Source organism: Trinickia sp. Z7 (assembly GCF_056498045.1).
Genome location: NZ_JAUEQW010000004.1, coordinates 343157 through 455813, shown reverse-complemented (window position 1 = coordinate 455813; position 112657 = coordinate 343157). Strand labels below are relative to the sequence as shown.

101 protein-coding genes, 1 tRNA gene, 1 rRNA gene and 1 pseudogene (1 of these 104 only partly in view) are annotated in these 112657 nt (G+C 64.3%); 68 read left to right on the top strand and 36 right to left on the bottom strand.

Features of this window, described 5'->3' with window-relative positions:
- A 5S ribosomal RNA gene (gene rrf, locus QQS38_RS10865) occupies positions 1–105 on the top strand; the annotation flags it as partial.
- A 318-nt stretch (positions 106–423) separates the two neighbouring features.
- Here rrf and QQS38_RS10860 read toward each other — a convergent pair.
- Positions 424–1626 carry a M20 aminoacylase family protein gene (locus QQS38_RS10860; protein WP_479645359.1) on the bottom strand — a complete coding sequence of 401 codons (1203 nt, stop codon included), beginning with the start codon at positions 1624–1626 and terminating at the stop codon, positions 424–426.
- Between the two features lie 173 nt (positions 1627–1799).
- Here QQS38_RS10860 and QQS38_RS10855 point away from each other — a divergent pair, with 173 nt between their 5' ends.
- From QQS38_RS10855 to lpxC, 19 genes are all read left to right on the top strand, one after another.
- Entirely contained in the window at positions 1800–3884 is a 2085-nt protein-coding gene (locus tag QQS38_RS10855; RefSeq protein WP_479645358.1) for a molybdopterin-containing oxidoreductase family protein, read from the top strand.
- Between the two features lie 122 nt (positions 3885–4006).
- Positions 4007–5722, top strand: coding sequence for a long-chain-fatty-acid--CoA ligase (locus tag QQS38_RS10850; protein ID WP_479645357.1), 1716 nt, complete (start codon positions 4007–4009; stop codon positions 5720–5722).
- A gap of 211 nt (positions 5723–5933) precedes the next feature.
- Entirely contained in the window at positions 5934–6575 is a 642-nt protein-coding gene (gene coq7, locus QQS38_RS10845; protein ID WP_479645356.1) for a 2-polyprenyl-3-methyl-6-methoxy-1,4-benzoquinone monooxygenase, read from the top strand.
- Positions 6576–6954: 379 nt separating this feature from the next.
- Positions 6955–7383: a division/cell wall cluster transcriptional repressor MraZ gene (gene mraZ / locus QQS38_RS10840; RefSeq protein ID WP_277429247.1), complete on the top strand. Its 429-nt coding sequence runs from the start codon at positions 6955–6957 to the stop codon at positions 7381–7383.
- A 26-nt stretch (positions 7384–7409) separates the two neighbouring features.
- On the top strand, positions 7410–8351 hold the full coding sequence (gene rsmH, locus QQS38_RS10835; RefSeq protein ID WP_479645355.1) for a 16S rRNA (cytosine(1402)-N(4))-methyltransferase RsmH: 942 nt from the start codon (positions 7410–7412) through the stop codon (positions 8349–8351).
- Positions 8348–8746, top strand: a complete 399-nt coding sequence (ftsL, locus tag QQS38_RS10830) for a cell division protein FtsL (RefSeq protein WP_479645354.1) — start codon at positions 8348–8350, stop codon at positions 8744–8746. Before rsmH ends, ftsL begins: the two co-directional genes overlap by 4 nt.
- Entirely contained in the window at positions 8743–10590 is a 1848-nt protein-coding gene (locus QQS38_RS10825) for a peptidoglycan D,D-transpeptidase FtsI family protein (RefSeq protein WP_479645353.1), read from the top strand. The genes ftsL and QQS38_RS10825 overlap by 4 nt, the downstream gene beginning before the upstream one ends.
- Complete coding sequence (locus QQS38_RS10820) at positions 10587–12128, top strand: UDP-N-acetylmuramoyl-L-alanyl-D-glutamate--2,6-diaminopimelate ligase (protein ID WP_479645352.1); 1542 nt, start codon at positions 10587–10589, stop codon at positions 12126–12128. The genes QQS38_RS10825 and QQS38_RS10820 overlap by 4 nt, the downstream gene beginning before the upstream one ends.
- Positions 12125–13573, top strand: a complete 1449-nt coding sequence (locus QQS38_RS10815) for a UDP-N-acetylmuramoyl-tripeptide--D-alanyl-D-alanine ligase (RefSeq protein WP_479645351.1) — start codon at positions 12125–12127, stop codon at positions 13571–13573. The genes QQS38_RS10820 and QQS38_RS10815 overlap by 4 nt, the downstream gene beginning before the upstream one ends.
- 13 nt (positions 13574–13586) lie before the next feature.
- Positions 13587–14756, top strand: coding sequence for a phospho-N-acetylmuramoyl-pentapeptide-transferase (gene mraY, locus QQS38_RS10810; protein ID WP_479645350.1), 1170 nt, complete (start codon positions 13587–13589; stop codon positions 14754–14756).
- A gap of 37 nt (positions 14757–14793) precedes the next feature.
- Complete coding sequence (murD, locus tag QQS38_RS10805; protein WP_479645349.1) at positions 14794–16323, top strand: UDP-N-acetylmuramoyl-L-alanine--D-glutamate ligase; 1530 nt, start codon at positions 14794–14796, stop codon at positions 16321–16323.
- Entirely contained in the window at positions 16320–17603 is a 1284-nt protein-coding gene (gene ftsW / locus QQS38_RS10800; protein WP_479645348.1) for a putative lipid II flippase FtsW, read from the top strand. The genes murD and ftsW overlap by 4 nt, the downstream gene beginning before the upstream one ends.
- Positions 17600–18706, top strand: coding sequence for an undecaprenyldiphospho-muramoylpentapeptide beta-N-acetylglucosaminyltransferase (gene murG, locus QQS38_RS10795; RefSeq protein WP_479645347.1), 1107 nt, complete (start codon positions 17600–17602; stop codon positions 18704–18706). Before ftsW ends, murG begins: the two co-directional genes overlap by 4 nt.
- Complete coding sequence (murC, locus tag QQS38_RS10790; RefSeq protein ID WP_479645346.1) at positions 18703–20094, top strand: UDP-N-acetylmuramate--L-alanine ligase; 1392 nt, start codon at positions 18703–18705, stop codon at positions 20092–20094. Before murG ends, murC begins: the two co-directional genes overlap by 4 nt.
- Position 20095: 1 nt before the next feature.
- Complete coding sequence (locus QQS38_RS10785) at positions 20096–21040, top strand: D-alanine--D-alanine ligase (RefSeq protein ID WP_479645345.1); 945 nt, start codon at positions 20096–20098, stop codon at positions 21038–21040.
- A gap of 9 nt (positions 21041–21049) precedes the next feature.
- The gene (locus QQS38_RS10780; protein ID WP_479645344.1) at positions 21050–21811 is read left to right on the top strand and encodes a cell division protein FtsQ/DivIB; all 762 of its coding nucleotides are present in this window, start codon (positions 21050–21052) and stop codon (positions 21809–21811) included.
- Between the two features lie 27 nt (positions 21812–21838).
- Positions 21839–23071: a cell division protein FtsA gene (gene ftsA, locus QQS38_RS10775; RefSeq protein WP_102643969.1), complete on the top strand. Its 1233-nt coding sequence runs from the start codon at positions 21839–21841 to the stop codon at positions 23069–23071.
- Positions 23072–23220: 149 nt separating this feature from the next.
- Positions 23221–24426, top strand: coding sequence for a cell division protein FtsZ (ftsZ, locus tag QQS38_RS10770; RefSeq protein WP_479645343.1), 1206 nt, complete (start codon positions 23221–23223; stop codon positions 24424–24426).
- Between the two features lie 667 nt (positions 24427–25093).
- Entirely contained in the window at positions 25094–26011 is a 918-nt protein-coding gene (gene lpxC, locus QQS38_RS10765) for a UDP-3-O-acyl-N-acetylglucosamine deacetylase (protein WP_479645342.1), read from the top strand.
- 82 nt (positions 26012–26093) lie between these two features.
- On the opposite strand, the gene QQS38_RS10760 is transcribed toward lpxC, so the two are convergent.
- Positions 26094–26579 (bottom strand): DciA family protein, encoded by a 486-nt coding sequence (locus QQS38_RS10760; RefSeq protein ID WP_479645341.1) that lies wholly within the window; start codon positions 26577–26579, stop codon positions 26094–26096.
- 204 nt (positions 26580–26783) lie between these two features.
- Between QQS38_RS10760 and secA the strand changes: the two genes are divergently transcribed.
- The 4 genes from secA (at position 26784) to QQS38_RS10740 (ending at position 32250) form a co-directional block, all read left to right on the top strand.
- Entirely contained in the window at positions 26784–29588 is a 2805-nt protein-coding gene (secA, locus tag QQS38_RS10755; protein ID WP_479645340.1) for a preprotein translocase subunit SecA, read from the top strand.
- 14 nt (positions 29589–29602) lie between these two features.
- The gene (argJ, locus tag QQS38_RS10750; RefSeq protein WP_479645339.1) at positions 29603–30844 is read left to right on the top strand and encodes a bifunctional glutamate N-acetyltransferase/amino-acid acetyltransferase ArgJ; all 1242 of its coding nucleotides are present in this window, start codon (positions 29603–29605) and stop codon (positions 30842–30844) included.
- Positions 30845–30940: 96 nt separating this feature from the next.
- On the top strand, positions 30941–31810 hold the full coding sequence (locus tag QQS38_RS10745; protein ID WP_479645338.1) for an ATP-binding protein: 870 nt from the start codon (positions 30941–30943) through the stop codon (positions 31808–31810).
- Between the two features lie 2 nt (positions 31811–31812).
- Positions 31813–32250, top strand: coding sequence for an NUDIX domain-containing protein (locus tag QQS38_RS10740; RefSeq protein WP_479645337.1), 438 nt, complete (start codon positions 31813–31815; stop codon positions 32248–32250).
- A gap of 117 nt (positions 32251–32367) precedes the next feature.
- On the opposite strand, the gene yacG is transcribed toward QQS38_RS10740, so the two are convergent.
- The 11 genes from yacG to QQS38_RS10685 all read right to left on the bottom strand — a co-directional run bounded on the left by yacG (position 32368) and on the right by QQS38_RS10685 (position 42354).
- Positions 32368–32559 (bottom strand): DNA gyrase inhibitor YacG, encoded by a 192-nt coding sequence (yacG, locus tag QQS38_RS10735; protein ID WP_325338602.1) that lies wholly within the window; start codon positions 32557–32559, stop codon positions 32368–32370.
- Between the two features lie 3 nt (positions 32560–32562).
- Positions 32563–33318, bottom strand: coding sequence for a cell division protein ZapD (gene zapD / locus QQS38_RS10730; RefSeq protein ID WP_479645336.1), 756 nt, complete (start codon positions 33316–33318; stop codon positions 32563–32565).
- Positions 33319–33523: 205 nt separating this feature from the next.
- A complete protein-coding gene (coaE, locus tag QQS38_RS10725; protein ID WP_479645335.1) occupies positions 33524–34135 on the bottom strand; it encodes a dephospho-CoA kinase in 612 nt (203 codons plus the stop codon).
- A 4-nt stretch (positions 34136–34139) separates the two neighbouring features.
- Complete coding sequence (locus QQS38_RS10720; protein ID WP_479645334.1) at positions 34140–35090, bottom strand: prepilin peptidase; 951 nt, start codon at positions 35088–35090, stop codon at positions 34140–34142.
- Position 35091: 1 nt separating this feature from the next.
- Positions 35092–36366 (bottom strand): type II secretion system F family protein, encoded by a 1275-nt coding sequence (locus tag QQS38_RS10715; protein ID WP_479645333.1) that lies wholly within the window; start codon positions 36364–36366, stop codon positions 35092–35094.
- Positions 36363–37574, bottom strand: coding sequence for a GspE/PulE family protein (locus QQS38_RS10710; RefSeq protein ID WP_479645385.1), 1212 nt, complete (start codon positions 37572–37574; stop codon positions 36363–36365). Before QQS38_RS10710 ends, QQS38_RS10715 begins: the two co-directional genes overlap by 4 nt.
- 114 nt (positions 37575–37688) lie before the next feature.
- A complete protein-coding gene (locus QQS38_RS10705; RefSeq protein WP_479645332.1) occupies positions 37689–38984 on the bottom strand; it encodes an HlyC/CorC family transporter in 1296 nt (431 codons plus the stop codon).
- Positions 38985–39184: 200 nt separating this feature from the next.
- Positions 39185–40558: a type II toxin-antitoxin system HipA family toxin gene (locus QQS38_RS10700; protein ID WP_479645331.1), complete on the bottom strand. Its 1374-nt coding sequence runs from the start codon at positions 40556–40558 to the stop codon at positions 39185–39187.
- Entirely contained in the window at positions 40558–40899 is a 342-nt protein-coding gene (locus QQS38_RS10695; protein WP_479645330.1) for a helix-turn-helix domain-containing protein, read from the bottom strand. The genes QQS38_RS10700 and QQS38_RS10695 overlap by 1 nt, the downstream gene beginning before the upstream one ends.
- Positions 40900–41243: 344 nt before the next feature.
- A tRNA-Pro gene (locus QQS38_RS10690) sits at positions 41244–41320 on the bottom strand.
- 41 nt (positions 41321–41361) lie between these two features.
- The gene (locus QQS38_RS10685; RefSeq protein WP_479645329.1) at positions 41362–42354 is read right to left on the bottom strand and encodes a polyprenyl synthetase family protein; all 993 of its coding nucleotides are present in this window, start codon (positions 42352–42354) and stop codon (positions 41362–41364) included.
- Positions 42355–42649: 295 nt separating this feature from the next.
- Here QQS38_RS10685 and rplU point away from each other — a divergent pair, with 295 nt between their 5' ends.
- The 4 genes from rplU (at position 42650) to proB (ending at position 45719) form a co-directional block, all read left to right on the top strand.
- Complete coding sequence (rplU, locus tag QQS38_RS10680; RefSeq protein ID WP_479645384.1) at positions 42650–42961, top strand: 50S ribosomal protein L21; 312 nt, start codon at positions 42650–42652, stop codon at positions 42959–42961.
- A 24-nt stretch (positions 42962–42985) separates the two neighbouring features.
- Positions 42986–43249, top strand: a complete 264-nt coding sequence (gene rpmA, locus QQS38_RS10675; protein WP_277429217.1) for a 50S ribosomal protein L27 — start codon at positions 42986–42988, stop codon at positions 43247–43249.
- A 148-nt stretch (positions 43250–43397) separates the two neighbouring features.
- Positions 43398–44501, top strand: a complete 1104-nt coding sequence (gene cgtA / locus QQS38_RS10670) for an Obg family GTPase CgtA (RefSeq protein ID WP_479645328.1) — start codon at positions 43398–43400, stop codon at positions 44499–44501.
- A gap of 99 nt (positions 44502–44600) precedes the next feature.
- Positions 44601–45719 carry a glutamate 5-kinase gene (proB, locus tag QQS38_RS10665; protein ID WP_479645327.1) on the top strand — a complete coding sequence of 373 codons (1119 nt, stop codon included), beginning with the start codon at positions 44601–44603 and terminating at the stop codon, positions 45717–45719.
- 249 nt (positions 45720–45968) lie between these two features.
- Here the strand turns inward: proB and QQS38_RS10660 are convergent, their stop codons facing one another.
- The 3 genes and pseudogenes from QQS38_RS10660 to QQS38_RS10650 all read right to left on the bottom strand — a co-directional run.
- Positions 45969–46877: a hypothetical protein gene (locus QQS38_RS10660; RefSeq protein WP_479645326.1), complete on the bottom strand. Its 909-nt coding sequence runs from the start codon at positions 46875–46877 to the stop codon at positions 45969–45971.
- Positions 46878–47207: 330 nt separating this feature from the next.
- Positions 47208–47762 (bottom strand): CNP1-like family protein, encoded by a 555-nt coding sequence (locus QQS38_RS10655; RefSeq protein WP_479645325.1) that lies wholly within the window; start codon positions 47760–47762, stop codon positions 47208–47210.
- A 284-nt stretch (positions 47763–48046) separates the two neighbouring features.
- Positions 48047–48581, bottom strand: a pseudogene (locus QQS38_RS10650) (RNA pyrophosphohydrolase); the annotation flags it as partial.
- Between the two features lie 264 nt (positions 48582–48845).
- Here QQS38_RS10650 and QQS38_RS10645 point away from each other — a divergent pair.
- Positions 48846–50597, top strand: coding sequence for a proline--tRNA ligase (locus QQS38_RS10645; RefSeq protein ID WP_479645324.1), 1752 nt, complete (start codon positions 48846–48848; stop codon positions 50595–50597).
- Positions 50598–50759: 162 nt separating this feature from the next.
- On the opposite strand, the gene QQS38_RS10640 is transcribed toward QQS38_RS10645, so the two are convergent.
- Together QQS38_RS10640 and ffh are read right to left on the bottom strand one after the other, a co-directional pair.
- Positions 50760–51311, bottom strand: a complete 552-nt coding sequence (locus tag QQS38_RS10640) for a hypoxanthine-guanine phosphoribosyltransferase (protein ID WP_479645323.1) — start codon at positions 51309–51311, stop codon at positions 50760–50762.
- Between the two features lie 76 nt (positions 51312–51387).
- Positions 51388–52755 (bottom strand): signal recognition particle protein, encoded by a 1368-nt coding sequence (ffh, locus tag QQS38_RS10635; RefSeq protein ID WP_479645322.1) that lies wholly within the window; start codon positions 52753–52755, stop codon positions 51388–51390.
- 96 nt (positions 52756–52851) lie between these two features.
- Here ffh and QQS38_RS10630 point away from each other — a divergent pair, with 96 nt between their 5' ends.
- From QQS38_RS10630 to QQS38_RS10600, 7 genes are all read left to right on the top strand, one after another.
- Positions 52852–53751: a cytochrome C assembly family protein gene (locus QQS38_RS10630; protein WP_479645321.1), complete on the top strand. Its 900-nt coding sequence runs from the start codon at positions 52852–52854 to the stop codon at positions 53749–53751.
- 11 nt (positions 53752–53762) lie between these two features.
- Positions 53763–54062, top strand: coding sequence for a PP0621 family protein (locus QQS38_RS10625; RefSeq protein ID WP_479645320.1), 300 nt, complete (start codon positions 53763–53765; stop codon positions 54060–54062).
- Positions 54059–54646: a 1,6-anhydro-N-acetylmuramyl-L-alanine amidase AmpD gene (ampD, locus tag QQS38_RS10620; protein ID WP_479645319.1), complete on the top strand. Its 588-nt coding sequence runs from the start codon at positions 54059–54061 to the stop codon at positions 54644–54646. Before QQS38_RS10625 ends, ampD begins: the two co-directional genes overlap by 4 nt.
- 481 nt (positions 54647–55127) lie before the next feature.
- Complete coding sequence (locus tag QQS38_RS10615; RefSeq protein ID WP_479645318.1) at positions 55128–58130, top strand: ribonucleoside-diphosphate reductase subunit alpha; 3003 nt, start codon at positions 55128–55130, stop codon at positions 58128–58130.
- 404 nt (positions 58131–58534) lie between these two features.
- Positions 58535–59758, top strand: coding sequence for a ribonucleotide-diphosphate reductase subunit beta (locus QQS38_RS10610; protein WP_479645317.1), 1224 nt, complete (start codon positions 58535–58537; stop codon positions 59756–59758).
- Positions 59759–59844: 86 nt separating this feature from the next.
- The gene (locus QQS38_RS10605) at positions 59845–60180 is read left to right on the top strand and encodes a hypothetical protein (RefSeq protein ID WP_479645316.1); all 336 of its coding nucleotides are present in this window, start codon (positions 59845–59847) and stop codon (positions 60178–60180) included.
- 19 nt (positions 60181–60199) lie between these two features.
- The gene (locus QQS38_RS10600) at positions 60200–60844 is read left to right on the top strand and encodes a histone H1-like DNA-binding protein (RefSeq protein ID WP_325338650.1); all 645 of its coding nucleotides are present in this window, start codon (positions 60200–60202) and stop codon (positions 60842–60844) included.
- 154 nt (positions 60845–60998) lie between these two features.
- On the opposite strand, the gene QQS38_RS10595 is transcribed toward QQS38_RS10600, so the two are convergent.
- From QQS38_RS10595 to QQS38_RS10550, 10 genes are all read right to left on the bottom strand, one after another.
- Positions 60999–61475: an outer membrane lipoprotein gene (locus QQS38_RS10595; RefSeq protein WP_479645315.1), complete on the bottom strand. Its 477-nt coding sequence runs from the start codon at positions 61473–61475 to the stop codon at positions 60999–61001.
- 37 nt (positions 61476–61512) lie between these two features.
- Positions 61513–62448: a carbohydrate kinase family protein gene (locus QQS38_RS10590; RefSeq protein WP_479645314.1), complete on the bottom strand. Its 936-nt coding sequence runs from the start codon at positions 62446–62448 to the stop codon at positions 61513–61515.
- A gap of 94 nt (positions 62449–62542) precedes the next feature.
- Positions 62543–63043, bottom strand: coding sequence for a thiol peroxidase (tpx, locus tag QQS38_RS10585; protein WP_479645313.1), 501 nt, complete (start codon positions 63041–63043; stop codon positions 62543–62545).
- A gap of 78 nt (positions 63044–63121) precedes the next feature.
- Positions 63122–64705, bottom strand: coding sequence for a DUF3426 domain-containing protein (locus tag QQS38_RS10580; RefSeq protein ID WP_479645312.1), 1584 nt, complete (start codon positions 64703–64705; stop codon positions 63122–63124).
- Between the two features lie 160 nt (positions 64706–64865).
- Positions 64866–65765 carry a 50S ribosomal protein L11 methyltransferase gene (prmA, locus tag QQS38_RS10575; RefSeq protein ID WP_479645311.1) on the bottom strand — a complete coding sequence of 300 codons (900 nt, stop codon included), beginning with the start codon at positions 65763–65765 and terminating at the stop codon, positions 64866–64868.
- 5 nt (positions 65766–65770) lie between these two features.
- Complete coding sequence (accC, locus tag QQS38_RS10570) at positions 65771–67138, bottom strand: acetyl-CoA carboxylase biotin carboxylase subunit (protein WP_479645310.1); 1368 nt, start codon at positions 67136–67138, stop codon at positions 65771–65773.
- Positions 67139–67261: 123 nt separating this feature from the next.
- The gene (gene accB / locus QQS38_RS10565; protein WP_479645309.1) at positions 67262–67729 is read right to left on the bottom strand and encodes an acetyl-CoA carboxylase biotin carboxyl carrier protein; all 468 of its coding nucleotides are present in this window, start codon (positions 67727–67729) and stop codon (positions 67262–67264) included.
- 64 nt (positions 67730–67793) lie between these two features.
- Entirely contained in the window at positions 67794–68249 is a 456-nt protein-coding gene (gene aroQ, locus QQS38_RS10560; RefSeq protein WP_479645308.1) for a type II 3-dehydroquinate dehydratase, read from the bottom strand.
- 195 nt (positions 68250–68444) lie between these two features.
- Positions 68445–69014, bottom strand: a complete 570-nt coding sequence (locus QQS38_RS10555; RefSeq protein WP_479645307.1) for a TlpA family protein disulfide reductase — start codon at positions 69012–69014, stop codon at positions 68445–68447.
- Positions 69015–69078: 64 nt separating this feature from the next.
- The gene (locus QQS38_RS10550; protein ID WP_479645306.1) at positions 69079–69723 is read right to left on the bottom strand and encodes a UDP-N-acetylmuramate--alanine ligase; all 645 of its coding nucleotides are present in this window, start codon (positions 69721–69723) and stop codon (positions 69079–69081) included.
- A gap of 156 nt (positions 69724–69879) precedes the next feature.
- Here QQS38_RS10550 and mpl point away from each other — a divergent pair, with 156 nt between their 5' ends.
- From mpl to QQS38_RS10520, 6 genes are all read left to right on the top strand, one after another.
- The gene (gene mpl / locus QQS38_RS10545) at positions 69880–71277 is read left to right on the top strand and encodes a UDP-N-acetylmuramate:L-alanyl-gamma-D-glutamyl-meso-diaminopimelate ligase (RefSeq protein ID WP_479645305.1); all 1398 of its coding nucleotides are present in this window, start codon (positions 69880–69882) and stop codon (positions 71275–71277) included.
- Complete coding sequence (locus tag QQS38_RS10540) at positions 71274–71867, top strand: YqiA/YcfP family alpha/beta fold hydrolase (RefSeq protein WP_479645304.1); 594 nt, start codon at positions 71274–71276, stop codon at positions 71865–71867. The genes mpl and QQS38_RS10540 overlap by 4 nt, the downstream gene beginning before the upstream one ends.
- A gap of 110 nt (positions 71868–71977) precedes the next feature.
- Positions 71978–74125 carry a ribonuclease catalytic domain-containing protein gene (locus QQS38_RS10535; RefSeq protein WP_479645303.1) on the top strand — a complete coding sequence of 716 codons (2148 nt, stop codon included), beginning with the start codon at positions 71978–71980 and terminating at the stop codon, positions 74123–74125.
- Positions 74122–75021: a shikimate dehydrogenase gene (gene aroE / locus QQS38_RS10530; protein WP_479645302.1), complete on the top strand. Its 900-nt coding sequence runs from the start codon at positions 74122–74124 to the stop codon at positions 75019–75021. The genes QQS38_RS10535 and aroE overlap by 4 nt, the downstream gene beginning before the upstream one ends.
- Positions 75022–75114: 93 nt before the next feature.
- Positions 75115–75837 (top strand): monofunctional biosynthetic peptidoglycan transglycosylase, encoded by a 723-nt coding sequence (gene mtgA / locus QQS38_RS10525; protein ID WP_479645301.1) that lies wholly within the window; start codon positions 75115–75117, stop codon positions 75835–75837.
- A 46-nt stretch (positions 75838–75883) separates the two neighbouring features.
- Positions 75884–76936: a glycosyltransferase family 9 protein gene (locus QQS38_RS10520; RefSeq protein ID WP_479645300.1), complete on the top strand. Its 1053-nt coding sequence runs from the start codon at positions 75884–75886 to the stop codon at positions 76934–76936.
- A gap of 52 nt (positions 76937–76988) precedes the next feature.
- Here QQS38_RS10520 and QQS38_RS10515 read toward each other — a convergent pair whose 3' ends face one another.
- Entirely contained in the window at positions 76989–77504 is a 516-nt protein-coding gene (locus QQS38_RS10515; RefSeq protein ID WP_479645299.1) for a cupin domain-containing protein, read from the bottom strand.
- 291 nt (positions 77505–77795) lie between these two features.
- On the opposite strand from QQS38_RS10515, the gene QQS38_RS10510 reads away from it, so the two are divergent.
- From QQS38_RS10510 to pyrF, 11 genes are all read left to right on the top strand, one after another.
- A complete protein-coding gene (locus QQS38_RS10510; RefSeq protein ID WP_479645298.1) occupies positions 77796–78713 on the top strand; it encodes an IclR family transcriptional regulator in 918 nt (305 codons plus the stop codon).
- Positions 78710–79702 (top strand): 2-dehydro-3-deoxygalactonokinase, encoded by a 993-nt coding sequence (locus tag QQS38_RS10505; protein WP_479645297.1) that lies wholly within the window; start codon positions 78710–78712, stop codon positions 79700–79702. The genes QQS38_RS10510 and QQS38_RS10505 overlap by 4 nt, the downstream gene beginning before the upstream one ends.
- 89 nt (positions 79703–79791) lie before the next feature.
- A complete protein-coding gene (locus QQS38_RS10500) occupies positions 79792–80472 on the top strand; it encodes a 2-dehydro-3-deoxy-6-phosphogalactonate aldolase (RefSeq protein ID WP_479645296.1) in 681 nt (226 codons plus the stop codon).
- The gene (locus QQS38_RS10495) at positions 80469–81248 is read left to right on the top strand and encodes an SDR family oxidoreductase (protein WP_479645295.1); all 780 of its coding nucleotides are present in this window, start codon (positions 80469–80471) and stop codon (positions 81246–81248) included. Before QQS38_RS10500 ends, QQS38_RS10495 begins: the two co-directional genes overlap by 4 nt.
- Before the next feature lie 136 nt (positions 81249–81384).
- Positions 81385–82386 carry an arabinose ABC transporter substrate-binding protein gene (locus QQS38_RS10490; RefSeq protein ID WP_479645294.1) on the top strand — a complete coding sequence of 334 codons (1002 nt, stop codon included), beginning with the start codon at positions 81385–81387 and terminating at the stop codon, positions 82384–82386.
- 85 nt (positions 82387–82471) lie between these two features.
- A complete protein-coding gene (gene araG, locus QQS38_RS10485; protein WP_479645293.1) occupies positions 82472–83995 on the top strand; it encodes an L-arabinose ABC transporter ATP-binding protein AraG in 1524 nt (507 codons plus the stop codon).
- 95 nt (positions 83996–84090) lie between these two features.
- A complete protein-coding gene (gene araH, locus QQS38_RS10480) occupies positions 84091–85107 on the top strand; it encodes an L-arabinose ABC transporter permease AraH (protein ID WP_479645292.1) in 1017 nt (338 codons plus the stop codon).
- A gap of 62 nt (positions 85108–85169) precedes the next feature.
- Positions 85170–85958, top strand: coding sequence for an SDR family NAD(P)-dependent oxidoreductase (locus QQS38_RS10475; RefSeq protein WP_479645291.1), 789 nt, complete (start codon positions 85170–85172; stop codon positions 85956–85958).
- Positions 85955–86851, top strand: a complete 897-nt coding sequence (locus QQS38_RS10470) for an SMP-30/gluconolactonase/LRE family protein (RefSeq protein ID WP_479645290.1) — start codon at positions 85955–85957, stop codon at positions 86849–86851. The genes QQS38_RS10475 and QQS38_RS10470 overlap by 4 nt, the downstream gene beginning before the upstream one ends.
- Positions 86852–86976: 125 nt before the next feature.
- Positions 86977–88053, top strand: a complete 1077-nt coding sequence (locus QQS38_RS10465; protein WP_479645289.1) for an aldose 1-epimerase — start codon at positions 86977–86979, stop codon at positions 88051–88053.
- 106 nt (positions 88054–88159) lie between these two features.
- The gene (gene pyrF / locus QQS38_RS10460; protein ID WP_479645288.1) at positions 88160–88984 is read left to right on the top strand and encodes an orotidine-5'-phosphate decarboxylase; all 825 of its coding nucleotides are present in this window, start codon (positions 88160–88162) and stop codon (positions 88982–88984) included.
- Positions 88985–89095: 111 nt separating this feature from the next.
- Here the strand turns inward: pyrF and QQS38_RS10455 are convergent, their stop codons facing one another.
- From QQS38_RS10455 to thiL, 3 genes are all read right to left on the bottom strand, one after another.
- Positions 89096–89596, bottom strand: a complete 501-nt coding sequence (locus tag QQS38_RS10455; RefSeq protein WP_479645287.1) for a CinA family protein — start codon at positions 89594–89596, stop codon at positions 89096–89098.
- A gap of 84 nt (positions 89597–89680) precedes the next feature.
- Entirely contained in the window at positions 89681–90253 is a 573-nt protein-coding gene (locus tag QQS38_RS10450) for a phosphatidylglycerophosphatase A family protein (protein WP_479645286.1), read from the bottom strand.
- The gene (gene thiL / locus QQS38_RS10445) at positions 90243–91244 is read right to left on the bottom strand and encodes a thiamine-phosphate kinase (protein WP_479645285.1); all 1002 of its coding nucleotides are present in this window, start codon (positions 91242–91244) and stop codon (positions 90243–90245) included. The genes QQS38_RS10450 and thiL overlap by 11 nt, the downstream gene beginning before the upstream one ends.
- Before the next feature lie 162 nt (positions 91245–91406).
- Between thiL and QQS38_RS10440 the strand changes: the two genes are divergently transcribed.
- The 3 genes from QQS38_RS10440 to QQS38_RS10430 all read left to right on the top strand — a co-directional run bounded on the left by QQS38_RS10440 (position 91407) and on the right by QQS38_RS10430 (position 95094).
- A complete protein-coding gene (locus tag QQS38_RS10440; RefSeq protein WP_479645284.1) occupies positions 91407–93713 on the top strand; it encodes an NADP-dependent malic enzyme in 2307 nt (768 codons plus the stop codon).
- Between the two features lie 348 nt (positions 93714–94061).
- Positions 94062–94514, top strand: a complete 453-nt coding sequence (locus QQS38_RS10435; RefSeq protein WP_479645283.1) for a ribonuclease — start codon at positions 94062–94064, stop codon at positions 94512–94514.
- 7 nt (positions 94515–94521) lie between these two features.
- A complete protein-coding gene (locus tag QQS38_RS10430; RefSeq protein ID WP_479645282.1) occupies positions 94522–95094 on the top strand; it encodes a barstar family protein in 573 nt (190 codons plus the stop codon).
- A gap of 68 nt (positions 95095–95162) precedes the next feature.
- Here QQS38_RS10430 and QQS38_RS10425 read toward each other — a convergent pair whose 3' ends face one another.
- A complete protein-coding gene (locus QQS38_RS10425; RefSeq protein ID WP_479645281.1) occupies positions 95163–95903 on the bottom strand; it encodes a 16S rRNA (uracil(1498)-N(3))-methyltransferase in 741 nt (246 codons plus the stop codon).
- A gap of 133 nt (positions 95904–96036) precedes the next feature.
- Positions 96037–96996 (bottom strand): polyamine aminopropyltransferase, encoded by a 960-nt coding sequence (gene speE, locus QQS38_RS10420; RefSeq protein ID WP_479645280.1) that lies wholly within the window; start codon positions 96994–96996, stop codon positions 96037–96039.
- Between the two features lie 154 nt (positions 96997–97150).
- Here speE and tkt point away from each other — a divergent pair, with 154 nt between their 5' ends.
- Both tkt and gap read left to right on the top strand, forming a co-directional pair.
- Positions 97151–99172 carry a transketolase gene (tkt, locus tag QQS38_RS10415; protein ID WP_479645279.1) on the top strand — a complete coding sequence of 674 codons (2022 nt, stop codon included), beginning with the start codon at positions 97151–97153 and terminating at the stop codon, positions 99170–99172.
- Between the two features lie 127 nt (positions 99173–99299).
- The gene (gene gap / locus QQS38_RS10410) at positions 99300–100310 is read left to right on the top strand and encodes a type I glyceraldehyde-3-phosphate dehydrogenase (protein WP_479645278.1); all 1011 of its coding nucleotides are present in this window, start codon (positions 99300–99302) and stop codon (positions 100308–100310) included.
- A gap of 141 nt (positions 100311–100451) precedes the next feature.
- On the opposite strand, the gene fur is transcribed toward gap, so the two are convergent.
- Positions 100452–100880, bottom strand: a complete 429-nt coding sequence (gene fur / locus QQS38_RS10405; RefSeq protein WP_115537644.1) for a ferric iron uptake transcriptional regulator — start codon at positions 100878–100880, stop codon at positions 100452–100454.
- 162 nt (positions 100881–101042) lie between these two features.
- Here fur and QQS38_RS10400 point away from each other — a divergent pair, with 162 nt between their 5' ends.
- The 9 genes from QQS38_RS10400 (at position 101043) to QQS38_RS10360 (ending at position 110512) form a co-directional block, all read left to right on the top strand.
- On the top strand, positions 101043–101795 hold the full coding sequence (locus tag QQS38_RS10400) for an outer membrane protein assembly factor BamE (protein ID WP_479645383.1): 753 nt from the start codon (positions 101043–101045) through the stop codon (positions 101793–101795).
- Positions 101796–101990: 195 nt separating this feature from the next.
- Positions 101991–102788 carry a 4-hydroxy-tetrahydrodipicolinate reductase gene (gene dapB / locus QQS38_RS10395; protein ID WP_479645277.1) on the top strand — a complete coding sequence of 266 codons (798 nt, stop codon included), beginning with the start codon at positions 101991–101993 and terminating at the stop codon, positions 102786–102788.
- 75 nt (positions 102789–102863) lie between these two features.
- Complete coding sequence (locus tag QQS38_RS10390; protein WP_479645276.1) at positions 102864–103637, top strand: MotA/TolQ/ExbB proton channel family protein; 774 nt, start codon at positions 102864–102866, stop codon at positions 103635–103637.
- 35 nt (positions 103638–103672) lie between these two features.
- Complete coding sequence (locus QQS38_RS10385; RefSeq protein WP_479645275.1) at positions 103673–104149, top strand: ExbD/TolR family protein; 477 nt, start codon at positions 103673–103675, stop codon at positions 104147–104149.
- A 174-nt stretch (positions 104150–104323) separates the two neighbouring features.
- Complete coding sequence (gene leuS / locus QQS38_RS10380; protein ID WP_479645274.1) at positions 104324–106918, top strand: leucine--tRNA ligase; 2595 nt, start codon at positions 104324–104326, stop codon at positions 106916–106918.
- Between the two features lie 42 nt (positions 106919–106960).
- Positions 106961–107512: an LPS-assembly lipoprotein LptE gene (locus QQS38_RS10375; RefSeq protein WP_479645273.1), complete on the top strand. Its 552-nt coding sequence runs from the start codon at positions 106961–106963 to the stop codon at positions 107510–107512.
- A gap of 18 nt (positions 107513–107530) precedes the next feature.
- The gene (gene holA / locus QQS38_RS10370; protein WP_479645272.1) at positions 107531–108619 is read left to right on the top strand and encodes a DNA polymerase III subunit delta; all 1089 of its coding nucleotides are present in this window, start codon (positions 107531–107533) and stop codon (positions 108617–108619) included.
- 76 nt (positions 108620–108695) lie between these two features.
- Positions 108696–109985, top strand: a complete 1290-nt coding sequence (locus QQS38_RS10365) for a glutamate-5-semialdehyde dehydrogenase (RefSeq protein ID WP_479645271.1) — start codon at positions 108696–108698, stop codon at positions 109983–109985.
- 104 nt (positions 109986–110089) lie between these two features.
- A complete protein-coding gene (locus QQS38_RS10360; RefSeq protein ID WP_479645382.1) occupies positions 110090–110512 on the top strand; it encodes a CopD family protein in 423 nt (140 codons plus the stop codon).
- Positions 110513–110528: 16 nt separating this feature from the next.
- Here the strand turns inward: QQS38_RS10360 and QQS38_RS10355 are convergent, their stop codons facing one another.
- A complete protein-coding gene (locus QQS38_RS10355; RefSeq protein ID WP_479645270.1) occupies positions 110529–111377 on the bottom strand; it encodes a MurR/RpiR family transcriptional regulator in 849 nt (282 codons plus the stop codon).
- Positions 111378–111649: 272 nt separating this feature from the next.
- Between QQS38_RS10355 and edd the strand changes: the two genes are divergently transcribed.
- Positions 111650–112657: the 5' portion of a phosphogluconate dehydratase gene (gene edd, locus QQS38_RS10350; protein WP_479645269.1), read on the top strand. 867 nt of this gene lie beyond the right edge of the window; only the first 1008 of its 1875 coding nucleotides appear in the window; the start codon lies at positions 111650–111652; the stop codon falls past the right edge of the window.

Here is a 112657-nt window from a genome sequence, read left to right as displayed (position 1 = left end):
CCATAGCGAGTTGGTACCACCCCTTCCCATCCCGAACAGGACCGTGAAACGACTCCACGCCGATGATAGTGCGGATTCCCGTGTGAAAGTAGGTAATCGTCAGGCTCCTTCTGCCTCCAAACCCCCGCTAGCCTCAGCGCTACCGGGGGTTTGTGCTTTTAACGCCTCACAAAACACTCGCCGTCGAATCGCTGGCCTTCGTGCGCCGCATCCGCACGAGTTGGTCCAGCTCGCCGTTCGACCCGAAGAATCACTGGGGCCCGAGGTGCCAGGGGCTGTTTTGCTCTTCCATTAGCCAAGCGGAAATAGCGAACCGAGCACACCGCACGCGTGCTCGGCACGACGATCTTGAAAGTCACCCGCCCTCGGCCCAGCGCTCAACCAGCATCCATCGCCGAGCCCAGCGTTCGGAGCAAGCGCGCCCTAGCGTTGGATTCCCTCCGCCAGATACCGCTGCGCCAGCCGTACCCAGTAGGTCGTCCCCACAGGCAGCAATTCGTCATTGAAATCGTAGCTGGCGTTATGCAACATGCACGGCCCAGCGCCGTGGCCCGCATCGCGGTGCCCGCCGTCTCCATTGCCGAGGAATGCGTAGCAGCCCGGCTTCGCTTGCAACATGAACGCGAAATCCTCCGCCCCCATCGTGGGCTCGGTCCGAGGCTCCACGTTGTCGCTACCCACCACTTCGCGCATGACTTCGACCGCAAAACGAGTCTCATCGGCACTGTTGATAGTCGGCGGATAATTGCGGTGAAAGGTAACAGTCGCGGCACAATCGAATGCCGCCGCCGTCGCTTCCGCGATCTTCAGCATTTTCGACTCGATCATATCTAGCGTTTCAGTCGTGAAGGTGCGGACGGTGCCCGCCAGCCACGCATCGTCGGGAATCACGTTTACCGCATCGCCCGCATGAATCTGCGTAATCGACAAGACTGCAGTGTCGATCGGCTTCTTATTGCGCGTGATAATGCTTTGCAGCGCGTTTCCAATTTGAATCGCCGCAAAAACCGGATCGCGTCCATTGTGAGGCATCGCTGCATGCGCCCCGACGCCTTTTACGTCAATACGGAATTCGTTGCTCGAGGCCATAATCGGGCCTTCAGTCACGCCGAAGGTCCCGGCCGGCATACCCGGCCAGTTGTGAATGCCGAACACGGCATCGACAGGGAATCGTTCGAACAAGCCATCCTCTATCATGGCTCGTGCCCCGGCGCCTCCCTCTTCGGCCGGCTGGAAAATAAACACGATCGTACCGTCGAAGCCGCCATGCTCGGCAAGGTACCGAGCCGCTCCCAGCAGCATGGCGGTATGACCGTCATGCCCGCACGCGTGCATTTTGCCCCCGGCCTGCGAACGGTGCTCGAACGTGTTGAGTTCCTGGATTGGCAAGGCGTCCATATCGGCCCTTAGCCCGATAGACCTAGCGCCGGTTCCTCGCTGAAGGACCCCGACGACGCCGGTCTTGCCCAATCCGCGATGCACGCGCAGCCCCCACTTTTCAAGGCACTGGGCCACGAGATCGGCCGTGCGCGTCTCTTCATAGCGCAATTCGGGGAAGGCATGGATGCTTCGTCGCAGGGATTGGATTTCGTCTCGCGCGGCCAAGACTTCAGGTATGAGTTTCATGATGCGTTCGACTATGAAAGTGACGTTCGAGAAAATGGCGCTGCTGTCGCTACTATCGAACGAACCATTCTACGCCCATGTCCCCTGACGCCAATTTGGGCCGGGCCATCAAGGCAAAAGGACTAGAATGATCGCCCATTCCCTATGCATGACCGTCGTTCACGGACCGCCCTATGAATGCGCCCTTTGAATTCGCCCGCGCCGTTTGCCCTCACGATTGCCCCGACACCTGCGCGCTGCGCGTGACCGTCGCGGATGGCCGCGTCGTCAAAGTGACCGGCGATCCCGATCACGCGCCCACTCAGGGCGTGCTCTGCACGAAGGTCAGCCGCTATCCCGAACGCGTCCATCATGAGAAGCGCTTGACCGTACCGCTAAAGCGCGTCGGCCCCAAAGGCGCTGGCCGTTTCGAGCCGATCGGCTGGGACGAGGCGCTCGGCTATGCAGCCGAACGGCTCTCTAAAATTGCCCGCCGCGAACCCGAAGCTATCCTGCCGTATAGCTACGCAGGAACGATGGGCCTCGTGCAAGGGGAAAGCATCGCGCAGCGTTTCTTCCATAAGCTCGGGGCATCGCGCCTGGACCGCACGATCTGCTCGGCAGCAGGCATGGCCGGACTCAAATACACCTACGGCGGTTCGCTCGGCATGCATCTGGAATTTTTCGAGGAGAGCGAGCTCATCCTGATTTGGGGCGCCAACCCGATCACATCGAGCGTGCATTTCTGGACCCGTGCGCAAGAAGCGAAGCGGCGCGGCGCGCGGCTCGTCGCGATCGACCCTTATCGTTCCCTGACGGCCGAAAAATGTCACCAGCACATTGCGCTGCGCCCGGGCACCGATGGGGCATTCGCCCTAGGGATGATGAATGTGCTCATTGCCGAGGATCTGATCGATCATGCCTACATTGCGGCGCACACCGTCGGTTTCGAGGCGCTCAAGCACCGAGCGGCCGCTTATCCGCCGGCGCGCGTGGCGCAGATCTGCGGCATCGACGCCGCCGAACTGACCGACCTCGCGCGGCTCTATGGCAAGACCCGGAAGGCCGCCATTCGTCTCAATTACGGGATGCAACGCGTGAGAGGCGGCGGCAACGCCACACGCGCCATCGCGTGCCTGCCGTCGCTCACCGGCGCCTGGCGCGACCGCGCGGGCGGGTTGCTGCTGTCGTCCTCAGGTTGGACGCCATTCGACACGGCGGCCCTACAGCGGCCGGATCTGCTGCCCGGCTGGCCCGCCGAATTGCCGCGGATCGTCAATATGAATGCGATCGGCGATGCATTGCTGCATGAAGGCGACGCGGCGTTCGGGCCGAAGATCGAGGCGCTGGTCGTCTATAACTCCAACCCGGTCGCCGTGGCGCCCGATTCGGCCCGCGTTGCCGCGGGGTTCGCGCGTGAAGACCTATTCACCATCGTTCTTGAACATTTTCAGACGGATACCGCCGATTACGCCGATCTGGTGCTCCCGGCCACGACGCAACTCGAGCATTTCGACGTGCATCGCTCCTATGGACATACCTACGTCATGGTCAATCGGCCGGCGATCGCGCCAATCGGGCAAGCACTGCCGAACACGGAAATCTTTCGCGGTCTCGCGCAGCGCATGGGGCTGGACGAGCCGGCGCTCTTCGAAAGCGACGAAGCCATCGGTCGCAGCGCGTTTCGCTGGGACGACCCTGCACTTCAAGGCGTCGATTGGACGCGGCTGAACGAACAAGGCTGGGCTAAGCTGAACCTGCCCGATGCGCCGTTCGCGGAGGGTGGATTTCGCACGCCGTCGGGCAAATGCGAATTCGCGAGCGCGTTGCTCGAGCGGGAAGGACTGGATCCGCTGCCCGATTACGTACCGCCCCATGAGTCGGTCGACGGTTCGCCCGAACTCGCAGCCCGTTACCCGCTCGCGATGATTTCGCCGCCGGCGCGCCACTTTCTGAACAGCACGTTCGTCAACGTCGATAGCCTGCGCGAAAGCGAGCGCGAGCCGCATCTAGACATCCATCCGGACGATGCGGCGATACGCCGCATAGGCGAAGGCGATATGGTCCGAATCCGCAACGACCGAGGCGCTTTTCTGGCTCGCGCCCGCGTTTCGGATCGTGCGCGCGAAGGCGTGGTGGTCGGCTTGTCGATCTGGTGGAAGAAGCTCGCCCCAGATGGGTGCAACGCCAATCAAGTGACGAGCCAAGCGCTGACCGACCTGGGCGGTTCCGCGACCTTCTACGATTGTCTCGTCGAAGTCGAGCGTGCATCGGTCTAAATGTGGTGCAAGCGGTGTTCTTGAAGTTCGAGGTCGGTATCTAATTCGGTTGTTTCGGGCGATGCGACCGGCTAGGATGCGCCTTTTAGCACGACCATTCGAAAAGTTCAGGGAGACGCCACATGGAAAAAATCTGGTTGAAATCGTATCCGCCCGGCGTCCCAGCCGAAATCGACGCGTCGGCGTACACGTCGGTCGGCGAATTGCTCGAGGAGAGCTTCCGGCAGTACGGCGCTTCGCGCGCGTTCGTCTGCATGGGCAAGTCGATCACCTACGGTGAATTGGACACCCTGTCGCAGCAGGTGGGCGCATGGTTTCAAGCGAAGGGTCTTGCTCGCGGCGCGCGCGTGGCGATCATGATGCCCAACGTGCTCCAATACCCGGTCGTGCTGGCGGCCGTGCTGCGCGCCGGATATGTGGTCGTCAACGTCAATCCGCTCTATACGCCGCGCGAACTCGAGCATCAACTGAAGGACAGCGGAGCCGAGGCCATCGTTTTGCTCGAAAACTTCGCGGTCACGCTGCAGGCTGTCGTGCGCAACACGGCGATCAAACACGTCGTGGTCGCGTCGATGGGCGATTTGATGGGCCTCAAAGGGCATCTCGTCAATTTCGTCGTGCGTCGTATCAAGAAGATGGTGCCGGCTTGGGACCTGCCTGGCCACGTCAAATTCAACGACATGCTCGCGCAAGGTTCTCGTCTGTCGTTCGCCGCGGCAACGCTCACGCGTGACGACGTCGCTTTCCTGCAATACACGGGCGGTACGACCGGCGTAGCGAAGGGCGCGACGCTCACTCATGGCAACATCGTCGCGAATGTGCTGCAATCGGCGGCCTGGCACGAGCCGGCGCACTCGCTGCATCCTGAAGTGAAGCAGATCGTCAATGTGATCGCATTGCCCCTGTATCACATCTACGCGTTGACTGTGTGCGCGATGTTGACCATCCGCACGGGCGGGCTCGGGGTGTTGATCCCGAATCCACGCGATATCAAAGGCATGATCAAGCAGTTGCAGGGCTTTCCGATCAACACTTTTCCGGCCGTGAACACGCTGTACAACGCGATGCTCAATCATCCGGATTTCGGCAAGCTCGATTTTTCGAAGCTGATGGTGGCCAACGCGGGAGGCATGGCGCTGCAGGAGGCGGTGGCCAAGCGCTGGTACGAGCGTACGCATGTGCCCGTGATCGAAGGCTACGGCTTGTCGGAAACCTCGCCGAGCGCTTGCTGCAATCCGGTGACCGCCACCGAGTTCAGCGGCACGATCGGGCTTCCGATTCCCTCGACCGAAATGTCGATTCGCGACGACGACAACCACGAAATGCCGATCGGGCAGCCCGGTGAAATCTGCATTCGCGGGCCGCAGGTGATGGCCGGCTATTGGAATCGGCCCGACGAGACCGCCAAGGTGATGACGCCCGATGGCTTCTTCAAAACGGGCGACATCGGCATCATGGATGAGCGCGGCTATTTCAAGATCATCGACCGCAAGAAGGACATGATTCTCGTGTCTGGTTTCAACGTGTACCCGAACGAGATCGAAGACGTCGTGGCCAAGCATCCGGGGGTGCTCGAGGTCGCCGCCGTTGGTATTCCCGACGAGCACTCGGGCGAGGCGGTCAAGCTCGTGATCGTCAAGCGCGATCAGGCGCTGACGCAAGCCGACGTGATCGCTTTCTGCAAAGAGCAACTGACGGGTTACAAGCGCCCCAAGATCGTCGAATTCCGCACGGACTTGCCCAAGACGAACGTGGGCAAAATCTTGCGCCGTGAACTGCGCGACGCCAATACGGCGCCTGCGCAGGCGCCGGTGGTTCAGGAGCGCAGCGGGACCTAGCCGGGCCAAGGTCGGGGGCGGCAAAAAAGCCCGTGATGCACGGGCCGACGCCACACCCTATATGTGCGATACAACTTCGTCTAAAATGCACGATTAGCCGTCGTTTTGCTCGAATCCCGGCCCATGAGCGCGGGGCTCGCCAGAACGACGGGAGCGGCCGCACAGGAGCGCTTGACGGCGCTCGGCGCGGCTGCGCTGCACGGAGAGGCCGATGACGCTGGACGAGTTGATTAGCGAGTTTGACCGCGGGCTGCGATCGATTGCAGGCGTGAGCCGCATGACCAGACCCGTTCCCGAGCCGGCGCCGGCCGAGGCGGGAGCGCCGGCCCAGACCGAGATGACCCTGCCCGAGCGGGCTCATTCGGCTGCGCTCATGCGCGTGAACCATGTCGGCGAAATCTGCGCGCAGGCGCTCTATCAGGCGCAAAAGTTAGCCACTCGCTCGCCGGGGCTCAAGGCCGCATTCGAGCATGCCGCGAGCGAGGAGGAAGATCACTTGGCATGGACCGCCGCGCGGCTGCGCGAGCTCGATTCACGCCCGAGTCTGCTCAACCCCCTCTGGTACACTGGCGCGCTGGCGATTGGCTTCGCCGCCGGCTGCTTCGGCGATCGTGCAAGCCTCGGCTTCATGGCCGAGACGGAACGCCAGGTCGAGCGCCACCTGGAAGGGCATCTGCAGACGTTGCCGGAAGCGGACCGCCATTCACGCGCGATCGTCGAGCAAATGCGCGACGACGAACGGATGCACGGCCAATCCGCCACTGAAGCGGGTGGCGTGGAGTTGCCGCTGCCGGTCAAAGCGCTGATGCGGGCCGCGTCGAAAGTGATGACGCAAACGGCCTATTACATTTAACTTTGAAGTGGGAGCGGCGCGCTCGCGTCGCTCGACGATCCACCCTCGAATCCGTCCGCTTTTCATCCCACCTTTTCTCGCGGCACGCGTCGCCCGCATGGGCGCTCGCGGCGAGCTTCTCACGTATCACATTCACAACGTGCACTAGTTCATTCTTTTATAACGCTTTTCCATTTTCTCTCATTGCGTGAAGGGTTGCGCGTAAGTCCTTGTTCTTACAAACAAAATTCTCCGAAAAAACGGGTTTCTCCCTTGACCGGCCTGGGGCCTTACTCTAAAGTGGGAGACAGTGTGAGAAAGTGTATTTTTGTGGATTGTTCGGATCATTCCGGGCGATTTTCGAGGCTCGAGGCCTAAGGCTGCGAAGGGGAGAGAAACGGTGTTTCAAGGGGCGTCGGCGCTGACGCTCGATGCGAAGGGGCGCATGTCCGTGCCCTCTCGATATCGCGAGGCGCTGCAAGGCGAGGCACAAGGACGGGTGACGCTGACAAAGCACCCGGACGGCTGCCTATTGCTGTTTCCTCGTCCCGAGTGGGAAGTCTTCCGCGCCAAGATCGCCGCGTTGCCCATGGATGCGCATTGGTGGCGGCGCATTTTCCTCGGCAACGCCTCCGACGTCGATCTCGACAGCGCGGGACGCATCCTCGTCTCTCCCGAATTACGCATGGCCGCCGGCCTGGAAAAGGAAATCATGTTGCTTGGCATGGGAAGCCATTTCGAACTCTGGGATGCGCAGACCTATGCGGCCAAGGAACAAGCGGCGATGGCGCAGGGCATGCCCGAAGCGCTGAAGAATTTCACGTTTTGATCGCGGTTTGGAAATAGGGCGCTGCGATGGAAAACGAATTTCAGCATCGCACGGTGCTGTTGAATGAGGCGGTGGATGCGTTGATCACGCGCGCGGACGGCGTCTATGTCGACGGTACGTTCGGGCGTGGCGGCCACAGTCGCGCGGTGTTGGAGCGGCTTGCGCCAGGCGGGCGCTTGATCGCGTTCGATAAGGATCCGCAGGCGATCGCGACGGCGAGCGCGATTTCGGATCCTCGCTTCGAGATCGTGCATGAGAGTTTCGCGTCGTTGGCGCCTGCGCTGGCGGCGCGCGGGGTCGAGCGAGTCGCCGGCGTATTGCTCGACTTGGGCGTGTCCTCGCCGCAGCTCGACGATCCCTCGCGCGGTTTCAGCTTCCGCGCCGACGGCCCGCTCGACATGCGGATGGACCCGACGCGCGGCGAGTCCGCTGCGCAATGGCTGGCGCGAGCCAGTCAGCAGGAACTGACGGAGGTGATTCGAGATTATGGGGAAGAACGGTTTGCTGTTCAGATTGCAAAGGCGCTTGTTGCTCGCCGGGCAGAGTCCGACCGTCTTGGGCCTCTCGTCAGCACGGGCGAGCTTGCCGAAATCGTGGCTCGCGCAGTCAAGACCCGTGAGAAGGGCAAGGATCCGGCCACCCGCACCTTTCAGGCTATACGGATTCACGTCAATCAAGAGCTTGCGGAGCTGCAAGTCGTTTTAGAGGCGGCGTTGTCGTCGTTGGAGCAAGGGGGGCGGCTGGTGGTCATCAGCTTTCATTCGCTCGAGGATCGAATCGTGAAGCGATTCATGCAGGCGCATGCATCCGCGCCTGCGGTCGATCGTCGTTTGCCGATTCGCGCCGTCGATCTGCCTTCCGCGCCCATGAAGCTCGTTGGGCGCGTTTTCGCGAGCGCGCTCGAAATCGAGGCCAATCCGCGTGCCCGCTCGGCGGTCATGCGCGTCGCGGAGCGCGTCGCGCCATGAGCCGCCTCAATATCTTTCTGTTGATCGTCGTCCTAGGTTGCGCCCTCTCCGTCGTCAATGCCACGAATCAACAAAGGCAACTGTTCGTGCAACTCGAGCGCGCCCAGTCGGAGGAGCGGCAACTGCAACAGGATTACGCACAACTGCAATACCAACAGAGCGCGTTGTCCAAAACTTCCCGCATCGAGCAACTGGCCACGGCCACGCTGAAAATGCAACCGGCTTCGACCGGCGATACCCAGTTTCTGACGCTCGCGCCCGGTGCGAGCGTCGCCGAGAACGCGCCAATCGCCGTCATGCCGGCCAGCGCGCCCGCAGCACGCATTGCCAAGAGCCCCGCGCGCGCGCCGGCCAAGCCGCTTAGCTCGTCCGCCAATCGCGGAGGCGCGAGATGAAGCACGCGCCGAAGACGAAAAGCCTCACGTTCTCGTCGAGTCCGGTGCTATCGGTGCGGCTTCCGCTGTGGCGCTCCAAGCTCGTCGTCTTTTTATTGTTCATGGCGTTCGTCGCCTTGGCCGGTCGCGCATTCTGGATTCAAGGCCCGGGCAATGCCTTCTATCAGAAGCAGGGCGAAAGCCGTTACGAGCGCACGATCGAGTTGCCCGCCACGCGTGGCAAGGTGCTCGACCGCAATGGGCTCGTGCTTGCAACGAGTCTTCCCGTGCGTGCGATTTGGGCGATCCCAGAATCGGTCCCGGAAGATGTCGATCCCGCGAAGATCGCGGCGCTCGGCAAGCTGCTCGGCATGACGCAAAAAGAGCTGCGCACGAAGCTGTCCGAGGACAAGACGTTCGTGTACGTGAAGCGCCAGGTGCCGGTCGACGTTGCTGAAAAAGTCGCGGCGCTCGGCATTGCGGGCATCTACCAGCGCGAGGAATACAAGCGCTTCTATCCCGAAGGCGAAATCACCGCGCACTTGGTCGGGTTCACCAACGTGGAGGACGAGGGCCAGGAAGGCGTCGAGTTGAGCGACCAGAAAATCCTCGCAGGCACGCCGGGCATGCGCCGCGTGATCAAGGATCGCATGGGGCACATCATCGAGGACGTGGACGAGCAGGTCGTCCCTCACAACGGCAAGGATGTCGAACTCTCGATCGACAGCAAGATTCAGTACATCGCTTATTCGGACCTGAAGGCCGCGGTGGAGAAGTCGAAGGCGAAAGCCGGCGCGGCCATCGTCGTCGACGTGCGCACGGGCGATGTACTCGCGCTCGTCAACTACCCGACCTACAACCCGAACGATCGCTCTCGGCTTACGGGAGAGCAATTGCGCAATCGCGTGCTAACGGACGTCTTCGAGCCGGGCTCGATCATGAAGCCGCTAACCGTTTCGCTCGCGCTCGATTTGCACCGCGTGACGCCCAATACGCTCGTCGATACCGGCAACGGGCATTTCACGCTCGACGGCGCGACGATCACCGACGATAGCGGCTTCGGCGTTCTGACGGTGGGCGGGGTGATTCAAAAGTCGAGCAATATCGGGGCGACGAAGATCGCGATGACGCTCAAGCCCGAGGAAATGTGGAACATGTATACCAGCGTCGGGCTCGGGCAAGCCCCGAAGGTGGGGTTCCCCGGCGCCGTCGCGGGGCGATTGCGGCCTTGGAAGAGCTGGCGCCGGATCGAGCAGGCGACGATGTCTTACGGCTATGGCTTGTCCGTTTCGCTGTTTCAACTTGCCAAAGCCTACACCGCCATCGCTCATGACGGGCAACTGATGCCTCTGTCGATCTTCAAGACCGACGGGAGTCAGCCTCCTACCGGGCCGCAAATTTTCTCGCCGACCACCGCGCGCGAAGTGCGAACGATGCTCGAATCGGTCGTATCGACGGCAGGCACGTCGCCCGAGGCTGCCGTGCCGGGTTATCGAGTCGGTGGCAAGAGCGGCACCGCGTATAAGCACTCCGGACGAGGCTACGATCACTCCAAGTATCGCGCCTCGTTCGTCGGCATGGCGCCGATGCCCAATCCGCGCATCGTCGTGGCGGTTTCGATCGACGAGCCGACGGCTGGCAGCCACTTCGGCGGCTACGTCTCGGGCCCCGTATTCGCCGGTATCGCCGGGGATACCTTGCGCTCGCTGAACGTGCCGCCCGACATGCCGGTCAAGCAGCTCGTGGTCTCGGACGACGCCGGCAAGGCAGCGGGCGCGGCGCCTTCGAACGCGGCCGCGCCCGCGTCCGGAAGGGCCTTGACCGTATCGGCCGATATGCGTGCGCATCCGGGAGTGATCCGATGAGCATGCCGAACCTCGACGATCGTATGCGCAGCCAAGTGGACGATGCGCTCGCTTGGCTGCGTCTGCACGCGCTCCCGGGCGCGCAGATGCATGGCGACTCGCGCACGCTCGGCGCCGGCGACATCTTTGTCGCGTACGCTGTCGACGGCGCCGACAGCCGGCCGCACATCGCGGCGGCGCTCTCGCGCGGCGCCGGCGCGCTCCTGTACCAACCGGAAGGGTTTGCGGGCAACGTCGACCCGGCGCGCGCGCTCGCCGTGCCGGGCCTCGATCAATTGGCCGGCGAAATCGCGGGCGGATGGTACGGCGCGCCGAGCGAGTCGATGCGCATGTTCGGCGTGACCGGAACGAACGGCAAGACTTCGTCGTCGCAATGGATCGCCGCCGCGCTCACCGCGCTGGGCGAGCCGTGCGGCCTAATCGGCACGCTCGGCACGGGCATGTGGGGGCAGTTGGTTCATACCGGCTTTACGACGCCGGATGCGCCGCAAACCCAGCGCTCCCTTGCGCAGTTGGTTGCCGCCGGGGCGCGCGCGTGCGCGATGGAGGTCTCCTCGCACGCGCTGCATCAAGGTCGCGTCAATGGCACGGCGTTCGATATCGCCGTGTTTACGAATCTCACGCAAGATCACCTCGACTATCACCATACGTTCGAGGCATACGAGGCGGCGAAAGCGAAACTGTTCGATTGGCCGACGCTCAAGACGGCGGTCATCAATCGCGACGATGCCGCCGGCCGGCGTCTGATTGCCCGCACGCAGCCGCGATTGCCGACGATCGCCTACGGCATCGGCGTTGCCAGCGACGCCCCGAGCGCGCACGCCGCGCTCGTCGCGACGAACGTGCGAGCGACGGCGACCGGAACGGCGTTCCATCTGTCGTCGGATTGGGGCGTCGCCGATGTCGAAGTCGGCACCCTCGGCGAATTCAACGTCAGCAATTTGCTCGGCGTGCTCGGTGCGCTGCTCGCGGCGGACGTTCCGCTCTCCGATGCGCTCGCCCAGCTCGCGAAGCTCGAGCCGGTCAACGGCCGCATGCAGCGCCTCGGCGGCCGCCTGGCGAACGACGAACCGCTCGTCGTGGTCGATTACGCTCACACGCCGGATGCGCTGGAAAAAACGCTGGAGGCGTTGCGGCCGATCGCCCAAGCGCGCGCAGGCCAGCTCGTTTGCGTGTTCGGCTGCGGCGGCGATCGTGATTCGACGAAACGCCCGCTCATGGGCGCGATTGCGGAGCGGCTCGCGGACGTCGTCGTCGTGACCAGCGACAACCCGCGCAGCGAAGATCCGCGCTCGATCATCGATCAGATCGTGCGTGGCATGCGTCATGGCGAGAACGCGCGCTGCATCGAAGACCGTGCGAACGCGATCTTGCATACGGTGCGCGGTGCGGCGCGCGAGGACGTAGTCGTGCTGGCGGGCAAGGGGCACGAAGCAACACAGGAAATCATGGGCAAAAAGCGCGTCTTCTCCGACCAGGATCACGCTCGCCTCGCATTGGGCGCGCGGGCCACGCATTCGCGCGGAGGCGAGCAATGACGATGTTCTCGCTGAACGAAGCCGCTCGATGGATCGATGGCGCGACGCTGCGCGGCGACGGCGCCGTCGCGATCGAGCGCGTGTGCACCGACAGCAGAACGGCCGGACCCGGCGATCTGTTCGTCGCGCTCAAAGGCGACCGGTTCGACGCCCACGATTTTCTGTCGGAGGTCGCGGCGCGCGGCGCTAGCGCGGTGCTGGCCGCGCATTTGCCCGACGATTGGACGGCCCCGGCGCTTCTCGTGCAGGATACGCGCGCGGCGCTCGGCGCCTTGGCGCGCGGTTGGCGCCGGCGCTTCACGATGCCGCTCGTCGCCGTGACGGGCAGCAACGGCAAGACGACGGTGAAGGAGATGATTTCGTCGATCTTTGCGCAAGCGGCTGGCGAAACGGGGCGGCTCGCCACGGCGGGCAACTTCAACAACGACGTCGGACTGCCGCTCACGCTGCTGCGTTTGAGCGATGCGCATCGGCTCGCGGTCGTCGAACTCGGCATGAACCATCCGGGCGAGACCGATGTGCTGGCCCGGATCGCGTTGCCCACGATCGCCGTCGTCAACAACGCGCAGCGCGAGCATCAGGAATTCATGGCGACGGTCGAGGCCGTCGCGCTCGAACATGCGAGCGTCATTCATGCGCTGCCTGCGGACGGCGTCGCGGTGTTTCCGCTCGACGATGCCTACGCCGGCATCTGGCGCGTCGCGGCGACAGGGAACCGTATCGTCGATTTCGCGCTCGAAGACGCTTCGCGCGCTGGGCAAACAGCACGTGCGGCCGTCACGGGCGTGCTGGCAGGCAGCCGTTTGCAAGTGCGCACGCCGATGGGCGCGTTCGAAGCGACGTTGCAGGCGCTCGGCGAGCACAACGCGCGCAACGCGCTGGCAGCCACGGCGGCGGCGGTGGCGGCCGGTGTGCCGCTCGATGCGATAGCGCGCGGGTTGGAAGCGTTCGCGCCGGTCAAGGGGCGGCTGCAAACGAAGCGCGCCACGGCCGGTGCGCTTGCCGGCGCCACGGTCATCGACGACACCTACAACGCGAATCCCGACTCGATGCGCGCTGCGATCGACGTGCTGGCGGCGCGCGCCGCACCGCGGGTGCTCGTAATGGGCGATATGGGCGAAGTGGGCGAGAACGGCCCGGAGTTTCATCGCGAGGTAGGAGCCTACGCGCGCGAGCGCGGCATCGACGCGCTGTGCTCGCTCGGCGAGGCTGCGCGCGAATCGAGCGCAGCCTTCAATGCGGGCGGGCCGCTCTCCGGCGCGGGCGGCGCTCGTCATTTCGACGACGTATCCGCGCTCGTCGAGCACCTGCTGCAAGCGGGCTTTGGCGCGAGCGCGACGGTGCTCGTGAAAGGCTCGCGCTTCATGCGGATGGAGCGCGTCGTCGACGCGCTCACCGTGACGCAACCACCCCACGCGTCGGGCGGCTCGCCCGGCGCGCATTGAAAGAAGGACGAGCATGCTGCTGGTGCTGGCGCAATGGCTGCAGAACGACGCAAGCTTTATGCGCGTATTCGGCTATCTGACGTTTCGTGCGGTGATGGCGACCATCACCGCGCTCGTGATCGGGCTCGTGTGCGGGCCCTGGGTGATTCGCAAACTGGCCGAGATGAAGGTGGGCCAGGCAGTGCGCACCGACGGGCCGAAGACGCATCTCGTCAAATCGGGCACGCCGACCATGGGCGGCGTGCTGATCCTGATCGGCATCGCGGTGTCGACGCTGCTGTGGGCCGATTTGACGAATCGCTTCATTTGGATCGTGATGCTCGTGACCTTTGGCTTCGGCGTGATCGGCTGGGTCGACGATTATCGCAAGGTCGTCTACAAGGACCCGCGCGGCATGTCGTCGCGCGAAAAGTACTTCTGGCAGTCGGTGATCGGCATTTTTGCGGCGGTGTACCTCGCCTTCAGCGTGTCGGAGGCGAACAACGTGCGCGTGTTCGACTTGTTCATGGCGTGGGTGCGCAGCGGCTTGTCGATGGGGCTGCCGGCGCGCGCCGATTTGATGCTGCCGTTTCTGAAGTCGATCAGCTACCCGCTCGGCGTATGGGGTTTCATCGCGCTGACCTACTTCGTCATCGTCGGCGCGAGCAACGCCGTGAATTTGACCGACGGTCTCGATGGTCTCGTGATCATGCCGGTCGTGCTCGTCGGCGGGTCGCTGGGGGTCTTCGCCTATGTCATGGGCAGTTCGGTCTATTCGAAGTATCTGCTGTTTCCACATATTCCGGGCGCGGGCGAACTCTTGATCTTCTGCTCCGCGATGGGTGGGGCCGGGCTCGCATTCCTCTGGTACAACACGCATCCCGCGCAGGTGTTCATGGGCGACGTCGGCGCGCTCGCGCTCGGCGGCGCGCTCGGCACGATCGCGGTCATCGTTCGGCAAGAAATCGTGCTGTTCATCATGGGCGGCATTTTCGTGGCCGAGACGCTGTCGGTGATGCTGCAGGTGGTTTGGTTCAAATACACGAAGCGGCGCTACGGCGAAGGGCGGCGCATCTTCAAGATGGCGCCGCTGCATCACCACTTCGAGTTGTCGGGGTGGAAGGAGACGCAAGTCGTGGTGCGCTTTTGGATCATTACGTTGATGTTGTGCCTCGTCGGCCTGTCGACGCTGAAGCTGCGCTGATGCAACGCAAACACAAGGGAATAAGGGAACTCACGTGATGTTCGGCGAGATGTTTGGAGATCGGCAACGGCCGATGGTGCTCGTGCTGGGACTCGGGGAATCGGGCCTCGCGATGGCGCGCTGGTGCGCGCGCCAGGGGTGCTCCTTGCGCATCGCCGACACGCGCGAAGCGCCGCCGAATCTTCCGGCGTTGGCGCAGCAGGGCATCGATGCGCAGTTCCTCGGCGGCTCCTTCTCGCCGGCCTTGCTCGATGACGGCATCGACCTCGTCGCGTTGAGTCCGGGTCTGTCTCCGCTCGCGCAAGACCTGGTGCCGCTCATCGGCGCTGCACAGGAGCGCGGCATCCCTGTATGGGGAGAGGTCGAATTCTTTGCGCGAGCCCTCGAGCATCTGGGCGAGAGCGGGTATGCGCCGAAGGTCGTCGCCATCACCGGCACGAACGGCAAGACCACCACGACGAGCATGACGGGCCAGCTTTGCGAGCGCGCGGGCAAAAAGGTGGCGGTTGCCGGCAATATCAGCCCGACGATGCTCGACCGTCTGATGGATGCGATCGACGCCACGGCCTTGCCCGACATTTGGGTACTGGAGCTGTCGAGCTTTCAGCTCGAAACGGCGCGCACGTTCGCACCCGACGCGGCGGCCGTGCTCAACATCACGCAGGATCATTTGGATTGGCACGGCGGCCTCGATGCCTATGCAGCCGCCAAGGGACGCATCTTCGGGCCGCGAACGGTGCGGGTGCTGAACCGAGACGACGCGCGCTCGATGTCGCTCGCGCCCAAGGCAGACGCGAGCGGCCAGGCGCCGGCATCGTATGTGACCTTTGGGCTGAACGAGCCGACGCGCCTTGGCGATTACGGGCTTGCGCGCGAAAACGGCATCAACTGGCTGGTCGAGGCGCGCGAGCGCGAGCCGTCGGATGAACCGGCTAGCCCGCGCCGAAAGCGCCAAGAAGCGGCTGCACCCGCCGACATCGCCCTGACGCGGTTGATGCCCGCCGATGCGCTGCGCATTCGCGGGCTACATAACGCGGCGAACGCGTTGGCCGCGTTGGCGCTGGCGCGCGCGATCGGATTGCCGGCGGCGCCGCTGTTGCACGGCTTGCGCGAATATCGGGGGGAGCCGCACCGAGTCGAGCTGATCGCATCGATCGACGGCGTCGATTATGTCGACGACAGTAAGGGCACCAACGTCGGCGCAACGGTTGCGGCGCTCGACGGTCTCGCGCAACGCACCGTGCTGATCGCCGGCGGTGACGGCAAAGGACAGGATTTCGAGCCGCTCGCGCAGCCTGTCGCACGCTGGTGCCGCGCCGTCATGCTGATCGGCCGCGATGCACCGCGCATTCGCGAAGCGCTCGCCGCCGCCGGCGTGCCGCTCGTCGATCAACCGACGCTCGAAGCGGCAACGCGCGCGGCCGGCGCGCTGGCGCAAGCAGGGGATGCCGTGCTGCTCTCGCCCGCTTGTGCGAGCTTCGACATGTTCGACAACTACGCGCATCGCGCGACCGTGTTCCGCAGCACGGTCGAAGAGATCGCGGCCGAGCGGGGGACGATGCTATGAGCTGGACCGATCGCTTTGGCTCGCGCCTGATGCCGCAACGCGAAGCGGCGGCCGGGGGCAAATCGCCGAAGGCGGCTGCCGCGGCTTCGTCCGGCGTCGGCGGCCTGGCGAGCGCCGTCAGCGGCATGCGCCCGACACGCTCGCGCATGCTCGACTACGACCACGCCTTGCTGTGGGTCGTGATTGCGCTGCTCGGCCTGGGCGTGGTGATGGTCTACTCGGCGTCGATCGCCATGCCCGATTCGCCGAAGTACGCGGCCTATCGCTCGTACGCGTTTCTGCTGCGCCATGTGATGTCGTTGGCCGTGGCGATGGTCGTCTCCATCGTGGCGTTTCGAATCCCGATTTCGGTTTGGGACAAATACGCACCCAAGCTGTTCCTGCTCGCGCTCGCGGCGCTCGTGATCGTGCTGATCCCGCATATCGGCAAAGGGGTGAACGGCGCCCGCCGCTGGATCCCGCTCGGCCTCATGAACATGCAGCCGTCCGAAATCATGAAGCTCGCGGTGACCATCTATGCCGCGAACTACACGGTGCGCAAGCAGGAGTACATGCAAAGCTTCGCCAAAGGCTTTTTGCCGATGGGGTTCGCCGTGGGCGTCGTCGGCGCGCTCTTGCTGCTCGAGCCCGACATGGGCGCGTTCATGGTCGTCGCGGCCATCGCCATGGGCGTGCTGTTTCTCGGCGGCGTGAACGGCAAGCTCTTCGGTGGGCTCGTTGCCACCGCAGTCGGCACGTTCACGCTGCTCGTTTGGGCATCGCCGTGGCGGCGCGAGCGGATCTTCGCCTATCTCGATCCATGGGACGACCGCTACGCTCAAGGCAAAGCGTATCAATTGACGCACTCGCTGATCGCGTTCGGCCGCGGCGAGTGGTTCGGCGTCGGTCTCGGCGGCAGCGTCGAAAAGCTCAACTATCTGCCCGAAGCGCATACCGACTTCATTCTCGCCGTGATCGGCGAAGAACTCGGATTCATCGGCGTGCTCGTCGTGATCTTGCTGTTCTACTGGATCGTGCGGCGCGCGTTCGAAATCGGGCGGCAGGCGCTCGCGCTCGATCGCACGTTCGCGGGCTTGATGGCCAAGGGCGTCGGCTTGTGGTTCGGCGCTCAGACGTTCATCAACATGGGCGTGAACCTGGGGCTGTTGCCCACCAAGGGGTTGACGCTGCCGCTCGTCAGCTATGGCGGCTCGGGCATCGTGCTCAACTGCGTCGCGCTCGCCGTGCTCATGCGAGTGGACTATGAAAACCGAGTGCTGATGCGTGGGGGGAAAGTATGAGCACCACGCCGCAGCACACGTTGATGGTGATGGCCGGCGGCACCGGGGGGCACGTGTTCCCCGGGCTTGCGGTCGCGCATCGCATGCGGGCGTGGGGCTGGCGTGTCGTTTGGCTCGGCAATCCGTCGGGCATGGAGGCGTCGCTCGTGCCCAAGCACGGGTTTCCGATCGAGTTCGTGCGTTTCGGCGGATTGCGCGGCAAAGGCCTGCGCACGAAGCTGATGCTGCCGCTCAATATATTGCGCGCTTGCTTCGAAAGTTTGCGCGTGATGCGGCGCGTTCAACCGGACGTCGTGCTCGGCATGGGCGGCTACATCACCTTTCCCGCCGGTGTCATGGCGGCGCTGACGGGCCGCCCGCTCGTGCTGCACGAGCAAAATTCGATCGCGGGCCTGGCCAATAAGGTATTGGCCAAGCTCGCGCGGCGCGTGCTCGTCGCATTCCCCGACACGCTGCCCGGCGCGGAGTGGACCGGCAACCCGCTGCGCGACGAGATCTGCCACGCCGCCGAGCCGAAGCTGCGTTACGCGGAGCGCACGGGGCCGCTGCGCGTGCTGGTCGTGGGCGGCAGCTTGGGCGCCGCGGCGCTCAACGAATGCGTGCCGCGCGCTCTAGCGCTGCTCGCGCCGCACGAGCGCCCGCTGGTGATGCACCAAGCCGGCGCAAAACACATCGACGCGCTCCGGGCGAACTATGCGCAGGCGGGCTTCGAACCGGGCGAGGCGCTACGCCTCGTGCCATTCATCGACGATATGGCCGCGGCTTACGGCGACGCCGATCTCGTCATCTGCCGTTCCGGCGCGATGACCGTTGCGGAAGTGGCGGCGGTGGGCGTGGCGGCGCTGTTCGTCCCGTTCCCTTATGCGGTCGACGATCACCAAAGCACGAACGCGGCGTTCTTGGCTTCGCAGCAAGCGGCCGTGCTCGTGCAGCAGCGCGATTTGTCGCCCGAAAACCTCGCGGATTGGCTGCGCAGCCAGACGCGCGAGACGCTCGCCGAAATGGCGGAGCGCGCGCGCCTGCTCGCCAAGCCCGAGGCAACCGATCGCGTCGCGCAAGTATGCGCGGCGGTGGCGCTCGCGCGCCAGGAAGGAAAGCAATGAAACACATCGTCAAACACGTTCACTTCGTCGGGATCGGCGGCGCCGGCATGAGCGGGATCGCCGAGGTGCTGGTCACGCTCGGTTATCGCGTGAGCGGCTCCGACTTGGCGCGCAGCGCATCGACCGACCGGCTCGCGTCGCTCGGCGCGCAGATCGCGATCGGCCATGATGCGGCCAACATCGAAGGCGCGGACGCCGTCGTCGTGTCCACTGCCGTTCGCAGCGACAACCCGGAAGTGCTGGCCGCGCGCCGCAAGCGCGTGCCGATCGTGCCGCGTGCGGTGATGCTCGCCGAGCTCATGCGCTTGAAGCAGGGCATCGCGATTGCGGGCACGCACGGGAAAACGACGACGACGAGCCTCGTTGCAAGCGTGCTCGCGGCCGGCGGTCTCGATCCAACGTTCGTCATCGGCGGCCGCTTGACGAGTGCGGGCGCCAACGCCCGGCTGGGCACGGGCGATTTCATCGTGGCGGAAGCCGACGAATCGGACGCGTCGTTTTTGAATCTGCTGCCCGTGATCGAAGTCGTCACGAACATCGACGAAGATCACATGGACACATACGGGCACGACTTCGCCCGCCTGAAGCAGGCGTTCATCGAGTTTACGCACCGCTTGCCGTTTTACGGCATCGCCGTGCTTTGTGTGGACTGCGCGAATGTGCGCGAGATTTTGCCGTTCGTCTCGAAGCCCGTGATTCGTTACGGCTTTGCGCCCGATGCACAGGTGCGCGCCGTCAACGTGCTGGCGCGCGACGGCAAGATGCATTTCACCGCGCTGCGCGAAGGCGCGGGGCCGCTCGAAGTCGTGCTGAACATGCCCGGCACGCACAACGTGCAGAACGCACTGGCGGCGATCGCGATCGCGACCGAGCTCGAGATCGGCGATGCCGACATCCAGCGAGCGTTGGCCGAATTCACGGGCGTGGGCCGGCGCTTTCAGCGCTATGGCGAGATGCGCGTGGCGGGTGGCGGCAGCTACACGCTCATCGACGATTACGGGCATCACCCGGTCGAGATGGCGGCCACGATCGCCGCCGCGCGCGGCGCGTTTCCCGGCAAGCGTCTCGTGCTCGCTTTTCAGCCGCACCGGTACACGCGCACGCGCGACTGCTTCGAAGATTTCGTCGGCGTGCTTTCGAGCGTCGACGCGCTGGTGCTGACGCAGGTCTACGCCGCGGGCGAGGCGCCGATCGCCGCGGCGGATTCCGAAGCGCTCGCGCGCGCGCTCCGCGCCGCGGGCAAGGTGGACCCGGCCTTCGTCGAGACCGTCGACGACGTGCCGCAGGCGTTGTCGTCTCTGGTACGGGACGGCGATGTGGTGATTACGATGGGCGCGGGCTCGATCGGCGCAGTGCCGGGTCGCCTGGCCCAAGAATTGAGGGTGTGAGATGAGTGCAGGTATCGATCCGAAACGCTTCGGCAAAGTAGCCGTCCTGTTCGGCGGGGAATCGGCCGAGCGCGAGGTATCGCTCAAGTCGGGCACGCTCGTGCTCAAAGCGCTGCGCGATGCGGGCATCGACGCCCATCCGTTCGACCCTGCGCAGCGTTCGCTCTCGGCGCTCGAGGATGAAGGGTTCGTGCGTGCGTTCAACGCGCTGCACGGCGGCTACGGCGAAAACGGCCAAATTCAAGGCGCGCTCGATTTCTACGGTATTCGCTATACGGGCAGCGGCGTGCTGGGCTCGGCGCTCGGTCTCGACAAATTCCGCTCCAAGCTCGTCTGGCAGCAACTGGGCGTGCCCACCCCGCCGTTCGAAGCCGTGCTGCGGGGCGACGATTACGCGGCGCGCGCCGGCGAGATCGTCGCGAAGCTGGGCCTGCCGTTGTTCGTCAAGCCCGCGAGCGAGGGCTCGAGCGTCGCCGTCATCAAGGTGAAGGGCGCGGACGCCTTGCCCGCCGCGCTGGAAGAAGCGGCCAAGTTCGACAAGATCGTCATCGTCGAAAAGAGCATCGAGGGCGGCGGCGAATACACCGCTTGCATTGCCGGCGATCTCGATTTGCCGATCATTCGCATCGTGCCCAAAGGCGAGTTCTACGACTATCACGCGAAGTACATCGCCGAGGACACGCAGTACCTCATCCCGTGCGGCTTACCCGCGGCGCAGGAGGCGCGCTTGAAAGCGCTGTCGCGGCGCGCGTTCGACGTTCTGGGTTGCACCGACTGGGGGCGTGCCGATTTCATGCTCGATGCGAACGGCGATCCGTATTTCCTCGAGGTGAACACGGCGCCGGGCATGACCGATCACTCGCTGCCGCCCAAGGCCGCACGCGCGGTCGGCATCGAATATCAAGAGCTCGTCGTCGGCGTGCTGGCGCTGACGCTCAAGGATTGACCGCAAGCCATGTGGAACAACGTCCGCCAATTGAACCTTGCCGCCAACGCGCTTTACGCGCTGTTGGCGCTCGTGTTGTTGGCTGCGGGCGCGTACTGGTTGACGCAACGTCCGGCGTTCACGTTGCACACGATCGCGATCGGCGGCGACACCGAGCACATCAACGCGCCGACGGTGCGCGCAGGCGTGGTCGGCCATTTGCGGGGCAACTTCTTCACGGTCGATCTCGACAACGCACGCCAGGCCTTCGAGCAGATGCCGTGGGTGCGTCGCGCGAGCGTGCGGCGCGTGTGGCCGAATGCGCTGGCCGTGACGCTCGAGGAGTACAAACCGCTCGGCACCTGGGGCAGCGATCAGCTCGTGAGCGTCGGCGGCGAACTGTTCACGGCGAATCAAGGCGAGCTCGACGTGGACTTGCCTGCATTCGACGGGCCGAGCGGCACCGAAAAGGAAGTGGTCGCACGCTATTTCGATTTCAAGAAATGGCTCGCGCCGCTAGGCGCGGCGCCGGACGAAGTGACGCTGTCGCCGCGCTATGCCTGGACGGTGAAACTGTCGAACGGCACGCAGATCGAATACGGTCGAGAACGCAACCCGCAAACGCTGGCCGAGCGCAGCCATCGGCTGACGGCGGCGTGGGGGGCGGTCACGGCCCGTTGGGGCAAGGACATCGAATACGCGGATCTGCGCTATCCGAACGGCTTTGCGATTCGCGCAGCGGGGATGCGCTTCATCGGCAATGCGACCGCGGGCAAACCCGCGGCGAAGTAACACGACATCACACGCAATGAGCACGCTATGAGTAAAGACTACAAGGATCTGCTGGTTGCCCTGGACATCGGCACGGCCAAGGTCGTCGCGGTCGTCGCTGAATTGCGCGGCGAGGGCCACTACGAAGTGATCGGGCTCGGGCAAAGCGAATCGAAGGGTCTGAAAAAAGGTGTCGTGGTGAACATCGAGGCCACGGTGCAATCGATTCAGCGCGCGCTGGAAGAGGCCGAGCTGATGGCCGACTGCAAGATCACCAACGTCTTCACGGGGATCGCGGGCAGCCATATCCGCAGCTTCAATTCCAGCGGCATGGTTGCGATCAAGGACAAGGAAGTGACGCAGGCGGACGTCGCCCGCGTGATCGAGACGGCCAAGGCGATCAACATTCCGACCGATCAGCAGGTGCTGCACATCCTCACGCAGGAATTCATCATCGACGGCCAGGAAGACGTACGCGAGCCGATCGGGATGAGCGGCATTCGCCTCGAGGTGAAAGTGCACATCGTGACGGGCGCCGTGTCGGCCGCGCAAAACATCGTCAAATGCGTGCGACGCTGCGGGCTCGAAGTCAACGATCTGATTCTGCAGCCGCTCGCGTCCTCGCTCGCGGTGCTGACCGAGGATGAAAAGGAACTGGGTGTGGTGCTCGTGGACATCGGTGGCGGCACGACCGATATCGCCATCTTCAGCGAAGGCGCCATTCGCCACACGGCGGTGATCCCGATCGCGGGCGATCAGATCACGAGCGACATCGCGATGGCGTTGCGCACGCCGACGCCGGACGCCGAGGACATCAAGGTCAGCTACGGCATCGCCAAGCAAGCGCTCGCCGATCCCGACGAAATGATCGAAGTGCCCGGGTTGGGTGAGCGCGGTCCGCGCACGCTGTCGCGCCAAGCGCTCGCAGCCGTGATCGAGCCGCGCGTGGAAGAGTTGTTCTCGCTCGTGCATCAAGTGGTGCGCGAATCGGGTTACGAGGAACTCTTGAGCTCGGGCATCGTTCTGACGGGCGGTGCTTCGATGATGCCGGGCATGGTCGAGCTCGGCGAAGACATTTTTCTGAAGCCGGTGCGCATCGGCGTGCCGGAATACGCGGGGGGGCTTGCCGACGTCGTGCGCAATCCGCGCTACTCGACGGCGATGGGATTGCTCGTCGAAGGTTCGTCGCAACGCATGCGCGGCCGCAAGGTCGCGGTGCAGGCGGGATCGATGGGGCAGGTTTTCTCGCGCATGAAAGACTGGTTTTTGGGCAATTTTTAATTTCTAAAGAGGGCCCAACGCGCGTTGACGAAACGCGCTTCGGGCAGGCGGTGAAAGCGCGGGTGCCGGCGGCCCGCGCGCGACGAGGGGTTGCCCGACTCCTCGACGAATAACGCCGATCGGCAGGACTTTTTTTTGACGGAGGCAATATGGAATTCCAGATGTTGGAAACGGAAACCAACGGCACCATCATCAAGGTGGTGGGCGTTGGCGGTGCGGGCGGCAATGCCGTCGCGCACATGATCAGCAAAGGGGTGCAAGGCGTCGATTTCGTCGTCATGAACACCGATGCTCAAGCGTTGTCGCGCTCGCGTGCGCCGAACGTGATTCAGCTCGGCAACACGGGGCTGGGCGCCGGCGCGAAGCCGGAGATGGGACGTGCGGCGGCCGAAGAAGCGCGCGAGCGGATCGCCGATGCGTTGCGTGGCGCGCACATGGTATTCATCACCGCCGGCATGGGCGGCGGCACGGGCACGGGCGCAGCGCCCGTGGTCGCGCAGATCGCCAAGGAGATGGGCATTCTGACCGTGGGCGTCGTGAGCAAGCCGTTCGAATTCGAAGGCGGCAAGCGCATGCGCGTGGCGGAAGCCGGCTCGCAGCAACTGGAGGATCACGTCGACTCGCTGATCGTCGTCCTGAACGACAAGCTGTTCGAGGTGATGGGCGATGACGCCGAGATGGATAAGTGCTTCCAGTGCGCAGACGACGTTCTGAACAACGCTGTGGCCGGTATCGCCGAAATCATCAATGTCGACGGTCTCGTGAACGTCGACTTCGAAGACGTGAAGACGGTGATGGGCGAGCAAGGCAAGGCGATGATGGGCACGGCCACGGTGGCCGGCGTCGATCGCGCCCGGCTTGCGGCCGAGCAGGCCGTTGCGAGCCCGCTGCTCGAAGGCGTCGATCTGTCGGGTGCGCGCGGCGTGCTCGTGAACATCACGTCGAGCCGCTCGCTGCGCTTGTCGGAAACGCGCGAAGTGATGAACACGATCAAGAGCTACGCGGCGGACGACGCCACGGTCATCTTCGGCGCGGTCTACGACGATGCGATGGGCGATGCGTTGCGCGTGACGGTCGTTGCGACGGGTCTTGGCCGCACGGCAGCAAGCGCGGCGAAGAAGCAGCAGCCGGCGCCCATGACGCTCCTGCGCACGGGCACGGACAATCAGCCCGTGATGCAGCATGGCTATACGCCGCAGTCGTCGCACGCGAACACGGGCGATTACGGCGCGTTCGATACGCCGGCCGTGTGGCGCAACTCGCGCGAGACGGCAGCCTCGCATGTGCAGGCGCTCCAGGAAAAGGGCGTCGACACGTACGACATTCCCGCGTTCTTGCGTAAGCAGGCGGACTGAAGCGCGGTGCATTCGTCGCGCGTGCGGCTTTCTTGGCCGCCGCGCCGACGAAAGGACGGCATCATGAACGGCAACGGCGTCAGAAGGCTTCGTCCCGTCGGACGAGCAGGCGCAGCCGCTTCGCGCAGTGTGCCGGCGAAGCGGGTGCAGCGACTGTCGGCGCGCCCTAGATCGGGCAGCGTGTCGCGCGCGAGCGCATCGAATCACGCGCACGTGCTGGCTTCGGCCTGCGACAGACGGGTTTGGCAGAGAGCGGGCCGTTAAGCGCCCGGCGCGGCACTCGGACAGTGCCGAGTTCCGAGTCGATTCCGGCCCGGTGCTAGTGAGTGCAGCGCGTACGGCGCGAGCGGATGATCGGCGCATCGCGGGCAAGATGTGTCGGGAACGCCTTTGGACCGGGCAAGCGATATGCGTGCTTGCCGGGGACCGGCTGCGCCGCGTTTGCGCGTGGCGTGTCGGCGACGACTGCGGCGTGGTTTTGTGACGGTCCGTTACGGGCTGGCGACCGGGAATGCCTCCGTTCCGGCCGCCGGCCTCGCTTCGCTTGCAGCAGGTAACGCGAGGAAACAGATGGATACGTCCGCGGAAATGAACGATTCCGCCGGATAGAGTATACTCTGTGCTATGAACTAAAAGGGCCGATTGAGAATACCAATCGAACAAGACCATGCTGAAGCAACGCACCATCAAATCGATCGTCAAGACAGTCGGAATCGGCTTGCACTCCGGGCGCAAGGTCGAACTGACGCTGCGTCCCGCTGCCGCTAACACCGGCATCGTGTTTTCGCGCGTCGATTTGCCGACTGCGGTGGACATTCCCGCGTCCGCGTTGTCGATCGGCGATACACGTCTTGCTTCGGTTCTGCAGAAGGATGGCGCGCGCGTATCGACGGTCGAGCATTTGATGTCGGCCTGCGCGGGCTTGGGCATCGACAATCTGTACGTCGATGTCACGGCGGAAGAAATCCCGATCATGGACGGCAGCGCGGCCTCGTTCGTCTTCCTGATGCAATCGGCCGGAATCGAAGAGCAAAACGCGCCGAAAAAATTCATCAAGGTGAAGAAGCCGGTGGAAGTGCGCGACGGCGACAAATTCGCGCGCCTCGATCCGTATTTCGGATTCAAGCTCAAGTTCACGATCGACTTCAGTCACCCGGCCGTCGACAAGACGGGGCAGGCGCTCGAAGTCGATTTCGCGACGACTTCATACGTCCGCGAAATCGCCCGCGCGCGCACCTTCGGCTTCGCGCATGAGGTCGAGACGATGCGCGAGCTCGGGTTGGCGCGCGGCGGCAGCATGGACAACGCGATCGTGCTCGACGAATACCGGATCTTGAACAACGATGGCTTGCGCTACGACGACGAGTTCGTGAAGCACAAGATGCTCGATGCGATCGGCGATCTCTATGTCATCGGCCATCCGCTGCTCGCCTCGTATACGGCGTACAAGTCGGGGCACGGTCTGAACAATGCGCTGTTGCGCGAGTTGCTCGCGCATGAGGACGCTTACGAAGTGCTGACGTTCGACGACCTCGAACACGCGCCGCGCGGCTTCGGCTACGACGCCCAGACCGCATTGGCCTGAGCGGGCGGCTCGCGCATGAGCGCGGTGCGGCGCACGCGGCACGTGCCACTGCACAATTCAATATGAGCGGCCTTCGGGCCGCTCATTGCTTTTCGTCGGTCGATTTTCCGTGTCGCGCGGCCATGGCGGCGAGGGCCGCCTGCAGTGGCGAAGGGGGGAGCGAACGGCTGAGCGCTTGCAAGGCGGCGGCGCCGGCCGGCGTCATGCGCGCCTGCTTGGGCGCAGGCGGTTCTTCCACGGCGCGCAGCCGCACTTTGACGGCGAGGGTGCGCACCGGCCAACCGCGCTGCTGCAACGACGAGAGCAGCCGGTCGTTGATTTGGCGCAGCCTTGCGGCCAAGGCGCCGTGCGCCGCGAACAGCGTGAGCGTGCCGTCTTTGATAAAACCCGGCTCGACGTTCTTCGCCAGGTAGTCGGGCAGCAACTGTGCCAAATCGCGCTCGAGCGAGGCGATTTGCTCGACGCCGGCGCGTAGCGCCGCGAATGCATCGGTCCGTCCGAGCACTTCGGCGACAGGTTGCGGCCGGCGTGCCGAAGCAGCCTTCGAAAAGGACGAAAAGCGTTTCATGGCGCGATTGTACCTGTCTGCCGGGCAATGCCGGCACGGCGAGACACCTGCCGCTCGACACGGTACGTTAAGGCTCGCGTGCTAAAATGCGCGATTCGAATTCACTCATGGAATAAGCCGCCGAGGCCCTTCGAATCCGGGCATCCGCCGTGGCCGCATAGGCCGCGCGGTGCCTGGCCGAAGCCGCGACGCATACTCGACCCGATGACCACCGGTTTTCTCCAAAAGATCTTTGGCAGCCGCAATCAGCGTCTCGTCAAGCAGTATCAAAAGACCGTCGCGGTGATCAATGCGCTCGAGCCGCAAATCGAGCAATTGACGGACGACCAACTGCGCGCCAAGACGGACGAATTCCGGCAGCGCGTCGCCAGCGGGGAATCGCTCGACAAACTGCTGCCCGAGGCGTTCGCGGTCTGCCGCGAGGCCAGCCGCCGCGTGCTCAAAATGCGTCATTTCGACGTGCAGCTGATCGGGGGCATGGTGCTGCATTACGGCAAGATCGCCGAAATGCGCACGGGCGAGGGCAAGACGCTCGTCGCCACGCTGGCTGCATATCTGAACGCGTTGTCGGGGCGGGGCGTTCACGTCGTGACGGTCAACGATTACCTCGCGCAGCGCGACGCCGAATGGATGGGCCGGCTCTACAACTTCCTCGGCTTGTCGGTCGGCATCAATCTGTCGCAAATGGACCACGAGTCGAAGCAGCAGGCGTACGCGGCCGACATCACCTACGGCACGAACAACGAGTTCGGCTTCGACTATCTGCGCGACAACATGGTCTACGAGACGCATGCGCGCGTGCAGCGGTCGTTGAACTTCTCGATCGTCGACGAGGTGGATTCGATTCTCATCGACGAAGCGCGCACGCCGCTCATCATTTCGGGCCAAGCCGAAGATCACACCGAGCTCTATGTCCGCATGAACGCGCTACCGCCGCTGCTGGAGCGGCAGATCGGCGAAGAGCGGGCCGACGGCACGGGCGTCGAGAAGCCGGGTGATTACACGCTCGACGAAAAGGCGCGCCAGGTGTTCCTGACTGAGTCCGGGCACGAAAAGGCCGAGCGTTTGCTGGCCGAATGGGGCTTGATCGGCGAAGGCGAAAGCCTGTACGCCGCGCAGAACATCACGTTGATGCACCACGTGTACGCCGCGCTGCGCGCTCATACGCTGTTCTTCCGCGATCAGCATTACGTCGTGCAGAACGGCGAAGTCGTCATCGTCGACGAATTCACGGGGCGGCTGATGGCGGGCCGCCGCTGGTCGGACGGGCTGCATCAGGCGGTGGAAGCGAAGGAGCACGTCAAGATCCAAAGCGAGAACCAAACGCTCGCCTCGATCACGTTCCAAAACTACTTCCGCATGTACGCGAAGCTCTCGGGCATGACCGGCACGGCCGATACCGAAGCGTACGAATTCAACGAAATCTACGGTCTCGAAACGGTCGTCATTCCGACCAACCGGCCGCCGAAGCGGATCGACAAGCAAGACCAGATCTACAAGACCGCCAAAGAGCGCTACGACGCCGTCATTCGCGACATTCGCGACTGCTACGAGCGCGGCCAGCCGGTGCTCGTCGGTACGACATCGATCGAAAATTCCGAATTGCTGTCGAACCTGCTGACGAAGGCGGGTTTGCCGCACGAGGTGCTCAACGCGAAGCAGCACGCGCGCGAGGCTGGTATCGTCGCGGAAGCGGGGCGGCCCAAGCGCATTACGATCGCAACGAACATGGCAGGCCGCGGGACCGACATCGTGCTCGGCGGTAACGCCGAAAAGCAGGCGTCGCTGCTCGAGCTGGACGAATCGATCCCCGCCGAAGAAAAGGCCACCCGCATCCGTGCGCTGCACGACGAATGGCAGGCGCTGCACGACCAAGTCAAAGCAGCGGGCGGCTTGCACATCATCGGCACCGAGCGCCACGAGTCGCGCCGTATCGACAATCAATTGCGCGGCCGCGCGGGCCGTCAGGGCGATCCGGGTTCCTCGCGCTTCTATCTGTCGCTCGAAGATCCGCTGCTGCGCATCTTCGCCGGCGACCGCGTGCGCGCGATCATGGACCGGCTGCGCATGCCCGAGGGCGAAGCGATCGAGGCCGGCATCGTCACGCGCTCGATCGAGTCGGCACAGCGTAAAGTCGAAGCCCGAAATTTCGACATTCGCAAGCAACTGCTCGAGTACGACGACGTCTCCAACGATCAGCGCAAGGTGATCTACCAGCAGCGCAACGAGTTGCTCGAAGCGCACGACATCACCGAGACGATCACGGCGATGCGCCATGCCGTCGTCACCGATGTGGTTCACGAGTTCGTTCCCGCCGGCAGCATCGAAGAGCAATGGCGCGCCCCCGAATTGGAAGAGGCGCTGCGCAAGGACTGGCAGCTCGATCTGGCCATTCAGGAGATGATCAACGAGTCCCAATCGCTCGATGCCGACGATATTCTCGAGGCGGTGATCGGCGCGGCCGACGAGGCCTATGAGGCCAAAGTCGCACTCGTGGGCCGCGAGTCGTTTAGCGCGTTCGAGCGGTCGGTCATGCTGCAAACGCTCGACCGTTGCTGGCGCGAGCATCTGGCCGCGTTGGACCACCTGCGCCAGGGCATCCATTTGCGCGGCTACGCCCAGCAAAACCCGAAACAAGAGTACAAGCGCGAAGCGTTCGAGCTGTTCGAGACGCTGCTCAACATCGTGAAGACGGAAGTGACGCGTATCGTCATGAACGTTCAGATTCAATCGCCCGAGCAACTCGAAGAGGCCGCCGAGCAGTACGAAGATCAGGTCGGCCACGTCGAAAACGTCGAATTTCGTCACGCCGAATTCGCCGAAGCGGCGGCCGTTGCGGCAGCCGCGACGGATGCGACCGCCGACATGGTCGGCCAGGCCATGAGCCATGGCGCGCATGGGCCGGCGGCGTCGGTGACTGCCGATGGCGTGCCGAAAGTCGGCCGCAACGATCCTTGCCCTTGCGGTAGCGGCAAGAAATACAAACAGTGTCACGGTAAGTTGGCTTAACCGGATTCGCGACCATGGCCGTCAATTTTCCTTCGATCGATCCCGCGCAACTTCATCCCGTCGCCGGCGTGACGCTCGGCTACGCCGAGGCGAATATCCGCAAGCCGAACCGCAAGGACGTGCTGGTCGTCTCGCTCGATGAGGGCGCGACGGTGGCGGGCGTCTTTACGTCCAACCGTTTTTGCGCCGCGCCCGTCACGGTGTGCCGTGAGCATCTGGCTAAGGTGCGGGAAGGCGGCAAGGGCATTCGCGCGCTCGTCGTCAATACGGGCAATGCGAACGCGGGCACCGGCGAGCCCGGCCTCGCGCACGCGCGTGAGACCTGTGTCGAGCTCGCGTGCTTGGCGGGCATCGCGCCCGAGCAAGTTCTGCCGTTCTCGACGGGCGTCATTCTCGAGCCGCTGCCGATCGATCGCCTCAAAGCAGGCTTGCCTGCGGCGTTGGCGTGCCGCGCGCCCGCGCACTGGTACGAGGCGGCGCAATCAATCATGACGACCGACACGCTGGCGAAGGCCGCATCAAAGCAAGTGACGATCGACGGCCATACGGTCACGCTCACGGGTATCAGCAAGGGCGCCGGCATGATCAAGCCGAATATGGCGACGATGCTGGGCTTTCTCGCGTGCGACGCAGCCGTTGCCCAGGATGTGCTCGACACGCTCGTCAAAGAGGTCGCCGATCGCTCGTTCAATTGCATCACGATCGATGGCGATACGTCGACGAACGACTCTTTCATGCTCATTGCCACGGGCAAATCGAGCCTGCCGGCAGTGACGTCGGCGGGTACGCCTGCGTACGCCGCGTTGCGCGATGCCGTTGCGTCCCTCGCGCAAACCCTCGCACAACTGATCGTACGCGACGGCGAGGGTGCGACGAAGTTCATGACGGTGCAAGTCGAGGGTGGCGCAAGCGTGAGCGAGTGCCGCCAAGTCGCCTATGCCATAGGCCATTCGCCGCTCGTGAAGACGGCTTTCTATGCATCGGATCCGAACCTCGGCCGTATTTTGGCCGCGATCGGCTATGCGGGCATCGCCGATCTGGATGTGGCGAAGATCGATCTCTATCTCGGCGACGTGCACGTCGCAACCGAGGGCGGGCGTCACCCCGCTTATCGGGAAGAGGATGGGCAGCGGGTCATGAAGGAAAGCGAGATCACGATTCGCGTGGTGCTCGGCCGCGGCACGGCCCAGGCGACGATCTGGACCTGCGACCTATCGCACGACTACGTTTCCATCAACGCCGATTACCGGTCCTGACGCAGGGTGGCGGCGCCTTCGGGCGCGCCGCCGTGCGTGTCGGGGTTTCGACCGCGCCGTGTCGCGCGGCGCGACGCATGACGTTTCGTACCGCTCATGGACAAACTCGAACAATTTCTGACCCGCGCCGAAGCCTTGCTCGGTCGTCTGGAAGCGATGCTGCCGCCCGTGGCGCCCAGCGTCGACTGGTCTGCGTCGATTGCGTTTCGCTGGCGCAAGCGACAAGGGCGCGGCTACCTGCAGCCGGTGCCGGCGATCTCGTCGATCACGCTCGCCGACTTGCAGAATATCGAACGCCAAAAGACGCTCATCGAGCAAAACACGCGGCAATTCGTCAATAAGCGTCCGGCGAACAACGTACTGCTCACCGGCGCACGCGGCACGGGCAAATCGTCGCTGATCAAAGCGTGTCTGAACGCATACGCGAACCAGGGATTGCGCCTGATCGAGGTCGACAAGGACGATTTGCACGATCTGGGCGACATCACCGAGCTCATCGCTGCACGGCCGGAGCGGTTCATCGTGTTTTGCGACGACCTCTCGTTCGAAGAAGGCGAATCGGGCTATAAGGCGTTGAAGGTGGCCCTCGACGGCTCGGTCGCGGCGCAATCGGACAATATCCTCATCTACGCGACATCGAACCGGCGCCATCTGTTGCCGGAGTATATGAGCGACAACGAGACGTACAAGCATATGTCCGACGGTGAGATTCATCCGGGCGAGGTCGTCGAAGAAAAAATCTCGCTGTCCGAACGATTCGGCTTATGGGTGAGCTTCTACCCGTTCAAGCAAGACGATTACCTCACGATCGTCGGGCATTGGTTGCGCCATTTCGGCTGCACCGACGACGATATCGCCAATGCTCGTGGTGATGCGCTCGTTTGGGCGCTGGAGCGCGGTTCGCGTTCCGGCCGAGTGGCGTGGCAATTTGCCCGAGACTGGTCCGGCCGCGGGGCGCGAGTATGACCATGAACTCGCATCCGAGCGGCGCCCAAGCCGTCGATCGCTCCCCCACCGGCCGCCCTGTGACACAGGTCGCGGTTGGCGTGCTCGTCCAACCTGACGGCTGCTACCTGCTCGCGCAGCGGCCCGCGGGCAAGCCGTACGAAGGCTATTGGGAGTTTCCGGGCGGTAAGCTCGAGCCCGGCGAGACGGTCGAAGCCGCACTTGCACGAGAATTGCACGAGGAACTCGGCATAGTCGTGACCGAGTGCCATCGCTGGCACACGCTCGAGCATGACTATCCGCATGCCTATGTGCGGCTTCACTTCTGCAAAGTGACTGGATGGACAGGTGAGCCGCACGGACGCGAGGGCCAGGCCTTCAGTTGGCAGCGCCTACCGGTCGAAGTCGCTCCGCTGTTGCCGGCAGCCATTCCGGTGCTCGAGCTTCTCGCTGCCGATTAGGGCTCGGAGGGTGGGGCGATGGCGCCCGCCTGCGCTATCGCGCGCATGGCGCGCCTGACGGCTTTGCCCGCTACTGCTTGCCAAGCGTCCTGAGCGAGCAATTCGCGTTGGCGCGAATCAATTCAGATCGCCGTGTTTGTCTTCATCCGATGGCGGCTCTTCGTCCGTGCCGCCGATCCGATATTTCTCATTCGCCCAAGCGCCTAAATCAATTTGCTTGCACCGCTCGGAGCAAAAGGGGCGGAAGCGATTTTCGGGCGTCCAGCGAACATCCTTGCCGCAGGTCGGGCATTTGACAACAGTCACCATCTTTCAAAGGCTGCAAAGCGTCAATTGGAACGGCACGTCGACATCGACGGCCCGCGGACGAAGATCGCCGTCCTGAACCGTGAAACGCACCCAGAGCATGTACTTGTTGGCGCTGGCCTCGGGAATCACGCGCAGTTCCGGCGAGACACGCACTTGCATCAGCTGGTACGTGCGGCCGGAGAGCATCTGCTGATAGCTGCCCTGCATGGCCATGACCTTCGATGCTTGCCCCGATTCACGTGCCAGGCGCAACACGATAGAGGCGGCATCGCGCAGCGGTAGCAGCGGTGCGATCCACTTGGCGATATCTTGGCGGCGCTGATCGGGATGCAATTGCTGCCATGCATAGTAGGACGGCAGGTCGAATTCGCAGGTGCCGCCCGGAATGATGGCGCGGCTACGAATGCTGGCGAGCCATTCGTTGTCCGAGAGATGCTGGCCGGTTTTGCCTTGCATCTGCGCGAGGCCGGCGAGCGTCTGCTCGATTTCGCCGAGCACGGCTTCGAGCGCGTTCTGCTCGATGCCCGGATTGCCGCGGAACGGTGCAAGCGTTTGACGTTGCCGCTCCAGTTCCTTCATCAGATCCGACTTCAAATCCGCCCGGCCCGTTACTTCGGCGATTTCGAACAGCGTTGTCAGTGCGACGTGATGCTCTCGCGCGTCGTCTTGGCTCAAGAAAAAGGTGAAGCGCTCGAATAAATCTTCGAGACGCAGCAGCGTGCGAATTCGCTCGTTGAACGGATACTCGTAAAGGATCAAGCGCGCTCGCCCCTGGGGTCGTGGGTGGTGGGATTGCAGGACATTCTAATGCCGCAGGTTGGCCCCCGCAATCGCGGAATCAGGCACTTTTTACTGCGCTTTCCCGGAAAAGGACATTTTGAGGAAGCTGTCGGCAGGTTGAGCGACGTTCGCGACCCACGCTCGGGCACGATGCCGCGCGGCATGAGTGCGGCGCCGGCAGCGGTCATGCGGCGGTGCCTCCGGCAAGCGCTAGATAGTATCGATGCAAGCGCCGCACCTCTTGCTCGAGCAATGCCAGAGGCGCATCGTCGTTGACGATGATGTCGTCGGCGGCCGCGAGCCGCGCTTCGCGCGAGGCCTGCCGCGCCATGATGGCTAACACTTGTTCGCGCGAGAACGCGTTTCGGCGCATGACGCGTTCGATCTGCGTTTCGGTGCTGCAATCGACAACCAGCACACGGTCGACGCGCGTTTTCCACGTGCCCGATTCGACCAGCAGCGGCACGACGATGACGACGTAGGGTCCTGTCGCCGTGCCTCGCTCGCGCTCGGTTTCGGCACGAATCAGCGGGTGCGTGATGGCTTCGAGGCGGGCTTTGGCCGCATCGTCGGAGAACACCAGAGCGCGCATCTTGGCTCGATCGAGCGAGCCGTCGGATGCGATGAATCCCGAGCCGAACGCTTGCTCGATGAGCGGCATGGCCGCGCCGCCGGGCGCCGTGATGCGGTGCGCGATGACGTCGGTATCGACGATGACGATGCCCTGCGTCGCGAATAAATCGGCAACAGTGGTCTTGCCGCTACCGATGCCCCCTGTTAGCCCTACGGCGAACATGACCTCAGCCTCCGAGCAGATGGAAGATCGACGTGCCGGTGAACAGCGTCACGACGCCGCCGAGCGCAAGGAAGGGACCGAACGGCAGCGGCTCGTCGAACCGCAGGCGTCCCGACCACATGGCTGCGAGTCCCGCGATGGCGCCCGTGATGGCGGCGATGAGCACGACCTGGGGCAGCGCCGCCCAGCCGAGCCACGCACCGAGCGCGGCGAGCAGCTTGAAATCGCCATAGCCCATGCCTTCCACGCCGCGCGCGAAGCGAAATAGCCAGTAGACGCACCACAAGAAAACGTAGCCGGCGATTGCGCCCGCGACGGCCGCACGCAACGAGGCGAACGTATCGCCGAAATTGACGATGAGCCCGGCCCACAAGAGCGGCAGCGTGAGCGAATCGGGCAGCAGACGCGTCTCGGCGTCGATCGCGCTCATGGCGAGCAGCGCGGCCGTGAGACCGAACGCCGCGAGGGCCGTGCCGGTGGGCCCAAAAGCGGCCAGCGCGCCTGCGGCGAATGCCGCGCCGGCAAGCTCGATCAGGGGATAACGCACGCCGATGGGATTGCGGCAAGCCGAGCAGCGGCCGCGCAGCAAAACGTAGCTCAGCACGGGGATATTTTCCGTGGCGCGCAGCACGTGGCCGCAATGCGGGCAGGCGCTGCGCGGCAACCAAAGGTTGAAACGCGCCGGAAGGCTGTCGGCTCGCGCGGGTTCGCCCGTCGCTTCGCTGATCTCGAGACGCCAGGCGCGCTCGAGCATGATCGGCAACCGGTGCACCACGACGTTCACGAAGCTGCCGATGGCGAGCCCGAACACGATCGCGAAGGCGAACTGCCAGGCCGGCGGCAGCGCGCCGAAGACGGCGCCGATGCCGAGCGACAGGCGCGAGAGAGGAGCGTCGATGAGCGAGGCGTACACGGATGGAATCGCGATCGGGGCCGGTGGGTGAATGGGGGGCATGCTACACCACGTTGCCAAGTTCGATGACGGGCAGATAGAGCGCGACGATGAGCGAGCCGATGACGAGGCCGAGCAGCATGACGAGGAGCGGCTCCGCGCACGCCGACGCAAACGCCAAGCGTTCGTCGACCTCGCGTTCTGCCAACGCGGACCAATCGAGCAACATGGCATCGAGCGCCCCTGATTCTTCGGCGACGGCCAGTGGTTCGACGAGCCCTGCAGGGAAGCAGCCGACGGCGCGCATCGCGTGGGCGAGCCGTTCACCGCGCCGCAGCCGTCCTTGGATGTCCGCGTTGGCAGCGTTGAAGACGGCGTTGCCAGCGACATTGGCGAGCACGCCGAGCGCGTCGGCTAGGGGGATGCCGGCTGCGAGCAGCGTGCCGAGCGCACGCGACCAGCGCGCGGCGGCGATGGCTCGGGCGAGCGGGGCCAGCGCGGGCGCAGCGAGTAGGAATCGATCGAAGGCCATGCGAGCGCTCGCTCGACCGCGCACGAGGCGCGAGGCTACCAGAGCGGCCGCAGCCGAAACGGCGAGAGACAGGGGACCCCAATCGGTCAGGAAGTTGGATAGCGCCATTACCGCGCGCGTCGGACCCGGCAGCGCCGCGCCGAAATGGTCGAACACCTGCTCGAACGTCGGCACGACGAATGCGAGGAGAGCGGCGGTGACGATGACCGCCAGCACGATGACGCCGCACGGATAGGCGAGCGCGGCGCGCAGTTTCGAGCGTTGGGCCGCGGCGCGTTCGCGCTGTTCGGCGAGGCGGACGAGCGCGTTGCCCAGCGAGCCCGTGGCTTCGCCGATGGCCGCCAGTTCGCAGTAAAGCCGATCGAATTGCGCGGGGTAGGCGGCGAGCGCCGCAGCGAACTGCTGACCGGCCGTAATGCGGCGCGCCAGGCCGCTCGCGACGCGCGGTAGGCCGCTGCGCGGCGACGTACGAGCAAGCAGCTCGAGCGCCTGCACGAGCGCGAGCCCAGCGCACAGCAGATTGGCGAGTTGCCGCGTGAACGCCGTGACCTCGCGGGTGGTGGTACGCGCTGGCGCGGCCGGGCCGAGTGCGTGGAGCTTGGCTGCAACGATGCCTTCGATCTGGAGCCGTGCGCGAGCGGCCGCGAGATCGGGTGCGATGAGCACGCCGCGGCGCCGCGTGCCGTCGAGTTGGAAGCCCTTCCACCGAAAACGCGTTTCCGAGGCGTGCGGCTCGGCCAATGACTGGCCCACGCGCGGCGCGCCTCGCTCGGCCCGCGCCTGGGCTGTCGTGCGGCTCGGATTCATGTGCCGTCCGTCACGGCGAGCGCTTCGTCGATGCTCGTTACGCCTTCGCGCACGCGCGCGAGCGCGGCTTCGCGCAGAGGCGCCGCGCCATCGAGTCGCGCTTGGCGCGCAATCGCATGCATGCTGGCGCCCGCGTTGATCAATTCGCACACCGCTCGCGATACCGGCATGACCTGATGAATGCCGATGCGGCCACGATAACCCGAGCCGTCGCAGGCGACGCACCCGCGGGCCGTATACGAAGTTCGCAGCGCGGGCGCATCGCACCCCAGCCGCGCCGCAACGTGTGCGGCAGGCAGCGCTTCGGCCTGTATTCGGCAATGTGGACACAAGCGGCGAACCAGTCTTTGCGCGGTGACGAGCCGAAGTGCAGCAGCGAGGTTATGAGGGGCGACGCCGATGTCGAGCAATCGGCCGATCGCGCTCGGCGCGTCGTTGGTATGCAGCGTCGACAGGACGAGGTGTCCTGTTTGCGCAGCTTTGAGGGCGACATCGGCGGTTTCGGCGTCGCGAATCTCACCGATCATGATGACGTCGGGATCCTGCCGTAGCAGCGCGCGCAACGCAGCGGGGAACGTGAGCCCCGCTTTTTCGCGCACGCTGACTTGGTTGACGCCTTCGACTTGGATCTCGGCAGGGTCTTCGACGGTGCAGATATTGCGCGAGGATGCGTTGAGCATCTGCAGAAAAGCGTAAAGAGAGCGTGTCTTGCCGCTACCGGTCGGCCCCGTGACGAGGATGAGCCCGTGCGGTGCGCGAATGGCCGCCTCGATCGGAGGGCGTTGTCGCGCATCGAAGCCCAGCGCTGCTAGCGACAAGTCGGACGGCAGCGTTTCGAGACGCCGCAGCGCTAGCTTTTCTCCGTGCAGTGTCGGCAGTGTACTGACGCGGTAGTCTTCGATTTCGTCCTGTGCGAGTGTGAGCCGCAGGCGGCCGTCTTGCGGCACGCGCCGCTCTGCAATGTCCAGGCGTGCCAGGACCTTCACGCGTGTAACGAGCGCGTCGCGCAGATGCGCGGGCGGACTGGGCAACTCGTGCAGAACCCCGTCGACGCGCAGCCGGATGCGCCAGCCGTGTTCGGTGGGCTCGACGTGAATGTCCGATGCCGAGCGATGGGCCGCTTGCTCGAGCACTTGTGTGAAGAGCCTGGCGGCCGGGCCGTCGTCAGAGGCGCGGGCCGCCGCCAGGGAAGAAAACGACGAAGTGATGGACATCGGAGGCCGGCATGACGCCGCCGTGGAACGGGATGCGGCAATCATCGCTCGCGCGGCGGCGACGCGCCATTCAGCCTGTCGGCCAACGGGCGCTATCGCGATCTGGCGCTAGACGTTCGACGGCTTTGCCGTTGCGCGCGTGCGCGGTTTGAACAGCTTGACGGTGCGTACGGCTTGATCGTCGCTTTGCAGCACCTCGAGTTGGACGTCGCCGATTTGCAGACAAACGTCGCCCTCGGGAATTTCCTCTAGCGTTTCGAGAATCAGGCCGTTCAGCGTTTTCGGCCCGTTGGTGGGTAGCGTGAGTTGCAGCCAGCGATTCAATTCGCGCAACGGCATGCTGCCCGCGACGATGCATTCTCCGCTCTCGGTCCAGCCGGTGCGCGTGCCGGCACTGCGAGGAATCGACGTCGTGAATTCGCCGATCAACTCTTCGAGGATGTCTTCCGGCGTAACGAGTCCTTCCAGCTCGCCGTATTCGTTGACGACCAGGGCCGTGCGTTGCCGCGTTTCCTGGAAATACTGCAACTGCTGGAACACGGGCGTGCCCGAGGGCACGAAGTAGGGATCGGTCAATAGCTCGCGCAACGTCTCGCGCGTGAGTTCTTGGTTGTGGAGCGCGGCGAGCGTCTTGCGCACGTGCAGGACGCCCAGCACGCGGTCGATGTCGCCTTGATAGACGATCAGCTTGTTGTGGTAGCAGGTTTCGAGCTGACGCAAGATATCTTCGAACGGCGCATCGAAATCGAGCGACTCGATCCGGCGACGTGGAATCATCACGTCATCGACGGAGATGTTCTCGAGATCGAATAGGTTGAGCAAGATGCTACGGTGCTTGGTCGGCATGAAACTGCCCGATTCGAGCACGATGGCGCGCAGCTCCTCGGTGCTCAGGCGCTGATCTCGGCCGCCCTTGGTGTTGATGCGCAATGCGAGCAGGATCGTGTTCGAGAACAAGTTCACGAACCAGACGACGGGCTTCAGGATGCGCATCAGCGGTGCAATGACGACACTCGCGGGCAGCGCGATCTTTTCGGGATAGGTTGCCCCAACGATCTTCGGCGTGATTTCAGCGAAGACGATGATGAGGAAGGCGACGATGCCCGTTGCGATCGACAGCACGAGATTGTCGCGGCCGAAGGTGCGCAGCGCGATCGATGTCGTCAGTACCGGAATGATCGTGTTGAGCAGGTTGTTGCCGATGAGCACGACGCCGAGCAGTTGGTCGGGGCGAGCCAGCAGACCCTGCGTGGTACGCGCGCCGAACGCGCCTTTGCCGGCGAGATACTTGAGCCGATGGCGGTTGAGCGCCATCATCGACGTTTCCGAAATCGAGAAGAAGCCGGAGCAAAGCAGCAATACGAAGACGGCGCCGATTTGCGCCCACAAGGGAATTTGTTCCACGCGTCGTGCGGTGTGGCGAAGAGAAGGGATGGCAAGAATATAGCAGAGCGGGATTGCCCGGCCGATTTGCGGCGGCCCGCGGCCACGGCGGAAGCGGGAGAGCGCGCCGCATGCCGGCCCGCCTAGGCTTACGAGCCCCCATCTTCAGATGATAAAAACGCCATGGGCGTAGGCCGAGAATAGCTACGCGCCCTCCGCTCTTATGCCGCTTTCCGGATTTCCTTGACCAATTCAGGCTGGGCGATGTCTTCGAGCTTCCTGAAAGCCCCTTCCAGTTGGCTTATCAGATGGCCGTCGGCACCGTAGGCTTCAAAGGTCGTGCGCCACTCCCGCAGTTCGCCCCAGACGCGCCGAACGATGTTCATGGCGCGCTCACGCTCCGGGACGAACGCGGAAAAGTAGCTCAGGGCGTTGTCCAAGGTGGCCAGCTTGCCTTGGGCGCCGATTTCCAGGTGGAGTTGGCGCTCGAAGGCAATTCCCGGCCGCGGTACTACATCGTACAGCGGACTCAGCATCCAGCCTGCCGACCGCGGGTCGCGCACGAAGGCGTGGTTGCGCAGGTGGTCGTCATCGTTGCTCACGAAGATGTTGAATACCATGCGAGCGAACAGCTCTTCGCAATTGGCGGTGATGGAATCTGGGTGGACGTACTTGCGGATGGCCGCGGCGAGGTCATGATAGCCCTTGGTTCGAGACTCGAACTCGGTGCAAGCCACGAGCGTCAAGCCACTGATCAATGGAAGGCGGCCTTCGGCCAAGCTTTCCGATGGTCGGCTGTCATGCAAGACGATGCCCGCATCGGGAAGCCGGCCCGGCTGCGCCCAGTACCGGTCGAAGCGGCGGATGAGCATGACGCTCTTCTGACTCACCAAGATGCGGCGCACTTCGGGAACGGTCAGTCCACAGCGGCGTGCCAACTCCAGCGTGCAGCTCTCTGCTCGGGCAACATCGAAAAGGTCGTCCTTCGCCGGAAATTTCGCCAGCCAAAGGGCTCCGTGCTCATCGCGTACCGATGCTTTCGGACGTGCGCCGCCAGCGGACGGGCCTGCCGCGAGGAATGGTTCCAGATTCGCAGGCACGGGCATACCGCTTTCAACCGCTTCGGCGGCCTGCAATACGTACTCGAGGGACTGCAGATCGCTTGCCGAAGCCGAGTCGGAGCTTTTGATATCTCGCCTGACGTCCAGTGCTCCTACGCGATCGCCTCCGGCCGCCAATAAGTATTCTGCTTCGGACAGCGTGTTGGCCGGGACCTTGCGACGTGCCTCGATCACCCTGCGGCCCCAGGCGTCGGGGGCCGCGTCGCGAATCCCGCCAAACTCCCCAAGACCGTTCACGGGAAAGATCTCTCGGCCGTTGATTGCGTCGCGGTCAGCCAAGCTCAAGCTCACGGGGTCTACTTCGACCGACTCCGTGCGCGCCAGATAGCGCAGACCATACGCGAAGCGCGAGGTGAGTTCGCGATTTTGCGAGTTGGCACTGACTGTTTCGGAAAGTGTCAAAAGCCCGGCAGGGGAAAATTCGCGGCCCGGTAACCAGGCGAAAACGGCGAGCTTGAAGTCTTTAGTCGTCATCAGAAATCCAGTTCGTCCAGCTCGGTCTTGCCGAGCGGCCGAACGCGCTGGGTGAGCTCGCGAGCCCGCAGCGCCGCAAGGGATGGGTCGGACGCTTGGAGCAGGCTCAAGAGCGTGACGCCAGGCGCGATGGCTTCCAGGTAGCGCAGGATTTGCGCTTGCGTACGGCTCAAGTCGCCTTTTTCAATGAGGGCGGCAGTCGAGCGAGCCAGTCCGGCTCGCATGGCCGCATCGGCTTGTCGCAGACGTCGCGCCTTGCGTAGCCGAGCGAGCTTTTCGCCAAGCTCGCGCGCCTCCATCACCCTGGCGGGCGACAGCAAAGGGGTCTCATCGCGCTTCATGTCTGCAATGTCAGTCGTAACGCGGTTAATGTCTGTGATTGCAGTCATTTTAGCATGGACGGGCCCGCGGGATATGTCCGCAATTGCGGACGTTATCCGTTTAATGCATGTGATTGCGGACATTGGGGCGCGACCAAGATCCCGTGTGGGTCAGGATTCCCGAGTCCGGCGCCCAGGCAGGACAATCGACGACGGGCGAGAACTGACGGATCGCGAGCGATTTAGCCGCCGTCTGCCCAGCATGGGCGCGGGGGGACGAAGCAAATTTCGCAGAGAAGGGGCACGAAAACAAAAAAGCCGTCCGATTAGCGGACGGCTTTCTGCCTTGATTTACAAGGGAATTCTGGTCGGGGTGAGAGGATTCGAACCTCCGGCCTCTACGTCCCGAACGTAGCGCTCTACCAGGCTAAGCTACACCCCGAATTTGGACCTGCTTGGACTCGCGCCGCCGATCAGTCTCGTTCAAGACTGGCGCGCCGTCGAGTAAAAACATAATTCTAGCAGGCTTTCCTTGTAAAGGGAATCGGGGAACGCAGAAATCGCTTCCGCGGCCGCTTGGGCTTCGCTCCTTGCGCATTCGAGCGTGTGATCGAGCGCGCCCGAGCGCGTGATGGCTTCGAAGATCGTCTCGAAACGGTCCGTGCCGCCGTGTTCGATCGCCTCGCGCGCGAGGGCCGATTGCTCCGGCGTGCCCCGCTCGATCAAGTAAATCAGCGGCAGGGTCGGCTTGCCTTCGCGCAGATCGTCGCCGGCATTTTTGCCCATCGATTCGGCCGTACCCGTGTAGTCGAGCCAATCGTCCATGATTTGGAACGCGGTGCCGATGCGGCGGCCAAACTCGGCGGCGGCGGCCTCGATGCGGGCGTCGGCGCCCGAAATGACGGCGCCCAGTTGTGCCGCCGCCTCGAACAGCTTCGCCGTTTTATAACGGATGACCTGCATGTAGCGCGCTTCGTCGACATCCGCATCGTGCATGTTCAGAAGCTGCAACACCTCGCCCTCGGAGATGATGTTCGTCGCTTCGGAGAGGATTTCCATGACGCGCATCTTGCCGATGCCGACCATCATTTGGAACGAGCGCGAATAGAGAAAATCGCCCACGAGCACGCTCGCGGCGTTGCCGAACAAGGCGTTTGCCGTTTGGCGGCCGCGCCGCAAATCGGATTCGTCGACGACGTCGTCGTGCAGAAGCGTGGCCGTGTGGATGAACTCGACGATCGCCGCGAGCTCGTGCCGGTGGCCCGTCGCGTCGCCGAGCGCACGTGCGACCAGCAGCAGCAGCGCCGGGCGCAGCCGCTTGCCGCCGGCGCCGATGATGTATTCCGAGATCTGATTGATGAGCATCACCTCGGAGGCCAAACGTTGCCGAATGACGCGATTGACCTGCTCCATGTCTTCCGAGATGGGAGCGAGCAAGTTGGCGGCGCTGGGAGGGGAGGTGGCGGTCGACGACATGATCAAAAAAATGGGTGGTGCCGCGGATTATAAAGGGTTATGGGGCGCTCCGAGGGGCTGGCGGCGGCCGCTGTGGCGCCGCGCCCAAGCGGACCGCCGCCAGCCTGCCGCGGGAGACTTTGACTGTGTGCGTAACTCTATGTATAATCACGCGTTTTCACGCACGGTGCGTGGGAAAAAGAAAAGCGAAGCGAACAAACCGAGCGATGGCGGCGAGCGAAAGTGTCGCGGCCGGCGGGTAAGTTTGTTTGGAAAAGGCGTCCACGAAAGTGGCGCACACAGAGTGAGGTTCTCAATGTACGCGGTCATAAAAACCGGCGGCAAGCAGTATAAGGTTGCTGTCGGCGAAAAATTGAAAGTAGAACAGATACCGGCAGACATTGACGCTGAAATCACGCTCGACCAGGTTCTCGCGGTAGGCGAAGGTGAATCGATTCAGTTCGGTACGCCGCTGGTCAGTGGGGCTTCCGTCAAGGCTACCGTCGTATCTCAAGGGCGGCACGCCAAAGTGACGATCTTCAAGATGCGTCGCCGGAAGCACTACCAAAAGCACGGTGGTCACCGCCAGAACTATACCGAACTGCGCATCGACGCGATCAATGCGTAAGCGCACCGGTTAAGGAGCAATCAGATGGCACACAAAAAAGCAGGCGGGTCTTCCCGCAATGGTCGCGATTCCGAGTCGAAGCGCCTCGGCGTCAAGGTGTATGGCGGCCAAGCGATCAATGCTGGCGGCATCATCGTGCGCCAACGCGGCACGCGTATGCACCCTGGCGACAACGTCGGTATCGGCAAGGATCACACGCTGTTCGCGTTGATCGACGGCCACGTCAAGTTCACGACGAAGGGCGCCGACAAAAAGCATTTGGTCACCGTCGTCCCAGCCGCGGTCTGACATCGATCAGACACGGGAGCGACACGGCAGGAAGGCCCCGCGTGGTTGGCGGGGCCTTTTTTCTTCTGTGCGCGGCTTTGCCGCACCGGCATGGTGAAGGTGCGTCGCGCGCGGCAGAATATCGGCAAGACACGGGACGGAGCGATATATGAAGTTCATTGACGAAGCGCGGATCGAAGTGATCGCCGGCGACGGCGGCGACGGCAGCGCGTCGATGCGCCGCGAGAAATTCGTTCCGTTCGGCGGCCCCGACGGCGGCGATGGCGGGCGCGGCGGTAGCGTCTACGCGGTCGCCGACCGCAACATCAACACCCTGATCGATTACCGCTACGCGAAAAAACACCAGGCACGCAACGGCGAAAACGGCCGCGGCTCGGATTGCTACGGCAAGGGGGGCGACGATATCGTTTTGCGCATGCCCGTCGGCACGATCATCAACGATATGGACACGGGCGAAGTCGTCGCCGATCTGACCGAGCACGAGCAGACCGTCCTCATCGCGAAGGGCGGCGCGGGTGGTCTTGGCAATCTGCACTTCAAATCGAGCACGAACCGTGCGCCGCGGCAGAAAACCGAAGGCAAGCCCGGCGAGCGCCGCATGCTGCGCCTCGAGTTGAAAGTGTTGGCCGATGTCGGCTTGCTCGGTATGCCGAACGCGGGTAAATCCACCTTCATCTCTTCGGTGTCGAACGCGAAACCGAAGATCGCCGACTATCCGTTCACGACGCTCGCACCCAATCTCGGGGTCGTGCGCGTCGGGCCCAGCAAGAGTTTCGTGATTGCCGATATTCCGGGCCTGATCGAGGGCGCGGCTGAGGGGGCGGGGCTGGGACACCAGTTTCTACGTCACTTGCAGCGTACCGGCCTGTTGCTGCATCTTGTCGATCTGGCGCCTTTCGATGAAACCGTCGACCCCGTCGCGGAAGCGAAGGCGATCGTTGCCGAGCTACGCAAATACGACGAAGCGCTCTATCAGAAGCCGCGCTGGCTCGTGCTCAACAAGCTCGACATGATCGTGGAGGACGAGCGCGAAGCACGTGTGGCCGATTTCCTGGCGCGTTTCGAGTGGGAGGGCCCGGTGTTTCAGATCTCGGCACTGACGGGTCTCGGTTGTGAAAACCTGTGCTATGCGATCTACGACTACCTGACTGCGCATTCGGACGCGCATCGCGCCGAGCGCGCCGAGGATTTGGCGGCCGACGTCCGCTTCAGGGACGAGCCCTCTGCGGACGACGCGGCGCCGCAGGGCTAACGCCTGCCCGGCCGCTGCAACGGCAGCGCGCGCGGGCTAGCGGCTGTTCGCGTCGCCTCGGCCGCGGGTTCAACGATCACTCATGGAGACTGTCGCACGATGCGCTCTGTCATCGCGGATTCGAAGCGTTTGGTTGTCAAGGTGGGATCGAGCCTCGTGACGAACGAGGGGCGCGGGCTCGATCAAGCAGCGATCGGCCTGTGGGCCGCGCAAATCGCACAACTGCGCCAGTGCGGCAAGGAAGTGGTGCTCGTCAGCTCGGGGGCCATCGCCGAAGGCATGCAGCGGCTCGGGTGGGCGAAGCGTCCTCGCGAAATCGACGAATTGCAGGCCGCCGCCGCCGTGGGGCAAATGGGGCTTGCGCAGGTCTATGAAAGCCGATTCTCGGAGTACGGCATCCGAACCGCACAAATTCTTCTGACGCATGCGGATTTGGCCGATCGGGAACGCTACTTAAACGCGCGCTCGACGCTGCTCACGCTGTTGCGCTTGGGCGTCGTTCCGATCATCAACGAAAACGACACGGTGGTGACCGACGAGATCAAGTTCGGCGACAACGACACGCTCGGTGCGCTCGTGGCGAACCTGATCGAGGGCGACGCGCTGATCATCCTGACCGATCAGCAGGGCTTGTTCACGGCTGATCCGCGCAAGGACCCGTCGGCCAAGCTCGTGCGCGAAGCCGACGCCGGCGCGCCCGAACTCGAGGCGATGGCAGGCGGTGCAGGTTCCGCCATCGGGCGCGGCGGCATGCTCACGAAGATCCTTGCCGCGAAACGCGCAGCCGGCAGCGGCGCCAATACGATCGTCGCAAGCGGTAGAGAGGCGGACGTGCTCACCCGGCTCGCCGCGGGTGAGGCGATCGGGACGCAGCTCGTTGCGCGCACTGCCCGCCTCGCGGCGCGCAAACAATGGATGGCCGATCATCTGCAGGTGCGGGGGCATGTGATCATCGATGACGGCGCCGTGGAAAAGCTTACGGTAGGCGGCAAGAGCCTGCTGCCGATCGGGGTGGTCGATGTCCAAGGGGCGTTTGCGCGCGGCGAGGTCATTACCTGCGTCAATACCGCTGGACGCGAGGTGGCGCGCGGGCTCACGAACTACAGCAGCGCGGAAGCCAAGCTGATTCAGCGCCACCCGAGCACTGAAATCGAAACGATCCTGGGCTATATGCTCGAGCCGGAACTGATTCACCGGGACAATCTCGTGCTCGTTTGACGGCAAGGCCGAGCGGGCGCTGGCGCGCGTCAGCCCCACTTGGGCCAGTTTCGAATACTCCATTGCTGGCTGCTCGCGGGGGCCGCGTCCGAACCTCTCACGCATTCTGATCGGAATATCTGAATGCGGGGCTCGTCAGTAGACAATCAAGCGTGGCGCAACGTCGTTCGAGTGCTTGGGTAACGGCCTGCTCGTAGAATTCGGTGATCTTAGTCGGTTCGTTGCCGCGATTTGACCATGCGTTGTCGATCAACTTAATGTTATTTGCGCCGAAGAAGAGATTGCGTTTTTTGGCCGGCGCACCTTTTCTGATCTAGTAGGCGAAGGCGGTATGCCAGTACGAGAGCCCGCTGAAGATTTGCGCGACCCGCTTTTCGAATCGGACATCATCTTCTCGAACGTGTACGGTTTGCGAGTCGCCCCGTAGCATGCGCCGACTTCGATGAGATCGAGCAGCATGAGCCCAACGGGCAGCATGGGGGCAGATCGACTGACTTCTGCGAGAAAAAGCGATCCAACGGTACCGGGCAATTCGTCCGCGGGATAGTTCGACATCCCTTGTTCGCCTTTCAAGATTCCCCGCGCTTGCTTTGCCAGTTCCTTATCGTCTACCGTGGCTAGCTGTTTTTTGAATCTTTCATATTTGATTCTGTAAACATCTTTCTTTTCCTTCTTGCTCGGCGATTCGAAAAGTCGCATTCGCCCCGTATTGCTTCTGAAGTGTTTTTGCTCTGTCGTGGCAACGGAATCGACGACCGAATCGAGAACGGAGCTGACGATCGTATCGTCGTCGGCATCGACATTTGCTTCATCGCCCGCGTTGGCGCTCGCATCGACGGCCGGGGCGGGTGCGGCGATATTTTTGTCGGGGCGAGCGAGGGCGGTGATGTAATTTCCGTATTCTCCCGGCGGGCTGCGCTCTATCCATTGGCCGCCGATCCGATACAGATCGTAGTCTTCCCTTGTGCTCTCGCTTGCAGCTTTGGCCCATTGCCCAATACTGCGCATATTGAACGGTGCGCTAGACGATCCCTCTCCCTCGTAGGATTCGTGTTCGACGTTCATATTTCGGATTGCCCAGGCGAGATGGGCTGCCGTTATTTTTCCGGGTCTGGATCGAGGCTCCTGCTTCTTTCCAAACGTCAATCCGAATTTCATTGTGCATATCCCGTGAGATAGCCGATATTCCGGAAGCATTCGATTTTCGAGAGCGACGTTGCCGCTTCGAAATCGCCCCTAGCAGAAACGGGAGATTGTCACGATGATGCGCAGTATAGGCTTGGGCTCATGGCGCCGGCGCCGGCATTGCGCCGGACGGGTTCGTGTTCGCCAGAGTTTGAGACCTGCGCGGTCAGCGCCTTTTCCGCCGCGGCGGCCGCGCTGCCCCCGCTGTCGCCGAAAGGGGAGGACGCCCGCATCGCCGACGGCGGGCCAGCGTCTCGTGACCGGGAGGAATGCGCGGGGCCATCAACCCCGCTTCACGACAGGCTAGTGGATCAGCGACGCCGCCGTCCGATGGTGGCGCATGTTGTCGACGATCATCTTGGCTTTACCCGTCGGCATTTTGTTTGCGCAGAAGTAGTCTTGATACAGCGATGCGTGATAGGCGTTCAGTTCGCCGTTCTCGATGCGCGACCAATCGTTGGCGACAGTCCGGTCCCAGCCGTTGTGCTCGGCGTTCAGGCCCGCGTAGAGACGCCACTCGTAGGTTTCGCAGCGAATGCCTTCATAGTTGATGTTGCGTGCGCCGCTCGGGCTCGTAATCATCACGGTATAACGCACGACGCCGTCCGACTGCACCGTTAGCGAGTTGGCGTCGATCGCGAAGTGCAGCGGCGTATTCTGCGACACGTCGAATGCGATCAGGTCTTGCTCGCGCGGCAGCGGCGGCAGCGTCTCCACCTTGTTTTCAGCCCATTCCGACTTGCGATCGAGCAAGTATTGAAACGTGGTGTCGTCTTTGGGATTGGCAGGCATGTGCGAGCAGCCGGCCAGGATGGCGCCGCCGGCCAGGCAGGTCAGCGCGAGAACGATCGCTTTCAATATGGATACCTCGATAAGGGGCGCAAAGATTCGAAGAACCGAATGATAGCGCCGGTGCGTGCGCACGTGAGCATTGCGCGTCGACCTGCCGGGCGACAGGTCGTGCGATGCTGCCGGCAGCGAGCGCATCCGGCGCGGCTCACGCAGGGCGGAGGCGGTGCGCCCGCGCGGGCGCGCCCCTCGTTAGTCGGGCAAGATCAGACTTGGCGCGGAGCAAGGCGATATGTCGGAGTCATCGGACGCCTGCATGATCGCGCCGTTCGAACCCGGCAGTTGCGCCGAGGGCGACACGCGCGGATACCGATGACCGTGATGCGCGCCTCGCGGCTTCTCCGTGCGCGGCGCTGCGCGGCGCAAAAAGCGCGACAACTCGGTCAGCGCCAATTGATAGACATCCCGCTTGAACTCGATCACAGCATCGAGCGGGACCCAATACTCGTTCCAGCGCCAAGCGTCGAATTCGGGATGATCGGTGGCGCGCAGGCAGATATCGCAGTCGCGGCCGACCATTCGAAGCAGGAACCAGATCTGTTTCTGGCCGCGGTAGTGGCCGCGTACTTCGCGCTTGATGAACTTGTCCGGCACCTCGTAACGCAGCCAGTCGCGCGTGCGACCGATGATCTTGACGTGCTCCGGGCGCAAGCCGGTTTCTTCGTGTAACTCCCGATACATCGCTTGCAAAGGGGTCTCGCCATACTTGATGCCCCCTTGCGGAAATTGCCAGGAATGTTCACGCAGCCGCTTACCCCAAAACACCTCGTTGTGCGCGTTCAAGAGGATGATGCCGACGTTCGGGCGAAAGCCTTCGCGATCCAGCATACAACCACCTTCGAATCCTTTAAAATTGCTTTGATTATAAACAGATAACGAGCCTTTGGCATCGGCATGCACCAGAAGGGTTCCGGCCGCCGCATCAATCGTGCCTCATGCTGCCGATGACTTGTCTGACGAATCGCGCCCCGCGCTCGGCTAGGCGATGTCGGCTATGCTGCCGGCGCGGCCGCGTTCGCGCCGATGTCCCGGATCACTCGTTCCCCTCTTCCGGCAGCTCGCTGCGAGCCGCCGCTTTTGGAAAATTGTTGAATGAAAGCCACCCGTTTCTTTATCGCCACCTTGAAGGAAGCTCCGGCGGACGCGGAAGTCGTCAGCCACAAATTGATGTTGCGCGCGGGCATGATTCGGCGCGTGGCAGGCGGCGTCTACAGCTATCTGCCCGTCGGCTTGCGCTCGATCCGCAAGGTCGAGGCGATCGTGCGCGAGGAGATGAACCGCGCGGGCGCGCTCGAGCTGTTGATGCCGACGGTGCAGCCGGCCGAGCTGTGGCAGGAATCGGGGCGCTGGGAGCAATACGGCCCCGAATTGCTGCGCTTCAAAGATCGCAAGCAGAGCGATTTCGTGCTCGGGCCGACGCACGAAGAGGTGGTGACCGACATCGCGCGCAACCAAATCAAGAGTTACCGGCAATTGCCGGTGAACTTCTATCAGATTCAGACGAAGTTCCGCGATGAAATTCGTCCCCGTTTCGGGGTGATGCGCGGCCGCGAGTTCACGATGAAGGACGCTTACTCGTTCGACAAGGACCAGGCCGGGCTGCAAGAGTCGTATCAGAAAATGTTCGATGCCTACGTGCGCATCTTCACGCGCATCGGGCTCGAGTTTCGCGCTGTCGCGGCCGATAGTGGCGCGATCGGGGGCAATCGCTCGCAGGAATTTCACGTCATCGCGGCGACCGGCGAAGACGATATCGCCTACTGCCCGTCGTCCGATTTCGCGGCCAACGTCGAAGCGGCCGAAGCGTTGCCGCTCTACGCCGAGCGTGCCGCGCCGCGCGAGGCGATGCAAAAGACGGCCACGCCGGGCAAGGCCAAATGCGAAGCCGTTGCGCAACTGCTGAACATCCCGCTCGAGCGCACGATCAAATCGATCATCCTCGCCACCGACAACGAGGGCGCCGAGCCGACCATTTGGCTGTTGATGCTGCGCGGCGATCACGATTTGAACGAAGTGAAGGTCGGCAAGCTGCCGGGCCTCGCAGGGTTCCGATTCGCTACCGAGGCCGAGATCGTCGAATGGTTCGGCACGCCGCCCGGGTACCTCGGCCCGATCGGCACCAAGAAGCCGGTGAAGGTCGTGGCCGATCGCACGGTGGCGAACATGAGTGACTTCGTCGTCGGTTCCAATGAGCTCGACTATCACACGACCGGCGTGAATTGGGGGCGCGACCTGCCCGAGCCCATCGTCGCGGATATCCGCAACGTGCGCCCTGGCGATCCTTCTCCCGACGGCAAGGGCACGATCGAAATCTGCCGCGGCATCGAAGTGGGGCACGTGTTTCAACTCGGCACCAAGTACTCCGATGCAATGGGCGCGACCTTCCTCGACGAGACCGGCAAGCCGCAGCCGATGGTCATGGGCTGCTACGGTATCGGCATCACGCGCATCCTCGGCGCGGCCATCGAGCAGAACTTCGACGAGCGCGGCATCATCTGGCCGGAAGCCATCGCGCCGTTCGAACTCGTCCTGTGCCCGATGGGATACGACCGCAGCGAGAGCGTGCGGGCGGAGACGGACAAGCTCTATGCGCAACTGACGCAAGCGGGGATCGATGTGGTTCTGGACGATCGCGGAGAGCGCCCGGGCGTCATGTTCGCCGATTGGGAGTTGATCGGCGTGCCGCATCGCCTCGTGATCGGCGAGCGCGGGCTCAAGGACGGCAAGGTGGAATACCAGGGCCGTCGGGATGCGCAAGCGACCCTCCTCGGCCTCGACGAGGCAGCTGCTACCGTCGCCGAGAAGATTCGCTCGGCGCTCGCACGCACGGGCCTCGCGCGCTAAGGAACGGATGGGCCGCCGCTCCGGCTCGCGGCCCGTCGCCGGCAAGCTGCGTCGGGCGCGTGTCCCGAGCGCCGGCACGGCCGGCAAGATGCAGCGTTCCCGCTAGCCGATGGCTCGGCTCTCACGGCAGGTACCGGAAGCGCGCGTAGCCGGCCGCCCGCGTCAAGCGCCTTCGGTCAGCGCTCGAATGGTCGGCAAGTTGCGCCAGTAGCCCTTCGCGTCCATGCCGCAACCGAACACATAACGATCGGGCACTTCGAAGCCGCAGAAATCGGGGCGCAGCGGTTTGGCTTTCGCGATCTGCTTTTCGCACAGCACCGCACTCAGGAAGCGCTTGGCGCCCATGGCGAGAATCCGATCGCGAATCGCAGCCATGGTTTCCCCTTCATCGAGGATGTCGTCGAGCACTAGTACGACGCGGTCTTTCACCGATTCCGCCGGTGCGACGCGCCACTGCATGTCGGCGCTGCCTTTGGTCGTATTGCGGTAGCGCGTCAGATGGATGTAGTCGAACTCGAGCGGGAAATCGAGATGCGGCAGCAGCATGCCCGTAAACACGGCCGCGCCGCCCATCACCGATAGCAGGAGCGGAAAATCCTCGCCGATCTGCGTGCGAATGGCCGTGGCCATGCGCACGATCGACGCATCGACCTCGGAGGCCGAGACGATCTCTTCCGAGTGTTGAAAGATATGGAAAGCTTCTTCGCGATTCATGGCGTCCGGCGAGCAGTGACTGTATACATAGTGTGGAGCGGGGCGCGGCGGCGCGCCTCGGCATTAACCCCTGCGCTCAACGCATGCCCGGAAGCATCCCCTTCATGCCGCGCATCATTTTTTGCAGATTGCCGCCTTTGAGCTTTTTCATCATCGTGCGCATCTGCTCGTACTGATTGAGCATTCGGTTCACTTCCTGCACCTGCACCCCGGCGCCTGCCGCGATGCGGCGCTTGCGCGTGGCCTTGATGAGTTCGGGCTTGGCCCGCTCGGCCGGGGTCATGGAATTGATGATGCCCTCCATGCGACGCATTTGCTTCTCGGCTTGACCCATGTCCGCGCCGGCCGCCGCTTGCTGGAACTGCGCCGGCAACTTGTCCATCAAGGTGGACAGCCCGCCCATGTTCTTCATCTGCGAGAGCTGCGCGCGAAAATCGTTGAGGTCGAAGTCGCCGCCCTTCTTGACTTTGTCGGCGAGCTTTTGCGCGGCCTTGACGTCGACGTTGCGCTGGGCTTCCTCGACCAGCGCGAGAATGTCGCCCATCCCGAGAATGCGATTGGCCATCCGCTCGGGGTAGAACACCTCGAGCCCGTCGAGCTTTTCCGCCACGCCGACGAATTTGATCGGCTTGCCGGTCACGTGACGCACCGATAGCGCCGCGCCGCCACGCGAGTCGCCGTCGAGCTTGGTCAGAACCACGCCCGTGAGGGGCAGCGCGTCATTGAACGCCTTGGCCGTGTTCACGGCGTCTTGGCCGAGCATCGCATCGACCACGAACAGCGTTTCGACCGGCTTGACGGCCGCGTGCAGCGCGGCGATCTCCTGCATCATCGCCTCGTCGATGCCCAGACGGCCGGCGGTGTCGACGATCAGCACGTCGTGATAGTGGCGCTTGGCCCAGTCGAGGGCGTGAAGCGCGATGTCGACCGGCTTTTGATTCGGCTCCGAGGGGAAGAAATCGGCGCCGACCTGCTCCGTCACCGTCTTGAGCTGCGCGATAGCGGCGGGACGGTAGACGTCGCACGAGACGGTCAGCACCTTCTTCTTGTGCTTCTCGCGCAACATCTTCGCGAGCTTGCCCACCGTGGTGGTTTTACCCGCACCTTGCAGACCCGCCATGAGGATGACGGCGGGCGGCGTGACAGCAAGGTTCAGCTCCGCGGCGCGGCCCTCGTAGTCGCCGCCGATCACGGCCGTCAGTTCACGCTGAACGACGGCGACGAGCGCTTGGCCCGGCGACAGGCTTTGCATCACTTCTTCGCCGAGCGCCTTTTCCTTGACCTTGGCGATGAAGTCGCGCACGACCGGTAGCGCCACATCGGCCTCGAGCAGCGCGAGACGCACTTCGCGCAACATTTCCTGCGTGTTGGCTTCGGTGAGGCGGGCTTCGCCGCGCAGCGTCTTGACGACGCGCGCCATCCGTTGGGTGAGTGTGTCGAGCATGGGGGCGGTTGGGCAAGGCGGCCGCCTTTCGCTCATCGGCTCATTGGCTCAGCGCACGAGCAGGGCGGGAAAGGCAGCCTAGTGTAAACTTGGGACATGGATATTGTACTGTATGCCCTCACCGCGCTCCTTTACGGGGGCCTGGCCGTCGCCGGGTGGCGCTCGCACCGGCTCGAGAGTGCGCCGTCGATGCTCTCCAGCGTGCCGCCCGTCCCCGCGGCGGCGCAGGCCTCGTTCGCACTCTCGCCGCGCGCCGCGCGCGTGCTGCTGTTCGCGGCGATCGCCGCGCACGGGGTGTTGCTGCATACCACCATCTTCCCGCGCCATGCCATGGTGTTCGGTTTCGCGTTCGCGCTCTCGGCCATGTTTTGGCTCGGCGCCTGCATCTACTGGATCGAGAATTTTTTCTTTCCGCTCGATAGCCTAGGCTTGCTCGTGCTGCCCTTCGCGTGCGTCGCTTCCCTGCTGCCGCTCGTGTTCGGCGGTGTGCAGGTGCTTTCGTACGCGGCCGCGCCGCTGTTCAAGACCCACTTCATCATCGCGAACATCGCCTATGGGTTGGCGGCCATCGCCGCGCTGCACGCCGTTCTGATGCTGTTTGCCGAGCGCCGCCTTCATGCGTTGCGCGGCGCGCTCGAGCGAAGCGGCGGCGGCTGGGTCGCCAGCTGGCTCGATACGCTACCGCCGCTGCTCACGTTGGAAAAGCTGTTGTTCCGCTTGATCAGCGCCGCCTTCGTGCTGCTCACGCTCACGCTCGTCTCGGGCGTGCTGTTCAGCGAGCAGTTGCTGGGCCGCCCGCTCACCTTCGATCACAAGACCGTCTTCGCCGTGCTGTCCTGGGTGATGTTCGGCGGCCTGCTGACCGCGCGCAAGGTATCGGGCTGGCGCGGGCGGGCGGCGCTGCGCTGGGTGCTCGCCTCGTTCGTCGCTTTGCTGCTCGCCTACGTGGGCAGCCGCTTCGTCTTCGAGGTGCTGCTTCACCGTCCCGTGGTGTGAGTTTGATCTTCATGCGACAGATTCTTCTACTCGTCGTCTTCGTGCTCGCGGCCCGGTGGCTGGTGAAGACGATGCGCGCCGCTCAAACGCAAGCCGCGATGCGCGGCGCGGCGCGCCCCGGCGCCACACGCGGCGCCGGGCCGCAACCGGCAACCGAGCCGCGCCAGCTAGCCGAGCCGATGGTGCGCTGCGCCGTTTGCGGCGTGCATGCGCCAAAGAGCGAGTCCGTTTTCGGCGGCGCGCACTACTTTTGCAGTGCCGAGCATGCGCGGCGATATGCGGCGCGTGCGAGCGGCCGCGAGGGCCGGTGAGCGCAACGCCGTTCGCCGTCGGCGCAGACGGCTGGGTGAGCGGCGCGCGGGCGCTGCCGTCGCCGAATTTCGAGGCGCGGCCCGCCGGTGCAATCCCCACGTTGATCGTCGTCCACAGCATCAGCTTGCCGCCGGGACAGTTCGGCGGCAGGGCGATCGCCGATCTTTTCCTGAACCGCCTCGACTGCGATGCGCATCCGTATTACGACGCTCATCTGCGCGGATTGCGCGTGTCGTCTCACTTCGTGATTCGCCGGGACGGAGAACTCGAGCAATTCGTATCGTGCGATGCGCGTGCCTGGCATGCGGGCGTCTCGAACTTCTTCGGGCGCGGCCGTTGCAACGACTTCTCCGTGGGCATCGAGTTGGAGGGGGCCGATGACCAACCCTTCGAGCCGGCCCAATACACGACGCTCGCTTCCTTGGTCGTGGCGCTCGCCGCACACTACCCGATCGAGGCGTTGGCCGGCCATTCCGATATCGCGCCTGGCCGCAAGACCGATCCGGGTCCGCATTTCGATTGGGCGAGGGTGCAGCGCGAGACCGCGCTCGCGGATCGGTATTTCCCCTACCGGCACGCCTGATTCGCACTCCGGCGCGAGCCGGCTCGCGCCGCGCAAACCCTCGCACCGCTTGCGTTTCCGATAAGTCCTTGTCCCGGCTCGGTTAATCAAAAGTCAAGCCGCCAGCGTCAAATAAAGCGTTTTGATTTGCCCCATCGCTCTACTATACTTGGTGGCAATTCGACGCAGTTGCACTAGATATTGTGTCGACACGCCGCGGTGTCCGAGCAGCGGGTAGCGAGCCCGGACCAAAAAATGCGACGTGAAAATCATCTGGGTCGAGCGCCGGGCAAAGCCCCGGCGTTCCACCTTCGGGGCAAAAAACGGGGCGAGCCAGAGCCGCAAAAGCCATGACGAAGACCATCGTCTTTTTCGACTCGCGCTGCCACGCGGCCCGGTCGCTTCGTTTCTTCTCCCGCACCTCATCGTTCGCGCTCGGGGTGGCGCGGCGGTTGTTCCAATCCGCGGTTTAACCGCACATCCAAGATCAGGAGCTTTGCACATGCAAACGACCGACAACATGACGAGCCAGCACGAAGGCGCGCTGAGCGGGCGCGCCGCCAGCGGGCAAGGTGGCGCCTACGCGCAGCCGCTCGCGCCGCAGGCGACCTTCGCGGACTACAAGGTCATCCGCCGCAATGGCAGCGTCGTGTCGTTCGAGCCGTCCAAAATCGCGATCGCCGTCACCAAGGCGTTCCTGGCCGTGAACGGCGGGCAAGGCGCCGCGTCCGCGCGCGTGCGCGAACTCGTCGAGCAACTGACGCAAAACGTCGTGCGCGCGCTCGTGCGCAGCCGCCCCAACGGCGGCACGTTCCACATCGAAGACATCCAGGATCAGGTCGAACTGGCGCTGATGCGCGGCGGCGAGCACAACGTCGCGCGCGCCTACGTCCTGTATCGCGAGAAGCGCAACCAAGAACGCGGCCACGAGCAGGACGTCGCCGCCGCGCCGTCCTCCGGCCTGAACGTCGTCGACAACGGCATCACGCGTCCGCTCGATCTGCAAGCGCTACATGCGTTGATCGCATCGGCTTGCGAAAACCTGGGCGATGCGGTGAGCCCGCAGCCGATCGTTGCCGAAACGGTCAAGAACCTCTATGACGGCGTGCCGCTGAGCCAGGTCTACGACTCGGCGATTCTCGCGGCGCGCACCATGATCGAAAAGGATCCGGCCTATAGCCAAGTGACGGCCCGCATCCTCCTGCACACGATTCGCCGCGAAATTCTGGGCGAGGAAGTGATGCAAGGCGAGATGAGCGAGCGCTATGCCGAGTACTTCCCGCAGTTCATCAAGCGCGGCGTCGAAGCCGAACTGCTCGACGAAAAGCTGCTGCAGTACGACATGAAGCGGCTTGGCGCCGCCCTCGACGCGAGCCGCGACCTGCAATTCGGCTACCTCGGGCTGCAGACGCTGTACGACCGCTACTTCCTGCACGTCGAAGGCGCGCGCATCGAGATGCCGCAGGCATTCTTTATGCGCGTCGCTATGGGTCTCGCTTTGAACGAGATCGACCGCGAGGCGCGGGCGATCGAGTTCTACAACGTGCTCTCGACGTTCGACTTCATGAGTTCCACTCCGACGCTGTTCAATTCGGGCACCCGCCGCTCGCAACTGTCGTCGTGCTACCTGACGACGGTCGCGGACGATCTCGACGGCATTTACGAAGCGTTGAAGGAAAACGCGCTGCTCTCCAAGTTTGCCGGCGGCCTCGGCAACGACTGGACGCGCGTGCGCGCGCTCGGTTCGCACATCAAGGGCACCAACGGCAAGTCGCAAGGGGTCGTGCCGTTCCTGAAGGTGGTCAACGATACGGCCGTGGCGGTGAACCAGGGCGGCAAGCGCAAAGGCGCCGTCTGCGCCTATTTGGAAACGTGGCACCTCGATATCGAGGAATTCCTCGAGCTGCGCAAGAACACGGGCGACGACCGCCGCCGCACGCACGACATGAACACGGCCAATTGGATTCCCGACCTGTTCATGCGGCGCGTGATGGAAGGCGGCGATTGGACGCTGTTCTCGCCCTCGACCTGCCCGGATCTGCACGACAAGTTCGGCGCCGACTTCGAGAAGGCTTACACGGCGTATGAAGAAAAGGTCGAGCGCGGCGAGATCAAGCTCTTCAAGAAAATTGCCGCCGCCCAGCTCTGGCGCAAGATGCTCGGCATGCTGTTCGAGACGGGCCACCCCTGGATCACGTTCAAGGATCCGTGCAATGTGCGCTCGCCGCAACAGCATGTGGGCGTCGTTCACTCGTCGAACCTGTGCACCGAGATCACGCTGAACACGAGCGACACCGAGATCGCCGTCTGCAACCTCGGCTCGGTCAACCTCGTCGCGCACCTGGTGAAGCAGGCCGACGGCAGCTACGCGCTCGATCACGACAAGCTCAAGCGCACGGTCAGCGTGGCGATGCGCATGCTCGACAACGTCATCGACATCAACTATTACGCCGTGCCGAAGGCGCGCAACTCGAATCTGAAGCACCGCCCCGTCGGCATGGGCATCATGGGCTTCCAAGACTGCTTGCATCTGCTGCGCGTGCCGTATGCGTCCGAGCAGGCGGTCGAGTTCGCCGACCGCTCGATGGAAGCGGTTTGCTACTACGCCTACTACGCGTCGACGGAACTTGCCGAGGAGCGCGGCCGGTATTCGAGCTACCGCGGCTCGCTGTGGGATCGAGGCATTCTCCCGCAGGACACGCTCAAGCTGCTCGAGCAAGCGCGCGGTGGCTATGTCGAAGTCGATACGAGCGAGACGATGGACTGGGCGACGCTGCGCTCGCGCATCGCCACCCACGGCATGCGCAATTCGAACTGCGTGGCGATCGCGCCCACGGCGACGATCTCCAACATCATCGGCGTGTCGGCTTGCATCGAGCCGACCTTCCAGAACCTGTATGTGAAGTCCAATTTGTCGGGCGAGTTCACGGTGGTGAACGATTACCTGGTGCGCGACCTGAAGGCGCGCGGGCTCTGGGACGAAGTCATGGTGGCCGATCTGAAGTATTTCGACGGTACGCTTTCGCGTATCGACCGGGTGCCTGCCGATCTGCGCGCGATTTATGCGACGGCGTTCGAAGTCGATCCGAAGTGGCTCGTCGAAGCGGCGTCGCGCCGTCAGAAGTGGATCGACCAAGCGCAGTCGCTGAACATCTATATGGCGGGCGCCTCGGGCAAGAAGCTCGACGAGGTCTACAAGCTCGCTTGGCTGCGCGGTCTGAAGACGACTTACTACCTGCGCACGATGGCGGCCACGCACGTCGAGAAGTCGACGGTGGCCCACGGCGCGCTCAATGCGGTGCGCTCGGACGACGGCGGCGCGAGCGGCGGTGGCGCGGCCGGCGGTTTCGGCGCGATGGGCGGTGCGATCGGCGGTGGTGCGGGTTCGCCCGTAGGCGGCATGAATGCAGCGTCCGCGGCGCAGGAAGAGCCGCAGCCCGATGGTCCCGTTTGCATGCTGCGTCCCGGCGATCCGGGCTTCGACGAATGCGAGGCTTGCCAGTAAGGGCTTCGCTTGGACGCCGGCGTGCGCGTAGCGCGCCGGCATTGCCGGTCTCGGGCGCGCGAACGACAGAACGAGAAACGCGGCGCGCCCGCGATGAAGCGCAACCGGCGCTGCAATGTGTCGAACCACCACGCGCATCGACATCGCAGAGACGAAGGAGGACCCAGGACATGCGGGACAGGAAGCGTCGGCGATCGATGCTTTGCGATGTCCTCTTTCGCGAGAAGACATCGCATCGAGACGACCCTTCATGAGTCATCGACGATCTCGCGTGTGCGGCCTGATGAACAAAGTGTTGTATCGAGGTCGCAGCGCGAATCGAAAAACAGGGATTTTCGTGAGCGAACCCTTTTATCGCTCGTGAAAAGATGGTACAAACCGATCTAAATTGATGGTGAGAATTTATGCTCAACTGGGATGACGAGACGACTGCCGTAACTCCCTCGAGCGGTTCGCAACAGAACACGTTGCGCAACGCCGCGGGACAGGCCGTCGGAACGCAAGCAGCGACACCGGTCGTGCCGCAAGCTCCGTTGGCTCAAAACATCTTCGCGCAGGACTTTGCCGTTGCCCCATACGTGGAAGCAGCCCAGCCTGCCGTCGCACCCGAAGCGCGGGTGAACGTCGCGGACAAGCGGATCATCAACGGCCGCACCGACGTCAATCAACTGGTGCCGTTCAAGTACAAGTGGGCGTGGGAGAAGTATCTCGCCGGCTGTGCGAACCACTGGATGCCGCAAGAAATCAACATGTCGCGCGACATCGCGCTTTGGAAGGACCCGAACGGGCTGACCGAAGACGAGCGCCGCATCGTCAAACGCAACCTCGGCTTCTTCGTGACGGCCGACTCGCTCGCCGCGAACAACATCGTGCTCGGCACCTACCGGCACATCACGGCGCCCGAGTGCCGCCAGTTCCTGCTGCGCCAGGCGTTCGAAGAGGCGATTCATACCCACGCCTACCAATACATCGTCGAATCGCTGGGTTTGGACGAGGGCGAGATCTTCAACGCGTACCACGAAGTCGCCTCGATCCGCGACAAGGACGAGTTCCTGATCCCGTTCATCCATACGCTGACGGATCCGGCCTTCACGACGGGCACGCTCGAAGCCGATCAGAAGCTGCTCAAGTCGCTGATCGTGTTCGCCTGCATCATGGAAGGCCTGTTCTTCTACGTGGGCTTTACGCAAATTCTCGCGCTCGGCCGCCAGAACAAGATGACGGGCGCCGCCGAGCAATACCAGTACATCCTGCGCGACGAGTCGATGCATTGCAATTTCGGCATCGACCTCATCAACCAGATCAAGCTCGAGAACCCGCACCTGTGGACGCGCGAGTTCAGGGAAGAGATTCGCGAGCTCTTCAAGCACGCGGTCGAGCTCGAATACCGCTACGCCGAGGACACCATGCCGCGCGGCGTGTTGGGATTGAATGCGTCGATGTTCAAGAGCTATCTGCGCTTCATCTGCAACCGGCGCTGCCAGCAGATCGGCCTCGATCCGCTCTACCCGAACGAGGAAAACCCGTTCCCGTGGATGAGCGAAATGATCGACCTGAAGAAGGAACGCAACTTCTTCGAGACGCGGGTCATTGAATATCAAACCGGCGGTGCGCTGTCCTGGGAATGACGCGTGCTGCTCGATGCAATGAATGTTGATGGGGTGCCCGCCGCGAGAGGAGCCGCGGCGGATAAAGCAAGGAGCAAGATCGCCTAATGCAAAGCGTGCCCGGCGGCGCAACCGCCAACAAACATGACAGGCACTTTGCGAGCCCTTCAGTGGGATGGGCGAACTACCCCCTTAGAAAGCGGGCGGCAAAGCCGTCTGCTTATCACGAGCGATTATCGGGCTGCGTGAGCGCCGTGCGTTCACCTGCCGTCTCGATCCGGCGTGCGGTGCCTTTTGGCACGGCACGCCTTACCGCATTCATTAGCGTAAGCGCTTGGTCTTTGCGTACGCCGATGAATAGCCCGCTTCGCAGCGCGCGCCGTCGCCGGCGCGCAGCGGGAAGCGGGTTTGAAGAAGGGTGTAGTTCGAAACTTACCATCTGAAAACCTGAAGGAGAACACAATGGCAACTGCCAAGAAGAAGCCTGCCGCGAAGAAAGCCGCACCGGCCAAAAAAGCAGCAGCGAAGAAAGTTGCGGTGAAGAAGGTCGCGGCGAAGAAGGCGGCTCCGGCCAAGAAGGTTGCAGCCAAGAAAGTCGCAGTGAAGAAGGTTGCGGCGAAGAAGGCTGCACCGGCCAAGAAGGCTGCGGTGAAGAAGGTTGCGGCGAAGAAGGCAGCTCCGGCCAAGAAGGCGGCAGCGAAGAAGGCTGCACCCGCCAAGAAGGTTGCAGCCAAGAAAGTCGCAGTGAAGAAGGTTGCGGCGAAGAAGGCTGCACCGGCCAAGAAGGCGGCTGCAAAGAAGGCCGCGCCGGCTAAGAAGGCCGCTCCTGCGAAGAAGGCTGCGGCCAAGAAGGCCGCGCCTGCCAAGAAGGCTGCCCCTGCGAAGAAGGCCGCCGCCAAGAAGGCTGCCCCTGCGAAGAAGGCTGCTGCTGCGCCTGCAGCGAAGAAAGCCGCTCCCGCGAAGAAGGCTGCCGCCAAGAAGCCTGCGCCAGCCGCGCCCGCTGCGCCTGCTCCTGCTGCGGCCGCTTCGACGGCGCCGGCTTCGACGGTGAAGACCGCGCTGAACCCGGCCGCTGCATGGCCGTTCCCGACCGGCAGCCGTCCGTAATAGGGCGGCGCGACGCGTGCCGCGCTTGGCGTGGCACGCGCTCGCGTGTCGATGTAGGCGAACCCCGCCGCCGGCATCACGCTGGCGGCGGGGTTTTTACATCCGGGCCGAGCCTCGCAGCCGCGAGATATGCAACGGCGGCCGAGTGTGACGGTCAGTGCGTGACACGGGTCACGCCGCCGCTCGAGAGCAGGCGCACACGTTCGCCGGCTTGAAAGATTTCGCCGGTCGCCGATTGGGTGATGGCGCGCAGATCGCCGTTGTCCAGTCGTACCGTAATTTCCAGACCTTGACGCTTTGCGACGCCGTTTTCGACTGCGTTGCCGGCTACCGCGCCAGCGATGCCGCCGATGATGGCCGTTGCGATCGATCCTTTACCGCCTCCGAACGCACTCCCGGCGACGGCGCCGAGCGCACCGCCGCCGACTGCGCCGAGTCCGCTCGGTTGCCCGTCGTTCGAGGAGATCGACACGGCGCGCACGCTTTCGACCGTACCGAAGCGGACGGTCTGTTCACGCTGCGCTTGTCCCGCCGTGTACACGTTGGGGGAACTGCTGTTATAGGCGCACCCCGTCATGGCTAGCGATCCCGCCACCAGTACGGCGAGCACGACCCGGCCCGATGTTTTCATTGTCTGTTGCTCCACAAAGTATTGCCGCAGGCTCGCCTTATAAGGAGTAGCCGTAGGCCTGCTTGAACCGTCGATCGATTTCGTCGCGGGACGGCGCGTAAGTTTGCGGTCCCGACTGCTCGATTTTGAGCGAGCCCATCAGGCTTGCCAAGCGGCCGGTCGTGGCCCAGTCGAGGCCATTTTCGATGCCGTAAAGCAAGCCGCCGCGGAACGCGTCGCCGCAACCCGTAGGGTCGACGATCTTCGACGCCTGTACGACGGGAATTTCCTCGCACTGGCCGCCATGATGGATGCGCGAACCATGCTCGCCGCGCGTCACGATCAACGCTTGGACGCGTTGGGCGATTTCCTCGAGCGACCAGCCCGTCTTATTGCTGACGAGGCTTGCCTCGTAGTCGTTGACTGCCACGTAGGTAGCGAGTTCAATGGCGCGCCTGAGCGCCTCGGCGGAAAACAGCGGCAGCCCCTGGCCCGGATCGAAAATGAACGGCACGCCCGCCGCGGCCAGCTTCTCGGTGTGCTGCACCATCCCCTCGTACCCGTCGGGTGCGACGATCGCGAGCTTGATGCCCTGTGCCCGATCGGCGTGATTCAAATGCGACTGCATCATCGCGCCCGGATGGAAGGCGGCGATCTGGTTGTTGTCCAGATCGGTGGTGATCATGGCCTGCGCCGTGTAAGCCTCGGGCACGACGCGCACGTGCTCGGTCGACAGGCCAAGGCTCTTGAATCGATCGAGATAGAGTTGACCGTCGACTTCGCCGAGCGTCGCCATGATGCGCGCGTCGCCCCCCAGTAGATTCAGCGCGTAAGCGATGTTGCCGGCGCAGCCGCCGAACTCGCGGCGCATCGTCGGAACCAAGAAGCTCACGTTCAAGATGTGGACCTGTTCGGGCAGGATGTGCTCGCGGAAGCGCCCCTGGAAGGTCATGATGTTGTCGTAAGCGAGCGAGCCGCAAATCAGCGTAGCCAAGTCGAATATCCCTATGCGTGTCGGATGAAATAGGGCCGCCATACGAAAAACGCCGCGCGGGTGGCGCGGCGTGCTGCCTTGGCGGCCCGGCGATTTACTTCAGGGCGCTCAGCGCCGCTTCGTAGTTCGGCTCGTTCTTGATTTCGCTGACGAGCTCCGCATGCACGACCTTGTCGTTTTCGTCAACGACGACCACCGCGCGAGCGGTCAGACCCGCCAGCGGGCCCGATGCGATGTCGACGCCGTACGCTTGCGCGAAGTCATGGCCGCGGAACGTCGACGCCGTCACCACGTTTTCGATGCCCTCGGTGGTGCAAAAACGGGTCGCGGCGAACGGAAGGTCGCCCGAGACCACGATCACGGCGGTATTTTGCAACTTCGCCGCCGCTTCGTTGAACTTGCGGGTCGAGGTGGCGCAGGTGGGCGTATCCAGGCTCGGGACGATATTGAGCACTTTGCGTTTGCCGGCGAAATCGGCAAGCGCCACCGGCTTGAGGTCTTTGCCGACGAGCGAAAACTCGGGCGCCTTTTGGCCGACCGAGACGAACGTGCCGCCGACTTCGATCGGGTTGCCGCCCAGCGTGACTTGACTCATGTTTGCTCCGGATATTCGTTTCGGGTTGTCGCGAGTGCGAGGGAGTGGGCGCACCTAGCTTCGCGCGCCCGGGTATTGCTATGGGTAGAAGATCTGAACGCGAAAGTTGGTCGCGATCGCATTGCCGCTGTCGAGGCGCACGATCATCGTCTGCGTAGTGTGCGCCGGCAGGCCCGCCGCCACGCGGGTGCCCGGTGCGACATAGTCCTCGGGCCACAAGATGCGGCGCACGGCGACGTCGTTCTTGCTGTCGAACAGCGTCAATTCGATCGCGGGGTAGGCGAGCGCAATGCCGTAGCGGTTCCGTAGGGGCACGCGCAGCTCGAGGCGGTGCGGTCCGTCGATTTGCCGCAGATCGGATGCTTCGACTTGCAGCCCATCGATGTCGCGCGGCGGCGTCAGTTGGCAGCCGAGCTTAGCGCACACCTGCGCGAACAGCGGCTGCGAGTCGGGCCAGTAGACCATGACGGCTTCGCGGCGCCACCAGGCGAGCTGGGCGAGCAAGGCGACGATGAGCGCCGCCGCAACGATCCCGCCGACGATGTATGCGAGCAAACGGCTTGGCGTCCCTGCACGTGCCTCGCGGGTTACGGCGAAGTGACGCTCGTGCGCGCTCGATGGAGGCGGTTCGGCGAACACCGGCGGTGCGCCGGCCGCCCGCAAGAGCGGGTCGTCGGTCGCTGCGCTGCGCAGCGGCGCCGCTTCAGCCTGTCGTTCCGTGCGTGCTTGCAGGCCTTCGCGCAGAGGCGGGTCGAGGTGGGATTCGAGGTGCGGTTCGGTCTGACCTTCCTGGTCTCGTTGCAAGCGGGTAGGCGCGGAGAACTCAGGCTCGGCGCGCGTTCCCTCCGACAGACCAGGGGCCGCCGGCGAGGGCGCACCGAAATGGGGTTCGGCGTCGACCCCGGGCGGCAACGTACCGTTCAAATGCGGTTCGTCGTCATTCCAACTCGACTTGGGTGACCGACCCCACGCTTGCGGCGGCGAAACTGAGTCGCGTACTACGGAGATGGGTTCGATTGGCGCGGGCGGGATGCCTTGCGGCTGCGGTGGCGCTCGATGCGCCTCGGGCAGATGCTCGGCTTCGGGCACATGCTCAGCCTCGGGCACATGCTCAGCCTCGGGCACATGCTCAGCCTCGGGCAGATGCTCGGCTTCGGGCAGATGCTCGGCTTCGGGCACATGCTCAGCCTCGGGCACATGCTCAGCCTCGGGCAGATGCTCAGCCTCGGGCAGATGCTCGGCTTCGGGCACATGCTCAGCCTCGGGCACATGCTCAGCCTCGGGCACATGCTCAGCCTCCGGCACATGCGCAGCCTCCAGCCCTTGCTCGTACACAGGCTGCTGTTCAGCGCCCGGCGCAAAAACCGGGGCTGCGAAAGGCGGGACCTCCGCGCTGAGCGGCGGTTCGTGCGTGAGCGGCGGCTCGGGCAGCGACACCTCGGAGCTTGCCGTCGTCTCCGAAGCGATAGCGTCGGCTTGCGCTTCCGGCATGGCCTCGTTCAGTGGACGCGGCGCTGAATCGCGCTCGCTTTCCGAGGCGAGCGCGCCAGCCTGCTGGTCGTCATGAGCGTCGCCGGCATGCGGATCGAGCGTGTTATGCCGAGCGTCGAAGACCTCATGGCAGTGTCCGCAGCGCGCGAACCCACCAGAGCGCGCAAGCATGGCTTCCTGCACGCGGAAAACCGTTTCGCAGTGGGGACAGCGGGTGGCTAGGACCATAGTGAGCGGAAAAGCCGGCGATAGGCCGGTGCATCGATCGATAGTCGCTATTCTAATGGTTTCTCGCCGCGCCCTCGGCGATACCCAATTGCCTGACGGGCCGTCAGCGACGCTTCACACCGGCCAGGCAAACCCAGCCGTCGAGTTCTCGCCATACGCCAATGTCGATCCACGGACGATACGCATCCGCGACCTCCTCGGCTTGCCGCGCAAGCACGCCCGACAGCACGATGCGTCCGCCCGGCTTGACCTTCGCGCTCAACATCGAAGCCATCAGCTTCAGCGGGTTCGACAAGATATTTGCGACTACGACGTCGAATTGACCGTCGGGGCAAGCGTCAGGCAGTGCATAGGTGACAGCGGCACGATTGCGCTCGCTGTTTTGCCGAGCCGATTCGACGGCCTGCGGATCGATGTCGACGCCCACGACCGGCGCGGCGCCGCACTTGTGCGCAAGGATCGCGAGGATGCCGGAGCCGCAGCCGTAGTCGAGCAGCGACTGGCCCGGCACGACGAATTCTTCGAGCCATTCCATGCACAGCCGCGTCGTCGGGTGACTGCCCGTGCCGAATGCTAGCCCCGGATCGAGTTCGAGAATCAACGCCTGCGGGTCGGGCACATCGTGCCATGACGGCACTACCCAGATTCGCTTGCCGATCGCGATCGGTTCGAATTGCGACTGCGTCAAACGCACCCAGTCTTGCTCAGGAACTTCCCGCACCGCGAACGGCGGAACCGCCGCCAGGCCCACGGCATTGGCCGCGGCGGCCGCGACGAGCGCGGGTTCGTGCTCGGGCGCGAGCAGGGCGATCACGCGTGAATGCTGCCATGCCGTGCGTTCGGGCGTGAGGCCCGGCTCGCCGAACAGCGGCTGCTCGTCGGGTGTATCGGCATCGGCGTCCTCCACCGAGACCGACAGCGCCCCCAGTTCGATGAGCGCATCGGACAGCGCTTCGGCGCGCGTCCGATCCAGCTCGACGATCAGTTCCCGGTAGCTTGCCATGTGGGTCAGGTTTCCTCCGGCGCGGCTTGCTGCTTCTCCGCGAGCCGGTTCTCGAGATAGTGAATGCTCGTGCCGCCTTCGACGAAGCTGCCGTCGAGCATCAACTCGCGATGCAGCGGAATGTTCGTCTGAATCCCTTCGACCACCATCTCGGACAGCGCAATGCGCATGCGTCGAATCGCTTGTTCGCGCGTCGCGCCGTAGGCGATCAGCTTGCCGATCATCGAATCGTAGTTCGGCGGAACGAAATACCCATTGTAGGCGTGCGAATCGACACGGATGCCGGGGCCGCCGGGCGTATGCCACGACGTGATGCGACCGGGCGACGGCGTGAACCGGAACGGATCTTCCGCATTGATCCGGCACTCGATCGCGTGACCGCGGAACACGATATCGCGCTGACGCAGCGCCAGCTTCTCGCCCGCTGCAATGCGGATTTGCTCCTGCACGATGTCCACGCCCGTGATCAGTTCCGTCACAGGGTGTTCGACCTGCACGCGCGTGTTCATTTCGATGAAATAGAACTCGTTGTTCTCGTACAGGAACTCGAACGTGCCGGCGCCGAGGTAGCCCATTTTCTTGCAGGCGTCCGCGCAGCGATCGCCGATGCGCTCGATCAGGCGGCGCGCGATGCCGGGCGCCGGCGCCTCTTCGATCACCTTCTGGTGGCGGCGTTGCATCGAGCAATCGCGCTCGCCCAGCCACAGCGCGTTCTTGAACGAATCGGCCAGTACTTGGATCTCGATGTGCCGCGGGTTCTCGAGAAACTTCTCCATGTAGACCTGCGGGTTGCCGAAGGCGCGCTCGGCTTCCTCGCGGGTCATGTTGACGGCGTTCACGAGCGCCGCCTCGGTGTGGACGACGCGCATGCCGCGGCCGCCGCCGCCGCCGGCAGCTTTGATGATCACGGGGTAGCCGATCGAGCGTGCAATCTTGACGATTTCTTTCGGATCGTCCGGCAACGCGCCTTCCGAGCCAGGCACGCAGGGCACGCCCGTTTTGATCATCGTCTGCTTGGCCGTGACCTTGTCGCCCATCAGACGAATCGTCTCGGGGCGCGGGCCGATGAAGGCGAAGCCGGACTGCTCGACGCGCTCGGCGAAATCGGCGTTCTCCGAAAGAAAGCCGTAGCCGGGGTGAATCGCCTCGGCATCGGTGACTTCGGCCGCGCTGATCAGCGCGGGCATGTTCAGGTAGCTCTGGGGCGATGGCGCCGGTCCGATGCAGACGGCTTCATCGGCGAGCTTCACGTATTTGGCGTCTTTATCGGCGGTCGAGTAGGCGACGACCGTCTTGACGCCGAGCTCGCGGCAAGCACGCTGGATGCGCAAGGCGATTTCGCCGCGATTGGCGATAAGAATTTTTTCAAACATGGCGATGGTTCGACGCAGTTATGGGCTCGTGCGTCGTGGGTCCGCAAAAAAACGGCGGTACACGGCATTCGAGCGAAAGGGCGACACCCGAGGCTTGGTCATTCGCCCGGGCCCGCCTCGCGATCAACCGATGATGAACAGCGGCTGGCCGTATTCCACGGCTTGCCCGTTTTCGATGAGGATTTCTTTCACGACGCCTGTCTGGTCGGATTCGATTTCATTGAGCAGCTTCATCGCTTCGATGATGCACAGCGTCTGGCCTTCCTTGACCGAATCGCCCACCTGCACGAACGGATCCGCGCCCGGAGAAGGCGAACGGTAGAACGTGCCGACCATCGGCGAGGTCACGACGTGGCCTTCCGCGGCAGCGGGTGCGGGCGCTGGCGCCGCGGCGGCCTGCTCCGCGGCGAGCGATCCGGCGGGCGGGGCCGATGCGTTGAATTGCGGTGCGTACGGGGCGGACTGCTGCACGTAAACCGGCGGCGCATTCTTGACGATGCGGACTTTGCCTTCGCCTTCGGTCACTTCGAGCTCGGAGATACCCGATTCGGAGACGAGGTCGATCAAAGTTTTCAGCTTACGTAGATCCATAAGGAATCCCCTCTTCAATGCGTGAGGCGCCGGCTCGCACCGGCTCCGATTTGATGTTCTGAAATCAGCCGCGCGCGTTCTGAGGCGCGAGCCGCTCTAGCGCAAACTCGAGTGCGTACAGATAACCCTTCCAGCCGAGACCGCAGATGACGCCCTCGGCCTGGTCGGAAAAATAGGAATGATGCCGGAACGACTCTCGGCGATGCACGTTCGAGAGATGAACCTCGACGAACGGGATGCCGACGCCCGCCAGCGCGTCGCGCAAGGCGACGCTCGTATGGGTGTACGCCGCCGGATTGATGACGATGAATTCGATCCCTTCCGCCGCGGCCGCGTGCACGCGATCCACCAGGTGACCTTCGTGATTGCTTTGAAACGCCACCAGTTCGACGCCTGCTTCCTTCGCGCGTGCCGATAACGCCTGATCGATCTGCTCGAGCGTGACGCGACCATAAACCTCGGGCTCCCGGCTGCCGAGGAGGTTGAGGTTAGGGCCGTGCAGCACCAGCAATCGTTTCATGGTTCGCTTCTGTTTCCGCGGAATTGCGCGCACTTTAGCGCTGATTGTCGAAACTTGTCTAGCGGCCGATGAAAAAGGGACGGCGCGAGGCGGTGCCGGCATGGGTCTTTTTCGGCTGACATCAGTCAATTTTCGCGATCCTGACGCGAATGCGCCGGTTTTTGCGTGTAACCGCGCGCTTTTCGGCGAGGTCGATCAAAGTGCGTCCAACGTCGTGCGAAGTTCGGTCGGGACGATTTGTCCTAATTTTGTCGACCGTACGACGCCGTTAGCGTCAATTACCACAGTGAACGGCAGCGCACCGGGTCCGTTGCCAAGGCTGCGGGCTAGGTCGGCGCCGCCAAATCCGCTGACCAATATGGGGTAGTCCACGGGCACTTTCTTTAGGAAATTTTGGACGTTCTGCCTGGAATCGACGCCAATCCCGACGAATTGGACCCCCTTGCTCGCATAGGCGTCATGCAGCGCTACGAGCTGCGGCATCTCGGCCACGCACGGGGCGCACCAAGAGGCCCAGAAGTTCACGACCAGCACGCGCCCTTTGTATGCTTCGAGCGTCTGCGGCTTGTCGTCGATGTCGCGCAGCGGTGCGCTCAGCAATTGCGCGACGGCGCCGCTGGCCGGTGCCGTCGGGGCCGGTGCGGCGGCGCTCGGCGCCGTGCGTTCGGAGTCGCTGCCGCCCGCGAGCCAATGTTGCGCGGCAAGCCCGAAGAGGCCCGCTGTGACGGCGACGGTCGCGACGAGGATGAGAGGTTTTGCTTTCATAAGGTAACGATGACGCGGGCCGCCCCGGCCGAGAGGCGTCGTGCCGCCGGCTTCGGCGTCGATTTCAATTGTGGAACGGTGCCTCGCCGTTGCCGGCGAGCAGCGCTTGGACGGCGTCGACATTGGCTCGGGCCGTGCGGCCCCGTCCGTCAGCGCGCACCGCGCCGCGCAGATCGTCCGTATCGTAGAGCGCGATATGGATGCCGACCGGATCTTCGTCGCGAGCGGCTCGCCACAGGAAGCTCAATGTCTCGACCTCGCCTCGGCCGCCGAAGTGGCGCGTTTCCGAGACGTCGTACTGCACGTTTATATTGAGCAGGTAAATCGCCACTTCCTTGGGGTTGTCGCAAAACACCTGGAGATGGATGTCCGAGTGCTCGCCGGCCGTGCCGTTCAGGACCGCCCCCGTCAGATAGGGATGAAACGCGGCTAGCCGCTTCATCCATTCGATCGCGAGTTCCCGCAGCCGGCGCAGAACCGCGGGCTGCGTGTCGGCCTGGAACAGCGATTGATACTCGCGAATTTCTTCTTCGATCTGATCGTTGTCGGGCAGCCATTCGCCCGCGACGCGCGCTTGGCCGGTGATCTGCCGTGCCGCCTTGCGCTTGGCGCTGGCGTAATCGAGCCCTTCCTCGGCGATCAGCCGCGCGGCTGCCATCGCGATTTCATCCCGCACGCGCTGCGGATCGACAAGAGATTTGCGCACCATCCGGCAATCATACTAGATCGTCCGGCGCCGCCCCCCCGGCCCCGTTCGCGGCGGGCGCGTCGGGTACAATAGCGAGCCTTTAGCGCGCCGTCCGCACCCGGGCGTGAGCGTCCATTCATGCACTCGCGGAAAGCGCGGCACCAGCACGACAGGTTTATGCATATCCACATCCTCGGCATCTGCGGCACGTTCATGGGCGGTCTCGCGGTTCTCGCGCGCGCCGCGGGACACACGGTGACAGGCTGCGACGCCGGCGTCTATCCGCCGATGAGCACCCAGCTCGAGGCCCAAGGCATCAAACTCATCGAAGGCTATGGCGCCGAACAGCTCGAGCTCGAGCCCGACTTGTTCGTCGTGGGCAACGTCGTCTCGCGCGGCAACGAGCTGATGGAGGCGATTCTCGATCGCGGCTTGCCCTATGCCTCCGGTCCGCAGTGGCTGGGCGAGCACGTGCTGGCGGGCAAGTGGGTGCTGGCCGTCGCGGGCACGCACGGCAAAACGACGACGAGCTCGATGCTCGCGTGGTTGCTGGAAGACGCCGGCTTGAACCCCGGCTTCCTGATCGGCGGGGTGCCGCTCAATTTTGGCGTGTCGGCCCGGCTGACCGATTCGAGCTTCTTCGTCATAGAAGCCGACGAATACGACACGGCGTTCTTCGACAAACGCTCGAAGTTCGTCCATTATCGGCCCCGCACTGCCGTGTTGAACAACCTCGAATTCGATCACGCCGACATCTTCGCCGATTTGGCCGCGATCGAGACGCAATTTCATCATCTCGTGCGTACCGTTCCCCGCGTTGGGCGCCTCGTCGTCAACGGGCGCGAGGCGGCGCTCGAGCGCGTGCTCGCGCGCGGCGTGTGGAGCGAGGTGGAGCGCTTCGGCGTCGAGGGCGGCTGGGATGCGCTGCCCGCGGCGGACGGCGAACCCGTCGACGAGCGCTTTGCGCTCTATTGGCGCGGCGAGCGCGTGGGCCTCGTCGATTGGCAGGTGCAAGGCGAGCACAATCGGCTCAACGCCCTCGCGGCGATCGCGGCCGCGCGCCATGTCGGCGTGCCGCCGGCCCAAGCGGCCCATTCGCTCGCGCAATTTCGCAACGTCAAGCGGCGCATGGAAGTGCGCGGCAGCATCGATGGCGTGACGGTTTACGACGACTTCGCGCATCATCCTACCGCGATCGCAACGACGATCGCCGGGCTGCGCACACGCGTCGGCAGCGAGCGCACCCGCATTCTGGCCGTGCTCGAACCGCGTTCGAACACCATGAAACTGGGGGTCATGAAGGCGCAACTGCCCGGCAGCTTGACCGGCGCCGACCTCGTGTTCGGCTACGGCGCTCCGAGCGGGCGCGACGCGCTCGGTTGGGATCTGCGCGAAGCGCTGGCGCCGCTCGGCGGCAAAGCGCGCGCATTCGACGATCTGAACGCGCTCGTCGCCGCCGTCGCCGAGGCGGCGCGCCCCGGCGATCACGTGCTCGTCATGAGCAACGGCGGCTTCGGCGGCGTCCATCAGAAGTTGCTCGATGCGCTGGGCTCGCGCCCGAGAGGCGCTGCGTGATCCTTTATCTGCACGGCTTCCGCTCTTCGCCGAAATCGTTCAAAGCGCAACTGCTCGCGGCACGCGTGGCCGAGCTCGGCGGCGCGAACGAATGGCGCTGTCCGATGCTACCCGTTTCGCCGCGGCAAGCCATCGCCTTGGCCGAAGCGCAAGTGGCCGAGACGGCGAGCGGCGCACGAGGCGAAGTGACGGTCATCGGCAGTTCCCTTGGCGGCTATTTGGCCACTTATCTAGCCGAGAAGCATGGCTGGCGCGCGGTGTTGCTGAACCCCGCGGTGCTGCCCCAGCGCGATTTGTCCGCTTACTTGGGCGAGCAACCGCTTTGGCACGGCGGCGGCAGCATCGTCGTGGAACCGCATCATCTCGATGAGTTGCGCGCGCTCGGCGTCGGCTCGATCACCAAGACGGAACGCTATTATTTGATCGCCACCACCGGCGACGAAGTGCTCGACTATCGCGAAATGCTCGCGCATTACCCCGGTGTCGAGACCAAACTGATCGAAGGCAGCGACCACGCGATCAGCGAATTCGCCAGCTATGTCGACGACGTGCTCGCATTTTGCGGCATGACGCCGGCCGAGCGCGTATAGCCGGCTCGCGGGCCGGCGCATCAATGAATTGAATCAAATCGATCGGCAGCGGGCGTGCGGATTGCCGCACGGTAGCGCTGCGAGGGCCATATTCGTAACGAGAGTGTCGAGTGAACGTTTTCTTTGAGGAATCGGGCGGTTTGAAGGCCGGTAGCGTGCTGTCGCGTCAGGGCGATGCGCTGCAAGTCGAGTTGCCGGGCGGGCGGCGAGCGAAGGTGCGCGCCAAGGACGTCTTGATCGAGTTCGACAAGCCGAGTGCGGCCGAGCTGTTGCAGCAGGCCGACGCGGCCGCGCAGCAGATCGACCTCGACTTCCTATGGGAGTGCGCGCCCGCAGACGAATTCCCGTTTGCGTCCCTTGCCGGCGAGTACTTCGGCGCCCAATCGGGCCCCGTCGAGCGCGCGGCGCTCGTGCTGCGCATGCATGGCGCGCCGGTCTATTTCCGTCGCAAGGGGCGCGGGCAGTACCAGCGCGCGCCCGAAGAGCAATTGAAGATGGCGCTCGCGGCGTTGGAGCGCAAGCGCCAGCAGGCGCTCGTGCAAGCCGAGTACGAAGAAGAACTGAAGTCCGGGCGGCTGCCCGAGGCGTTCCGCGGCAAGGCGCTCGCGTTGCTCACGAAGCCCGATAAGAACGCGATCGAATACAAGGCGCTCGAAGGCGCGGCGGCGGCGCGCGGGGTTTCGACCGCGCGGCTCATGTTGGAGTGCGGCGGCATCGCTTCGGCGCGCGCCTTGCATGAAGCGCGCTTCCTATCCGAGCACTTTCCGCACGGCACCGGGTTTCCGCCCGTGACGCCCGGGCCGCTGCCCGACGATTTGCCGACCGCCCATGCGCAGGCGTTTTCGATCGACGACATCACGACCACCGAGATCGACGATGCGTTTTCGGTCGAATTGCTCGCGCAAGACCGTGTGCGAGTGGGCATTCACATCGCCGCACCCGCGCTCGGCATCGTGCGCGGCGATGCCGTCGATGCGATTGCGCGCGCCCGGCTGTCCACCGTGTACATGCCCGGCGACAAGATCACGATGTTGCCCGATGAAGTCGTCGAAGTTTTCACGCTCAAAGAGGGCGGGCTGCGGCCGGCGCTCTCGCTCTACATCATCGTCGATCGCAACACGCAGGAAATCGTGGCCACCGAAACGCGCGCCGAACGCGTGTTCGTCAAGAGCAATTTGCGCCATAACACGCTCGACGCCGATGTGACGGAGGAATCGCTCGCCGCCGGTAGCGGCGACTATCCGCACAAGGACGAGATAGCCGTGCTGTGGCCGCTCGCCCAAGCGTTGTTCGAAAAGCGGCAGGCGGCGCGCGCCGGTTACGGCTTGCGCCGCGAAGTTCACGGCAATACCGATTACAACTTCTACGTCGATGGCGAGCACGTGACGATTACGCCGCGCCGTCGCGGCTCTCCGCTCGATTTGATCGTGGCCGAGCTCGCTATTTTGGCCAATTCGACCTGGGGCGCGCTGCTGCACGATCATGGCGTGCCCGGCATCTACCGAACCCAACGCACGTTCGCCGCCGCGGGTCCCAAGCGCACGCGCATGCAAACGAGCGCCGCGCCCCACGAGGGGCTCGGCGTCGCGCAGTACGCGTGGAGCACCTCGCCGCTGCGTCGCTACGTCGACCTCGTCAATCAATGGCAACTGCTCGCCTGCGTGCAGCACGGGGTCGCCGCCAAGCTCGTCGCGCCGTTCAAGCCGAAGGACGCCGATTTGTTCGCCGTGGTCCAAGGCTTCGACGACACTTACACCGCCTATGCCGACCACCAACGGCGCATGGAGTACTTTTGGTGCCTGCGTTGGCTCACGCAGGAGCAGAAGAAGGAGGTGGCGGCGGCCGTCGTCAAGGGAGACCTCGTGCGCCTCGAGGAAGTGCCGCTGTTGCTGCACGTTCCGGGGCTCGGCGTGCACGCGCGGGGTACGCGCATCGTGCTGGAGGTGATGGGCGTCGACGAATTGACGATCGAGGCGTCGGTGCGCCCGATTCGCGTGCTTGATGCGTCCGTCTCGTCTAACGTTGCGGCCGAAGAGGACGAGGAAGAGGCCGAGATCGTCGATGCGCCCGATGCGTCGGCGCAAAGCGAGGAAGAAGCGCGCGCAGAAGGTGGCGAAGCGGAAGCGGGTGACCCAGGGGCGGGCGACGACGCGGCGCGCGAATCGAGCGACGACGGCGACGCGGCCGGCGTCGACGACAGTGAGCGCGATTCGACCGCGCGAAGCGGCGCGACGCCATCGTCGCAGGAGGCGCAATGAGCGCGGGGGCATCCAACGCGGCAAGCGGAGAGCCCGTCGAACCGGCTGCACCGGGATACGACCTCTACGCGGTGATCGGCAACCCCATCGCGCATAGCAAATCGCCGCTCATTCATTCGCGCTTTGCCGAGCAAACGGGCGAGCGCATCGAATACCGGCGCCTGCTCGCGGCTGTCGATGGCTTCGGCGATACGGTGCGCGCATTCATCGCCGCCGGCGGAAAAGGGCTCAACGTCACGGTGCCGTTCAAGCTGGAGGCGCACGCGCTGGCTGCACGGCTTTCGCCCCGAGCGGCCGCGGCGGGGGCCGTCAATACGCTGCGATTCGATACCGATGGCATCTTCGGCGACAACACCGACGGCGTGGGGCTCGTCGCCGATATCGAAAGAAACTTGGGCGTGCGCCTCGCGGGTGCGCGCGTGCTGCTGCTCGGCGCAGGCGGCGCCGCGCGTGGCGCGGTGTTGCCGATCCTCGAACGCGGTCCGCAGCGCGTGACGATCGTCAATCGCACGGCGCAAAAGGCTCAAGCGCTCTTGGAGCAGTTCGCCGCAGCGGCGCGCGAGGCGCGCTGCGTGCTCTCGGGCGGCGCCCCTGCGGCGATCGACCCCGCGGCCTACGACGTCGTGATCAATGCGACGGCGGGCTCCTTGGCCGCAGCCCTGCCCGAATGCGACGACCGGGCTTTCGGTCCGGGCACGCTTGCCTACGACATGATGTACGGTGCACAACCGACGGTGTTCATGCGGCATGCGCAGTCGCTCGGCGCCACCGTGTCCGACGGCCTCGGCATGCTGGTGGAGCAGGCTGCCGAATCGTTTTGGGTATGGCGGGGCGTGCGTCCCGACAGCGCTAGCGTGTTGGCCGAACTGCGCGCCATGTTGGCGGCATCGGCTTAGCGACTCGGCTCAGCAACGAGAGGACACGACACGGGAGCCGCGCGCGTTGCACGGGATGACGCCGATGCGAGCCGGGACGATCGAGACGCAGCGATGACGAAAGCGAAGAAGCGGACGGGGAATGGCATCGCCGGCTGGGCCGCTTATGCGGCAGCCGTATGCGCGCTCGCGTGGGTTGCGACGCAGGCGTATTACTTTGCGCAAATCGCTGTTTGGAGTGTCGTCGACCCGCGCTCGACGGCGTTCATGCGGGCCGATGCATGGCGGCTCGCGCAGGATCGGCCCGACGTTTCGCTCGCACACGAATGGGTGCCCTACGAGCGCATCTCGCGCAACCTGAAACGCGCGATCATCGCCTCCGAGGACGCCAATTTCGTCAACAACAACGGTTACGAAACCGACGCGATTTTGCAGGCATGGGAGAAGAACAAAGCGCGCGGCAAGATCGTCGCGGGCGGGTCGACCATCACGCAGCAACTCGCGCGCAACTTGTTCCTTTCGCGCCAGAAGAGCTACCTGCGCAAGGGGCAGGAGCTCATCATCACCTGGATGCTCGAGCTGCTATTGGACAAGCAGCGGATCTTCGAGCTCTATCTGAATTCGGTTGAATGGGGCAATGGCGTGTACGGCGCGCAAGCGGCCGCACGCTATTACTACCGCACTTCCGCCGCGCAGTTGACGGCGTGGCAATCTGCGCGGCTCGCCGTCATGTTGCCTCGCCCGAAATACTTCGACGAGCATCGCGGTTCGCCTTATCTTGCTCAACGGGCCGCGGTCATCGCGCGGCGCATGGGCGCGGCGGAAGTGCCGCGATGAACGGCTGGGCTCGAGGCTAGCTGCCCTCATTTTCGCGACGAACCCTATGAGCGTATTGCATCAAGACGATGTCCTCTTTTATCCAGGCTCGTTGCTTTCGCCGCTGGGCGAGCTCGTCGCGCCGTACGACCTCGAGTCCGGCGATGCCCCGCTCGCCGGGTATCGCCCGGCGACGTCGGATCCACGGATCGACAACGCCAACGCGCGAGCCTTCCGGCTGGACTGGGAGGCGCTCTCGGCGGTGCACGTCGTCAACGGAATGGGCGTCACGCTCGGAGACTCGATTGTCGGTCTGACGGCGATCGCCGCAATCCGGGCGCGGTTTCCCGACGTTCGATTCCACCTGTACCGCCCAAAGCGGGCCCCGGCTTACGTCGAGGCGCTTTACGCGCTCTCGACCGGCCTAGTCGTGGATACGTGCCAGAGCTTGCCGCGTGTCATCGGCGAGATCCCCCGTCACGAGGCGATCGTCGATGCGGGCAATCATTTGTTCTGGCGCGGCTTTTCGCGCGAGCCCATGATCGACTTCTTCCTCGACGCCCTGGGTGTGGATCCCGCATCCGTGGCGTCCTCGTACAAGCGAAACGACTGGCTGCGCCAATTGCCGCTCACCGATGCGTTGCCGCGAACGGTATCGCGGCCGTACGCGCTGTTCTCGCCGTCCGCGAGCACGTCGTTGCGCCGTATTCCCGCCAGCCACTGGGCGCGCTTGGTGGATCTGATTCATCGCACTTATGATTTGCCGGTGCTCGGCTTCGGGCACGTCGATCATCCGGCGTACCGGGATGTCAGCGCCGAAAGCGCTACGACGGCTGCGTTCCTCGGTTGGGTGCACGGCGCGGCGTTCGTCATGACGGGCGACAGCGCCGCGCTCCATATCGCCGCCGGCTTCGATATCCCCACCACCGCGTTTTTCTCGAGCATCGAGCCGTATATGCGTGCGAAAGACTACCCAAGATGCCATTCGGTCAGCTTGGACGTCCCTTCGCTGCGCGGCCTGCAGGCCAGCAGCCGGGAAGGCGATTTAGCACTGCTGAGCGGCGCATTCGATCGCCTGTTGGACGACGGGCTCGCGCTACCGCGTTTGCCCGCCGGCTAATCAATGGCGTGAACGGCCCGAACGAATCGGGACGCCGCCCCCGCCGCCACCGTCAGTTGCCATCCCAATAAGGCACGCTTTCGCTTTCTCTCGACACGAACCGGAAACCCTTCGGCTTCTCGCCTGCCGCGCCCGGAAATTCCGCCAGGATGCCGAATTTGCCGGAATCGGGATATTCGGCGATCTCGGGCAGCATCTTCGTGCTCACCGCGAGGTACTTGAGCTCGACGTCTCCGGTATTCGCTATTTGATGCGCCGCTTCCGGACCTCCGGGCGGGCAGGCGATGACGTCGCCCGCACGGATTGCATAGACGGCTTCGCCGATCCGCACTTCCCCCGTTCCCTCCAACACGAAAAACATCTCCTCGTTCACGCGGTGGCTATGGAACGGGAAGCCCCGTTTGCCCGGCGCAAGCGCCGTCACGTTGTAGCCGAGCTTTTGCGCGCCGATGCGGGCGCCGACGGCGCCCATGCGCGGCGCGTAACGATCCGCCATCGATTCGGGCGGCGCCATACCAGGGGGAAGGGGAGATAGTTCGACTTCGTCCAGGTTGATGATCGGTTTCATAAGCGGGTTCTCGTCGAAAAAAAGGGGGAGGCACCGGCCGCCATGCGGGGCTGCGAGCCGCCGCAATGGCCCTGGAGCGCGCATGCGGACACGCGAAGGATATTGCCAGACCGCCCGAACCGCGAGGCTCGATTGATCGTATCTCTCAATATGTGAGCAGGTCATTCAAATGTTGGATGGACGCGCGAGGCGTGCCTACAATCCGTCGCGAGCGGTCGAAATAGCCGCCAACGAAAGCAACGCATCTGCGATTCGAGAGCGAAGCATTCGAACCCAATGGAGACGCGCCCGATGACTGCATCCGATCACGAAGTTTCCGCCTCCGCCTCGAGAGGCGACGTATCCGAACTGCCGCTGCGCAGCGGTAGGGGCGAGGCCGCCGAGCCGCCTACGGTCGCAGGCTCGGCGCTCGACAGCTTGGATTTGCCGGCCGGGACGCAGACTTTGCTGCGCGGCCTTGCGATCATCGAGGCATGTGCACGCGGCGCCCGCGATATGCGCGCCTTCGCCGCGGCGTTGGGCACCACCCGCAGCACCACGCACCGGCTCGTGCACAGCCTCGTGCAGGCTCGCTATCTGCGCCAAGTGCCGCAAGGCTATTTGCTCGGGCCGAAACTGATCGAACTTGGAACCGTCGCCCTCGAGCAGATGCCGCTGACCGCCGTGGCCCGCCCGCACCTCGAGCGGCTCGCCCAGGCGACGCTCGATACCGTGCATTTGGGCGTGCGCGATGGCGAGGACGTGCTTTACATCGACAAGCTGCCCGGCACGCGCGGGCTCGAAATGCGCTCGAAGGCCGGTCACAAGATGGCGCTCGCGTCCACCGGCATCGGCAAAGCGCTGATGCTCGATCTGTCGCCGCAAATGTGGAGTTCGCTCTACGACGCCGCGCAGCGTGCGCTCGAAGGGGTGCGCTTCGAACACAGCCGCCGTCCGGACAAGCCGCTCTTCCTTCAGCGCATGGTTCGCTATGCCGCCGGCCAATTTTCGTTCGACCTCGAAGAGAACGAGCCGTCGATCTGCTGCGTGGCCGCACCCGTGCGCGATGCGACCGGCGCAATCGTGGCCGCTATCTCCGTGGCGAGCACCACTCACTACATGTCTCAAGAACGCATGGATGAACTGATCCCCGTCGTGCAGAGAACCGCGCGTGCGATTTCCGAAGAACTCGGCTGGAGTGCGCCCGCGGCGCGCCGTATCAAACGATGACCGCTGTGCAAGCTTTGGCCGGGCCGCCCGCCCTAATCGGATTGGACTGGGGCACCACGGCGCTGCGCGCCTACCTGTTCGATGCACGCGGCGATGTGATTGCGACTCGCGCGTCGGGCGACGGGATCATGCGCTTGCCGCAACCCGGCGCGTTCGACGCCGCCTTCGAAGCCGCGTGCGGCGATTGGCTCGGCACGGCGCCGAGCTTGCCCGTGATCGCCGCCGGCATGATCGGCAGCGCGCAAGGCTGGTGCGAGGCGCCGTACGTCGAAACGCCCGCCGATGCTTCGGCGCTCGTCGCTGGAATCGTACGGGTGAGCGCGGCATGCGGCGCCGAGATTCATATCGTACCGGGCGTCATCGAGCGCGGCGAGTTGCCGAACGTCATGCGCGGCGAGGAAACCCAAATCGTGGGCGCGCTAGCGAGCGAGGCGATCGGCGGCGAACCGCGCTCGCTGGTCGGCTTGCCGGGCACGCATGCGAAATGGGCGGTCGTTCGCGGCGAGCGGATCGAATCGTTCCATACGTTCATGACCGGAGAGGTCTACGGCGCGTTGCGCGAGCACACGATTTTGGGGCGCACGATGATCGAACCAGCCCGGTTCGATACGCAGTCGTTTTTGCGTGGGGTGGCCGTCGCCCAGCATGCGCATGGCGCGGGCCTGCTTGCGACGATTTTCAGTACCCGAACGCTGGGATTGACCGGGGAGTTGGAGCCGCAGCAGCAGCCCGATTATTTGTCGGGCCTGTTGATCGGTCACGAGTTGGGCGGCTTGGGGGCGCTACTCGCAGCGCGCGGCGTGGCGCTTGCCGGCGAAGCGCCGCGCCTGATCGGCAGCGCCACGCTGTGCGAGCGCTATCGGCTGGCGCTGACGCAGTTCGGCTGCGTGCGCGCGAGCATCGTCGATGCAGCGGCCGAAAGCGGCCTATGGCGCCTCGCGGTTCAAGCGGGCCTGGTAGGCCGTCACGCGTTGGCGCCTGCGGGTTGACGCACGGGTGCGGTCGCCGAACGAGAAGCGTGCCGCAGTGGATCGACGCATCGTCAGTCAATGAGCTAAACCGTTTTAGTCGCTACGCCATGCAAACCGAATTCGATTTACCCAAGCCGTACCACCCGCACGCCAAGTTCATCGGCGCTTTCGAGGCATGTCCGTTGATTGCCATCCTGCGCGGCATCACGCCGGGCGAAGCGGTGGCGCACGGTCAAGCGCTCTGCGAAGCGGGTTTTCGCATCGTCGAAGTGCCGCTCAATTCGCCCGATCCGCTCGCGAGCATCGCGGCGTTGCGGCGCGCGTTGCCCGATGAGGTTATCGTCGGCGCGGGCACCGTGCTGCGGCCCGCATTCGTCGAAGACGTGGCCCGCGCCGGCGGGGAGCTCATCGTCATGCCGCATGGCGATGTCGAGATCATCGAGACCGCGAAGCGCAACGGCATGGCCTGCGCGCCCGGCGTGGCCACGCCGACCGAAGCGTTCGCCGCGCTCGCGAGCGGCGCCGACGTGCTCAAGATGTTCCCGGCCGAGCAGCTCGGCGCTGTCGTCGTCAAAGCGTGGCGCGCCGTGATCGCCAAGCGCGTGCCGCTCGTGCCCGTCGGCGGAGTGACGCCCGAGAACATGGGGACGCTCGTTGCCGCGGGCGCGAATGGCTTCGGCCTCGGCTCGGCGTTGTATCGCCCGGGGCAAGACGTCGCGGTGACGGCCAAGCATGCGCATGCGTTCGTCTCGGCCTGGCGCGGCGTGAGCGCGGGGGCAGCGCCGTGAACCGCCTCGCCGGCAAAGTGGCGCTCATCACCGGCGCCGGTCGCGGCATCGGCGAGGCGATCGCCCATGCCTTCGCGCGAGAAGGCGCGGCGACCGTGCTGGCCGAGCTCGACCTCGACGCTGCGCGGCGGGTTGCCGAGCGGATCGAGCGCGAGACGCCGGGCGCACGCGTGCTGGCGGTGCGCACCGACGTGACTCAGGGGGCGTCGGTATGCGCTGCGCGCGATGCGGGCGAGCAGGCGTTCGGCCCGATCGACACGCTCGTGAACAACGCCGGGATCAACGTGTTTTGCGATCCCCTGACGATGACCGACGACGATTGGCGCCGTTGTTTCGCCGTGGACCTCGATGGCGTGTGGAACGGTTGCAAGGCCGTATTGCCGGGCATGGTCGAGCGCGGGCGCGGCAGCATCGTCAATATCGCGTCGACGCACGCGTTTCAGATCATCCCTGGGTGCTTCCCGTATCCGGTGGCCAAGCACGGGGTGCTCGGATTGACGCGCGCGCTCGGCATCGAATACGCGGCGAAACAAGTGCGCGTCAACGCGATCGCCCCCGGCTATGTGGAGACGCAGTTGACGCACGATTGGTGGAACGGCCAGCCGGATCCGGTGGCCGCGCGCCAAGCGACGTTGGATTTGCAACCGATGAAGCGCATCGCGCAACCGCAGGAGATCGCGATGACGGCGGTATTCCTCGCATCGGACGAGGCGCCGTTCATCAACGCGACGTGCATCACCGTCGATGGCGGGCGCTCGGCGCTTTATCACGATTAATCGAGAACGATTGTTTCGATTGCCGGGCGAAGGGCTCGCACGGCGATGTTCCAACCGGATGGCGCACAGTGGCCGCGTGAGTCATCCGACATAGATAACGCGGCCAAAACGCTCAATCAGACAGGAGACGCATGTCATGAAACGCAGAATTTTCCTCACGCTGGCCGCCGCTGCGGTGACGTCGATGGTGGCGGGTGTGCCGGCCGCTCAAGCCGCCGATCCGGTCAAGATCGGCTTCCTCGTGAAGCAACCCGAAGAGCCCTGGTTCCAGGACGAATGGAAGTTCGCGGAAGCGGCAGCGAAGCAAAAGGGTTTCACGCTGGTCAAGATCGGTGCGCCCTCTGGCGAGAAGGTCATGAGCGCGATCGACAACCTGCATGCGCAAAAGGCACAGGGCTTCATCATCTGCACGCCTGACGTGAAGCTCGGGCCGGGCATCGTCGCGAAGGCCAAGGCGGACGGCTTGAAGATGATGACGGTCGACGACCGCCTCGTGGATGGCTCTGGCAAGCCGATCGACGCCGTGCCGCACATGGGCATTTCGGCCTACAACATCGGCCAGCAGGTAGGCAAGGGCATCGTCGACGAGATCAAGAAGCGCGGCTGGGACATGAAGGACGTCGGCGCGATCGACGTGACCTACGAGCAACTGCCGACCGCTCACGATCGTACGCAAGGTGCGACCGACGTGTTGTTGGCCTCGGGTTTCCCGAAGGCGAACATCATCGCTGCGCCGCAAGCGAAGACCGACACGGAGAACGCGTTCAACGCGGCCAACATCGCCATCACGAAGAACCCGAGCTTCAAGCACTGGGTGGCGTACGGCCTGAACGACGAAGCCGTGCTCGGCGCCGTGCGTGCAGCCGAAGGCCGGGGCTTCAAGGCCGACAACATGATCGGCATCGGCATCGGCGGCTCCGATTCGGCCCTGAACGAGTTCAAGAAACCGAACCCGACGGGCTTCTTCGGCAGCGTCATCATCAGCCCGAAGCGCCATGGCGAAGAAACATCGACGCTGATGTACGACTGGATCACGCAAGGCAAGGAACCGCCGAAGCTCACGCTGACGCAGGGGATGCTCGCGACGCGCGATAACGTCGCCAAAGTGCGTGAAGAGATGGGTCTCGCCGCCAAGTAAGTTTGCGGCGAAGCGTTCCGGCCGGCGCTTGCGAAGTGGCTGCAAGCGCCGGCTCGGATGACCCTTCAGTACGAGGTGAGGTGAGATGGCTGCAACGTTGCGATTTGACAATATCGGCAAGGTGTTTCCGGGCGTGCGTGCGCTCGACGGCGTGTCGTTCGAAGTCGAGGCCGGCCAAGTGCACGGGCTCATGGGCGAGAACGGAGCGGGCAAGTCGACGCTGCTCAAGATTCTCGGCGGCGAGTATCAGCCCGATTCCGGCCGCATCATGGTGGACGGGCAGGAAGTGCGTTTCGCCAGCGCCGCGGCTTCGATCGCGGCGGGCGTCGCGGTGATTCACCAAGAACTGCAATACGTCCCCGATCTGACGGTGACGGAGAACCTGCTGCTCGGCCGGCTGCCCAATGCGCTCGGCTGGGTGCACAAGGGCGAGGCGAAGCGTTTCGTCAGGGAGAGGCTCGCGCAAATGGGCGTCGATCTCGATCCGAATGCGAAGCTCGGGCGCTTGTCGATCGCGCAACGGCAGATGGTCGAGATCTGCAAGGCGCTGCTGCGCAATGCGCGCGTGATCGCGCTGGACGAACCGACGAGCTCGCTCTCGCATCGCGAGACGGAAGTGCTGTTCAAGCTCGTGCGCGAATTGAAAGCCGACGGCCGCGCGCTCATCTATATCTCGCACCGCATGGACGAGATTTACGAACTGTGCGATGCCTGCACGATCTTTCGCGATGGCCGCAAGGTCGCATCGCATCCCTCGCTCGGCGAGGTCAAGCGCGAGACGATCGTCGCCGAAATGGTCGGGCGCGAGATTTCCGACATCTACGGCTATAGGCCGCGCAAACAGGGCGACGTGCGGCTTGCCGTGGACGCCGTGCAAGGCCATGGGTTGTCGGCGCCGGCCAGCTTCAGCGTGCGCGCGGGCGAAATCGTCGGTTTCTTCGGGCTTGTCGGGGCGGGACGCAGCGAATTGATGCGGCTCGTCTACGGCGCCGAAAAGCGGCGCGGCGGGCGCTTGACGCTCGATGGCCGCGACATCGATGCGAGCAGCCCGGGGCAGGCGATTCGCAGCGGCATCGTGCTGTGCCCGGAGGATCGCAAGGAGGAGGGCATCGTGGCGATGGCTTCCGTCGACGAGAACATCAATATCAGTTGCCGCCGGCACCATCTGCGGGCCGGCTTGTTCCTGAACCGCGCCAAAGAGATCGAGACGGCCGAGCGTTTCATCAAGCTGCTCAAGATCAAAACGCCGAGCCGTCGGCAAAAGATTCGTCTGCTCTCGGGCGGTAATCAGCAAAAGGCGATCTTGTCGCGCTGGCTCGCGGAGCCCGACCTCAAGGTCGTGATCCTGGACGAGCCGACGCGCGGTATCGACGTCGGAGCCAAGCACGAGATCTATAACGTCATCTACGAGTTGGCCGAACGCGGCTGCGCGGTGGTGATGGTGTCCTCGGAGCTGCCCGAAGTGCTCGGCGTGTCCGATCGGATCGTCGTCATGCGGGAAGGACGCATCGCGGGCGAACTGCCGCGCGAGCAAGCCAGCGAACCGGCGCTGCTCGAGCTTGCGCTGCCGCAAGGCGCACGCGCGGGTGCGGCGCTCGATGCGGCGTGAGCGTGCACGGCGAGCACGGCGCGCACGCGAGCGGAACCCAAAAGAGAAACGGAAGGAACAAAGCCCGTCGCACACGACGGTGAAGGAGTCAGGACATGCAAGCTAGAGAAAATCTCATCGAGGCGGGCGCGAAGCGCGCGGCCGAAGCGTTGATCCCGCAGCCGAACGATCGGCAGAAGTGGTGGCAGCAAGTCACCGAATACAGCCTCATCCTCATCTTCGCCGTCATGTTCGTGACGACGTCGCTGACCGTCGATCACTTCTTCTCGATCGACAACATGCTCGGCCTGGCGCTGTCGGTCTCGCAGATCGGCATGGTCGCCTGCACGATGATGTTCTGTCTGGCCTCGCGCGACTTCGATTTGTCGGTCGGCTCGATCGTGGCCTTCGCGGGCGTGCTCTGCGCGATGGTCCTGAATGCGACGAACAACACGTTTCTGGCCATCGTCGCTGCCGTGGCGGCCGGGTCCGTCATCGGCTGGGTCAACGGCGCCGTCATCGCGTACCTGCGCATCAATGCGCTGATCACGACGCTCGCGACGATGGAAATCGTGCGCGGCCTGGGCTTCATCGTGTCGCATGGGCAAGCGGTGGGCGTGTCGTCCGATACCTTCATCGCACTCGGCGGGCTCACCATGCTCGGCGTGTCGCTGCCGATCTGGGTGACGCTCGTGTGCTTCATCGTGTTCGGCGTGCTGCTCAACCAGACCGTTTATGGCCGCAACACGCTCGCGATCGGCGGCAATCCCGAAGCGTCGCGTCTTGCCGGGATCAATGTCGAGCGCACCCGCGTCGTCATCTTCCTCGTGCAAGGCGCGGTGACCGCGTTGGCCGGGGTGATTTTGGCGTCGCGCATTACGTCGGGCCAGCCCAATGCGGCGCAGGGCTTCGAGCTCAACGTGATCTCCGCTTGCGTGCTCGGCGGCGTTTCGCTGCTCGGCGGCCGCGCGACCATTTCGGGCGTCGTGATCGGCGTGCTCATCATGGGCACCGTCGAGAACGTCATGAACCTGCTCAATATCGACGCGTTCTATCAGTACTTGGTGCGCGGCGCGATCCTGCTCGCGGCCGTGCTGCTCGATCAACTCAAGAACCGCGGCACGCGCGACTGAGTGCGTACCGCTAGCGTCCGCCCTCGCAAGCGGACGCGAAGTTTTTTCGGAGAATCTTCACGATGGCGCTTCCCGATCACCCGCAAGCAGGTCCTTACGCGCGCTACCCGAGCTTGGCCGGCCGCACGGTCTTCATCACGGGCGGCGCGACCGGTATCGGCGCATCGTTCGTCGAGCATTTCGCGCTGCAAGGCGCTCGCGTCGCGTTCTGCGATATCGACGCGAGCGCTGGCGAAGCACTGGCCGATGCGCTCGGCGACGCAAGCACGAAGCCGCTCTTTCTCGCATGCGACGTGACCGATATCGATGCGCTGCGCGGCGCGATCGCCGACGTGCAGAATGCGTTCGGCCCGATCACGGTGCTCGTGAACAACGCCGCGAACGATGCGCGGCACGCGTTGGCCGACGTCACGCCGGCCTCGTTCGACGCCGGTCTCGCCGTCAATTTGCGGCATCAGTTCTTCGCCGCGCAGGCCGTGGTCGAAGACATGAAGCGCGCGGGCGGCGGCTCGATCATCAATCTCGGCTCGATCAGCTGGATGCTCAAACAAGGCGGCATGCCCGTCTATCTGACGGCCAAAGCCGCGATCGAAGGCCTCACGCGGGCGCTGGCGCGCGATCTCGGCCCGTTCGGCATTCGCGTCAATGCGCTCGTGCCGGGGTGGGTGTTGACGGAGAAGCAACGCCGGCTATGGCTCGACGAAGCGGGCAAGCGCGCGCTCAAGGAAGGGCAGTGCCTCGACGGCGAATTGATGCCCGACGATTTGGCGCGGATGGCGTTGTTTCTCGCGGCCGACGATAGCCGCATGATCACCGCGCAGGACTTCATCGTCGATGGGGGCTGGGTATGAGCTCGGAGCGTTTTCGCGCGTCGCTCGCGGTGCGTGCGCGTTGCGCGCTGGGAGAGGGCGCAACCTGGTGCGCGCGCACGGGGCGCTTCTATTGGACCGATATCGAGGGCGCTCGCCTGCATCGCTTCGATCCGGAAACGGGCGAGCGCACGAGTTGGGCGATGCCCGAGCGCCTCGCGACGTTCGCGTTGTGCGCCGATCCGCATTACCTGCTCGTTGGACTCGCCTCGCATCTGGCGTTCTTCGATTTGACCACGGGCGACATGCGCCGCATCGTCGAAGTCGAGCCGGGACTCGATACGCGTCTGAACGATGGGCGATGCGATCGGCAAGGCCGCTTCGTCTTCGGCACGAAGCATGAAGGCGCCCACCTGAAGCCGATCGGCGGCTTTTATCGATTGGGCCGCGATTTGTCGCTCGAGCGCTTGCCGCTGCCGTCACCGGCGATTTCGAACAGCATCGCGTTCAGCCCCGACGGCGCGACGATGTATTTCTGCGATTCGCCGACGCGAGAAATTCTCGCTTGCGACTACGGCGCCGACGGCTCGGTCGGCAACGTGCGCGCCTTCGCCCGGTTGACCGACGCGAGCGGCGTGCCCGACGGCTCGACGGTCGACGCCGAAGGCGGCCTCTGGAATGCCCAGTGGGGCGGCGGCCGCGTGGTGCGTTATAGCCCGGATGGCGTCGAAACCGATCGCGTGAGCTTGCCGACGAGCCAGCCGAGTTGTGTCGCGCTCGGCGGCCCGCATCTGGCCACGCTGTACATCACCACCGCGCGCGTGGAGCTCGATGCGGCGGCGCTCGCCGCAGAGCACGGCGCGGGCGGAATCTTCACCGCGCCGAGCGGGCGGCGCGGGCTGGCCGAACCGCTGTTTCGCGGCCAGTGGCGGTAAACCCGAGTCCGAGCGGTTAAACCGAAGGACGTATCACGAGTCAAAGCCGGCAAAAGACACGACGGCAGTACTCGAGCCTCACGCCGGCGTCGCGCCGGCAAGGCCGCCTCTCGACGGAGCTCATCATGACGATAGCGAATTCCGACGCCACCGCAACGAGGGGCGCGAACGAGTCCCCCGGCAGCCCCGTGCCGGAGCAACGACGCGGCGCACGTGCGCAGACACGCAGTGCGAAGCTCGCCGCGCTGATGCAGCCGGTTCGCTCGGGCCCCCAAACCTCCGCGGTCGCGCGCGCTACGGCCGGCGGTCGCTTGCCGGCCGCGCTGACCCTAGCGAACGAGCAGTTGCGCGTCGATTTGGCGCCCTCCTTGGGCGGCGGCATGACGCGTTTCGAGTGGCACGGCGACGGGGGCCAGCCCACGCCGATTTTCCGGCATTGCGCGCAAGCGCACGCGGGCACGGATCCGAATGCGCTCGCGTGCTACCCGCTCGTGCCCTATTCGAACCGGATTGGCGGCGCGCGGTTTCACTTCGACGGGCGGGAACTGGCCGTGCCGCGCAACCGCACGGCCGAGCCGTTGCCGCTTCACGGCGACGGCTGGTTGCGCGCGTGGCGCGTAGCCGAGCGCGGGGCGACGCATGCAACGCTCACGCTCGAACGTGAGCGGGCGAAGCCGCACGCATACCGCGCGCGGCTTGGCTACTCGCTCGAGGACGCGACGCTTTCCGTGGTGCTGTCGGTCGAGAATGCAGGGCGCGAGGCGCTGCCGTTCGGGCTCGGACTCCATCCTTTTCTCGCGCGCGACGGCGACACTCGGCTGTCCGCGGCGGCGAGCGGGCTGTGGCTGCCCGGCCCCGATTGGCTACCCGTGCGCCATGTGCCCGCGCCGCCGGCCTGGGAATTCGGGGTGGCCTACCCGTTGCCCGACGCGCTGGTCAATCACGCGTTCACGCATTGGAGCGGCCGCGCCTCCGTGGTCTGGCCGCGCAATCGGCTCTCGCTGACGATCGCGGCGGACGCCGACTATTACGTTCTCTACACGCCGCCCGGTGAAGACTTCTTCTGCTTCGAGCCGGTCGATCATCCGATCAACGCGGTGAATTTGCCCGGCGGTGCGAGCGCACACGGCATGACGGTGCTCGCGCCCGGCGAGACGCTCACGCGGGAGTTCCGCTTCACGGTCGAGCCCGTCGGTCGCTAGCGGCGCCGCAAGGTGCGCCGCGACGGCGGCTGCCGGCCGGGGCGCGAGCGCGGGTAGAATACGGGCCTTTCTCGCCACTGGCGCGCATCTCGCCATCGTTTCCGCCATGTCCACGTCCTATTCGTTCGTTCGCTCGCTCAACGACGCCTGGCAGCGCACGGGCTCGCTCCTATGCGTCGGCCTCGATCCCGAACCAGCCCGCTTTCCGGGCGGGCTCGCGAACCGCGCCGACAAGATCTTCGAATTCTGCCGCGACATCGTCGATGCAACGGCGCCCTATGCAAGCGCGTTCAAACCGCAGATCGCCTACTTCGCCGCGCACCGAGCCGAGGACCAGCTCGAAGCGCTGATCGCGCATATCCACGAGCGCCATCCGGGCCTGCCCGTGATCCTCGACGCCAAGCGCGGCGACATCGGCAGCACCGCCGAGCAATACGCACGCGAAGCGTTCGAGCGCTATCGGGCCGATGCGGTCACGGTCAATCCCTATATGGGATTCGATTCGATCGAGCCGTATCTCGCGCATGCGGGCAAAGGCGTGATCGTGCTGTGTCGCACGTCCAACCCCGGCGGCTCCGATCTGCAGTTTCTCGAAACGGGCGGGCGCCCGCTGTATCAGGTCGTCGCATCGCTTGCGGCCGAGAAGTGGAATGCCAGCGGGGAGCTCGCGCTCGTCGTCGGCGCGACGTTTCCGAAGGAAATCGAGGTCGTGCGCGGCATCGTCGGCGATATGCCGCTCTTGATTCCCGGCATCGGCGCGCAAGGCGGCGACGTCCAGGCGACGGTCGAGGCCGGTCGCACGCGAGCGGGAAGCGGGATGATGATCAATTCGTCGCGCGCGATTCTCTATGCGGGCAAGGACGAAAACTTCGCGCAGGCGGCCGCGCGCGCCGCGCTCGATACGCGCGAGAAGATCAACGCCTATCGCTGAGCCGCCGCGCGCTGCGCGTGTCGCGTATGCCTTGCGGCAATTCTTGCACCGGGCTCGGCGGCGGCCAGCGCAAGCTGGAGCGTGAACTCCTGCGACCGGGCCACACGGGCCTCAATGCTCGTTGTCGTCGATGTGCTTGAGCAGGCCGCGTAGCGCATGCGCCGCGGCTTGCACTCGAATCTGCTCTCGGTCGCCTTTGAATACGAGCGTTTCGGCCTGCGTATGCAGCCGGTTGCTCCACGCGAAGCAAACCATTCCCACGGGCTTGGTCTCCGTGCCGCCGCCGGGTCCGGCCACGCCGGTGATCGCCAGCGAAACCTGCGCGCGGCTGTTGCGCAAGGCGCCTTCGGCCATGGCGCGCGCCACGAGCTCGCTCACGGCACCATGCTTGTCGATGAGTTCGGCGGGCACCCCGATCATCTCTGTCTTGGCTTGGTTCGAATACGTGACGAACCCGCGCTCGAACCAGCCGCTGCTGCCCGAAATGTCGGTGACGGCGGTGGCCACCATGCCGCCCGTGCACGACTCGGCGGTCGTGAGCATGAGTCGCGTTTCCCGCAGCTTGTTGCCGGCGCGCACGGCGAGTTGATGAACGACGGAATCGGTGGGCATTGCGGTGGTCTCGCTATTCTCGATGGGCGGGCGAAGCCGCGGCGGTTCGACGGCGCGCGGCCTGAACGGGTCCGTATATCGTGTCTAGATCGTCATGCGCCATAACGCGATGACGAGCAAGGTGAAGAACGCGGCGATCAGGTCGTCGAGCATGATGCCGAAGCCGCCCTTCACGTGGCGATCGAAGTACCGGATCGGCGGCGGCTTGACCATATCGAAGAACCGAAACACGAGAAATGCCCAAAGCTGGCCGGCGAACGTTTCGGGCGTGACGAACAGCAGCACGAGCCAAAACGCGACGATTTCGTCCCAGACGATGGCCGATGGATCGTCGATGCCGAGTTTGCGCGCGGTAAATCCCGTGACATAAATGCCCGCCACGAATCCGCCGGCGATGAGCACGGCCCACTCGAAGACCGTGAGACGCGCATCGAGGGCGGCGAACGAGGCCCACGCGAGCAGCGTGCCCATGGTGCCCGGCATGACCGGCGACAGGCCGCTGCCAAATCCGAGCGAGAACAGGTGGAGCGGATGCGACAGCATGAAGCGCGCGCTCGCGCGGCGCTTGGGCCGCGGCGAAACGGGCCGAGACGGCGCTGACGGCGGCGGGGGCGGGGCGGACGGCGGACCGTCTGGGAGCGTCGGATCAGTTTGCATCGAAGTGGTCGAACCCGTGCAGGGTCAACGAGAGCGGCTTGTGTGAGGCGTCTTCCCACGCGATGGCGGGCTCGTCCGTCGCATGGCGCAAGGCGTCTATTGTACCGATGCGGGTGACGGCCACGGCCGCGAGCGCGCCGGCGTCGACGATCGCTTCGCGCGCGTGCGGCGGGGCGGTGAAGATCAGTTCGTAATCGTCGCCGCCGGCTAGCGTGCACTGCCGCTGCGTGTCGAGCGGCAGCTTGCGCAGCGCTTGCGAGCGCGGCACGGCATCGACGTCGACGCAGGCGCGCATGCGCGAGCGCTCGAGGATATGCAGCAAGTCCCCGGCGAGGCCGTCCGAGACGTCGAGCGCGGCGTGGGCGAGGCCGCGCAACGCTAGGCCGAGCGCAATGCGCGGTTCGGGCCGATCGAGCGCTTGCTGCAGCGAGGCGCGTTCGCGCGCCTCGAAGAGGCTCGACGGCCACTCGCCGCGCATGAGGCCGAGCGCGGCTCGTGCATCGCCGAGCGTGCCGGACACCCAGATGTCGTCCCCTTCGCGCGCGCCGTCGCGGCGTAACGCGGCTTGGGGCGGCACGTCGCCGAAGACCGTGACGCACAGATTCAACGGGCCGCGCGTCGTGTCGCCGCCGATCAGTTCGCAGTCGAAGCGTTCGGCAAGCGCGAAAAGGCCGTCGGCGAAAGCTTCGAGCCACGCCTCGCGCGGCGTTTCCAATGCGAGCGAAAGCGTGAACGCACGCGGCTTCGCGCCCATCGCGGCCAGATCCGACAGATTGACGGCGAGCGTTTTATGGCCGAGCGCGCGCGGGTCGACGTCCGGCAGGAAATGCCGGCCTTCGACCAGCATATCGGTCGAAACGGCGAGCGCTTCGCCCTGTGCGGGCGCGATGAGCGCGCAGTCGTCGCCGATGCCGAGCAGGGCTCGGCGCGGGCCGCGGCGTGCGCGCTGCGCGAAGAAGCGCTCGATTAGCGAGAACTCAGAGAGCGACATGAACGGTGCGTGGAAAAGGATGCTTGGATGGCGACGCGCATTGCGGATGCGGCTCGCGCTGCGTGCCCCGGCGGACCGGCCGCCGGGGCACGCAGCGATTGGCGCTACAATGCCGTCGAATATTGATTCTAATCCGCGTAACAAAGACTGGACTTTCGACTCATGTCTACGAACCCCGCTGCCGCCAAGGCGAAGCTGCGCGAAGCCGCGCTCGATTATCACGAATTTCCTTCGCCGGGCAAGATTGCCATCGCGCCGACGAAGCAGATGATCAACCAGCGCGATCTCGCGCTCGCCTATTCGCCCGGAGTCGCCTTCGCCTGCGAGGAAATCGTCGAAAACCCGCTGAACGCGGCTCGCTTCACGGCGCGCAGCAATTTGGTCGGCGTCGTCACGAACGGCACGGCGGTGCTCGGCTTGGGCAACATCGGCCCGCTCGCCTCCAAACCCGTGATGGAAGGCAAGGCGGTGCTGTTCAAGAAGTTCGCCGGCATCGACGTGTTCGATATCGAGTTGAACGAATCGGACCCGCACAAGCTCGTCGATGTCATCGCCGCGCTCGAGCCGACCTTCGGCGGCATCAATCTCGAAGACATCAAGGCGCCGGACTGCTTCATCGTCGAGCGCGAATGCCGCAAGCGCATGAAGATCCCGGTCTTCCACGACGATCAGCACGGCACGGCGATCGTCGTCGCGGCAGCTGTGACGAACGGCTTGAAGGTCGTGGGCAAGGACATCACGAAGGTCAAACTCGTCGCCTCGGGCGCCGGCGCCGCGGCGCTCGCCTGCCTGGACTTGCTCGTCGATCTGGGCTTGCCGCTCGAGAACATCCTCGTGACGGACTTGGCCGGTGTCGTCTATAAGGGCCGCACCGAGTTGATGGACCCGGACAAGGAACGCTTCGCGCGCGAGACGCCGGCACGCACGCTTGCCGAAGCGATCGAGGGCGCCGATATTTTCCTCGGCCTTTCGGCCGGCGGCGTGCTCAAACCGGAGATGGTCAAGGGCATGGCCGCCAAGCCGCTCATTCTTGCGCTGGCCAACCCGACGCCCGAGATCTTGCCGGAGGCTGCGCTCGAGGTGCGGCCCGATGCGGTTCTGGCGACGGGGCGCACCGATTACCCGAATCAAGTCAACAACGTCTTGTGCTTTCCGTTCATATTCCGCGGGGCGCTCGACGCGGGCGCGACGACGGTGACGCGCGAAATGGAGATCGCGGCCGTGAACGCGATTGCCGAACTCGCGCGCCAGGAGCAGAGCGATATCGTCGCGACGGCGTACGGCATTCAAGACCTGTCGTTCGGGCCGGAGTACCTGATTCCGAAGCCGTTCGACCCGCGCCTCATCGTCAAGATCGCGCCGGCCGTGGCGCAGGCCGCGATGGATTCGGGCGTCGCCACGCTGCCGATCGAGGATATGGAGGCCTATAAGCAGCACCTGCAGCAGTTCGTCTACCACAGCGGTACGACGATGAAGCCGATTTTCCAGCAGGCACGCAGCGTCGAGCCGGGCAAGAAGCGCATCGTATTTGCCGAGGGCGAAGAGGAGCGCGTGTTGCGCGCGGTGCAGATCGTCGTCGACGAGAAACTGGCGACGCCCATCCTGATCGGCCGCCCGTCGGTGATCGAACATCGGATCGAGCGCTACGGCTTGCGGCTGACGCCCGGCGTCGATTTCACGGTCGTGAACACGGAGCACGACGAGCGCTATCGCGAGTTTTGGCAGGAGTATTACCACTTGATGGCGCGCAAGGGCATCAGCCAGCAGTTGGCGAAGGTGGAAATGCGCCGGCGCACGACGCTGATCGGCTCGATGCTCGTGAAGAAGGGCGAGGCGGACGGCATGATTTGCGGCACGATCTCGACGCCGCACCGCCATCTTCACTTCATCAATCAGGTGATCGGCAAGCGCGAAGGCTGCACGGTGTTCGGAGCAATGAACGGACTCGTGCTGCCGGGCCGGCAGATCTTCCTGGTCGACACGCACGTGAACGTGGATCCGACGCCGGCCGAGCTGGCCGAGATCACGCTGATGGCGGCGGAGGAAGTGCGCCGCTTCGGCATCGAACCTAAAGTGGCGCTCGTGTCGCATTCCAATTTCGGGACGAGCAATGCGCCCTCGGCGCAAAAGATGCGCGACACGCTTGCGCTGATCAAGGAGCGCGCGCCTGACTTGCAAGTGGACGGTGAAATGCACGGCGACGTGGCGCTCGACCCCGAACTGCGCCGCGAGGTGCTGCCCGAGTCGACGCTCGAGGGCGAGGCGAACCTGCTCGTGCTCCCGAACATCGATGCAGCCAACATCGCGTACAACCTGCTCAAGACCGCTGCCGGCAACAACATTGCGATCGGGCCCATTTTGCTTGGCGCTGCCAAGCCCGTGCACGTGCTGACGGAATCGGCTACGGTGCGCCGTATCGTCAATATGGCCGCTCTGCTCGTGGCCGACGTGAGCGCAGCGTCGCGCTGAACCCATCCCGGTCTCTTGCGGTAACGAAGAAAAAACGGCGTGCCCATTGCGGGCACGCCGGGGGCGAAAAGAGAGACTGCCGCCCCAAATGCGTGAAACGACGGTGCCCGATTGCATCGCGCCGCGGCAAGGAGGCAAAGACTTGCCGCATCGGGACCGTCCTCGGCACTTTATCCCGTGCAAGATAAAAATAACGAAAACACGGGAAAAATAGGACCGACGGCAATCTGGAAAAAGTGACGTAACTCTTTCATTTTGCATACAAAGATTGCGTCTGCGGGCGGTTAGGGATACGCTTACGCTTTTCGTGGTCGTTCATATCTGATCGAGCAGCAGGAACTGTCGCCCATGACACGCGCGGGAACACGCGAACGAGCTGGTAAATGGGTTTGTCACGGCGTGCTCGCGGCGTTCTTGGCCCTAGCAGGCTGGGGCGGCGCAGGCGCGGTTGGCGGCTTCGCTGCTTCGTCCGTTGCTTTGGCGCGCGAGGCGCCGCAACCGTCGGCGGGTGGGTTCGGCACGATCGAGCAGGCGCAGTTGCCGCGCGAAGCGGTCGTTACGCTGCATCTGATCGCGGCCGGCGGCCCTTATCCGTATCCGAAGGACGGCGTCGTGTTCGGTAATTTCGAACGGCTTCTGCCGCCGCATCGGCGGGGTTACTACCATGAGTACACGGTCCCGACGCCGCGAGCCAGAAACCGCGGCGCGCGCCGCATCGTTTGCGGCGGCCCTTTGAGGCGGACCGACAATTGTTTCTACTCGGACGACCACTACAACAGTTTTAAACGCATTGTTGAATGATATCGGGATGAACGGCATGAGCGACAACGTCTACGCGCACGACGCTCCAGTCGCGACGGATCTGTTCGCGGCCGGCGACGGCAATCTTTTTCAGCGCGTCATGCAAATGCGCACGGCCGAACGGGGCCAGAACGCGCAGGGCGACGCGGCGGTATCCCGGCATTCACCGAGCGAGGAGCCTATGAGTCTTTTCGCGACCGTGCGACCGAACATCGTCCAGTCCATCCGGGCGTTTCGCGTGCAGGACCTCGCCGACGAGGCCCAGCGGCTCGAGCAGCATTTCCTGTATGCGTACTGCGGCCAAGCGGCGTCGAAGCAGGAAGTGCTCGAGACCATCGCCACGTCGTTCTTGTTTCCCAAACACTTCGGCAAGAACTACGACGCACTTTACGACTGCCTGACCGACCTCGTGCACAAAGCAGGCGCGCAACCGGGCTTCGTCATCGTGCTGGAAGGGCTGCCGATCGCGCAGAAGTTCGATAAGGAAGGGCGGGAGACACTGCTCGACGTTTTCCGCGAGGCTGCCGAATTTTGGGCGGAGCGCAAGGTCGCTTTCCGCGTCTTCTATTCGTTTGCCTGACGCAGGCCGTCGCGCTGCGTAGCGGCGCCGCATTCGTCTCGTCTCGCCGGGCCCGCCGGGGCCCTGCTTCACCATCCTCCCCAGCGCGCCGCGAGGGCTGCGAGGACGGCCACACCGGCCGTCTCCGTGCGCAGGATGCGCGGTCCCAGCGACAGCGCGGTAAATCCATGGGCGAGCGCGGTTGCTTCCTCCTCGGGCGATAACCCGCCTTCCGGCCCGATCAGCAAGGTGATATCGCCGCCAGGCGCTGCGCTCGGCAAAGCGTCGAACGCGATGCTGGCGCGCGGCGACAGCATGAGCCGTAGTGCGCCGGGGTCGGGGCACGCCGCCGATGCTTCGATCCATTTCGGCAATTCGCAAGGGGCTTGGACCTGCGGTATCCGGTTGCGGCCGCACTGCTCGCAGGCGGCCCGCACGATGCCTTCCCAGTGAGCGAGGCGGCGGCTCGCGCGCTCGGCCGATAGGCGCACGACGCCGCGCGTCGTGACGAGTGGCGCGATTCGGGTCACGCCTAGCTCGACCGCTTTCTCGACGAGCCAATCCATTTTGTCGCCGCCGGCGATCCCCTGGGCAAGCGTGATTCGATAGGGCGCTTCGGCCTCGACGGCTTCGAACGCGCCGACTTCCACCAGAGCATTGCGCCGGCCCAGTTCGACGAGCCGCGCCGCGCACTGGCCGCCTCGGCCGTTAAATAGCGTCAACGCATCGCCCGGTTCGAGGCGAAGCACTTGAACATGGCGGGCGACTTCCTCGGGCAGGGCGACGATGTCGCCGAGCGCAAGGGCCGAATCGACGAAAAAGCGAGGCATAAAACGACGTTCGAGGTTGGGTGAGCGAGGGGCGCGTTCGCAAGCGGCCGCGCCGGCCTGCCGCGCTCGCTTGCGCCGACGATAGCAGCGTAGCGACTGCACGCCGGCACGACGGCGCCACACCAATCGCCGGTCAGCGCAGCGCTTCGCGTACACCTCGCGGCAAGAGGAACAGCGCGGGATGCAGCGCGGCGTCATAGTAACGCAAGCCGTCGACGCCGCGCGCGGCCAGCCGCTCTTCGATGTCGCGCTTGAACAGCGAAGCGGCTTCGAGCGTGTCGCTCGCGAGCGCCATGAGCCAGAGCGAGCCGTAAAGCGGCACGAACGCCGAGATGACGTCGACCATGGCGAAGCTCGCGCGCAAGCCGCGCACGAGCGCCGCCGCCCGCTCGATGTGAAACTGGGCCGAGCCCAGATGCATCGACAGCATCGCGCGTGGCGCCAGGATCTTCTTCAGTCGGGCGTAAAAGGCGGGCGTATAGAGTTCTGCAGCCGGCGAGTCGGGCGGGGTCAGGTCGAACACCACGAGATCGAAACGCTCCATGGTCGTCGCGACGAAGTGCGCGGCGTCGCCGATCACCACTTGGACGCGTGCGTCGTCGAGCGCGCCTCGGTGCACGAGCGCCAGGTGCGCGCGCGCCATGGCGAGCACGGCCTCGTCGAGCTCGGCTATGACGATTCGCTCGATGCTCGGGTGTGCAAGCAGTTGCCTCGCGGCGCCGCCGTCGCCGCCGCCCAGCACCAGTGCTTTTCTCGGCGAGGGGTGCGCGAGCGCGGCCGGGTGGACCATGCACTCGTGATAGATGAATTCGTCGCCGACCGAGGTCATGGGGCGATCGTCCAGCGTAAACAGCACGCCGAGCTGCGGTGTATCCCACACTTCGATGCGCTGATGCGGCGATTGGACCTGGGCGACGCGCCGCGCCCCGGGAAAGCCGTAGACAGCGCCCGGCGTTGGGTGGAACAGTAGCGGCGGTGCGGTGCGGGAGAACACGGTGAAGACACGCTCGCGATCGGTCGCAATGACCTGATTATAGAGCCGGGCGCAGCCCCGATCGGCTAAGCCGCACCCGCGCCGGGGCGGGGAAGGCATCACCGCCATCTGTTAGAATGGCATGCTTTGCAGCACCGTCCGCTTGCTCTTTGCGCTTCGCGCCGCGGCGCACGCCCCACCGCGTGGGCGGCCGTCCCACCCGAGCAGCGGGCCACCGCGCGCACGCTTTCTCGACTCGTTCTCCGGACTCGACATGACGACCTCGTCTCCCGCTCCCACCGCTCTCATGGCGAACGCGATCCGCGCGCTCGCCATGGATGCCGTGCAACAAGCGAACTCAGGCCACCCAGGCATGCCGATGGGCATGGCTGAAATCGCAGTCGCGCTTTGGTCGCGCCATCTGAAGCACAATCCGGCCAACCCGCACTGGGCCGACCGCGATCGCTTCGTGCTCTCCAACGGCCATGGCTCGATGCTGCTGTATTCGCTGCTGCATTTGACGGGCTACGACCTGCCGCTTGCCGAACTCAAGAACTTCCGCCAACTGCATTCGAAAACGCCGGGGCACCCCGAATACGGCATCACGCCGGGCGTCGAAACGACGACGGGCCCGCTCGGCCAAGGCTTGGCGAACGCCGTCGGCATGGCGCTCGCCGAAGCGCTGCTGGCCGCCGAATTCAACCAGGCCGACGCCAAGATCGTCGACCACCACACCTACGTCTTCCTCGGCGACGGGTGCCTCATGGAAGGCATCTCGCACGAGGCCTGTTCGCTCGCCGGCACGCTCAAGCTGAACAAGCTGATCGCGCTGTACGACGACAATGGCATCTCGATCGACGGCCACGTCGAGTATTGGTTCGCCGACGACACCCCCAAGCGTTTCGAGGCGTACGGCTGGAATGTCATCCGCAACATCGACGGGCACGACGTGCAAGCGATCGACGCGGCGATCGCGGCAGCCAAGGGGGCGGACAAGCCCACGTTGATTTGCTGCAAGACCGTCATCGGCAAGGGCGCGCCCACCAAGGCGGGCGGCCACGACGCGCACGGCGCGCCGCTCGGCGCGCAGGAAATCGCCGCCACGCGCGAGGCGATCGGCTGGAAGTGGGAGCCGTTCGTGATTCCGCAGGAGGTCTATGCGGCGTGGGACGCCAAAGAAGCCGGCGCGCAGCGCGAAGCGGCCTGGAACGACGCGTTCGCAAAATACCGCGCGCAGTATCCGGAGCAAGCGGCGCAGTTCGAGCGGCGCGCCGCCGGCAAGCTGCCGGCCGATTGGGCCGCCAAAGCGCAAGCGATCATCGCCGGTGCGAACGAGCGCGCGGAGACGGTCGCCACACGCAAGGCGTCGCAGCAAACCATCGAGGGGCTCGCCGCGGCATTGCCCGAATTGCTCGGCGGCTCGGCCGATTTGACCGGCTCGAACCTCACGAATTGGAAGGCGAGCAAGCCCGTGCGCGCGGGCGAGCACGGCATCGTGTGGGGTAACCACATCAACTACGGCGTGCGTGAATTCGGCATGAGCGCGGCCATCAACGGCATTGCGCTGCACGGCGGCTACAAGGCGTTCGGCGGCACGTTCCTGACGTTCTCCGACTACAGCCGCAATGCGTTGCGCGTGGCCGCGCTGATGAAGTCGCCGTCGATCTTCGTCTTCACGCACGATTCGATCGGCTTGGGCGAGGACGGCCCCACGCACCAATCGGTCGAGCACGTCGCGAGCTTGCGCCTGATCCCGAACCTTCACGTATGGCGCCCGTCCGATACGGTGGAGACGGCAGTGGCGTGGACGCAGGCGGTCGAATACCAAGGCCCGTCGTGCCTGATCTTCAGCCGGCAGAACCTGCCGTTTTCGGCGCGTAGCGATGCGCAAATCGCCAATATCGCGAAGGGCGGTTACGTGCTGCGCGATTGGAACGACGAAATCGTCGCCCGCAAGATCATCTTGATCGCCACCGGGTCGGAGGTCGAATTGGCCTTGGCTGCTATCGAGCCGCTCGCGCAGCAGGGGATCGCCGCGCGTGTGGTGTCCATGCCGGCGACCACCGTGTTCGACCGCCAAGACGCCGAATATCGCGAGCGCGTGCTGCCAAAGGGGGTGCGCCGCATTGCGATCGAAGCGGGCGTGACCGATTTCTGGCGCAAGTACGTCGGTCTCGAAGGCGGCGTGGTCGGCATCGATACGTTCGGCGAGTCGGCTCCGGCCGGCGTGCTGTTCAAGCATTTCGGCTTCACGGTGGAGCACGTTGTCGCAGTGGCCAAGGCCGCGCTCGAGTAACGGATAGACTTCGTCGTTGGACGCAATACGGCTTGCCGGCGGCGTCGCGGCGCGAGCAATGCTCGCTAGGCGCCGGCAAGCGTGAGGTAAGACAGCTTTTTTCAGCCCAAATATCAGGAGAACCAACATGACGGTACGCGTTGCAATCAATGGATATGGCCGGATTGGCCGCAACACGCTGCGTGCGTTCTACGAGAACGGCAAGAAGCACGATCTGCAGATCGTCGCGATCAACGATCTCGGCGATGCGAAGACGAACGCCCACCTGACCAAGTACGACACCGCCCACGGCACGTTCCCCGGCGACGTGTCGGTGGAAGGCGAGAACATGATCGTCAACGGCGACAAGATCCGCGTGCTGGCGAACCGCAACCCGGCCGAACTGCCGTGGGGCGAGCTGGGCGTCGACGTGGTGATGGAATGCACGGGCTTCTTCACGTCGAAGGAAAAGGCGAGCGCGCACCTGGCCGGTGGCGCGAAGAAGGTGCTGATCTCGGCGCCGGGCGGCAAGGATGTCGACGCGACGATCGTCTATGGCGTGAACCACGAGCAGTTGAAGGCCGCGCACACGGTCATCTCGAACGCCTCCTGCACGACGAACTGCCTCGCGCCGCTCGTCAAGCCGCTCAACGACAAAATCGGCCTGGAAACCGGCCTGATGACGACGGTGCATGCGTACACGAACGACCAAGTGCTGACGGACGTGTACCACGAAGACCTGCGTCGCGCGCGTTCGGCCACGCATAGCCAAATCCCGACGAAGACGGGCGCCGCCGCCGCCATCGGTCTCGTGCTGCCCGAGTTGGCCGGCAAGCTCGACGGCTATGCCATCCGCGTCCCGACCATCAACGTGTCGATCGTCGACCTCTCGTTCATCGCCAAGCGCGACACGACGGTCGAGGAAGTGAACGCGATCATGAAGGAAGCCGCCGAAGGCCCGCTCAAGGGCATCCTCGGCTACAACACGGCGCCGCTCGTCTCGATCGACTTCAACCACAACCCGGCTTCGTCCACGTTCGATGCGACGTTGACCAAGGTTGCGGGCCGGCTCGTGAAGGTGTCGAGCTGGTACGACAACGAGTGGGGTTTCTCGAACCGCATGCTCGATACGGCAATCGCCCTGGCGACGGCCAAGTAAGCCAAGCAACGAACCGGCAACGCGCGCGTTGCCGTTGAACGAAAGAGCCGCCCGGGGTATCAACGGACCCAACGGGCGGCTCTTTTTATTGGAACGGCGGCGCGCAGGCGCCAACCCCTAGGTGGGGCCTCGCGGTGAATGTCAGTGCTTGCGGTGCGGGCAGGCTTCCTTCGTGCAGACGCCGTATAGCGCTAGCGCATGCTCCTGCAGCTTGAACCCGCGTTCCTCGGCGATCTTTTGCTGGCGCTTCTCGATTTCGGGGTCGAAGAATTCTTCGACACGCCCGCAGTCGATGCACACCAGATGGTCATGATGAGAGCCCTCGTTGAGCTCGAACACCGCCTTGCCCGATTCGAAATTGCTGCGCGAGAGCAAGCCTGCCTGCTCGAATTGCGTCAACACGCGATAAACGGTGGCAAGGCCAATGTCCAGTTCTTCGGTGAGCAGATTCCGGTAGACGTCTTCGGCGGTCAGATGCCGGACGGCGCTGCGTTGAAAAATTTCCAGGATCTTGAGGCGCGGTAGGGTCGCCTTGAGCCCGATGTTTTTGAGATCGGTCGGATTGGTCATGGCTAGGCATCCCTAGAGTACAATGCACGATTCGAATAGTAATGGGTTTTTGCTGTTTCGGTCATCTTCGTGAAACTCGCGCGGCCCGACGATACGCGAAACGGAGCCCGCACGGTGGGTGAAATGAGTCCAAATTTTCTTATGAAGCGCGGGGGGAGCCACGTGCGCAACCTGTTGATCGCTGCCTCGATGGGTGCGCTCGTTGCGGGATGTTCGACCTACGACAGCCTGACGCAGCGCGTCGCTCAGAGCATCACGCCGTATCGCATCACCATCGTTCAGGGCAACTTCGTGTCGAAGGAAGCCGCTGCGAAGATGCGTGTGGGCATGTCGCGCGACGAAGTGAAAGCAGCCCTCGGTACGCCGCTGTTGGCCGACATGTTCCATGACGATCGCTGGGATTACGTCTTCTATTTCAAGCGCGGCTCCACGGCCATCGTGCAGCAGCGCGATTTCATCGTCAATTTCAACGGCGACCATGTCGTGAGTTGGACGGGCGGCGACGATCTGCCGTCGGAGCTGGAACTGCTCGCCGATATCGACGGCGACAAGCGCGGCAAGAAAGCGAAGGCCGCCAGCGCGGCGGCGGCATCCGCGGCTTCTGCGGCATCCGCGGCGGCGGCCGTCGTGCCGGCCAGCGGCGCGACCGCCGCGACCGCCAGCGAAGAAGCACAGGCGGCCAACGCGCAGGCAGCGCAGGCGGCCAATCGCGCCACGAACCAAGTGCCGGCCACGCCGGCCAAGCAGAGTGTGCGCTCCGGCACGCCCTCGCCGTCGAACGCATTGCCGAGCGCGACGCCGCAGTTCCAATTCCATCGCGAGCCACAGCCTGTCTCGCCCGACCAAAGCAATCCGATCGGCCCGACCGGCTCGCCCTCGAGCAGTACCGGCGCGAGCAAACAGTCGGCGTCGTAGCGGGCAGAGTGCCGTCGATCGCCCGTCGCCCCGGGCCTCGTTGTTGAAAGGCAGCCGGGCGCGGCGCTCTAGCTGAATGCGGGTCGTGCGCGAGGCGCGCCGCCCGCTTTTCGTTTTCTTGCGGCGCCTTGCACGGCGCTGCCGGTCGGCCTAGCCATGGCCGGCCTGCCAACCGAAGAGGGATGCATGTTGCCGATGAAGATCGCCATCGCCGGCGCGTCGGGCCGAATGGGCCGGATGCTGATCGAAGCCGTTTTGGCCGACCCCGATGCGACGCTCGCCGCCGCGCTCGATCGGCCGGGCTCGCCGCAGTTGGGCGAGGATGCCGGCGCGTTTCTCGGTCAGCGCACGGGCGTGACGCTCACCGACGATGTCGAGCGCGTGTTCGCGCAAGCCGATTGCCTGATCGACTTCACGCGGCCCGAGGGCACGATGGCCTATGTCGATGCCGCGGTGCGGCATGGCAAGAAACTCGTCATCGGCACGACGGGCATGAGCGAAGAGGAGCGGCAAGCGGTGCGCGCGGCCGCGCAGAAGATCGGCATCGTCTTCGCCGCGAATATGAGCGTCGGCGTGAACGTTACGCTCAAGCTGCTCGAATTCGCCGCTAGCCACTTTGCCACCGGCTACGACATCGAGATCATCGAAGCACATCATCGCCATAAAGTCGACGCGCCCTCGGGCACCGCGCTCGCGATGGGCGAGGCGATCGCCGGCGCGCTCGGACGCGACTTGAAAACGTGCGCGGTCTACGGCCGTCAGGGCGTGACGGGCGAACGCGATCCGTCGACGATCGGCTTTTCGGCCATTCGCGGCGGCGATATCGTCGGCGATCACACGGTCTTGTTCGCCGGCATCGGCGAGCGCATCGAAATCACGCACAAATCGGCAAGCCGGGTCTCCTATGCGCAAGGCGCGCTACGCGCCGCGCGCTTTCTTGCCGAACGCGGCGCAGGCCTCTACGACATGCAGGACGTGCTCGGTCTGCGCTGATCGGCGGTATCGGCGCGCGCTTTATCCTCGGCTTCGTTTCGTTCACGCTTCGGCTTTCCTGGCACTTCCGTTCGTATGCAAAACACGGGCATCGTTCACTACCTGCAAGCGGGCGACGCGCTGACCCACGGCGTCGCGTATCTGTTGCTGGCCATGTCGATCGCGAGTTGGTGCTTCCTGCTCGTCAAGGGCTGGATGCTGGGGCGAGCAAAGCGCCAGGCGCCGCGCGCGATCGCGCTGTTCTGGCAGTCGGCGACGCTCTCGGAGGGGGTGCTCGCGTTGCGTGGCGCCGATCGCGAGCACGTCTTCGCCCCGTTGGCTCAGGCGGCGCTCGCCGCCTCCGAGGTGCATGCGCCGTCCGCCATGCTCGCTCGCGTCGAGCGTAGCGAGCGCGTGATGCGCGCACTGCGCGAGGCGTTGCTTGCGTCGCAGCGCCGCCTCGAGTTCGGCCAAGTGCTGCTGGCTTCGGTGGGCAGTACCGCGCCGTTCGTCGGTTTGCTCGGCACCGTGTGGGGTATTTACCATGCGCTCGGCAGCATCGCCGCGAGCGGGCAGGCGATGATCGAGAACGTCGCGGGCCCTGTGGGCGAGGCGCTGATCATGACGGCGTTCGGTCTCGTGGTCGCCATTCCGGCCGTGCTCGCGTACAACGTGCTGGGCCGGATGCAGCGGCAATTGTCCGAGGAGTTGGACGGTTTCGCCCATGACTTGCACGCTTATGTCTGCGCGCCGGATATCGCGGAACGCTCCGCCGCCCTCGGAGCCGCCGCGGTTCGTGGCGCCGCCGAGCCCTCGAGCGCCGTGCGTGCGACGCAGGCCGAAAATGCTTCGCGCGCAACGCGCGCGTAGCGCACGCACGAACGTTTTCGAAGGAGGCGGCGAACATGGCATTCGGCGGATTCGACAAAGAGCGTTCGGCCGCGCCGATGGCCGACATCAACATGACGCCGCTCATCGACGTCATGCTCGTCTTGCTCGTCATTTTCATCATCACCGCACCGCTGTTCACGCACGCGATTCGGCTCGACCTGCCCAAAGTCGCCGCGGGTCCGGCGCCCGAAACGCCGAAAACGATCACGCTTTCGATCGACGACGCGGGGCGGCTCTATTGGGACGGCCGCCCGATCACGCTCGATGCCGCGCGCGCCGATCTCGCTCGGGCCGGCAAAGCCGGCGAGCCGCCCGAATTGCACTTGCGCGCATCGAAAGCCACGCGCTACGAAGTCATCGCGCAAGTGATGGGGGCGGCGCAGCAGGCAGGCATCGCTCGAATCGGTTTCGTCACCGATCCGCCCGATCCGAGCGCCGCGCGAAGCGCCGCCGCGACGCCGGGCGCGCCGCTCGCGCCCGGTGCGCGCTAACGGCTAAGGGCTCGCCGCATCAACGCGCCGATCATTGGCGCCCCAGACCGGCCGTGGATGCGTCCGTGGGCGGTATAATCGACCTTTTCCCCATTTCCGGGGAAACGCATCTTCCCGTATCGCCGCGCCGCGTTTTTGCCAAGGCGCCACGACAGTCCAGCCCGAACCACCGCCATGCAAGAAAAATACTTACCCGCCGACATCGAAGCCGCCGCCCAGGCAGACTGGCGCGCATCGAACGCTTACCGCACGGCCGAAGTCGCCGGTAAGCCAAAGTTCTATTGCGTCTCGATGCTGCCGTACCCGTCGGGCAAGCTGCACATGGGGCACGTGCGCAACTACACGATTAACGACGTGATGTACCGCTATCTGCGGATGAACGGCTACAACGTGCTGATGCCGATGGGCTGGGACGCCTTCGGCATGCCTGCCGAAAATGCGGCGATGGCCAACGGCGTGCCGCCCGCGAAGTGGACCTACGAGAACATCGCTTACATGAAGCGGCAGATGCAATCGATGGGGCTCGCCATCGACTGGTCGCGCGAGGTCGCCACGTGCGATCCGAAGTACTACAAGTGGAACCAGTGGCTGTTCCTGAAGATGCTCGAGAAGGGCATCGTCTACAAGAAGACGGGCACGGTCAATTGGGACCCGGTCGATCAGACGGTGCTCGCCAACGAGCAAGTGATCGACGGGCGCGGCTGGCGTTCGGGCGCGCTCGTCGAGAAGCGCGAAATCCCGATGTATTACATGCGTATCACGCAGTACGCGGACGAGTTGCTGAACGACCTCGAGGGCCTGGGTTGGCCCGAGCGCGTGAAGGTGATGCAGCAAAACTGGATCGGCAAGAGCTTCGGCGTGAATTTCGGCTTCCCGTACGAACTCGACGGCGAAAGCAAGCTGTTGCGCGTGTTCACCACGCGCGCCGACACGATCATGGGCGTGACGTTTTGTGCGATCGCGGCCGAGCATCCGCTCGCCGCGCGCTTGGCGCAGGGCAAGCCCGAGTTGCAAGCGTTCATCGACGAGTGCCGGCATGGCGGTGTGGCCGAGGCCGAGATGGCCACGATGGAAAAGAAGGGCATGCCCACGGGCTTTTACGTGACGCACCCGCTCACGCAGGCGCGCGTCGAAGTGTGGGTCGGCAACTACGTGCTGATGAGCTACGGCGAGGGCGCCGTCATGGGCGTGCCCGCGCACGACGAGCGCGATTTCGCGTTTGCGAAGAAGTACGGCTTGCCGATCAAGCAAGTGATCGCGAAGGCCGGGTGCGACTATTCGCTCGATGCCTGGCAGGCCTGGTACGGCGATAAAGAAGGTGTCGTTTGCGTCGACAGCGGGCGCTACGACGGCATGGGCTACGAGCAGGCGGTCGATGCCGTCGCGGCCGATCTGAAGGCGCTCGGTCTCGGCGACAAGCAGGTCACTTGGCGGTTGCGCGATTGGGGCATCTCGCGGCAGCGCTATTGGGGCACGCCCATCCCGATCATCCACTGCGGCGCGTGCGGCGATGTGCCGGTCCCCGAGAAGGATCTGCCGGTCGTCCTGCCGGAGGACCTCGTGCCGGACGGCGCGGGCAACCCGCTCGCGAAGTCGGCGGCGTTCGTCGACTGCGCCTGCCCGAAGTGCGGCGCGCCGGCCAAGCGCGAGACCGACACGATGGATACGTTCGTCGATTCGGCTTGGTATTTCTCGCGCTATCCGTGCCCCGACGCCGAGACGATGGTCGATGCGCGCACCGATTACTGGATGCCGATGGACCAATACATCGGTGGCATCGAGCACGCGATTTTGCACTTGCTCTACTCGCGCTTCTGGACCAAGGTGATGCGCGACATGGGGCTCGTGAAGTTCGGCGAGCCGGCGAGGAACCTGCTCACGCAGGGCATGGTGCTCAACGAAACCTTCTATCGCGAGGATGCGTCGGGCAAGAAGACTTGGTACAACCCGGCCGACGTCACGGTCGAGCACGACGACAAGGGCCGCCCCGTGGGTGCGACGCACCACTCGGACGGGCAGCCTGTCGTGCTGGGCGGCGTCGAGAAGATGTCCAAGTCCAAGAACAACGGTGTCGATCCGCAATTGCTGATCGATCAATACGGCGCCGATACGGCGCGCTTGTTCACGATGTTCGCCGCGCCGCCCGAACAGCAGCTCGAATGGTCCGGCTCGGGCGTCGAAGGCGCGAGCCGCTTCCTGCGCCGCGTGTGGGCGTTCGGTCATGCCAACCAGGCCGAGCTCGTCGCGCGCGAGACGTTCGATCCCGTGCAGTTGGTCGAAGTCGACAAGATGCTGCGCCGGGAAATCTACGGCGTGCTCAAGCAGGCCGATTTCGACTATCAGCGGTTGCAGTACAACACGGTCGTGTCGGCTGCGATGAAGATGCTCAACGCGCTCGAAAACGCGAAGCTCGCGCGGCCCAGCGTGCTGCGTGAATGCTACGGCGTGCTGTTGCGTGTGCTGTATCCGGTCGTGCCGCACGCGACCCACGCGCTTTGGCAAACGCTCGGCTTCGTCGATGAATTCGGCTCGTTGCTCGATGCGCCTTGGCCGAAGGTCGACGAGAAGGCGCTCGAACAAGCCGAGATCGAGCTCGTGCTGCAAGTGAACGGCAAGGTTCGCGGCGCGCTGACGATCGCCAAGGACGCGCCGCGCGAGGCCATCGAAGCCGCTGCGCTCGCGCACGAGATGTTCGCGCGCTTTAGCGAAGGCAAGAGCGCGAAGAAGATCATCGTCGTGCCCGGCCGTCTCGTGAACGTCGTCGTTTGACGGCGCCGTCGCCGCGCGCTCAATAGACTCCAAGGAGCCAATGTGATTCGCCGATCGTTTCTCGCGCTCATGTGCGGCACGATGATGCTCGCCGCTTGCGGCTTCCAACTGCGAGGGCAGCAGAACTATGCGTTCAAGCGGCTCGCCATCGTCGGCGCGCCGCCGATCGTCGCTGCGCGTTTGACGCGCATGATCGAAGGCGGCAGCGACACGGTCGTCGTCAAGTCGCCTGCCGATGCCGACGCGGTGCTGAGCATGAGCGAAGGCCGCGGGCAAGGCGTGCTGACGCTCAACTCGCTCGGCGTGGCGGCGGAATACCAGCTCAGTTACACACTTGCCTACACGCTCACCGGGACGGACGGCGCCGTGTTGATTCCGTCGAGCGCGATCGTCCTCAACCGGGCGATGACTTATAGCGTTCAGTACTCGCAGGCGAAGGCGCAAGAAGCCGAACTGCTCTATCAGGACATGCAAAACGACGCCGTCGATCAGTTGACGCGCCGCCTAGCGGTCGTGCGCTCGCTGCATCCCGCGGCAGGGCAGCAGCCACCGGCGGTCTCCCCGCGCGCGCCGCTGCCGCCGCCTCCGCTCTGATCGGCCCGGCGCACGCTCATGCAACTGCGACTCGACGCGCTCGACACGCATCTGGCGAAGGGCCTCGCCGGTCTGTACGTCGTCTTCGGCGACGAGCACTTGCTCGCGCAGGAGGCGTGCGACCGCATTCGCGTGGCAGCGCGCGCGGCGGGGTTCACCGAACGCAACGTATTCACGGTCGAGCGCAGCTTCGATTGGAGCTCGTTGCTGGGTGCGACGCAATCGATGTCGTTGTTCGGCGAGCGCCAATTGATCGAGTTGCGGATTCCCTCCGGCAAACCGGGCAAGGAGGGCGCCGATGCATTGAAGACGCTTGCGGCCGCCGGCAATCCCGACGTTCTGGTGCTCGTCACGCTGCCGAGGCTCGACGCCGCTACGCAAAAATCGGCCTGGTTCACGGCGCTTGCGGATGGCGGCGTGTCATTGCGAATCGATCCGGTGGAGCGTGCGCAATTGCCCAATTGGGTCGCGCAACGGCTGGCGCAGCAAGGCCAGCGTGTCGCGCCCGGTGAAGAGGGCCGGCGTGCGCTGCAGTTCATCGCCGAGCGCGTCGAGGGAAATTTATTGGCGGCCCATCAAGAGATTCAGAAGCTCGGTTTGCTCTATCCGCAAGGCGCGCTGACGTTCGAGCAAGTGCACGACGCCGTGCTCAACGTTGCGCGCTACGACGTCTTCAAGCTCAACGAGGCGATGCTGGCCGGCGACGTCGGCAGGCTCGCGCGCATGCTCGACGGTCTGAAAGGCGAGGGCGAGGCAGCCGTGCTCGTGCTGTGGGCGCTCACGGAAGAAGTGCGCACGCTGCTCAAGATCAAGCGCGGCGCGGCTGCAGGCAAGCCGCTCGCCATGCTGCTGCGCGAGAACCGCGTGTGGGGGCCGCGCGAGCGGCTCGTCGGTCCCGCGCTTTCCCGGGTCACGGAGTCGCTGCTCGAAGAGGGGTTAGCGCTCGCCGCGGCGCTCGACCGGCAAGTGAAGGGCCTGACGGGCGCGGCGCCGGCCAGCCGGCGGCGCCCGGCGCTGCCGCCCGACCCATGGGACGGCTTGTTCGAGCTTGCCGCGCTCGTGGCGGCGCCGGCCAAGCGCGGCGCCGCACGCGCGATCGGCGCCTGACGCTACAATCGATGCGACGGCCAACGCGCCGCAAATCCGAGATACCGCGCCGTGGGCGCGAGGAACGAGAATCACGATGGAAATCGACGAGTACATGACCGGTATCGGCCGCCGCGCACGCGCCGCTTCGCGCGCGATGGCGCGCGCCTCCACCGCGGCCAAGAACGATGCGCTGGAAGCGATCGCGCGCGCGATCGAGCGCGAGCAAGCCGCGCTCAAAGAAGCGAATGCGCGGGACGTCGCCAAGGCATGCGAAAAGGGCATGGACGCCGCCTTCGTCGATCGCTTGACCTTGTCGGACAAGGCGCTGCGCACGATGATCGAAGGCCTGCGCCAAGTCGCGGCGCTGGCCGATCCGATCGGCGAGATCGACAACCTCAAATACCGGCCGAGCGGCATTCAGGTCGGTCAAATGCGCGTGCCGCTCGGGGTGATCGGCATCATCTACGAATCGCGGCCGAACGTGACGATCGATGCGGCGGCGCTCTGCCTGAAGGCGGGCAATGCTGCGATCTTACGCGGCGGTTCCGAGGCGCTCGCATCGAATACGGCCTTGGCGAAGTTGATTGCAGAAGGATTGGCGGCAGCCGGTTTGCCGAGCGATGCCGTGCAAGTGGTCGAGACCGCCGATCGCGCAGCCGTCGGCAAGCTCATAACGATGACCGAGTACGTCGACGTGATCGTGCCGCGCGGCGGCAAGAGTTTGATCGCGCGGCTCATCGAAGAAGCGCGTGTGCCGATGATCAAGCATTTGGATGGGATCTGCCACGTCTACGTGGACGATCGGGCGGATCTGTGCAAGGCGCTCGCTGTCTGCGACAACGCCAAGACCCATCGCTACGGCACGTGCAACACGATGGAGACGCTTCTCGTCGCGCGCGGTGTCGCGCGTGCGGTGCTGCCGCCGCTTGCGCGCGTCTACCGCGACAAGGGCGTTGAGTTACGCGTGGACCCCGCAGCGCGCGCCGTGCTCGAGGCTGGGCCGTGGGACGGCGATGCGCCGCCGCTTGCGCTCGTCGATGCGACCGAGCAAGACTGGCGCACCGAATATCTCGCGCCGGTGCTCGCGATCAAAATCGTCGACGGCATCGACGCTGCGATCGACCACATCAACACGTATGGCTCGGCGCATACCGATGCGATCGTCACCGAAGATCACGACCGCGCCATGCGTTTCTTGCGCGAAGTGGATTCCGCGAGCGTGATGGTGAACGCCTCGACGCGCTTTGCCGACGGCTTCGAGTTCGGACTCGGCGCCGAAATCGGCATCTCGAACGACAAGCTCCACGCGCGCGGCCCGGTCGGGCTCGAGGGACTGACCTCGCTCAAGTACGTGGTGCTTGGGCACGGCGAAGTGCGCCAGTAGTCCGGTCCGGCGGCCAGCGCGCGGCCGTGTCGTTGGGCCGCGAGCCTCGATGGGGCGGCGCTCGCGCCGCAACGAATCGACTCCAACATTTAACGATGAGCCCTATCACGATGCTCTGGGTCAAGACATTTCACATCGTATTCGTGGCCTCGTGGTTTGCAGGCCTTTTCTATCTGCCGCGCATCTTCGTCAATCTCGCCATGGAGCGCGAGGCGGCCGCCGTTGCGCGGCTGCTGACCATGGCGCGTAAGCTGTATCGGTTCATGACGATGATCGCGGTGCTCGCGTTGGCGCTGGGGCTATGGCTGTGGCTCGGCTACGGCATCGGGCGCGGGCAAGGATGGATTCATGCAAAGCTGGCCGTGGTGGTGCTGCTCATTGCCTATCACCTTTATTGCCGTCGCGTGTTGGGTGCGTTCGAGCGGGGGGAAAACCGCCGCTCGGATCGCTGGTACCGCATCTTCAACGAGTTGCCCGTGCTGGGCTTGATCGCTGCCGTGGCGCTCGTCGTGGTCAAGCCGTTCTAGTTCTCGCCCATTTCCATTAGGGCTCTTGTCCCGATTCGATGCGTCGGCGCGTAATCGCTTTTTTGGCGCGTCCGAGTTTGTCGACGAGTTCGGGACCGCGTGTCAGCGCGACGCCGACCGCAAGGATGTCGCCGATTGCCAAATGCGACACGCGCGAGGTCATCGGCGAAAAGATATCGGTTTCTTCTGTGACGTTCGCGAACAAACTCACCGTCGCAATCTGCGCGAGCGGCGAGTTGCTATTGGTGATCGCGATCACCTTCGCCCCGCACGCGCGGGCGGAACGCGCCGCTTCGACGATATCGCGCGTGCGTCCCGTGTTCGAGATCGTCACCACCACGTCCCCCTCGCCGAGCAATGCCGCCGACATCGTATAGGTGTGTGGATCGGCATAGGCGACGCTCGGTATGCCGAGCCGGAAGAATTTATGCTGAATGTCCTGCGCGGCGATGCCCGATCCGCCCGCGCCATAGAACTCGATGCGCGAGGCCCCGGCGAGCAATTCGGTCGCCTTGGCAATGCTGCTCGCGGACAAGCTGTTGCGAACCTCGATGAGCGCGCCGATCGTGCGGTCGAATACCTTGGCTACCACCCCCGAAGCCGGTTCGTCGGGGCGCACGTCGCGATAGACGGACGGCAACCCGGGCGCAATACTTTGGGCTAGCCGGATCTTGAATTCCCGAAAGCCGCCGCACCCGAGCGCTTGGCAAAACCGCGCGATGGTCGGCTGGCTCACGCCGACGCGCCGGGCGAGTTCGGTCATCGCCAGGTCGAGCACCTCGCGGGGAGTGTCGAGCACGTAGTCGGCCAGCTTGCGTTCGGACGGACGCAGTTGCGCACGCATGGCTTCGATTCGGGAAAGCATCGGATGACCGCCTCGATGGGGTGTATCGTTTTCTATCGATGGCGACAGTATGACCGGATAGATGTAGAAAATCTACAGAAGTTTTCTACCGATATGCGGATGCTCGCCCCTGTGTCAATGCTTGTGCGCGTGGTAATCCAGTCTCTCCCGCATTGCGGTTATGTAGTTTTTCTACTAAACTCCACGACCGAATCGAACTGCGCGGCCGCTCGCGCCGCATCGCGCCACCCGCCGGCGTCCGTACGCCGGCTTACAGGAAGGAGCGTTCCACCATGGCTTCGCCGCATCCCACGCTGATTGAAGTGACTCGCCGCATCGTGGAGCGCAGTCGCCCCACGCGCTCTGCCTATCTCGCACGTATCGACGCCGCGCAAGGGCGATTCCCGGCTCGCGGAGCACTGTCGTGCGCGAACCTCGCTCACGGCTTTGCGGGTCTCGAAGGCAATGACAAGCTCGTGATCAAGGCGGTGCGAGAACCGAACATCGGCATCGTTTCGGCTTACAACGAGATGTTGTCGGCGCACGCGCCGTATAAGGACTACCCCGATATCATCAAGCGCGCCGCGCGTGAAAACGGCGGCGTCGCTCAATTCGCAGGCGGCGTGCCGGCAATGTGCGACGGCGTGACGCAAGGCAACGCGGGCATGGAGCTCTCGCTGTTTTCGCGCGAAGTGATTGCGATGAGCACGGCGGTCGCGCTCACGCACAATATGTTCGATGCGGCGCTGTGCCTCGGCATTTGCGACAAAATCGTGCCGGGTTTGCTGATCGGCGCGCTGCAGTTCGGGCATTTGCCGACGATCTTCGTGCCTGCCGGGCCGATGACGAGCGGCCTGTCCAACGACGAAAAAGCCAAGATCCGACAGCAGTTCGCGACGGGGCAAGTGGGCCGCGAGGCGTTGCTCGAGGCAGAATCGGCCGCCTATCACGGGCACGGCACATGCACCTTCTACGGCACCGCGAACAGCAATCAAATGCTCATGGAAGTCATGGGGTTGCATCTGCCCGGGTCGGCGTTCGTCCATCCGCATACGCCGCTGCGCGACGCCCTGACGGCGGCGGCGGCGCGCCGCGTGCTCGATCTGACGGCCGAGCGCGGTCAATACACGCCGATCGGTCACGTCATCGACGAAAAAGCGATCGCGAACGGCATCGTCGCGCTGCTCGCCACCGGCGGCTCGACCAATCACACGCTGCATCTCGTCGCGATCGCGCGCGCGGCGGGCATTCTGATCGACTGGAACGACTTCGACGCGCTCTCGCAAGTCGTCCCGCTTCTC

Coding starts and splice junctions, on each gene's coding strand:
- speE (WP_479645280.1), bottom strand. CDS start 96,996: ATGCCTTCCCCGCCCCGGCGCGGGTGCGGCTTAGCCGATCGGGGCTGC.
- accB (WP_479645309.1), bottom strand. CDS start 67,729: ATGGATCTACGTAAGCTGAAAACTTTGATCGACCTCGTCTCCGAATCG.
- ftsL (WP_479645354.1), top strand. CDS start 8,348: ATGAGCCGCCTCAATATCTTTCTGTTGATCGTCGTCCTAGGTTGCGCC.
- QQS38_RS10625 (WP_479645320.1), top strand. CDS start 53,763: ATGCGACAGATTCTTCTACTCGTCGTCTTCGTGCTCGCGGCCCGGTGG.
- pyrF (WP_479645288.1), top strand. CDS start 88,160: ATGTCCACGTCCTATTCGTTCGTTCGCTCGCTCAACGACGCCTGGCAG.
- aroE (WP_479645302.1), top strand. CDS start 74,122: ATGAGCGCGGGGGCATCCAACGCGGCAAGCGGAGAGCCCGTCGAACCG.
- murG (WP_479645347.1), top strand. CDS start 17,600: ATGAGCACCACGCCGCAGCACACGTTGATGGTGATGGCCGGCGGCACC.
- QQS38_RS10850 (WP_479645357.1), top strand. CDS start 4,007: ATGGAAAAAATCTGGTTGAAATCGTATCCGCCCGGCGTCCCAGCCGAA.
- gap (WP_479645278.1), top strand. CDS start 99,300: ATGACGGTACGCGTTGCAATCAATGGATATGGCCGGATTGGCCGCAAC.
- yacG (WP_325338602.1), bottom strand. CDS start 32,559: ATGGTGACTGTTGTCAAATGCCCGACCTGCGGCAAGGATGTTCGCTGG.
- QQS38_RS10430 (WP_479645282.1), top strand. CDS start 94,522: ATGAACGGCATGAGCGACAACGTCTACGCGCACGACGCTCCAGTCGCG.
- tpx (WP_479645313.1), bottom strand. CDS start 63,043: ATGAGTCAAGTCACGCTGGGCGGCAACCCGATCGAAGTCGGCGGCACG.
- QQS38_RS10500 (WP_479645296.1), top strand. CDS start 79,792: ATGCAAACCGAATTCGATTTACCCAAGCCGTACCACCCGCACGCCAAG.
- coaE (WP_479645335.1), bottom strand. CDS start 34,135: ATGTTCGCCGTAGGGCTAACAGGGGGCATCGGTAGCGGCAAGACCACT.
- QQS38_RS10630 (WP_479645321.1), top strand. CDS start 52,852: ATGGATATTGTACTGTATGCCCTCACCGCGCTCCTTTACGGGGGCCTG.
- QQS38_RS10820 (WP_479645352.1), top strand. CDS start 10,587: ATGAGCATGCCGAACCTCGACGATCGTATGCGCAGCCAAGTGGACGAT.
- QQS38_RS10660 (WP_479645326.1), bottom strand. CDS start 46,877: ATGAAATTCGGATTGACGTTTGGAAAGAAGCAGGAGCCTCGATCCAGA.
- QQS38_RS10610 (WP_479645317.1), top strand. CDS start 58,535: ATGCTCAACTGGGATGACGAGACGACTGCCGTAACTCCCTCGAGCGGT.
- murD (WP_479645349.1), top strand. CDS start 14,794: ATGTTCGGCGAGATGTTTGGAGATCGGCAACGGCCGATGGTGCTCGTG.
- QQS38_RS10390 (WP_479645276.1), top strand. CDS start 102,864: ATGCAAAACACGGGCATCGTTCACTACCTGCAAGCGGGCGACGCGCTG.
- QQS38_RS10515 (WP_479645299.1), bottom strand. CDS start 77,504: ATGAAACCGATCATCAACCTGGACGAAGTCGAACTATCTCCCCTTCCC.
- QQS38_RS10615 (WP_479645318.1), top strand. CDS start 55,128: ATGCAAACGACCGACAACATGACGAGCCAGCACGAAGGCGCGCTGAGC.
- QQS38_RS10455 (WP_479645287.1), bottom strand. CDS start 89,596: ATGCCCACCGATTCCGTCGTTCATCAACTCGCCGTGCGCGCCGGCAAC.
- QQS38_RS10355 (WP_479645270.1), bottom strand. CDS start 111,377: ATGCTTTCCCGAATCGAAGCCATGCGTGCGCAACTGCGTCCGTCCGAA.
- QQS38_RS10860 (WP_479645359.1), bottom strand. CDS start 1,626: ATGAAACTCATACCTGAAGTCTTGGCCGCGCGAGACGAAATCCAATCC.
- holA (WP_479645272.1), top strand. CDS start 107,531: ATGCAACTGCGACTCGACGCGCTCGACACGCATCTGGCGAAGGGCCTC.
- QQS38_RS10645 (WP_479645324.1), top strand. CDS start 48,846: ATGAAAGCCACCCGTTTCTTTATCGCCACCTTGAAGGAAGCTCCGGCG.
- QQS38_RS10520 (WP_479645300.1), top strand. CDS start 75,884: ATGAGCGTATTGCATCAAGACGATGTCCTCTTTTATCCAGGCTCGTTG.
- QQS38_RS10580 (WP_479645312.1), bottom strand. CDS start 64,705: ATGCTTGCGCGCTCTGGTGGGTTCGCGCGCTGCGGACACTGCCATGAG.
- QQS38_RS10685 (WP_479645329.1), bottom strand. CDS start 42,354: ATGTCGTCGACCGCCACCTCCCCTCCCAGCGCCGCCAACTTGCTCGCT.
- murC (WP_479645346.1), top strand. CDS start 18,703: ATGAAACACATCGTCAAACACGTTCACTTCGTCGGGATCGGCGGCGCC.
- leuS (WP_479645274.1), top strand. CDS start 104,324: ATGCAAGAAAAATACTTACCCGCCGACATCGAAGCCGCCGCCCAGGCA.
- mraY (WP_479645350.1), top strand. CDS start 13,587: ATGCTGCTGGTGCTGGCGCAATGGCTGCAGAACGACGCAAGCTTTATG.
- QQS38_RS10475 (WP_479645291.1), top strand. CDS start 85,170: ATGGCGCTTCCCGATCACCCGCAAGCAGGTCCTTACGCGCGCTACCCG.
- ftsA (WP_102643969.1), top strand. CDS start 21,839: ATGAGTAAAGACTACAAGGATCTGCTGGTTGCCCTGGACATCGGCACG.
- QQS38_RS10440 (WP_479645284.1), top strand. CDS start 91,407: ATGTCTACGAACCCCGCTGCCGCCAAGGCGAAGCTGCGCGAAGCCGCG.
- QQS38_RS10715 (WP_479645333.1), bottom strand. CDS start 36,366: ATGAATCCGAGCCGCACGACAGCCCAGGCGCGGGCCGAGCGAGGCGCG.
- QQS38_RS10605 (WP_479645316.1), top strand. CDS start 59,845: ATGCAAAGCGTGCCCGGCGGCGCAACCGCCAACAAACATGACAGGCAC.
- prmA (WP_479645311.1), bottom strand. CDS start 65,765: ATGGCAAGCTACCGGGAACTGATCGTCGAGCTGGATCGGACGCGCGCC.
- proB (WP_479645327.1), top strand. CDS start 44,601: ATGCGCTCTGTCATCGCGGATTCGAAGCGTTTGGTTGTCAAGGTGGGA.
- cgtA (WP_479645328.1), top strand. CDS start 43,398: ATGAAGTTCATTGACGAAGCGCGGATCGAAGTGATCGCCGGCGACGGC.
- QQS38_RS10825 (WP_479645353.1), top strand. CDS start 8,743: ATGAAGCACGCGCCGAAGACGAAAAGCCTCACGTTCTCGTCGAGTCCG.
- QQS38_RS10815 (WP_479645351.1), top strand. CDS start 12,125: ATGACGATGTTCTCGCTGAACGAAGCCGCTCGATGGATCGATGGCGCG.
- fur (WP_115537644.1), bottom strand. CDS start 100,880: ATGACCAATCCGACCGATCTCAAAAACATCGGGCTCAAGGCGACCCTA.
- coq7 (WP_479645356.1), top strand. CDS start 5,934: ATGACGCTGGACGAGTTGATTAGCGAGTTTGACCGCGGGCTGCGATCG.
- QQS38_RS10785 (WP_479645345.1), top strand. CDS start 20,096: ATGAGTGCAGGTATCGATCCGAAACGCTTCGGCAAAGTAGCCGTCCTG.
- araG (WP_479645293.1), top strand. CDS start 82,472: ATGGCTGCAACGTTGCGATTTGACAATATCGGCAAGGTGTTTCCGGGC.
- QQS38_RS10465 (WP_479645289.1), top strand. CDS start 86,977: ATGACGATAGCGAATTCCGACGCCACCGCAACGAGGGGCGCGAACGAG.
- QQS38_RS10720 (WP_479645334.1), bottom strand. CDS start 35,090: ATGCCCCCCATTCACCCACCGGCCCCGATCGCGATTCCATCCGTGTAC.
- mtgA (WP_479645301.1), top strand. CDS start 75,115: ATGACGAAAGCGAAGAAGCGGACGGGGAATGGCATCGCCGGCTGGGCC.
- QQS38_RS10510 (WP_479645298.1), top strand. CDS start 77,796: ATGACTGCATCCGATCACGAAGTTTCCGCCTCCGCCTCGAGAGGCGAC.
- QQS38_RS10695 (WP_479645330.1), bottom strand. CDS start 40,899: ATGAAGCGCGATGAGACCCCTTTGCTGTCGCCCGCCAGGGTGATGGAG.
- QQS38_RS10505 (WP_479645297.1), top strand. CDS start 78,710: ATGACCGCTGTGCAAGCTTTGGCCGGGCCGCCCGCCCTAATCGGATTG.
- rpmA (WP_277429217.1), top strand. CDS start 42,986: ATGGCACACAAAAAAGCAGGCGGGTCTTCCCGCAATGGTCGCGATTCC.
- thiL (WP_479645285.1), bottom strand. CDS start 91,244: ATGTCGCTCTCTGAGTTCTCGCTAATCGAGCGCTTCTTCGCGCAGCGC.
- ftsW (WP_479645348.1), top strand. CDS start 16,320: ATGAGCTGGACCGATCGCTTTGGCTCGCGCCTGATGCCGCAACGCGAA.
- rsmH (WP_479645355.1), top strand. CDS start 7,410: ATGGAAAACGAATTTCAGCATCGCACGGTGCTGTTGAATGAGGCGGTG.
- QQS38_RS10780 (WP_479645344.1), top strand. CDS start 21,050: ATGTGGAACAACGTCCGCCAATTGAACCTTGCCGCCAACGCGCTTTAC.
- QQS38_RS10855 (WP_479645358.1), top strand. CDS start 1,800: ATGAATGCGCCCTTTGAATTCGCCCGCGCCGTTTGCCCTCACGATTGC.
- ftsZ (WP_479645343.1), top strand. CDS start 23,221: ATGGAATTCCAGATGTTGGAAACGGAAACCAACGGCACCATCATCAAG.
- QQS38_RS10425 (WP_479645281.1), bottom strand. CDS start 95,903: ATGCCTCGCTTTTTCGTCGATTCGGCCCTTGCGCTCGGCGACATCGTC.
- QQS38_RS10470 (WP_479645290.1), top strand. CDS start 85,955: ATGAGCTCGGAGCGTTTTCGCGCGTCGCTCGCGGTGCGTGCGCGTTGC.
- lpxC (WP_479645342.1), top strand. CDS start 25,094: ATGCTGAAGCAACGCACCATCAAATCGATCGTCAAGACAGTCGGAATC.
- QQS38_RS10555 (WP_479645307.1), bottom strand. CDS start 69,014: ATGAAAGCAAAACCTCTCATCCTCGTCGCGACCGTCGCCGTCACAGCG.
- QQS38_RS10595 (WP_479645315.1), bottom strand. CDS start 61,475: ATGAAAACATCGGGCCGGGTCGTGCTCGCCGTACTGGTGGCGGGATCG.
- araH (WP_479645292.1), top strand. CDS start 84,091: ATGCAAGCTAGAGAAAATCTCATCGAGGCGGGCGCGAAGCGCGCGGCC.
- QQS38_RS10700 (WP_479645331.1), bottom strand. CDS start 40,558: ATGACGACTAAAGACTTCAAGCTCGCCGTTTTCGCCTGGTTACCGGGC.
- mpl (WP_479645305.1), top strand. CDS start 69,880: ATGCATATCCACATCCTCGGCATCTGCGGCACGTTCATGGGCGGTCTC.
- aroQ (WP_479645308.1), bottom strand. CDS start 68,249: ATGAAACGATTGCTGGTGCTGCACGGCCCTAACCTCAACCTCCTCGGC.
- QQS38_RS10740 (WP_479645337.1), top strand. CDS start 31,813: ATGAACTCGCATCCGAGCGGCGCCCAAGCCGTCGATCGCTCCCCCACC.
- QQS38_RS10760 (WP_479645341.1), bottom strand. CDS start 26,579: ATGAAACGCTTTTCGTCCTTTTCGAAGGCTGCTTCGGCACGCCGGCCG.
- tkt (WP_479645279.1), top strand. CDS start 97,151: ATGACGACCTCGTCTCCCGCTCCCACCGCTCTCATGGCGAACGCGATC.
- QQS38_RS10435 (WP_479645283.1), top strand. CDS start 94,062: ATGACACGCGCGGGAACACGCGAACGAGCTGGTAAATGGGTTTGTCAC.
- QQS38_RS10385 (WP_479645275.1), top strand. CDS start 103,673: ATGGCATTCGGCGGATTCGACAAAGAGCGTTCGGCCGCGCCGATGGCC.
- QQS38_RS10490 (WP_479645294.1), top strand. CDS start 81,385: ATGAAACGCAGAATTTTCCTCACGCTGGCCGCCGCTGCGGTGACGTCG.
- secA (WP_479645340.1), top strand. CDS start 26,784: ATGACCACCGGTTTTCTCCAAAAGATCTTTGGCAGCCGCAATCAGCGT.
- accC (WP_479645310.1), bottom strand. CDS start 67,138: ATGTTTGAAAAAATTCTTATCGCCAATCGCGGCGAAATCGCCTTGCGC.
- rplU (WP_479645384.1), top strand. CDS start 42,650: ATGTACGCGGTCATAAAAACCGGCGGCAAGCAGTATAAGGTTGCTGTC.
- ffh (WP_479645322.1), bottom strand. CDS start 52,755: ATGCTCGACACACTCACCCAACGGATGGCGCGCGTCGTCAAGACGCTG.
- QQS38_RS10600 (WP_325338650.1), top strand. CDS start 60,200: ATGGCAACTGCCAAGAAGAAGCCTGCCGCGAAGAAAGCCGCACCGGCC.
- QQS38_RS10745 (WP_479645338.1), top strand. CDS start 30,941: ATGGACAAACTCGAACAATTTCTGACCCGCGCCGAAGCCTTGCTCGGT.
- QQS38_RS10365 (WP_479645271.1), top strand. CDS start 108,696: ATGGAAATCGACGAGTACATGACCGGTATCGGCCGCCGCGCACGCGCC.
- QQS38_RS10550 (WP_479645306.1), bottom strand. CDS start 69,723: ATGGTGCGCAAATCTCTTGTCGATCCGCAGCGCGTGCGGGATGAAATC.
- dapB (WP_479645277.1), top strand. CDS start 101,991: ATGAAGATCGCCATCGCCGGCGCGTCGGGCCGAATGGGCCGGATGCTG.
- QQS38_RS10640 (WP_479645323.1), bottom strand. CDS start 51,311: ATGAATCGCGAAGAAGCTTTCCATATCTTTCAACACTCGGAAGAGATC.
- QQS38_RS10450 (WP_479645286.1), bottom strand. CDS start 90,253: ATGCAAACTGATCCGACGCTCCCAGACGGTCCGCCGTCCGCCCCGCCC.
- argJ (WP_479645339.1), top strand. CDS start 29,603: ATGGCCGTCAATTTTCCTTCGATCGATCCCGCGCAACTTCATCCCGTC.